108 protein-coding genes and 2 pseudogenes (2 of these 110 only partly in view) are annotated in these 110254 nt (G+C 68.9%); 54 read left to right on the plus strand and 56 right to left on the minus strand.

Annotation, left to right across the window (positions count from 1 at the left end):
- On the minus strand, positions 1-782 hold the 5' portion of the coding sequence (locus ACMGFH_RS00750) for a polymer-forming cytoskeletal protein (protein ID WP_415380866.1). Its footprint begins 394 nt before the window's first position; only the first 782 of its 1176 coding nucleotides appear in the window; it begins with the start codon at positions 780-782; the stop codon falls past the left edge of the window.
- A 93-nt stretch (positions 783-875) separates the two neighbouring features.
- Positions 876-1106 carry an Rdx family protein gene (locus tag ACMGFH_RS00755; RefSeq protein ID WP_415380867.1) on the minus strand — a complete coding sequence of 77 codons (231 nt, stop codon included), beginning with the start codon at positions 1104-1106 and terminating at the stop codon, positions 876-878.
- Between the two features lie 349 nt (positions 1107-1455).
- Between ACMGFH_RS00755 and ACMGFH_RS00760 the strand changes: the two genes are divergently transcribed.
- Positions 1456-6552 carry a right-handed parallel beta-helix repeat-containing protein gene (locus tag ACMGFH_RS00760; protein ID WP_415380868.1) on the plus strand — a complete coding sequence of 1699 codons (5097 nt, stop codon included), beginning with the start codon at positions 1456-1458 and terminating at the stop codon, positions 6550-6552.
- A gap of 116 nt (positions 6553-6668) precedes the next feature.
- Here ACMGFH_RS00760 and ACMGFH_RS00765 read toward each other — a convergent pair whose 3' ends face one another.
- Together ACMGFH_RS00765 and cyoE are read right to left on the minus strand one after the other, a co-directional pair.
- Positions 6669-7349 carry a hypothetical protein gene (locus ACMGFH_RS00765; protein WP_415380869.1) on the minus strand — a complete coding sequence of 227 codons (681 nt, stop codon included), beginning with the start codon at positions 7347-7349 and terminating at the stop codon, positions 6669-6671.
- 3 nt (positions 7350-7352) lie between these two features.
- On the minus strand, positions 7353-8813 hold the full coding sequence (gene cyoE, locus ACMGFH_RS00770) for a heme o synthase (protein WP_415380870.1): 1461 nt from the start codon (positions 8811-8813) through the stop codon (positions 7353-7355).
- A gap of 188 nt (positions 8814-9001) precedes the next feature.
- Here cyoE and coxB point away from each other — a divergent pair, with 188 nt between their 5' ends.
- Together coxB and ACMGFH_RS00780 are read left to right on the plus strand one after the other, a co-directional pair.
- Positions 9002-9799 carry a cytochrome c oxidase subunit II gene (gene coxB / locus ACMGFH_RS00775; protein ID WP_415380871.1) on the plus strand — a complete coding sequence of 266 codons (798 nt, stop codon included), beginning with the start codon at positions 9002-9004 and terminating at the stop codon, positions 9797-9799.
- Between the two features lie 101 nt (positions 9800-9900).
- A complete protein-coding gene (locus ACMGFH_RS00780; RefSeq protein WP_415380872.1) occupies positions 9901-10338 on the plus strand; it encodes a MaoC family dehydratase in 438 nt (145 codons plus the stop codon).
- A gap of 43 nt (positions 10339-10381) precedes the next feature.
- On the opposite strand, the gene ACMGFH_RS00785 is transcribed toward ACMGFH_RS00780, so the two are convergent.
- On the minus strand, positions 10382-10657 hold the full coding sequence (locus ACMGFH_RS00785) for a hypothetical protein (RefSeq protein ID WP_415380873.1): 276 nt from the start codon (positions 10655-10657) through the stop codon (positions 10382-10384).
- Positions 10658-10809: 152 nt separating this feature from the next.
- Here ACMGFH_RS00785 and ACMGFH_RS00790 point away from each other — a divergent pair, with 152 nt between their 5' ends.
- Positions 10810-11391, plus strand: coding sequence for a response regulator (locus tag ACMGFH_RS00790; RefSeq protein WP_415380874.1), 582 nt, complete (start codon positions 10810-10812; stop codon positions 11389-11391).
- Between the two features lie 38 nt (positions 11392-11429).
- Here ACMGFH_RS00790 and ACMGFH_RS00795 read toward each other — a convergent pair whose 3' ends face one another.
- On the minus strand, positions 11430-11903 hold the full coding sequence (locus tag ACMGFH_RS00795; protein ID WP_415380875.1) for a redoxin domain-containing protein: 474 nt from the start codon (positions 11901-11903) through the stop codon (positions 11430-11432).
- Positions 11904-12008: 105 nt separating this feature from the next.
- On the opposite strand from ACMGFH_RS00795, the gene ACMGFH_RS00800 reads away from it, so the two are divergent.
- Together ACMGFH_RS00800 and ACMGFH_RS00805 are read left to right on the plus strand one after the other, a co-directional pair.
- Complete coding sequence (locus ACMGFH_RS00800; RefSeq protein WP_415380876.1) at positions 12009-12785, plus strand: luciferase; 777 nt, start codon at positions 12009-12011, stop codon at positions 12783-12785.
- Positions 12786-13928 carry an NAD(P)/FAD-dependent oxidoreductase gene (locus ACMGFH_RS00805; protein ID WP_415380877.1) on the plus strand — a complete coding sequence of 381 codons (1143 nt, stop codon included), beginning with the start codon at positions 12786-12788 and terminating at the stop codon, positions 13926-13928.
- 52 nt (positions 13929-13980) lie between these two features.
- On the opposite strand, the gene ACMGFH_RS00810 is transcribed toward ACMGFH_RS00805, so the two are convergent.
- From ACMGFH_RS00810 to ACMGFH_RS00820, 3 genes are all read right to left on the minus strand, one after another.
- Positions 13981-14550 (minus strand): Hsp20/alpha crystallin family protein, encoded by a 570-nt coding sequence (locus ACMGFH_RS00810; protein WP_415380878.1) that lies wholly within the window; start codon positions 14548-14550, stop codon positions 13981-13983.
- Positions 14551-14635: 85 nt separating this feature from the next.
- Positions 14636-14794 carry a hypothetical protein gene (locus ACMGFH_RS00815; RefSeq protein ID WP_415380879.1) on the minus strand — a complete coding sequence of 53 codons (159 nt, stop codon included), beginning with the start codon at positions 14792-14794 and terminating at the stop codon, positions 14636-14638.
- 133 nt (positions 14795-14927) lie between these two features.
- Positions 14928-16340, minus strand: a complete 1413-nt coding sequence (locus ACMGFH_RS00820; protein WP_415380880.1) for an ATP-binding protein — start codon at positions 16338-16340, stop codon at positions 14928-14930.
- Between the two features lie 170 nt (positions 16341-16510).
- On the opposite strand from ACMGFH_RS00820, the gene ACMGFH_RS00825 reads away from it, so the two are divergent.
- From ACMGFH_RS00825 to ACMGFH_RS00840, 4 genes are all read left to right on the plus strand, one after another.
- Positions 16511-18409 (plus strand): ABC transporter ATP-binding protein, encoded by a 1899-nt coding sequence (locus ACMGFH_RS00825; protein ID WP_415380881.1) that lies wholly within the window; start codon positions 16511-16513, stop codon positions 18407-18409.
- A gap of 69 nt (positions 18410-18478) precedes the next feature.
- Positions 18479-18898 carry a universal stress protein gene (locus ACMGFH_RS00830; RefSeq protein ID WP_415380882.1) on the plus strand — a complete coding sequence of 140 codons (420 nt, stop codon included), beginning with the start codon at positions 18479-18481 and terminating at the stop codon, positions 18896-18898.
- A 69-nt stretch (positions 18899-18967) separates the two neighbouring features.
- The gene (locus ACMGFH_RS00835) at positions 18968-20773 is read left to right on the plus strand and encodes a radical SAM protein (RefSeq protein WP_415380883.1); all 1806 of its coding nucleotides are present in this window, start codon (positions 18968-18970) and stop codon (positions 20771-20773) included.
- Positions 20774-20911: 138 nt separating this feature from the next.
- Complete coding sequence (locus ACMGFH_RS00840; protein WP_415380884.1) at positions 20912-22804, plus strand: lysylphosphatidylglycerol synthase domain-containing protein; 1893 nt, start codon at positions 20912-20914, stop codon at positions 22802-22804.
- Positions 22805-22819: 15 nt separating this feature from the next.
- Here the strand turns inward: ACMGFH_RS00840 and yjjX are convergent, their stop codons facing one another.
- The gene (gene yjjX / locus ACMGFH_RS00845) at positions 22820-23341 is read right to left on the minus strand and encodes an inosine/xanthosine triphosphatase (RefSeq protein WP_415380885.1); all 522 of its coding nucleotides are present in this window, start codon (positions 23339-23341) and stop codon (positions 22820-22822) included.
- 253 nt (positions 23342-23594) lie between these two features.
- Between yjjX and ACMGFH_RS00850 the strand changes: the two genes are divergently transcribed.
- The 4 genes from ACMGFH_RS00850 to ACMGFH_RS00865 all read left to right on the plus strand — a co-directional run bounded on the left by ACMGFH_RS00850 (position 23595) and on the right by ACMGFH_RS00865 (position 26959).
- Positions 23595-24563 (plus strand): transcription initiation factor IIB, encoded by a 969-nt coding sequence (locus ACMGFH_RS00850; protein ID WP_415380886.1) that lies wholly within the window; start codon positions 23595-23597, stop codon positions 24561-24563.
- 173 nt (positions 24564-24736) lie between these two features.
- A complete protein-coding gene (locus ACMGFH_RS00855) occupies positions 24737-25645 on the plus strand; it encodes a methyl-accepting chemotaxis protein (protein WP_415380887.1) in 909 nt (302 codons plus the stop codon).
- 132 nt (positions 25646-25777) lie between these two features.
- The gene (locus tag ACMGFH_RS00860; protein ID WP_415380888.1) at positions 25778-26488 is read left to right on the plus strand and encodes a type I 3-dehydroquinate dehydratase; all 711 of its coding nucleotides are present in this window, start codon (positions 25778-25780) and stop codon (positions 26486-26488) included.
- Positions 26489-26521: 33 nt separating this feature from the next.
- Positions 26522-26959, plus strand: a complete 438-nt coding sequence (locus ACMGFH_RS00865; protein ID WP_415380889.1) for a DUF6677 family protein — start codon at positions 26522-26524, stop codon at positions 26957-26959.
- A 41-nt stretch (positions 26960-27000) separates the two neighbouring features.
- On the opposite strand, the gene ACMGFH_RS00870 is transcribed toward ACMGFH_RS00865, so the two are convergent.
- From ACMGFH_RS00870 to ACMGFH_RS00885, 4 genes are all read right to left on the minus strand, one after another.
- A complete protein-coding gene (locus tag ACMGFH_RS00870; protein ID WP_415380890.1) occupies positions 27001-28041 on the minus strand; it encodes a glycosyltransferase family 4 protein in 1041 nt (346 codons plus the stop codon).
- The gene (locus ACMGFH_RS00875) at positions 28038-28370 is read right to left on the minus strand and encodes a hypothetical protein (RefSeq protein WP_415380891.1); all 333 of its coding nucleotides are present in this window, start codon (positions 28368-28370) and stop codon (positions 28038-28040) included. The genes ACMGFH_RS00870 and ACMGFH_RS00875 overlap by 4 nt, the downstream gene beginning before the upstream one ends.
- Positions 28363-29109, minus strand: coding sequence for a hypothetical protein (locus ACMGFH_RS00880; protein ID WP_415380892.1), 747 nt, complete (start codon positions 29107-29109; stop codon positions 28363-28365). Before ACMGFH_RS00880 ends, ACMGFH_RS00875 begins: the two co-directional genes overlap by 8 nt.
- Positions 29110-29283: 174 nt before the next feature.
- Positions 29284-30459 (minus strand): 3-dehydroquinate synthase II, encoded by a 1176-nt coding sequence (locus tag ACMGFH_RS00885; RefSeq protein WP_415380893.1) that lies wholly within the window; start codon positions 30457-30459, stop codon positions 29284-29286.
- A gap of 143 nt (positions 30460-30602) precedes the next feature.
- Here ACMGFH_RS00885 and ACMGFH_RS00890 point away from each other — a divergent pair, with 143 nt between their 5' ends.
- Positions 30603-30806 carry a hypothetical protein gene (locus ACMGFH_RS00890; protein WP_415380894.1) on the plus strand — a complete coding sequence of 68 codons (204 nt, stop codon included), beginning with the start codon at positions 30603-30605 and terminating at the stop codon, positions 30804-30806.
- Positions 30807-31303: 497 nt separating this feature from the next.
- On the opposite strand, the gene ACMGFH_RS00895 is transcribed toward ACMGFH_RS00890, so the two are convergent.
- Complete coding sequence (locus ACMGFH_RS00895; protein ID WP_415380895.1) at positions 31304-31756, minus strand: hypothetical protein; 453 nt, start codon at positions 31754-31756, stop codon at positions 31304-31306.
- Positions 31757-32029: 273 nt separating this feature from the next.
- Here ACMGFH_RS00895 and lysA point away from each other — a divergent pair, with 273 nt between their 5' ends.
- Complete coding sequence (lysA, locus tag ACMGFH_RS00900; protein WP_415380896.1) at positions 32030-33304, plus strand: diaminopimelate decarboxylase; 1275 nt, start codon at positions 32030-32032, stop codon at positions 33302-33304.
- A complete protein-coding gene (locus ACMGFH_RS00905; protein ID WP_415380897.1) occupies positions 33301-34452 on the plus strand; it encodes a M20 family metallopeptidase in 1152 nt (383 codons plus the stop codon). Before lysA ends, ACMGFH_RS00905 begins: the two co-directional genes overlap by 4 nt.
- Positions 34453-34626: 174 nt before the next feature.
- Here the strand turns inward: ACMGFH_RS00905 and ACMGFH_RS00910 are convergent, their stop codons facing one another.
- Together ACMGFH_RS00910 and ACMGFH_RS00915 are read right to left on the minus strand one after the other, a co-directional pair.
- Complete coding sequence (locus ACMGFH_RS00910) at positions 34627-35496, minus strand: universal stress protein (protein WP_415380898.1); 870 nt, start codon at positions 35494-35496, stop codon at positions 34627-34629.
- A gap of 225 nt (positions 35497-35721) precedes the next feature.
- Positions 35722-37110 (minus strand): hemolysin family protein, encoded by a 1389-nt coding sequence (locus tag ACMGFH_RS00915; RefSeq protein ID WP_415380899.1) that lies wholly within the window; start codon positions 37108-37110, stop codon positions 35722-35724.
- Between the two features lie 158 nt (positions 37111-37268).
- Here ACMGFH_RS00915 and ACMGFH_RS00920 point away from each other — a divergent pair, with 158 nt between their 5' ends.
- On the plus strand, positions 37269-37514 hold the full coding sequence (locus tag ACMGFH_RS00920; RefSeq protein WP_415380900.1) for a hypothetical protein: 246 nt from the start codon (positions 37269-37271) through the stop codon (positions 37512-37514).
- A 15-nt stretch (positions 37515-37529) separates the two neighbouring features.
- On the opposite strand, the gene ACMGFH_RS00925 is transcribed toward ACMGFH_RS00920, so the two are convergent.
- Positions 37530-38147, minus strand: a complete 618-nt coding sequence (locus ACMGFH_RS00925; RefSeq protein WP_415380901.1) for a phosphoribosyltransferase — start codon at positions 38145-38147, stop codon at positions 37530-37532.
- Positions 38148-38203: 56 nt separating this feature from the next.
- Positions 38204-39592 (minus strand): adenylosuccinate lyase, encoded by a 1389-nt coding sequence (purB, locus tag ACMGFH_RS00930; protein WP_415380902.1) that lies wholly within the window; start codon positions 39590-39592, stop codon positions 38204-38206.
- Positions 39593-39762: 170 nt separating this feature from the next.
- On the opposite strand from purB, the gene purH reads away from it, so the two are divergent.
- The 7 genes from purH to ACMGFH_RS00965 all read left to right on the plus strand — a co-directional run bounded on the left by purH (position 39763) and on the right by ACMGFH_RS00965 (position 47885).
- On the plus strand, positions 39763-41376 hold the full coding sequence (purH, locus tag ACMGFH_RS00935) for a bifunctional phosphoribosylaminoimidazolecarboxamide formyltransferase/IMP cyclohydrolase (RefSeq protein ID WP_415380903.1): 1614 nt from the start codon (positions 39763-39765) through the stop codon (positions 41374-41376).
- An 88-nt stretch (positions 41377-41464) separates the two neighbouring features.
- Complete coding sequence (locus tag ACMGFH_RS00940) at positions 41465-42547, plus strand: Gfo/Idh/MocA family protein (RefSeq protein ID WP_415380904.1); 1083 nt, start codon at positions 41465-41467, stop codon at positions 42545-42547.
- 109 nt (positions 42548-42656) lie between these two features.
- Positions 42657-43232, plus strand: coding sequence for an SHOCT domain-containing protein (locus tag ACMGFH_RS00945; protein ID WP_415380905.1), 576 nt, complete (start codon positions 42657-42659; stop codon positions 43230-43232).
- Positions 43233-43292: 60 nt separating this feature from the next.
- Positions 43293-44141, plus strand: a complete 849-nt coding sequence (locus ACMGFH_RS00950; protein WP_415380906.1) for a hypothetical protein — start codon at positions 43293-43295, stop codon at positions 44139-44141.
- The gene (locus ACMGFH_RS00955) at positions 44134-44439 is read left to right on the plus strand and encodes a hypothetical protein (protein ID WP_415380907.1); all 306 of its coding nucleotides are present in this window, start codon (positions 44134-44136) and stop codon (positions 44437-44439) included. The genes ACMGFH_RS00950 and ACMGFH_RS00955 overlap by 8 nt, the downstream gene beginning before the upstream one ends.
- Before the next feature lie 122 nt (positions 44440-44561).
- Positions 44562-47141, plus strand: coding sequence for a dihydropteroate synthase (gene folP, locus ACMGFH_RS00960; RefSeq protein WP_415380908.1), 2580 nt, complete (start codon positions 44562-44564; stop codon positions 47139-47141).
- A gap of 72 nt (positions 47142-47213) precedes the next feature.
- On the plus strand, positions 47214-47885 hold the full coding sequence (locus ACMGFH_RS00965) for a class I SAM-dependent methyltransferase (RefSeq protein ID WP_415380909.1): 672 nt from the start codon (positions 47214-47216) through the stop codon (positions 47883-47885).
- Between the two features lie 13 nt (positions 47886-47898).
- On the opposite strand, the gene ACMGFH_RS00970 is transcribed toward ACMGFH_RS00965, so the two are convergent.
- Positions 47899-48171 carry a hypothetical protein gene (locus ACMGFH_RS00970; RefSeq protein WP_415380910.1) on the minus strand — a complete coding sequence of 91 codons (273 nt, stop codon included), beginning with the start codon at positions 48169-48171 and terminating at the stop codon, positions 47899-47901.
- 120 nt (positions 48172-48291) lie between these two features.
- On the opposite strand from ACMGFH_RS00970, the gene ACMGFH_RS00975 reads away from it, so the two are divergent.
- Complete coding sequence (locus ACMGFH_RS00975) at positions 48292-48519, plus strand: hypothetical protein (protein WP_415380911.1); 228 nt, start codon at positions 48292-48294, stop codon at positions 48517-48519.
- A 64-nt stretch (positions 48520-48583) separates the two neighbouring features.
- Here ACMGFH_RS00975 and ACMGFH_RS00980 read toward each other — a convergent pair whose 3' ends face one another.
- Positions 48584-49642: a glycosyltransferase gene (locus ACMGFH_RS00980; RefSeq protein WP_415380912.1), complete on the minus strand. Its 1059-nt coding sequence runs from the start codon at positions 49640-49642 to the stop codon at positions 48584-48586.
- Between the two features lie 155 nt (positions 49643-49797).
- Between ACMGFH_RS00980 and ACMGFH_RS00985 the strand changes: the two genes are divergently transcribed.
- On the plus strand, positions 49798-50529 hold the full coding sequence (locus ACMGFH_RS00985) for a peptidase M10A and M12B matrixin and adamalysin (protein ID WP_415380913.1): 732 nt from the start codon (positions 49798-49800) through the stop codon (positions 50527-50529).
- A gap of 22 nt (positions 50530-50551) precedes the next feature.
- On the opposite strand, the gene ACMGFH_RS00990 is transcribed toward ACMGFH_RS00985, so the two are convergent.
- The gene (locus ACMGFH_RS00990) at positions 50552-50875 is read right to left on the minus strand and encodes a hypothetical protein (protein ID WP_415380914.1); all 324 of its coding nucleotides are present in this window, start codon (positions 50873-50875) and stop codon (positions 50552-50554) included.
- A 199-nt stretch (positions 50876-51074) separates the two neighbouring features.
- Here ACMGFH_RS00990 and ACMGFH_RS00995 point away from each other — a divergent pair, with 199 nt between their 5' ends.
- The 5 genes from ACMGFH_RS00995 (at position 51075) to ACMGFH_RS01015 (ending at position 56541) form a co-directional block, all read left to right on the plus strand.
- Positions 51075-52904 (plus strand): S9 family peptidase, encoded by a 1830-nt coding sequence (locus tag ACMGFH_RS00995; protein WP_415380915.1) that lies wholly within the window; start codon positions 51075-51077, stop codon positions 52902-52904.
- Between the two features lies 1 nt (position 52905).
- On the plus strand, positions 52906-53472 hold the full coding sequence (locus tag ACMGFH_RS01000) for an NUDIX hydrolase (protein ID WP_415380916.1): 567 nt from the start codon (positions 52906-52908) through the stop codon (positions 53470-53472).
- 87 nt (positions 53473-53559) lie between these two features.
- Positions 53560-54129, plus strand: a complete 570-nt coding sequence (locus ACMGFH_RS01005) for a hypothetical protein (RefSeq protein ID WP_415380917.1) — start codon at positions 53560-53562, stop codon at positions 54127-54129.
- 70 nt (positions 54130-54199) lie between these two features.
- Complete coding sequence (locus ACMGFH_RS01010; protein WP_415380918.1) at positions 54200-54949, plus strand: ABC transporter ATP-binding protein; 750 nt, start codon at positions 54200-54202, stop codon at positions 54947-54949.
- Positions 54946-56541: a hypothetical protein gene (locus ACMGFH_RS01015; RefSeq protein ID WP_415380919.1), complete on the plus strand. Its 1596-nt coding sequence runs from the start codon at positions 54946-54948 to the stop codon at positions 56539-56541. Before ACMGFH_RS01010 ends, ACMGFH_RS01015 begins: the two co-directional genes overlap by 4 nt.
- A 16-nt stretch (positions 56542-56557) precedes the next feature.
- On the opposite strand, the gene ACMGFH_RS01020 is transcribed toward ACMGFH_RS01015, so the two are convergent.
- Positions 56558-57064, minus strand: a complete 507-nt coding sequence (locus ACMGFH_RS01020) for a hypothetical protein (RefSeq protein WP_415380920.1) — start codon at positions 57062-57064, stop codon at positions 56558-56560.
- A 176-nt stretch (positions 57065-57240) separates the two neighbouring features.
- Positions 57241-58299: an NAD(P)-dependent glycerol-1-phosphate dehydrogenase gene (locus ACMGFH_RS01025; protein WP_415380921.1), complete on the minus strand. Its 1059-nt coding sequence runs from the start codon at positions 58297-58299 to the stop codon at positions 57241-57243.
- Between the two features lie 103 nt (positions 58300-58402).
- On the opposite strand from ACMGFH_RS01025, the gene ACMGFH_RS01030 reads away from it, so the two are divergent.
- Positions 58403-59338, plus strand: a complete 936-nt coding sequence (locus ACMGFH_RS01030; RefSeq protein WP_415380922.1) for a hypothetical protein — start codon at positions 58403-58405, stop codon at positions 59336-59338.
- A gap of 94 nt (positions 59339-59432) precedes the next feature.
- Entirely contained in the window at positions 59433-60416 is a 984-nt protein-coding gene (locus ACMGFH_RS01035) for a hypothetical protein (RefSeq protein WP_415380923.1), read from the plus strand.
- A 28-nt stretch (positions 60417-60444) separates the two neighbouring features.
- Here the strand turns inward: ACMGFH_RS01035 and ACMGFH_RS01040 are convergent, their stop codons facing one another.
- A complete protein-coding gene (locus ACMGFH_RS01040; RefSeq protein WP_415380924.1) occupies positions 60445-61434 on the minus strand; it encodes an NAD-dependent epimerase/dehydratase family protein in 990 nt (329 codons plus the stop codon).
- Between the two features lie 113 nt (positions 61435-61547).
- Between ACMGFH_RS01040 and ACMGFH_RS01045 the strand changes: the two genes are divergently transcribed.
- Together ACMGFH_RS01045 and ACMGFH_RS01050 are read left to right on the plus strand one after the other, a co-directional pair.
- The gene (locus ACMGFH_RS01045) at positions 61548-61757 is read left to right on the plus strand and encodes a hypothetical protein (RefSeq protein ID WP_415380925.1); all 210 of its coding nucleotides are present in this window, start codon (positions 61548-61550) and stop codon (positions 61755-61757) included.
- Positions 61758-61800: 43 nt separating this feature from the next.
- On the plus strand, positions 61801-62298 hold the full coding sequence (locus tag ACMGFH_RS01050) for an NYN domain-containing protein (RefSeq protein ID WP_415380926.1): 498 nt from the start codon (positions 61801-61803) through the stop codon (positions 62296-62298).
- A 165-nt stretch (positions 62299-62463) separates the two neighbouring features.
- Here ACMGFH_RS01050 and ACMGFH_RS01055 read toward each other — a convergent pair whose 3' ends face one another.
- Positions 62464-62649 carry a hypothetical protein gene (locus ACMGFH_RS01055; protein ID WP_415380927.1) on the minus strand — a complete coding sequence of 62 codons (186 nt, stop codon included), beginning with the start codon at positions 62647-62649 and terminating at the stop codon, positions 62464-62466.
- Between the two features lie 183 nt (positions 62650-62832).
- Between ACMGFH_RS01055 and ACMGFH_RS01060 the strand changes: the two genes are divergently transcribed.
- From ACMGFH_RS01060 to ACMGFH_RS01075, 4 genes are all read left to right on the plus strand, one after another.
- On the plus strand, positions 62833-63315 hold the full coding sequence (locus ACMGFH_RS01060) for a PUA domain-containing protein (RefSeq protein ID WP_415380928.1): 483 nt from the start codon (positions 62833-62835) through the stop codon (positions 63313-63315).
- Between the two features lie 55 nt (positions 63316-63370).
- Positions 63371-63697: a hypothetical protein gene (locus tag ACMGFH_RS01065; protein WP_415380929.1), complete on the plus strand. Its 327-nt coding sequence runs from the start codon at positions 63371-63373 to the stop codon at positions 63695-63697.
- 105 nt (positions 63698-63802) lie between these two features.
- Positions 63803-64195 (plus strand): nascent polypeptide-associated complex protein, encoded by a 393-nt coding sequence (locus tag ACMGFH_RS01070; RefSeq protein WP_415380930.1) that lies wholly within the window; start codon positions 63803-63805, stop codon positions 64193-64195.
- Positions 64192-64920 (plus strand): methyltransferase domain-containing protein, encoded by a 729-nt coding sequence (locus ACMGFH_RS01075; RefSeq protein ID WP_415380931.1) that lies wholly within the window; start codon positions 64192-64194, stop codon positions 64918-64920. Before ACMGFH_RS01070 ends, ACMGFH_RS01075 begins: the two co-directional genes overlap by 4 nt.
- Positions 64921-64958: 38 nt before the next feature.
- Here the strand turns inward: ACMGFH_RS01075 and ACMGFH_RS01080 are convergent, their stop codons facing one another.
- The 10 genes and pseudogenes from ACMGFH_RS01080 to ACMGFH_RS01125 all read right to left on the minus strand — a co-directional run bounded on the left by ACMGFH_RS01080 (position 64959) and on the right by ACMGFH_RS01125 (position 71556).
- Positions 64959-65588: a hypothetical protein gene (locus ACMGFH_RS01080; RefSeq protein ID WP_415380932.1), complete on the minus strand. Its 630-nt coding sequence runs from the start codon at positions 65586-65588 to the stop codon at positions 64959-64961.
- A 22-nt stretch (positions 65589-65610) separates the two neighbouring features.
- Positions 65611-65937: a transcription factor S gene (locus tag ACMGFH_RS01085; RefSeq protein WP_415380933.1), complete on the minus strand. Its 327-nt coding sequence runs from the start codon at positions 65935-65937 to the stop codon at positions 65611-65613.
- Positions 65938-66007: 70 nt separating this feature from the next.
- Positions 66008-66892, minus strand: coding sequence for a tripartite tricarboxylate transporter TctB family protein (locus ACMGFH_RS01090; RefSeq protein WP_415380934.1), 885 nt, complete (start codon positions 66890-66892; stop codon positions 66008-66010).
- A gap of 157 nt (positions 66893-67049) precedes the next feature.
- A complete protein-coding gene (locus ACMGFH_RS01095; RefSeq protein WP_415380935.1) occupies positions 67050-67349 on the minus strand; it encodes a hypothetical protein in 300 nt (99 codons plus the stop codon).
- A gap of 14 nt (positions 67350-67363) precedes the next feature.
- Positions 67364-67888 carry a DoxX family protein gene (locus tag ACMGFH_RS01100; protein WP_415380936.1) on the minus strand — a complete coding sequence of 175 codons (525 nt, stop codon included), beginning with the start codon at positions 67886-67888 and terminating at the stop codon, positions 67364-67366.
- A gap of 258 nt (positions 67889-68146) precedes the next feature.
- Positions 68147-68752, minus strand: a pseudogene (locus ACMGFH_RS01105) (alkaline phosphatase family protein); the annotation flags it as partial.
- Positions 68753-68845: 93 nt separating this feature from the next.
- Positions 68846-70054, minus strand: a pseudogene (locus ACMGFH_RS01110) (alkaline phosphatase family protein); the annotation flags it as partial.
- Between the two features lie 93 nt (positions 70055-70147).
- A complete protein-coding gene (locus ACMGFH_RS01115) occupies positions 70148-70330 on the minus strand; it encodes a hypothetical protein (RefSeq protein WP_415380937.1) in 183 nt (60 codons plus the stop codon).
- Positions 70331-70502: 172 nt separating this feature from the next.
- Positions 70503-70673 carry a hypothetical protein gene (locus ACMGFH_RS01120; RefSeq protein WP_415380938.1) on the minus strand — a complete coding sequence of 57 codons (171 nt, stop codon included), beginning with the start codon at positions 70671-70673 and terminating at the stop codon, positions 70503-70505.
- A 349-nt stretch (positions 70674-71022) separates the two neighbouring features.
- Positions 71023-71556 (minus strand): inorganic diphosphatase, encoded by a 534-nt coding sequence (locus ACMGFH_RS01125; RefSeq protein ID WP_415380939.1) that lies wholly within the window; start codon positions 71554-71556, stop codon positions 71023-71025.
- A gap of 224 nt (positions 71557-71780) precedes the next feature.
- Here ACMGFH_RS01125 and ACMGFH_RS01130 point away from each other — a divergent pair, with 224 nt between their 5' ends.
- Positions 71781-72143, plus strand: a complete 363-nt coding sequence (locus ACMGFH_RS01130; RefSeq protein WP_274325094.1) for a PadR family transcriptional regulator — start codon at positions 71781-71783, stop codon at positions 72141-72143.
- A gap of 4 nt (positions 72144-72147) precedes the next feature.
- Here ACMGFH_RS01130 and ACMGFH_RS01135 read toward each other — a convergent pair whose 3' ends face one another.
- Positions 72148-72768, minus strand: a complete 621-nt coding sequence (locus tag ACMGFH_RS01135; protein ID WP_415380940.1) for a rnhA operon protein — start codon at positions 72766-72768, stop codon at positions 72148-72150.
- A gap of 4 nt (positions 72769-72772) precedes the next feature.
- On the minus strand, positions 72773-73366 hold the full coding sequence (gene rnhA, locus ACMGFH_RS01140; RefSeq protein WP_415380941.1) for a ribonuclease HI: 594 nt from the start codon (positions 73364-73366) through the stop codon (positions 72773-72775).
- 210 nt (positions 73367-73576) lie between these two features.
- Between rnhA and ACMGFH_RS01145 the strand changes: the two genes are divergently transcribed.
- From ACMGFH_RS01145 to ACMGFH_RS01160, 4 genes are all read left to right on the plus strand, one after another.
- Positions 73577-74539 carry a transcription initiation factor IIB gene (locus tag ACMGFH_RS01145; protein WP_415380942.1) on the plus strand — a complete coding sequence of 321 codons (963 nt, stop codon included), beginning with the start codon at positions 73577-73579 and terminating at the stop codon, positions 74537-74539.
- Positions 74540-74597: 58 nt separating this feature from the next.
- Positions 74598-75530 (plus strand): M48 family metallopeptidase, encoded by a 933-nt coding sequence (locus tag ACMGFH_RS01150; RefSeq protein WP_415380943.1) that lies wholly within the window; start codon positions 74598-74600, stop codon positions 75528-75530.
- A gap of 114 nt (positions 75531-75644) precedes the next feature.
- Positions 75645-76895, plus strand: coding sequence for a DNA repair protein NreA (gene nreA, locus ACMGFH_RS01155; RefSeq protein ID WP_415380944.1), 1251 nt, complete (start codon positions 75645-75647; stop codon positions 76893-76895).
- Positions 76896-76943: 48 nt separating this feature from the next.
- A complete protein-coding gene (locus ACMGFH_RS01160; RefSeq protein WP_415380945.1) occupies positions 76944-77246 on the plus strand; it encodes a hypothetical protein in 303 nt (100 codons plus the stop codon).
- 69 nt (positions 77247-77315) lie between these two features.
- Here ACMGFH_RS01160 and ACMGFH_RS01165 read toward each other — a convergent pair whose 3' ends face one another.
- Together ACMGFH_RS01165 and ACMGFH_RS01170 are read right to left on the minus strand one after the other, a co-directional pair.
- Complete coding sequence (locus ACMGFH_RS01165; RefSeq protein WP_415380946.1) at positions 77316-77768, minus strand: DUF302 domain-containing protein; 453 nt, start codon at positions 77766-77768, stop codon at positions 77316-77318.
- 93 nt (positions 77769-77861) lie between these two features.
- Entirely contained in the window at positions 77862-78005 is a 144-nt protein-coding gene (locus ACMGFH_RS01170) for a hypothetical protein (RefSeq protein ID WP_415380947.1), read from the minus strand.
- 267 nt (positions 78006-78272) lie between these two features.
- Between ACMGFH_RS01170 and ACMGFH_RS01175 the strand changes: the two genes are divergently transcribed.
- The 3 genes from ACMGFH_RS01175 (at position 78273) to ACMGFH_RS01185 (ending at position 84212) form a co-directional block, all read left to right on the plus strand.
- Positions 78273-80237, plus strand: coding sequence for a COG1361 S-layer family protein (locus ACMGFH_RS01175; protein WP_415380948.1), 1965 nt, complete (start codon positions 78273-78275; stop codon positions 80235-80237).
- A gap of 4 nt (positions 80238-80241) precedes the next feature.
- Positions 80242-82689, plus strand: a complete 2448-nt coding sequence (locus tag ACMGFH_RS01180; RefSeq protein WP_415380949.1) for an efflux RND transporter permease subunit — start codon at positions 80242-80244, stop codon at positions 82687-82689.
- Between the two features lie 116 nt (positions 82690-82805).
- Positions 82806-84212 (plus strand): dihydrolipoyl dehydrogenase family protein, encoded by a 1407-nt coding sequence (locus ACMGFH_RS01185; protein ID WP_415380950.1) that lies wholly within the window; start codon positions 82806-82808, stop codon positions 84210-84212.
- Positions 84213-84987: 775 nt separating this feature from the next.
- On the opposite strand, the gene ACMGFH_RS01190 is transcribed toward ACMGFH_RS01185, so the two are convergent.
- The 3 genes from ACMGFH_RS01190 to ACMGFH_RS01200 all read right to left on the minus strand — a co-directional run bounded on the left by ACMGFH_RS01190 (position 84988) and on the right by ACMGFH_RS01200 (position 86673).
- A complete protein-coding gene (locus ACMGFH_RS01190) occupies positions 84988-85545 on the minus strand; it encodes an NAD(P)/FAD-dependent oxidoreductase (RefSeq protein WP_415380951.1) in 558 nt (185 codons plus the stop codon).
- A 119-nt stretch (positions 85546-85664) separates the two neighbouring features.
- Positions 85665-86108, minus strand: coding sequence for a hypothetical protein (locus ACMGFH_RS01195; protein ID WP_415380952.1), 444 nt, complete (start codon positions 86106-86108; stop codon positions 85665-85667).
- A gap of 88 nt (positions 86109-86196) precedes the next feature.
- Positions 86197-86673, minus strand: coding sequence for an SRPBCC family protein (locus ACMGFH_RS01200; protein WP_415380953.1), 477 nt, complete (start codon positions 86671-86673; stop codon positions 86197-86199).
- 110 nt (positions 86674-86783) lie between these two features.
- Between ACMGFH_RS01200 and ACMGFH_RS01205 the strand changes: the two genes are divergently transcribed.
- Positions 86784-87296 carry a CNNM domain-containing protein gene (locus ACMGFH_RS01205; RefSeq protein WP_415380954.1) on the plus strand — a complete coding sequence of 171 codons (513 nt, stop codon included), beginning with the start codon at positions 86784-86786 and terminating at the stop codon, positions 87294-87296.
- Between the two features lie 46 nt (positions 87297-87342).
- Here the strand turns inward: ACMGFH_RS01205 and ACMGFH_RS01210 are convergent, their stop codons facing one another.
- Together ACMGFH_RS01210 and ACMGFH_RS01215 are read right to left on the minus strand one after the other, a co-directional pair.
- Complete coding sequence (locus ACMGFH_RS01210; protein ID WP_415380955.1) at positions 87343-88596, minus strand: Glu/Leu/Phe/Val family dehydrogenase; 1254 nt, start codon at positions 88594-88596, stop codon at positions 87343-87345.
- 137 nt (positions 88597-88733) lie between these two features.
- Positions 88734-89594, minus strand: coding sequence for an HpcH/HpaI aldolase/citrate lyase family protein (locus ACMGFH_RS01215; protein ID WP_415380956.1), 861 nt, complete (start codon positions 89592-89594; stop codon positions 88734-88736).
- Here ACMGFH_RS01215 and ACMGFH_RS01220 point away from each other — a divergent pair, their 5' ends adjacent.
- Entirely contained in the window at positions 89595-90158 is a 564-nt protein-coding gene (locus ACMGFH_RS01220) for a MaoC family dehydratase (RefSeq protein WP_415380957.1), read from the plus strand.
- An 86-nt stretch (positions 90159-90244) separates the two neighbouring features.
- On the opposite strand, the gene ACMGFH_RS01225 is transcribed toward ACMGFH_RS01220, so the two are convergent.
- Positions 90245-90610, minus strand: coding sequence for a DUF5658 family protein (locus tag ACMGFH_RS01225; protein WP_415380958.1), 366 nt, complete (start codon positions 90608-90610; stop codon positions 90245-90247).
- A 177-nt stretch (positions 90611-90787) separates the two neighbouring features.
- Positions 90788-91159 carry a DUF5658 family protein gene (locus ACMGFH_RS01230; protein WP_415380959.1) on the minus strand — a complete coding sequence of 124 codons (372 nt, stop codon included), beginning with the start codon at positions 91157-91159 and terminating at the stop codon, positions 90788-90790.
- 219 nt (positions 91160-91378) lie between these two features.
- Between ACMGFH_RS01230 and ACMGFH_RS01235 the strand changes: the two genes are divergently transcribed.
- The gene (locus ACMGFH_RS01235; RefSeq protein ID WP_415380960.1) at positions 91379-92023 is read left to right on the plus strand and encodes a chemotaxis protein CheC; all 645 of its coding nucleotides are present in this window, start codon (positions 91379-91381) and stop codon (positions 92021-92023) included.
- A 14-nt stretch (positions 92024-92037) separates the two neighbouring features.
- Positions 92038-92745, plus strand: coding sequence for a 5-formyltetrahydrofolate cyclo-ligase (locus ACMGFH_RS01240; RefSeq protein WP_415380961.1), 708 nt, complete (start codon positions 92038-92040; stop codon positions 92743-92745).
- Between the two features lie 52 nt (positions 92746-92797).
- Here the strand turns inward: ACMGFH_RS01240 and ACMGFH_RS01245 are convergent, their stop codons facing one another.
- The 7 genes from ACMGFH_RS01245 to ACMGFH_RS01275 all read right to left on the minus strand — a co-directional run bounded on the left by ACMGFH_RS01245 (position 92798) and on the right by ACMGFH_RS01275 (position 106552).
- Positions 92798-93178, minus strand: a complete 381-nt coding sequence (locus ACMGFH_RS01245; RefSeq protein WP_415380962.1) for a hypothetical protein — start codon at positions 93176-93178, stop codon at positions 92798-92800.
- Between the two features lie 236 nt (positions 93179-93414).
- Positions 93415-94725, minus strand: coding sequence for a hypothetical protein (locus tag ACMGFH_RS01250; protein WP_415380963.1), 1311 nt, complete (start codon positions 94723-94725; stop codon positions 93415-93417).
- A gap of 559 nt (positions 94726-95284) precedes the next feature.
- Positions 95285-96943 (minus strand): binary toxin-like calcium binding domain-containing protein, encoded by a 1659-nt coding sequence (locus ACMGFH_RS01255; RefSeq protein ID WP_415380964.1) that lies wholly within the window; start codon positions 96941-96943, stop codon positions 95285-95287.
- Positions 96944-97200: 257 nt separating this feature from the next.
- Entirely contained in the window at positions 97201-97620 is a 420-nt protein-coding gene (locus tag ACMGFH_RS01260; protein WP_415380965.1) for a hypothetical protein, read from the minus strand.
- Positions 97621-97972: 352 nt separating this feature from the next.
- On the minus strand, positions 97973-100300 hold the full coding sequence (locus tag ACMGFH_RS01265) for a DEAD/DEAH box helicase (protein ID WP_415380966.1): 2328 nt from the start codon (positions 100298-100300) through the stop codon (positions 97973-97975).
- Positions 100301-100464: 164 nt separating this feature from the next.
- On the minus strand, positions 100465-102879 hold the full coding sequence (locus ACMGFH_RS01270) for an integrin alpha (protein ID WP_415380967.1): 2415 nt from the start codon (positions 102877-102879) through the stop codon (positions 100465-100467).
- A 388-nt stretch (positions 102880-103267) separates the two neighbouring features.
- Positions 103268-106552, minus strand: a complete 3285-nt coding sequence (locus ACMGFH_RS01275) for a hypothetical protein (RefSeq protein WP_415380968.1) — start codon at positions 106550-106552, stop codon at positions 103268-103270.
- A 432-nt stretch (positions 106553-106984) separates the two neighbouring features.
- On the opposite strand from ACMGFH_RS01275, the gene ACMGFH_RS01280 reads away from it, so the two are divergent.
- Both ACMGFH_RS01280 and ACMGFH_RS01285 read left to right on the plus strand, forming a co-directional pair.
- The gene (locus tag ACMGFH_RS01280; RefSeq protein WP_415383296.1) at positions 106985-107356 is read left to right on the plus strand and encodes a cupin domain-containing protein; all 372 of its coding nucleotides are present in this window, start codon (positions 106985-106987) and stop codon (positions 107354-107356) included.
- 95 nt (positions 107357-107451) lie between these two features.
- Positions 107452-108360: a DMT family transporter gene (locus tag ACMGFH_RS01285; protein ID WP_415380969.1), complete on the plus strand. Its 909-nt coding sequence runs from the start codon at positions 107452-107454 to the stop codon at positions 108358-108360.
- 19 nt (positions 108361-108379) lie between these two features.
- Here ACMGFH_RS01285 and ACMGFH_RS01290 read toward each other — a convergent pair whose 3' ends face one another.
- Both ACMGFH_RS01290 and ACMGFH_RS01295 read right to left on the minus strand, forming a co-directional pair.
- Complete coding sequence (locus tag ACMGFH_RS01290; protein ID WP_415380970.1) at positions 108380-109177, minus strand: RIO1 family regulatory kinase/ATPase; 798 nt, start codon at positions 109175-109177, stop codon at positions 108380-108382.
- A 39-nt stretch (positions 109178-109216) separates the two neighbouring features.
- Positions 109217-110254 carry the 3' portion of a PQQ-binding-like beta-propeller repeat protein gene (locus ACMGFH_RS01295; protein WP_415380971.1) on the minus strand. 363 nt of this gene lie beyond the right edge of the window, so the window shows 1038 of its 1401 coding nt (coding positions 364-1401); the start codon falls outside the window, past its right edge; the stop codon is at positions 109217-109219.

A 110254-nucleotide genomic window follows, 5' to 3' on the forward strand; every position in this document is an offset into this window, starting at 1 on the left:
GGGTCGGCGGTCGCCGTCTCGACCAGCTCCGCCGAGAACTCGGGGAACAGCCCGATCAGGAGCGCGCCGACCAGCAGGGACAGCAGCGTCCAGTAGACGCCGAGTAGCGGCGAGAGGGCGGTGTCGAGTTCCTCGCCGAGGACGAGGCCGACCTCGACATCGCCGACGTGCCAGCTCGAACCGGACTTCTCGGTCACCGTCCCGTCGACCGTCGCGCCGGCCTCCCGGTCGACCGTTTCGTGGTAGGTCACGTCGCCGCCGACCGCCGCGGTCGAGGCGAGGGTGACCGACTGGCCGCTGGCGACATCGCCCTCGACGGTGCCGGCGACGTCGATGTCGCCGCCACCGGCGCTCGCGTCCTCCTCGACGGTCGCGCCCTCGGCGACGCTCACCGACCCGCCACCGGCGCTGGCGCTCCCCTCGACGCGGCCGTCGTCGACGACGTCGACCGAGCCGGCCGCCGCGGTCGCGTCGCCGCCGACCGTGCCGGCGACCGTGACCGACCCGGAGGTGGCGGTCACGTCGCCGTCGACCTCGCCGCCGTCGGCCACTTCGACCGATCCGGCGACGGCCGTCACGTCGCCCTCGACGGTCCCGCGGACGAGGACGTCCCCGGTCATGACGGTCAGGTCGCCGGAGACGGTCTCGTCCGGGCCGACGACCCTGTCGGCGTCCTGGGGCGCTGCGACCGCCGCGCCCGGGAGGAACGCGAGCGCGACGACGAGGCTACACACGAGTACGATGACCCGCGACGTGCGGGCGTCTGGCGTGAGAGGGGCCATTGCAGTTCGACCGACGGACCCGTTCCCGGTAAGTACCGAACGCGACTTTCCGGCCCGACAAGTCGGAGAAAGATTTAAGTGAAGTTTCGGCAATCAGAGCTGTTCCCGCACGTCGCGGACGATGCCGTCGATGTCGAAGTCGTCGACCTCCTTGTCGAAGACGATCTCGTCGCCGACCTCGACGCGGAAGACGCCGTGGTCGCCCATTACGAGTTCGAAGCGGTCGATCTCCGATTCGAGGCTCGTGAGGACCGCTTCCTGGGTGTCGAGCGCGCGCTCCCTGAACCCGCAGGGGACGCAGTACGTCAGCGTGACTGCTGTCATAACTGTCTCTCCGTCGCGAGCGCCGATAAGCGTGTCTGGCTTCGGACGCCGGCGTCGGTCGTCAACCGGAGCGACGGAGACGGCTGCGAGCAACGCGAGCTCGCCGGCCGTGAGGACTGTACCGCGCCACGAGTGCGGTCCCCAGCGCGCCGGAGCAAGTGATAACCATACGAACAATGATATTATAGCAATAGTTATGATAGCGCGAGGAGTTGGGACGGACAGTCGAAGACTGGGCCGTTCGTCGTGGGTACGAACGGGGGTTTTCGTGGGTAGCAATGACGACGCAGGACAAGCAACGGCGACGGGGAGCATCGCGTAGTGATACAGCGGTTCGGGGACTCGTCCGATGAGACGGACGGTTCAGTCGGGTCTCGCGACGCTGGTCACGTCGATGGTGCTGCTCTCGGTGATCGCACCTGGGATCGGCCTCGTTGGCGCGGCGAACGCGACGATAGAGGTCACCGAATGCCGACTCATCGACTCGAACGGGACGTACTCGTTGTCGACCGACATCGCGACGAGCGACGCGAGCAACTGCATCCAGATCGAGGCCGACGACGTCACGTTCGACGGAAACGGGCACGCGATCGAGTTCACGGGGTCGAACGGCCCGTCGGCCGTCAGCGTGAGCGGCGGCGCGAACGTCGTCGTCACCGACGTGACGACTCGGTACTTCGGGACCGGCGTCAGGTTCTACGGCGTGGCGGGCAGCGAGATATCCGACGTCGTCGTCGAACCCGAGTCGGGCGATAGCCGGCCCGGGGCGTACGGCAACGGGATCGCCCTCTACGGCGGCTCGACCGGCAACCTCGTCGAGAACAACACCGTCGACAGGATCGGCGAGTGGGGCGCCGCGGGCCAGTCGGGGAGCGGGATCTACGTCGCCGACTCCGCGGACAACGTGATCCAGAACAACGACGTCTACGACCCGGCCGACGTCGGGATCCAGCTCGACGCGGCACCGGACAACACGCTCTCGGACAACGAGATCCGCGGGAGCCCGTGGGTGTCGACCCGGACGGTGCGGGCCGGAATCCTGCTCGACACCGGCAGCGACCGAACGACAGTGGACGGGAACTACGTCTACGGGCAGAGCACGTCGAGTTCGCAGGTCGTCCAGCGGGGGATCTACGTCCGGTCCGCCGACAGCGTCCTGACCGCCAACACGGTCAGGGACGTCTACTGGTCGGGCGCGGTCGTCACCGGCGACGGGACCGAACTCGACGGCAACACCTTCAGCAGTAACGAGGAACACGGGCTCCGGGTGAGCGGCGTGACCGCAGTCACGGCGACGAACAACGCCCTCGATTACAACAGGCAGTCGGGGCTCTCGCTCTCGAACGTCGGGAGCGCGACGGTCAGCGACAACACGGCCATCGGAAACACGCAGTGGGCGGCGACGCTCGACTCGTCCGGTCCGCTCACCGTCGAGCGCCTGGTCGTCGAGAACGGCGGACCGGGCGTTTCCTTCACCGCATCGACCGCGTCGGTCGACGGCCACGCTCCCGTCGAACCGCCGACCGACCGCGACGACGTCGACCGGTTCGTCGAGGTCGAGGGGTCGCTGTCCCTCGACGTCCACTACACCGACGCGCAGGTCGCGGACGTGACCGAGGCGGACCTGTCGATGTGGAACTACGACGGGAGCTCGTGGACGGAGACCGGCGGCACGCTCGACGCCGCGGGCAACACCGTCTCCGCGACTGTCGGGACGGGCGTCTACGCGCCGCTCGCGCCCGACACGAAGGCACCCGCGATATCGAACTTCGCGGCGACCAGCCCGGCCGACGGGCGGCTCGCGGTGTCGTTCGACTCGGACGAGGCGCTCGCCGCGCTCGACGTGACCGTCTCGAACGCCTCGGGGCAGGTCGCGGCGCTCGCGCTCGCCGACTTCACCGAGGGCGGCTCCGGAACGTACACCTACGAGAACGAGAGCCGTATCGCGGCCGGCGAGTACGACGTGACGCTCGCGACCGCCGCCGACGGCAACGGCAACGACGGCGCGAGCGGCCAGACGGTCCAGGTCACCGTCACGGAACCGCTCGAAGTGACCTCCTTCGAACTGACCCACGCTGGCGACGGGGACAGACTCGTCGTCGACGACGACGTTGTCGACGTCAGTGCGAAGGTCGAGGGCTCGGACGTGAACTCGGTGACGGTCAACGCCAACTGGTTCGGTGCGGGCACGGTCTACCTCTCCGACCCCGACGGCGACGGGCTGTACACGGGGACCTTCACCGTCGACGTGCCGTACCCATCGGAGGGACGCAAGTGGCTGGAGGTCGAAGCGGCGGACGGGAGCGGCCGGACCGCCACCCGGATCGCCTGGCTCGACCTCGACACGAAGTACCCGACGGTCCACGACTGGAGCATCACCGACGCGGACGACGACGGCGTCGTCGGCCACGGGGAGGACGTCACGTTCGTCGTCGAACTCGAGGACTTCTCGAACGTGACGGTCGTGGCCGTCACGGAACCGATCGGCGTCCCCAACGTGACGCTCCAGCCGACCGCGACCGGGCAGGGCGACAGGTACGAGGGCACCGTCGCGGTCGACGCCGTCGAAGCCGGTGCGGATGGCGTCAAGTACGTCCGGATCGAGGCGACCGACGAGGCCGGCAACTCGTGGTGGCGCAGCCAGTGGCTCGTCCTCGACGCGGACAGCGCCGCCCCGTCAGTCACCAATGCGACGCTGACGAATCGCGACGGGACCGACGACGACGTAGGCGACGGCGATCGGATCGCCGTCGCCGCCACCGTGACGGACGCGTTCGGGGTCGATACGGTCTCGGTGGACGCCACCGAGTTCGGCGCCGGAACGGTCACGCTCACTGATCTCGACGGCGACGACGTCTACGAGGGCGAGTTCACGGTCGATACGGCCAGCGCCTCCGCCGACGGCGCGTACTCGCTCGACGTCGAGGCCGTCAACGCCCGGGGAACGCGGGGATACGCGACGACGAACGCGCTGACGCTCGTCACGCCGCGCGATTTCACGGCACCGACGCTGGTCGTCGAGGCGGTCGACGACCCGCTCGGCGACGGGTTCGCGACCGACGGCGACGAGATCACCGTGCACGCGAACGCGAGCGACGCGAAGAGCGGCGTCGCGTCCGTGACCGTCGACGCCTCGCGGTTCGGCGCCGGCGTCGTCGCCCTCACGGACGGCGACGGCGACGGTCGCTACGAGGGGACGTTCACCGTCGACGCTGCCAGCGCCGACCCGGACGGCTACCTGAGCCTCGCGGTCACCGCGACCGACGCGTCGGGGAACGCCAACAGCGACTGGCGGTACCTCCAACTTGACCGCTCTATCGCGACCGACGCGACGGCGCCGACGATCCACGAGTTCCGCGTCGACGAGGGCCCCGGCCGCGACGTCGCGGTCGCGGTCAACGCCAGCGAACCGCTCGCGCGACTGTCGGTCGAGATCCGCGACGACGCGGGGACGCTCGTCGCGACGCTCGACGAGCGCGACTTCGACACCCTGTCCCGCGGCGGCCCAGTCACCGACGGCCCCATCGACGGCGGGCCCGCGTCCGCATCGCTGCGAGCCCCCGAATCGGCGGTTCCGACCGAGGGGTCGTCGCTCTACGTCGCGCTCGCGTCCGTCCCGGCCAACGGGACGTACACCGGGACGCTCGTGACCGCGGTCGACCGCGCGGGGAACGACGGCGCGGGCAGCGAGTCCGCGACGGCCGTCGTCGGGCCGCTCACGGCACCCGGTTCGAACGCCGTCCGTGTCGAGGGAACGGTCACGACCGCCGACGGCTCGCCCGCCGCCGGTGACGCGATCGTCCTCCTGCCAGACGGGAAACTCGACGAAGACGACAGTCTCGTCGGCCAGATCGACGCGAACGGCGACTACTCGTTCGTCGCGCCGAAGGGACCGACGTACAACGTCCTCTACGTCCAGATCAACGCGTCGGGCGGTCCGGCGCCCGCCGACGGTTCGCCCGACCTGTTCACGCTCGGGTCGGTCACCGACAACGCGACCATCTCGCGGGCGCTCCCGTCCGCACACGCCGTCACGTTCCGGGTCGTCGAGCGCGATAGCGGTGCCGGCGTCGCCGGCGCGCGGGTGAACGTCTCCCACGAGACCAGCGCGCTGCTCGGGCTGTTCGGCGCCACGACCGGCGCGGACGGCCGACTGACCGGCTCGGGAGCGGCCCGCGCGCTCGAACTCGCGGGGACCGTCCACGTCGAAGCCACGCCGGACGACGAGAGCGGCCTCGCGGCGGCCGCGACGACCGTCACCGTCGACGGGCCCAGGGAGATCGTTCTCACGCTCCCCAGCTCAGGCCAGCCGTCGAACGAAGTCGCGGCAGACGAGACGGCGGTCGACGGCGACAGCGCACGCGTGACCCCGGACAGCGGTCCGGTCAGCGAACTGGACTTCGCGTTCGACGACTCGGTCACCGGGACGCTCCGGACGTCGACGCTCCGCTCGCTCGACACGCCCGGCGGGACGGGTGCCCTCGCCGCACAGATCGGTGGGATCGGCGGCGTCGTCGCCAACCTGTCGCTGGACGTCAGCGGTCTCAGCGACCCCGAGATCGGCGCGACGGTGACGATCACGCTGGACCTGCCGGCCGGTGTCTCGGCGTCGTCGCTGACGGTCGCGCGGTTCGCCGACGACGCGGGTCAGTGGGAGTCGCTGCCGACGACCGTCGTCAGTACGAGCGGATCCACGGCGACGATCCGGTTCACGACGCCGGGATTCTCGACGTTCACCGTCGTCTCCCAGCCCCCGGAGGAGCCGTCGACCGACGAGTCGTCCGACAACCGCGATCCCACGGCGGACGCCGGGTCCGATCGGACCGTCGCGAGCGGCGGGCGCGTCACGCTCGACGGGACGGACTCCGGCGATCCCGACGGCGACGGCCTGACCTACGAGTGGACCCAGGTGTACCCGCGCACCGACCCGCCGGTCACCATCCGCGGCGCCGGTAGTTCGCGGTCGACCGTCACGGCGCCCTCCGTCGAGACCCGAACGGAGATCGAAATCCGTCTCACGGTCTCCGACGGGAACGGCGGCACCGACTCGGACATCGTCGACGTCGTCGTCCTGCCGGAGTCCGCGTCGACGGACACGCCGACCGACGCGCCGACGGCCACACAGACCGATGCACCGACGCAGACGCCGACACCCGCGCCGACGACCGACACGGCGACGCGGACCGCCACGCCCGCGGAGACGAGCGCGACGCCGACTGTCGGGACGGCGACCGCGACGCCGACGACTTCGTCGCCGACCGACGACCCCGCTCCGACGCCGACCGCCACGCCGCCGGCGCCGTCCACGCAGGCGCCGACCGCGGCCGACGACGCGGCCGCGACCGCGACCGCGACGAGCGCGGGCGGGCCGGGATTCACCGCTCTCACGGCGCTCGCGGCGCTGGGCGCGGCGCTGATCGCACTACGGCGCAGAGACTCGCGCTGATCGCCCGACGGAGCAGTTTTCGACAGTCGGTCGCTTTTCGGCAGTCGATCGCTTTTTTGCAGTCGGTCTCGCTGTCGAACAGTCCACGCGCCCCGCGCAGTTCATCCGTCCCTCGGTCACTCGTCGCGACCGAACGGCCGCCAGTACAGCAGGGCGACCGTGACGACGAAGACGACCGTCGAGATGCCGTACGACCCCTCAGAGACGGCGGCGGCGACGCCCGTGCCGCTGCCGACGAGGCCGGTCGCGAGCGACGTGATGACGGGCCAGCTACAGGAGACACAGGAGAGCAGTCCCAGCACGCCGGTGACGGCCGACCGCGCGGCGTCGAGGACCGTGGCGTACACCAGGTACGCGAGCGTCGCGTAGCCGATCAGCTTGTACGGGATGAGCGTCAGGGAGAGCCCGCCCCCGTTGAACAGGAGCGCGGGCGACCACCCGGGCGGGAGCATCCACGAGATCCGGTAGCTCGTCGGTCCGTGACCGGGGCCGACGAGGCCGCCCGTGTACGCGAGGACCGCGAAGTATCCGACGGCGAGCGCGGCCGCGATGCGGCGGTTGCGGACCGACGCCGAGGCCGGGTCGGTCCGAGCGACCGCCCACAGCGAGACGTTGAACCAGACGAACGGGTAGATCCACAGTCGCAGCCCGCCGACCGAGAGGAGGGTCTGTGGGGAAAGCGTCGCGTACGCGAGCAGGAGGAGCAGTTCCGTGTTGAGCACGAGCGCGCCCCACAGGAGCGTCTCGCGGCGCGGGCGGATCCGGTCGCCGAGCGCGTCGGTGTCGATGGTCGCCATCGGTCAGACCGCCAGGGCGTCGACGACGATGGCGACCAGGAGCGCGCCGAGGTAGGCGTTCGACGCGTGGAACGCCCGGAACGCCGCCGACTCGGTGCGCTCGCGGTGCAGTCGGAGGACCGTCCAGAGGAAGACACCGCCGAACGCGCAGGTGGTCGCGGCGTACACCCAGCCCAGCCCCGTCATCGCCGCGAGCGCGACTGCCGCGACGAGGGTGGCGGCGAGGTAGTAGAGGATGTGCTTGCGGGTCGCCGCCTCGCCGCGGACGACCGGCATCATCGGGAAGCCCCCCTTCGCGTAGTCTTCCTTGTACGCGAGCGCGAGGTTGTAGAAGTGCGCCGGCGTCCACAGGAAGATGACGCCCGCGAGCGCCAGGCCCGGCAGGCCGAAGGTGCCGGTGACGGCCGCCCAGCCGATGAGCGCCGGGAGCGCGCCGGCGAACCCGCCGATGACCGTGTTCTGGACGGTGTTGGGCTTGAGCACGAGCGTGTAGACGACGCTGTAGAAGAGGATGGCCGAGAGGCCGAGCGCCGCCGCGAGCAGGTTCACCTGCGCGAACACGGCCAGGGAGAGCCCGGCGAGCCCGACGCCGAAGGCGACCGCACGCCGGACGGGGATCTGGTGAGTCGCGATCGGTCGGTCGGAGGTCCGGTCCATCTTCTTGTCCTTCTCGCGTTCGAGCACGTGGTTGAACGTGCCCGACGCGCCGATGGCGAGGACGCCGCCACCGAGGGTGAGGACGACCGTCCGGACGGTCAGGTCGTCGCCACCGGTCGAGGCAAGCGCCATGCCGGCGGCGGCGACGAGGCAGAGCAGCCACATCAGGCGCGGCTTCATCAGGCGGAAGTACGCGGAGAGCGTCGCCGTCGCGCGCTTGAGCGGCGGGAGGTCGGCCGGCGCGGTGAGCGCTGCGTCCGCAGCGGCGACGGGCGCGTCCGACTCGTCGGCCGAGTCGACGCCGGGTTCGACGGCCCACCCGTCGGCCGGTGCGTCGGGCGTGTCGGGTTCGAGTTCCCACGCGAGCGCGACCACGAGTGCAGTGAACAGGACCATCCCGACGACGAGGTGGGCGGTGGTCAGCACGTCGGTCGGGCCGGAGGTCACGACGACGGCGCCGATACCGACCTGCACGGGAAAGAGGGCGATCCCGACGGCGAGCGTGGCGAGGACGCGCCGTCGAAGCCGGTGGCGGGCGCGGAGGGCGGCGACGCCGGTCGCGAGCGCGAGACAGCCGACGAGCAGGGCCACCGCGCGGTGGCCCCAGGCGATCAGGAGGGCGGGGTCCGAGAGCGTGACAGGCCCGCGACAGACGGGCCAGTTCGTGCACGCCCGCGCGGCGTCTGCGATGGACGCCGTCGCGCCGGCGACCACGAGGAGGTAGACCCCCATCGCTGTCGCTGCGAGCAGACTGGAAACGTCGGATCGATCGTCGCGTTTGAACACGTGGGAACCCCGCTGTTGCATCGACTTTGAAGCGTTCGCACTTAGTGTTCGCGCTTCGGGGACGCCGCCGCGGACCGGATCGGCGTCGAGCGCTCGCGAGGCCCGCACACGTTCGGCGAAAGGTTCAGGCGGGAAGTATCATCATCTTTCGGACACGGCGACGGGATTCAGCACGTTAATATGCGGACAATCCCAAGCCCGATCCAACAATGAAGGGTAAGCGCGTCGCACTTCTGGCGCTGTTCGGGGCCGCCCTGGCCGCGGTGGCGATAGAGCCCGCCGCCGCCCAGGCCGGGGCCGACTCGACCACGGAGGAACTCATCTGGGACCTCAACAACCAGCTCATGTACATCGCCGTGCCGATCACGGTGCTGGTCGAGGCCATCCTCTTCTACACGGTCTGGAAGTTCAAGAACAACGAGTCGCCGCTCCCGACGAAGGAGAATCGCCGGCTGGAGATCACCTGGACCGTCGCGACGGCCGTCATCCTGCTGTTCGTCGGCGTCGCGTCGTACCAAGTGCTCGCCGAGCCGTACGTCACCGCGACGGGCCCCGACTCCGGGACCGACAACGTCGCCGAGGACGAGGAGATCCTGGACGTGCAGGTGACCGCTCAGAAGTACAACTGGCAGTTCCGCTACCCCGAATCGGGCGCCACGAACGCCAACACGCTCGTCTTGCCGGCCGACCGGCCAGTGCGGTTGAACGTGACGTCGAGCGACTGGCTCCACGCGTTCCACGTCCCCGGCATGGGCCTGAAGACCGACGCGTTCCCCGGGCAGTCGCACTTCCTGCTCACCAAGCCCACCGACACCGGCGAGTTCCAGCTCTACTGCGCCGAGTACTGCGGCGTGGGCCACTCCGAGATGCTCGGCACCGTCGAGGTGCGGAGCCAGGACGAGTTCCAGAGCTGGGTCGCGGACAACAGCGACTCCGGCGGCTCGAGCGGCAACGACACGGCCGGTAACGGGACCGCGGCCAACGAGACTGCCGCGCTCTCGCCCTGAGACCTACCTGCGGCGCGTTTTTCCCGTCTATTGATCCGTCCGTCACCGCACCCGATAGCGTCGGTTGTCGCCCTTTTCACGGCTCGGCCCGTATCGCCCCCATGCAGTACTTCGAGGACCTCGCCGTCGGCGAGACGGCCGAGTTCGGCAGCTACGAGGTGACCGCCGAGGAGATAACGACCTTCGCCGAGCGGTACGACCCCCAGCCGTTTCACACGGACCCGGAGGCAGCGGCGGACTCGCCGTTCGGCGGGCTCGTCGCCAGCGGCTGGCACACCGCCGCGATGACGATGCGGCTACTCGTCGACAACCACCTCGCCGACGGGGCGACGCGCGGCGCGCTCGGGGTCGACGAACTCCGGTGGCGCCGGCCCGTCAGGCCGGGCGACGAACTCGTCGTCCGGACCGAAATCGTCGGGAAAGACGACTGGGACGAGGACAACGGCCTCGTCTCGGTCGCGATCACGACCGAGGCCGACGGCGAGGAGGCCCTCTCGATGGTCGGTCTCGTTCTCTACGAACGACGCGAAGCGGCGTAGCTCGTCGGTCGAAGGGCCGCCGCGAAAATCGAGTCGGCGCGGCTCAGTTGCCGACGGCCAGACCGGGCTCCGGGGCACCCTCGCGCTCGGTGTAGGCGTCGAGCTGTCGTTCGCCGTCCTCGGTGATCCGGTAGACGACCTCGGCGCTCACCGGTTCGACCAGGTCGCTCTCGACCAGTTTCTCCGTCCGCCGCTGAACGTAGTCGGTCGGCATCCCCAGACGGTTGGCGATGAGCGGGACGTACGTCGGCCGCTCCCGCGAGAGGTAACTCAAGATCGCTGCGTCCGCGCCGCGAAACCAGTCTGGGTGCTGTGGCATCGGTATCCCCGTCGTACTGTGTGGGTTGTTCACATATAACAGTATCGCCGGAACGATCCGGTGTGGAGGTCGGGGCGGGGCGGGGCGGGACGGGGATCGCGGTCTCAGGCCAACAGAGTCAAATCCGGGCAGTCCTCAGGGAAAGCAGAGACGTGTCTTCGAACGCCGGCGGTCGACCGACAGTCCTCGTCGTCGACGACGAAGTGGCGGTAGCGGACGTGTTCGCGCTCAAGCTCCAGGAGGAGTACGACACCCGTGTCGCCTACGGCGGCGAGGAGGCGCTCGAAGCGATCGACGAGAGCGTCGACGCCGTGTTGCTCGACCGGCGGATGCCCGATATTCACGGCGACGAGGTACTCGCGGCGATCCGCGAGCGCGGCTACGACTGCGTGGTCGTGATGACGACGGCAGTCGACCCGGACCTGAACATCCTGGAGATGGACTTCGACGACTACCTCTCGAAGCCGATCGAGACGGAGACGCTGCTGACGACGCTCGACCAGCAGATCGACAGCAAGCGCTCCGGCGACCCGAAGCTGGAGGAGTTTTTCGCCGTCGTGTCGAAGATCGAGGTCCTCGAAGCGGAGCTCACGCCCGCGGAACTCGCCGAGAGCGACGAGTACGAGGAGCGAAAGCGCGAGGCCGAACGGCTGGGTCGCGAACTCCAGGAGTCACACGCCGACTTCGAGGAGATCGTCGACACGTTCCGGGACATCAGCCGGAACTCGCCGTAGGCGCGCGATCCCAGCGGCAGGCCTCGCCGCTCGGATCGCTACAGCCCGTCCAGCGCAGCCCGAACCTCGTCCCAGTCGGGCTGTTCGGACGGGTCGTCGGCGGCCCAGGCGTACCGGACTTTCGTCGCCGCGTCGATCACGAACACGGCGCGGTTCGACACGTCGCGGTGGCCCGCGAGTTCGTCGAGACGGACGCCGTACCGCTCGCTGACGGCGCCGTCGCTGTCCGAGATCAGCGGGAAGGGAAGGTCGTGTTCCCGGGCGAGCGCTCGGTGGCTGAACGCGCTGTCGCGGGAGACGCCCAGCACCGTCACGTCGTCGCGTCCGTCGAGCCACGCGGCGTCCCGGAGCGCCCGCAGCTGGTCGGTACAGGCGGGGTTGAAGTCGAACAGGTAGAAGGCGAGGACGACGGGACCGTCCCGGGTGTGCTCGGCGAGCATGTACTCGCGGATCGCTTCGCCGTCGGTGCCGGGGAGGATGAAGTCGGGAGCGGCGTCTCCGTCGGAGAGCATCGGTCCGGCGTTCGCCGCAGACGGGCATAAACCGGTCGGTGACCGCGACCCTCCGGCGAAGCGACAGAGCTTTTCCCCGCCGCTCGAAAGCGGCGGGTACCACAGATGCTCCAGGGAGCGACGCTCGAACGAGCGGGGATCGACGCTGTCGCGGTCAAGCCCGCGGAGGTCGACGTCGAGCGCGCGGCCGACCTCGACGTCGACGCGCTCGCGGTCGACTACGAGGGCCGCGAGCACTTACCGTCGCCAGAGACGCTCGGATCCCTGGCCGCCGAGGCGGACGTGCGCGTCACTACGCCCGTCCGGGCCGACGGCTTCGACCCGCTCGGCGACGACGAGCTCGCGAACGCGCTCCCAGAGGGCGTCGGGCGTGTACTCGTCGCAGGCCACCGGGCGTATCTCACCGACGCCGAGCGCGAGCGAGCGGTCGCCCCGCGACTCCGGGCGGCAGCGGCGCGGAGCCGCGACCCCTGGGTCGGCACCGAGGGGATCGAACGCATCGCACTCGCGGTCGGGGGCACTCAGTTCGAACTGCTCGGTCCGGGCACCGACCGCCGGCTCCGCTCGCTCCGACAGGCCGGCTTCGAGGGCGAGGTCGCCGTCTACGCGCCGACCGTCCTGACCGACGAGGACGACGCCGTCCTCGACGCGCTCGGGGCCTACGCCGCTCGCCGGGGACCCGTCAGGTCCGCGCTCCCCGACGGCGCGGCGACGGACGCCGGTGCGGGCGGACGCGCACGCGAGGTTCTCTCCCAGGCCGTCCGCGACTACGGCCTCGTCGGCGACGCCGACAGCGTGCCCGACCGCGTCGCCGAACTCAGAGACGCCGGCGCCGACCACGTCGTCGGCTACCCCGCTCGCGGGTTGGACCCCTTTCTGTAGATGTCCCGACGCGTGGCCGTCGTCGGCGCCGGCGCCCTCGGCGTCACCGCCGCGCACGACCTGGCGACGGGCGGCGCGGACGTGACCCTCTACGAGCGCGACGAGGTAGCCAGCGGCGCGTCCGGCCGCGCGGCTGGCATCGCCTACGACGCGTTCGCCGAGGACGTCGACGCCGCCGTCGCCGAGCGCGCGGTCGAGCGATTCCGCGCGCTCGACGCCGAGGGCGCGATCGAGTTCACCGACCACCCCTACGTCTGGTTCGCGCGAGCGGGCGACGAGCGCCGCGCCGACGCCGTCCGCGAGAGCGCCGAACGGATGCGTGCGAACGGCCGGGACGTGGACCTGCTCGACGCCGACGCGACCGAACTCGCCGACCGGTTCCCCGCACTCGCGTCGGTCGACGTCGCCGCCGCGGCCGTCGCACGGAACGCCGGCTATCTCGACCCGGGGTCGTACGTGCGGGCGATGGCCGAACGCGCGGCTGCAGCCGGCGCGACCGTCGAAACCGGGACGCGGGTCGCGCTCGCGGGCGACGGCACCGCAGTGGAGACGCCCGCCGGACGCGAATCGTTCGACGCCGTGCTGGTCGCCGCGGGCGCACACACGAAGCGCCTGCTCGCCGGCGTCGACGTCCCGATCCCGATGAAACCCTACCGCGTGCAGGCGCTCGCGACCGGCCCGTTCGACGGCGCCGAGTCCGTTCCGACGTGCTACGACGCGACGGCGGGCCGCTACGCTCGACCCCGCACCGGGGGCCTCCTCGTCGGCGACGGCACGCAGGAACGGGAGTTCGACCCCGACGACTACGACGCGGACGCCGACCCGGACTTCGAGCGGGCGTCGCTCGACTGGCTGGACGACACCGTCAGTACGGCGAGGGGCGGGAGCGAGTTCGAGATTCGGCGATCCTGGGCTGGTCTCTGCACGGCGACGCCCGACCGCGATCCGCTGCTCGGCCGCGTCGGGTCCGACCTGTTCGTCGCCACCGGCTGGCACGGGCACGGGTTCATGCGCGCGCCGGCGCTCGGCGAGCGGATCGCGGACGAGATTCTCGGCGGCGAGGGGATCGACGCGTTCGACCCGCGGCGCTTCGACGGCGACGAGACGTTCGAGGTCGTCGAGGGGATGACCGTCGAAGAGTAACGTCGAGAAGCAGCGTCGAGAAGCGGCCCGTTCGCGGCCCGTTCGCGGCCCGTTACTCGGTTGCGTCGGACCAGCCGGATCCGTCGGTATCGTCGTCCGTACTCTCGGTCGCGTCGGATTCGACCGTTCCGCCCTCGTCGCCGGCGCTGGCGGTCGCGTCGGCGTCGAGTTCGTTCGCGTCGGCGTCGGCCTCGTCGACGCTCTCGGTTTCGAGCGCCTCGTCGACGTCGGCCTCGACGGGTTCGTCGGTCTTCGGAATCTCGACTTCGAGCGTGCCGTTGTCGCGGAGCGTCGCGGTCGCGGCCTCGGCGTCGACGCGGGCGTGCTCCGGGAGGTCGACGCGGCCGTCGAGCGCGAGGCCGCGGCCGGGGTAGCGCATCTCGTAGCCCTCGTGGAAGCCGCGGAAGCGGTCGACGCGCACCTCGACGGCGCCGTCGTCGTACTGCACCTGCACGTCCTGCCCACGGACGCCCGGCGCGTCGAAGACGGCGAGGTACGCCTCGTCGCTCTCCAGCAGGTCGACGGGCAGGGGCGTCCGCTCCTGGGCGCGACCCATCGCGCGGCCGACGTTCTCCAGGACCGCGTTGCCCAGCGACTCCCCGATGTGGCGGATCTTGCTCATACCTGCGGGTTAGAGCGGTGTTCCCTTCAGGATTGTGCCCGCGGGCGCAGGACAGAACGGCGAGAGACGGTCGTCCCGCTCGGCGCTACAGTTCGATCGCTTCGAGACAGTTCGTCCCGCCGCAGACAGGGCACTGCAGGTCGTCGACGGAGTGGTCGTCGGGCATGTCGTAGGTGTAGTGATTCTCGAACATGTCGAGGAAGCAGTCCTCGCTCGTGCACTTGATCTCCTTCGTCGGTGGCATGGTCGCGGGTTCGGACGGCCGACGGATACTGTTTTCGGCGCTCGGACGGGTCGAACGCACCGAGGCCCCGAACGTTCGGATGCCCTCGCTCCCGGGCCGCACCGGCGAAACCGCCCCGCGTCCGTCGCACGTCTCAGGCGTGTTTCGGGAGCGAGACGGTGAAGACGCAGCCCTCCGGGTCCCCGTCTTCGACGGAGATCGTCCCCCCGTACTGCTCGACGAGCGTGTGCGCCAGGTACAGCCCGATCCCGGTCCCCGGGCTGTCGGGCCCCATCTCGCCCTTGCCGAACACCGATTCCTTCTGCGCGTCGGGGATCCCCGGCCCGTTGTCGGCGACGCGGACGCGGACGTCTGTCTCCGACTCCTCGGCGCTGACCGTGACGCGCGGGTCGGTCCCCTCGTTGTGGCGGACGGCGTTGCTCAGCAGGTTCCCGTACACCGACGAGAGCAGTTCGTTGGCCCTGACGTCGGCGTCGGGGATCTCTCCGTCGATCGCGACCGTTAGCTCGTCGTGTCGCCGGTCGGCCTTCTCGACCTCGTCTTCGAGGATGTGACGGACGTTCACGGCGGTGAGCGCGAACTCCGAGTCGCTGCCGATGGAGTCGACGAAGTCACGCGCGATGTTCGTCAGTTCCGCGATATGGTCGCAGGTGTGCTGGATCCGATCGACGTACTCCCGGCCCTCGCCGTCGACGTGGCGGTCGATGCCGTCGGCCCAGGCGATGAGCAGCTGCACGTCGTTGTTGATGTCGTGGCGGACCAGCCTGTTGATGACCGCGAGCTCCTCGGTCCGGGTCTGGAGCTCTCGCTCGCGGCGCTTCTGCTCGGTGATGTCGCGGGTGATGAGCTGGAAGGAGTCCGACTCGCTCCCGACTCTGACCGGCGCGGCGACGTTGTGGAAGTGGCGGACGCCGACCCCGTCCTGGAAGGTGACCGCCGACCCGGCCGTGAGCGCTTTGCGGCCGTGTTCGATGCGTGTCGCCGCCGTCTCCGTCGGGAGGACGTCGGCGAGGTGGCTCCCGATCAGTTCCTCGCGCGTCGTGTCGAACGACCGCGCGGCGGCGTCGTTGGCGGCCGTGATCGTCCCGTCGACCGCGACCTGGGTGATCTCGTCGGGCGTGTTGTTGACCAGCAGCTCGTACTTCTCGTTGGCGCGGCGCTGGGCGACGACGTTCTCGATCCGGTTGGCGAGCAACTGAAGCTGGCCTTCCTCGGCGATGTCGTCTTTGCGCAGGTAGTCGTCGATACCCGTACCGATCGCCAGGCTCGCCGTCTGTTCGTCGCCCTGTCCCGTCAGCAGGATGAAGGGGAGCCCGTACTCCGCCTCGACGCGCTCGTACAGTTCCAGACCGCTCAGTCCGGGCATCTCGAAGTCGCTCACCACGCAGTCGACAGAGCGCTCCGCGAGAACCTTTAGAGCCTCCTCGCCGCTGCTCGCTTTCGACACAGAGATATCCTCCGACGCGCCCAGCTTGTCCGAGACGATCTGCCGGAAGAAACCGCTGTCGTCGACGAGGAGCACGTCGATCGACGACGTCCGTATCATACTGTAGATTTCCCAGAGGGGGTGTTATAGCTATCTGCCGGATTTTCTCAGACGATAACTCTGGTGGCAGCGGTCGAACACGAACCCGACGCGTGGGTCGGTCTCGGCCCCGAACCGGAGCCGTTGGCTGCAAGCCCGGGATATTTCAGTCCGGAGTCGAACTGGCTCGCATGGCAGACGAACACGGCGGGTTCGAGGGGGTCCGGGAGAACCTCGACGGCAACCCGATGTGGCGGCTGTTCGGCTACGCGACGCCGTACTGGCTCCGCCTGACTGTCGGGGTCCTCGCCTCGTTTCTGACCCGGTTCGCCAGGCTGGTCCCGCCGATCATCGTCGCCGCGGCCATCGACCGCGTGGTCCTCAACAACAGCGAGCCGGGACTGTTGACGCAGGCGGGCATCCTCCCGCCCGGCGAGATCGCGAGCGAGGCCGCGAAAGTCTCCTTCCTCCGGCGGCTCGTCGTCATCGCCGCGGTGGCCTACCTCGTCCGGTCGGTCTCCCGCTTCGCTTCCCGCTATCTCCTCCAGTCCACCGCACAGAAAGTCCAGCGCGACCTGCGAAACGACACGTACGACCACCTGCAGCACCTCTCGATGGACTTCTTCGCCGACCACCAGACCGGCGGGATGATGTCCATCCTCAACAGCGACATCAACCGACTGGAGTCGTTCCTGAACACGGAGTTCCGCCAGTTCATCCGCGTCGTCGCCACCGTCGGCGGCATCGCCGTCATCCTCTCGACGTACTCGGTGAAACTCGCGCTCATCGCGCTCGCGCCCGTCCCGATCATCGGCCTCGCGAGCGGTCTCTTTCTCACCTGGATCGAACCGCGCTACCGGTCGATCCGCCAGACCGTGGCGCGGCTCAACACCCGCCTGGAGAACAACCTCAGCGGCGCGGCGGTGATCAAGGCCTTCGACCGCTACGACTTCGAACGCTCGCGCGTCGAGGCCCAGAGCCAGACCTACCACGACGAGAAGGTCGCCGCGCTGCGCATCCGCCGGGGCTTTTTCGCCGCCCTCCGGCTGCTGACCGGCGTCGTCTTCGTCGCCATCCTCTACGTCGCCGGGATGGACCTCATCACGAACCCCGGGAGCGAGGCGGCGTTGAGCGCCGGGACCTTCGCCGTCTTCTTCCTCTACCTGCGGCGTCTGTACTCCCCGATGCGCCGCGTCGGCAAGTCCGCGAATAAGTACCAGCTCGCCAAGTCCAGCGCCGAGCGCGTCTTCGGCCTGCTCGGGCAGGAGCCCGACGTGACCGAACCCGACGACCCCTACGAACCCGACCGGATCGACGGGTCCGTCGCGTTCGAGGACGTGACCTTCGCCTACGACGAGGAACCCGTCGTCCGCGACGTGACGCTGGACGTGTCGGCCGGCGACACCGTCGGGCTCGCGGGGCCGACGGGCGCGGGCAAGTCGACGCTTCTGAAACTCGTCCCGCGGTTCCACGACCCCGACGAGGGAGTCGTCAGCGTCGACGGTCGCGACGTCCGCGAGTACGGCCTTCAAAGCCTCCGCGACCACGTCGCCGTCGTCGAACAGCAGCCGTACCTCTTCTCGGGCACCGTCGCGGAGAACGTCGCCTACGGGGACCGGGAGGTGCTCGACGGCGAGGAAGCCGGCGACGACGCGGCCCGCGAGCGCGTCCGCGAGGCCGCCCGCGCCGCCGAGGCGGACGCGTTCATCGAGGACCTCCCCGAGGGGTACGACACGCAGATCGGCGAGCGGGGGATCAAGCTCTCGGGCGGCCAGCGCCAGCGCGTCGCCATCGCCCGCGCGCTGTTGAACGACCCCGAGATCATCATCTTCGACGAGGCGACCAGCGACGTCGACACCGAGACCGAGGAGCGCATCCAGGAGAGTCTCGACAGGCTCGTCGAGGACCGAACCGCCTTCGTGATCGCCCACCGGCTCTCGACCATCCGCGACGCCGACCGCATCGTCGTGATGGACGACGGCGCGGTCGTCGAGCGCGGCACCCACGACGAGTTGCTCGTCGAGGGGGGCGACTACGCGGACCTGTGGTACGCACAGGCCGACGAACAGCCCGTGAGCGCCGACGATTAGGCGCTCTCTCCGCGGTCGACCGCTGCTGACAGGCCACTGATTTATTCCCGTCGGGTCCGTAGTGACCGTATGATTTCGCGGATTCTCGTCCCGATGGACGACTCGGAGATGTCCCAGCAAGCGCTCACGTACGCCCTCGAGAACCACGCCGACGCGGAGATAACTGTCCTGCACGTCGTGGGCGAACCGTCGCCGATGTGGGGTGCCGCGACGGGCCTCGCCCTGGAGGAGGACCTCAAATCGGCGGCCGAAGAGCACGCGGCGTCGGTCTTCGAGCGCGCCCGGGAGACCGCGTCCGAGTACGACGTCGAGATCGAGACGAACGTCCAGCTCGGCAGTCCGGTCCGGGCGATCCTGAACAGGGCCGAAGACTTCGACGCCGTCGTGATCGGGGCTCACGGCGGAACGGTGGCGGACAGGCTGTTCGTCGGCAACGTCGCCCAGACGGTCGTTCGCCAGTCGCCCGTCCCCGTGATAGTCGTCCGGTAGCGAGGAGGTCTCCCCCCGAAGTGACCGGGACACGTCGTCCTTTTATCTGTCGAGACTGTATCGGGTCCCATGACTACGGACCCCGCGACACTCGACGTGACCATCGTCGACGGGTACGTCGATGAGCCGGCGCACTTCGGCGTGCCGCCGTACATCTCGACGTACCCGCGGTACACCGCGGGGGCGCTCGTCGACGCCGGCGTTCCCGAGGACCAGATCACCTACCACACAGTCGACGCGCTCCGCGAGGAGCGCCAGAACTGGGCGGACGTGGCCGACGCCGACCTCATGATCTACGTCGGCGGCATGACCGTCCCCGGGAAGTACGTCGGCGGCACTCCCGCCGAACCGGACGAGGTCCGGCGACTCACCTGGGAGGCCGACGGGACGACGCTCCTCGGCGGACCGATCCGCTTCGGCGTCGGCGAGGAGAACAAGGGCGCCGAGGAGACCGAGCGCGACGACCTGGACTACGACTTCGTGGCGAAGGGCGACGTCGAGGCCGCGGCCCACGACCTCGCTGAGAACGGGTTAGAAGGGTTCGGAAACCGGATGCGCGACAACGAGGAGATCGCCCGCTGGGCCGAGCAGGGGGCGTTCGTCGTCGAGCAACACCCCAATCACCCCGACTACCTCATCGCCGAGATGGAGACCTCGCGGGGCTGTGCGTACCGTTGCTCGTTCTGCACGGAACCGCTCTACGGCGATCCGGCGTTCCGCTCGGCACAGTCCGTCGTCGACGAGGTGGACGCCCTGTCGGACCACGGCGTCCGCGACTTCCGCCTGGGTCGCCAGGCCGACATCCTCGCGTTCGGCGGCGACGGCGAGGCGCCCAACCCCGATGCGCTCCGAGATCTCTACGGCGGGATCCGCGAGGTGGCGCCCGACCTGCGGACGCTGCACCTCGACAACATGAACCCGGTGACGATCACGGACTACCCCGAGAAATCGAGGGAGGGGATCCGGATCATCGCCGAGCACAACACGCCGGGCGACACGGCCGCGTTCGGCCTCGAATCGGCCGACCCGGTGGTCCAGGAGGAGAACAACCTGCTCGTCTCCGCCGAGGAGTGCCTCGAAGCGGTCCGCATCGTCAACGAGGAGGCCGGCTGGCGACCCGGCGGCGACCGGGAGTCCGCCCCCAACTTCGGCGGCGGCGCCTCGCGTCGCCTCCCCAAACTCCTGCCGGGGATCAACCTCGTCCACGGCCTCAAGGGCGAACGCAGCGAGACGTTCGAACACAACAAGGAGTTCCTGCGGAGCGTCCTCGACGAGGGGCTGATGGTCCGCCGGATCAACATCCGGCAGGTGATGGCCTTCGAGGGGACCGAGATGGCCGAGACGGGCGCGGAGATTGCCCGCGACCACAAGGAGCAGTTCCAGCAGTACAAGAAAGAAGTCCGCGAGGAGATCGACAACCCGATGCTCCAGCGGGTGGCGCTGCCCGGCACCGTGCTCCCGGACGTCCACCTGGAGTACCATCAGGACGGCAAGACGTTCGGCCGGCAACTGGGCACCTACGCGCTGCTCGTGGCAGTGCCGGGCGAGCGCGAGCTCGGCCGGACCGTCGACGTGGCGGTCACCGACCACGGCTATCGCTCGGTGACGGGCGTGCCCTACCCGCTCGACCTCAATTCGGCGTCGATGGACGAGCTCCAGGCGGTCCCCGGCGTCGGCCGCTCGACCGCCGGCGACATCGTCGTCGACCGCCCCTACGAGACCGTCGACGCGGCCGGTACCGACGCGGACCTGGCCACGTTCGCGACGGTCGACGGCGCGGATCCGGTCGATATCCCGGGGCTGGCCGACCGACCGGACCGCGCCGATTACGCGGACGCGGCGGACGCTACCGGCCAGTCGGAAGTTGGCGACTGAGGCGGTACGCGCGGGGGACTGCGGTCGCCCCTGGACGGCGACCGAGAACGCCGGAGGCGGCGACGGACGGCGTTCGACCGGGCGGGCTTGCGTGGGCGAACAGAAGGTTCTTGGCCGTGCCTGCCGCTACCTGCACCAATGAGTGACGTCGAGGTGAGCGTCGTCCTCCCGGCCTACAACGAGGAGGCCACCATCGAAGGGACCGTTGAGGTCGCGCTGGAGACGCTCGCCTCCTTTCTCCCCGCCGGCGCATTCGAGGTGATCGTCGCCGAAGACGGCTGCGAGGACCGAACACCGGATATCGCCTCGCGGATGGCGAGCGAGGACGACCGCGTGCGCCACATCCACAGCGACGAGCGCCTCGGCCGCGGCGGCGCGCTGGAGTACGCCTTCGAGCGCGCGGCCGGTGACACGCTCGTCTACTTCGACACCGACCTCGCGACGGACATGAAACACCTCGAAGAGCTTGTCGAGAGCGTCCGCTCGGGCGAGTACGACGTGGCCACGGGTTCGCGCTGGATGCCCGAAAACACGGCCGAGCGCCCGACCAAGCGCGCGGTGTCGAGCCTGGGATACAACACGCTCGTCCGCCTGTTCCTCCGCTCGGACCTGGAGGACCACCAGTGCGGGTTCAAGGCCATCTCCCGGGAGACGTTCGACGCGCTCCGCGGTGAGGTCGAGGACGAGCACTGGTTCTGGGACACCGAGGTGCTCGTGCTCTCCCAGCGCCGGGGGTACCGGGTCAAGGAGTTCCCCGTCGACTGGGAGCCCAAGGGCGACACGAAGGTCGACCTCGTCCGGGACGTGTTCGGCATGGGGAGCCAGATCGTCCGGACGTGGTGGCAGCTGTCCGTGAGCCCACGGCTCTCCCAGCGCGTGAGCATGGCCGCGGGATCCGTGCTCGTGATGCTCGCGCTCGTCGTCGCGGTCGGGGTCGTCTTCGACCTGGATGCGGTCTTCGACGCGATGAGCGGCGCCGACCCGCGGTGGGTCGTCGCCTCCGGTCTCGTCTACCTGTTCTCGTGGCCGCTGCGGGGCCTGCGCTATCGCGACATCCTCGACAGACTGGGGTACTCCGGCGACACGTGGTTCCTGACGGGCGCTATCTTCATCAGCCAGACCGGGAACCTCGTCTTCCCGGCGCGACTCGGCGACGGCGTGCGCGCGTACGTGGTGAAAGCCCGCCGCGACGTGCCCTACCCCAGCGGGTTCGCGTCGCTGGCGATCGAGCGCGTGTTCGACCTGTTGGCGATCACCGTGCTCGCGGGCACGGTCCTCGTCGGCCTCGTCCTCACCGGCGGGACCGACCAGATCGCGCAGGCCATCGCCGCGGAAGTGCCGCCGGTCACCGTCGGCGGCGAGACCATCGACCCGGGCGCGGCGGCCCGGACGGCGCTGCAGGTCGCCGCGGTCGTGGGCGGGGCCGCGGTCCTCGCCGTCACGGCGATCCTGCTCAGCGCCCGCCGTGACTCCGACTACGTCCACCGCGCGGTCAAGGCGGTGAGCAACGACTCCTACGCCGACTACATCGCCGGCGTGATCGAGCAGTTCGTCGGCGACATCGAGGCGGTCATCAGCGACCGGAGCGCCTTCGCCCGCGTCGGCGTCGGCAGCCTCGTCATCTGGGTCGTCGACGTGCTGACGGCGCTCGTGGTCTTCTACGCGTTCGCCGAACAGATCGCGCCCGCGCTCGGCGAGACGGCACCCGCGCTCGGTGGGGTGATCACGCCCGCCCTCGTCGCGACCGCCTTCTTCGCCGTCAGCGTCGGCAACCTCGCGAAGGTGCTCCCGCTCTCTCCGGGCGGGATCGGCCTCTACGAGGGCGCGTTCACGCTCATCGTCTTCGGGCTCACGGGGATTCCCGCGCACGTCGCCTTCGCCATCTCCATCGTCGACCACGTCGTCAAGAACGCGGTCACCATCGTCGGTGGCCTCGCCTCGATGGCCTGGCTCAACGTCTCGCTGACAACCGCCGTCGAGGAGAGCCGCGAGGCCGGCGAGGTCGAGGCCGCCGCGGCGACCGAGGACTGACCGGGCCTCTCGAAGTCAGTAGAAATCGGCGGCGATCGGTCCGAACGCGCCCGCGACGGCGTGAGCCAGCGCGGACTCGCGGTCGATGGCGCCGCCGGTCAGCACGCCCGCCGCGCCCTCCCGTTCGCTGATCCCCTCGGTCTCGAGCGCGTCGTCGAGCACCGGACCGAGTTCTTCGCCGTCCCGGACTCGCTCGGCGATGTCGTCGGGGAGGCGGAGACTCGGGCCGCCGCCGCGCTCCAGTCGGTCGCCGTCGCTGACCGCCGCCCACATGATCAGGTACAGGCCGGGCCGCTCCTCGAACTCGGCCACTCCGCCCTCGATACCGACGCCGTAGGTCGCCTGATGGTCGGCTTCGAGCGCCCGGGCCGCGCGGTTCTCCGCCCCCGTCACCGTCTCCGCCTGGCCAGTCGGCTGTTCGGCCACCCCCGAGTTGACGGCGACGCCCGCCACGTCGGCGTCGAACAGCGCCTCCGCGACTCGCTCCGTCGCTCGGATCTTCACCGGGTTCGTGCTCCCGACTGCGACGCGTTCCATGCCGGTACGCTCCCGGCACTGACCGCTTGGTGGTTTCGTTCTCGGCCCGCCCACCGTTCGTATATAAAACCGCAATCAAACGGCGTGAAACACGTTCACACACCGCCCGAAACCGGTCCGTTGCACCGTTTCGAGCGAAGTACGATATCGAAACCAACAGATTTATAAAAGTATCTCCGAATGGTTGTCTCACCATCGGACGCGTCCGGGATTTTTGCGACGCTACGTCCCCGGATGAGTACGCCCCAGAGCTATGAGCGACTCTCGACTCAGAACCCAGCACACGGACGAACAGGAAGACGAACGCACGGACGAGCGGGCCCACCAGTCGTGCCCGGAGTGCAGCGGCACGCTCGTCGTGGACGACGAACGCGGTGAGACGGTCTGCGAGGACTGCGGCCTCGTGGTCGAGACCGACGAGATCGACCGCGGCCCCGAGTGGCGCGCCTTCGACGCCAGCGAGAAAGACGAGAAGTCCCGCGTCGGCGCGCCGACGACGAACATGATGCACGACAAGGGCCTCTCGACGAACATCGACTGGCGCGACCAGGACGCCTACGGCAACTCGCTGAACTCGAACCAGCGCCAGAAGATGCAGCGCCTGCGCAAGTGGAACGAGCGCTTCCGCACCCGCGACTCGAAAGAGCGCAACCTCAAGCAGGCGCTGGGCGAGATCGACCGGATGGCCTCCGCGCTCGGCCTGCCGGAGAACGTCCGCGAGACGGCGTCGGTCATCTATCGCCGCGCGCTCGACGAGAACCTGCTGCCCGGCCGCTCCATCGAGGGCGTCTCGACGGCCTCGGTCTACGCCGCCGCTCGACAGGCCGGCGTCCCCCGCAGCCTCGACGAGATCAACGAGGTCTCCCGCGTCGAGAAGTCGGAGATCGCACGCACCTACCGCTACGTCATCCGGGAGCTCGGCCTCGAAGTCGCGCCGGCCGACCCCGAGAGCTACGTGCCCCGCTTCGCCTCCTCGCTGGAGATGTCCGACGAGGCCGAACACCGCGCCCGGACGCTCCTCCAGAACGCCAAGGAACAGGGCGTCCACTCCGGGAAGTCACCCGTCGGCCTCGCGGCCGCAGCCGTCTACGCCGCCGCGCTGCTCACGAACGAGAAGACGACCCAGGCCGCCGTCTCCGAGGTGGCCGACATCTCCGAGGTCACCATCCGCAATCGCTACCACGAACTGCTGGAGGCCGAGCAGGGCCTCCCGATGGCCTGACGCGGACGCGGCCCGCAACCGACCCTCTCTCCGCCGGTGCGAGACGACCGCCGCGTCGTCCGCCGCCGATCGAACCGACGAGCGACGCGTCGGCCCGACTCGTATCGCAGACGAGAATCAGGGCTGATAACCGCGCAGGTACGCTTAATTCGCTCGCTTCCGGGGGTAGACACATGGCTTCTGAATCCGGCGATCTCGCCTCCGACGCGCTCGACGCCTCCGACGAGGCGGGCGACATGACAGTAGACGAACTCGGGACTGCGATCGACGAGCTCTTGCGGGCTTCCGAGAGCGTCTCCGGCAGTACCCAGCAGATAAGCGACCTCGCGAACGACCAGTCCGAGACGATGCGGGAGGTGGCGGGGGAGATCTCCAACCTCAGCGCGACCGTCGAGGAGGTCGCCTCCAGCGCGAGTCAGGTGCGCCAGGTCAGCACCGAAGCGCGCGACCTCGCCGACGACGGCCGCGAGATGGCCGACGACGCCATCGACGCCATGGAGGCGGTCGACGAAGCGAACACCGAGGTCTCCGACGACGTCGAGCAGTTGCGCGACCGCATCGACGAGATCGACGACATCGTCGAGGTGATAAACGACATCGCCGACCAGACGAACATGCTCGCGCTCAACGCGTCGATCGAGGCGGCGCGGGCCGGCGAGGCCGGCGAGGGGTTCGCCGTCGTCGCCGACGAGGTCAAGAGCCTCGCCGAGGAATCCCAGCAGAACGCCACGGAGATCGAGGCGCTCGTCTCGAACATCAAAAGCGACACCGAGAACACCGTCGAGAGCATCGACCACGCGAACGAGCAGGTCGAGGAGGGTATCGAACAGGTCGACGACACGGTCGACGTGCTCCGGGAGATCGACGCGGCCGTCGAGGAGGCCGCCCAGGGCGCCCAGGAGGTCGCGAGCGCGACCGACGAACAGGCCGCGTCCACCGAAGAGGTCGCCTCGATGGTCGACCAGACCGCAGACAGCGCCGAGGAAGTCGCCAGCGAGATCGAACGCATCGCCGCGGCCAACCAGCAACAGACCGCCCAGATCACCGAGATCCAGAGCCTAGTCGGCGACCTCGAACAGTAACCCCGGGTTGCGGACGGCCGGTCGGGAGTTCAGATTCACCCCTCTCGGCCATCGCGGACTCGCGACGGCCGGGCGGCCGGGCGGCCGACGCGGATCCGGGCGCTTTTTTCTCGTCTCGCCGAACGGTCGGACATGGACATCGATTTCTCGTCGTTCGTCCTCGCGGCGGCGACCGCGGACCTGAGCGACGAACCGCACGCCCGCGACCACGCCGACGCCGTCGAGTTCCGACTGGACATGGCGAGCGACCCGCTCGACGCGCTCGCGGCGTACGACGGCGACCTACCGCTGATCGCGACCAACCGGCCGACCTGGGAGGGCGGGGAGGCGGCCGACGGCGCGGACCGTCTCGACGCGCTCCGGACCGCGGCCGCGCACGACGCCGTCGCCGCGATCGACGTGGAACTGGCCGCGGTGGAAGACGGCGACGCCGCGGGCGTCGTCGACGACGCGCACGACCGCGGGACCGCGGTCGTCGTCTCGACGCACGACTTCGCGGAGACGCCCCATCGCGACACCATGCGGGAGGTGCTCGCGGAGGCGAGCCGCTGGGGAGACGTGGCGAAACTCGCCGTCACCGCCGAGGGCGCCGGCGACGTGCTCGACCTGCTCGGGGCGACGTGGGACGCGGCGACCGCCGGCGAGACCGTCGCGACCATGGCGATGGGCGAAGCCGGTCGCCACTCCCGGGCGGTCGCGCCGCTGTACGGCTCGCGCATCGGCTACGCGCCGGTCGACCCCGCCGACGCGACCGCCCCCGGACAGTACGACCTCGCGACGCTGTCGGCGCTCGTCGAGCGCTTGCGGAGCGAGGGGCCGAAAGCGGGAGAGTCGGAACCTTAACAACGCGGGACGCCCGAATTCGGGCAACTAACAGTGAGCACTCGGAACAACACGCGGCCGTGGCTGGCTGTCCTCCTCGCGTTCCTCTACCCCGGTCTCGGGCACGTCTACCTGCGCGAGTGGCTCCGCGCCCTCGTCTGGTTCTTCCTCAACGTGACGAGCTTCGCCCTCCTGATGGACGAGGGCGCGATGCCCGAGACGATCGGCCTCGAGTCGCTCTTCCGCGCCGCCGAGAACATCCCGCCGGAGGCCGCGCTCGCGCTCGTCTCCATCACCGTCTTCAGCATGATCGACGCCTACTGGATGGCCAAGCGGCAGAACCGCGACGCGGCCGTCCAGGAGGGGACCACCTGCCCCAACTGCGGCAGGGACGTCGACCCCGATATCGACTTCTGTCACTGGTGCACCGAGCGCATCGCCCCCGAACCAGAGTCCGAGTCGGACTCCGACGACTCCGGCACTGGCGTCTGACGAAAACTCACTCCCCGCGGGGCCCTCACCGCGTCGGACTCTCACTTGGTCGGCGTCCGCTCGTTCGTCGGTCCGCTCACGACCTCGTCGTAGAGCGTGATCAGCTTCTCGCCCACGGCGTCCAGGGTGAACTGCTCGGTCGTCTCCGCGGCGTTGTCGCCGACCCGGTCGCGTTCGTCGGCGTCCTCGCAGAGCCGGGCGATCGTCTCGGCGAACGCCGCGGTCGTCTCGCACTTGCGGCAGTCCTCGCCGTCGGCCAGCCACTCATAGGTGGGGATGTCGCGGATGACGGGTGGCTTCCCGCAGTGCATCGCCTCCAGCAGCGCCATCCCCTCGTTCTCGTTTCTCGACGGCCAGAAGAACACGTCGCCGGCCGCGGGCGCACCCCGCGGGTCTTCGATGTAGCCCGTGAAGGTGCAGTTCTCGGGGGAGTACTCGACGAGTTTGCGCGTCTCGCGGGGCTGGAGGAACCTGTCGAGTCGCCCGCCGGTCGGGTTGAGGTAGCCGAACCAGGCGAAGTCGTACTCCGGGAGTTCCTGGGCCGTCTCGACGAACGTTCGCAGACCCTTGCGCTTGATGACGTGACCGAACATGAACACGACCGGCGGTTCCAGGTCGTAGCGGTCGAGGTACTCCTCGCGGAGGTCGGGGTCGTCCCAGCCGGCGAAGCGCTCGTGGTCGAAGCCGTTGGAAATGACCGTGGAAGGCGTGTCGGTGTAGCTGGCGATCACCTCCTGGTTGTGCTCGGAGGGGCAGATCAGGTGGTCGGCCTGGTCGTAGGCGTAGGCGAGGTAGGGGCCGAGGGGGCGGGCGAGCGCGTTCGAGAAGACGAAACTGTCCCGGAAGTCAGCGGCGGTGTTGTGGGTGTGAAAGAGGACGGGGATCCCGCGCCGGCGAGCGCGCTTGGCGTAGTAGATCGAGCGCGGGCCGGCGTTGTTGAGGTGGAGCAGGTCGACGTCGAGCGACGGCTCGGTGGTGTAGTCGATCCCGTGGTCGTCGAGGATCGCCCGCTGGTTGTTGACCGACTGGGCGAACCCGCCGGTGACGACGCCCTCGCCCTCGAAGTAGTGGCTGACTCTCATAGGAGCCGCGCCACCGCTCGTCCGGACTCGGTCAGCGCGTAGCCGTCGTCGGTCTTCGCGACGAGTTCGCCGCGGAGCCGGTCGAGGTGGTAGTTGAACTGCCCGGAGTCGGTCACGTCGACCCGGCTACGCAGGTCCGAGAAGCGCACCGCCTCCTCGCCGGCGTCGGCGAGGGCCGCGAGGATGCGCACCCGCGTCTCGTCGCTGAGCAGCGTGAACGTGTCCGTCACCGCGGCGGGGTCCGCGCGCTCTCCGGAACCCGCACCGACGGCGTGCTGGGCGCCGTCGCGCTCGCTGGACGCATCGTCGCTATCGGTTCGCTCACTCATCATCGACGAGTACCTCCGGGATCCCGACGTCGGAGACGATCGGCGCGCCGTCGTCGTCGCGACGCCAGGCGATCGCCGGCCCCACCTCGTAGGCCTCCTCGCCGTCGAACGACAGCGTCGCCGTCCCGCCGCGGGCGAGGTGTTCGTTGATCGCCTGGCGGGTCTCGCGGTCGAAGCGGTTCATCCCGGAGACGGACTTGCCTCCGCGGACGGCGACGACCTCGAAGTCGAGACCGCCGCGGCTCGTCTCCAGGCGGACGCGCAGCGGCACCTGATAACGCGGGTCGTCGCCCGTCACGTCGTCGAACCGGAGGACGGCGTCCTCCGCGCGTTCGAGTTCGGTCATCTCGCGTTCGAGGTCCGCGCCGGCCGTCTCGACGGACTCCATCGACGCGCGAAGCGACTCCCTGACCTGGTCGTGGACCTGCCCCTTGATCTCCTCGACCACCGCACCGATCGAGTCGTCCGACCCGCCCGGGCCGGGATCGGACGGTCCGGCGCCCAACTCGACGCTGACGTCGTGGCCGCGCCGACCGCGCCGGTCGTCTTCCGCGCGGTGACTGCCCTCCGGGCCGGGAGCCGTCCCGGGCTGGTGGGGCTCTCCCGGCCGCTCCTCGGGCACCTCGCGCAGTCCCCGGTGGAGCACCTCCTCCCAGGAGAGGTCGAGTTCGCGCTTGCGGGCCTTCATCCGCTCGAAGACCTCGTCGTCGTCGATGGTGATCCGCACCTCTCTCGCCATGATGTGAGTGCTAGCAGAGATAGTACTTAAATTTTCACCCTTCAACTCACATCGAACTCACAATCACTCCTCTTTCGGCGCGAAAATCCGGCTCAGATGTGAGTCTAACGAACGAATCGGCGAGGAGATCGGTGAGAGAAAGACGGAGAACGGATGGCCGGAAGCGCGGACGCGTTACTGCTCGATGATGCTCTCTTCGATGGCCTCGCCGAAGTGGCGGGCCTTGTCGCCGTAGTAGACCAGCACGTCGTCGCCCACTTCGAGGTCGGTGACGGCTTTGCGGCCCTCCGACGTGGCGACCTTGATCGTCTCGGCGTTCTGCAGCAGCGTCTCGATGCGGTCGACGCCGTCGTCGGTCTCGACCTCGGCGCTGACGCGGAACATCGGCCGTTTCTCGATTTTGACGCGGCCGACGATGGCCTCGCGGGTGCGTCCCTCGGTGTCGACGACCTGCACCTCGTCGCCGCTGCGGAGCTCCGAGAGGTACTTCGTACCGCCGTCGGGCGTGCGGACGTACGCGTGGACGGCACCGGCGTTGACCCGGAAGGGCCGCGAAGCGACGTAGGGCGACTCGGCGGTTTCGGCGTGGACGAAGAACAGGCCCCGACTCATCGACCCGACGAGCATCCCCTCGTCGTGTTCCATGAGGTTGCCGGTGTCGATGCAGACGCGGTCGGCGGAACCGGTCTGTTCGATCTCCTGGATCTCGGCCTCGACGAGGTCGACCTGTTCGCGGCCCATCTCGTCGCGGACCTCGACGGTCTTGCGGATCTCGTCGAGGTCGTCGGTGTCAAGCAGGACGGAGTCGGCGCCGATTTCGAGGGTCTCGTAGGCGGTGCGGGCCTCCTCGGCGGTCGTGACGCCGGCGACCAGGTTCGTCTCGTCGCCGATGCGAGCGATGAGGTTTTCGAGGGGGATGATCTGCCAGTCCTCGCCGACGACGATGGTGTAGTCGGCGGCGGTCGCGACTTCCTCGGCGAACTCCTCGTAGCGCTGGTCGAAGATGCGGACGTAGCCCGCCGTCGCCTTGCCGTCCTGGCGGAGGACGGACAGATCCGCCGACCCCGAGAGGTCGCCGGGGATGTCCATCGACCCGTCGCCCTCGCCGTCTTTGCCCACGACGGCGATGTCCGGTTCGTCTTCCTCGTCCGCTTCGGCGTCCATGACGTGGACGTCGCCGTTGGTGAACGCCGCGACGTCGACCGCGCCGAGGTCGCGGACCCGCTCGACGTCTTCCTCGTCGACGAGGACCCAGTCGACGCCCGCTTCGAGCCCGGCGGTGATCCGCCGCTTGCGTTCGTCCCAGTCGCCGACCTCGTCGTCGGCTTTCAGCCACACTTGCCGTGTCATTGTACCCACGGTCGCTCCGGTCTGATTTGAACGTGGCGGAACCGGCGCTATCGGCCCGTCGCGTCTGACGCTCGGTCGTCGCCGACGCGAGGCCTAATTGATTAGCCGCGGTAGTTATGCGTTCAACGGTCCTACGCTCTCCGATGAGTATCGTCAGCACGGTTCGAGGGGTGCTCCCCTTCGAACTCCATCAAACGCGGTCGCGGGAGCGCACGGACCGGCTGACACGACTCTATCGATGTGAGTCGTGTGGAACGGTCTACGTGAGCGAGGAGATGGAATCCTGCTCCGACTGCGACACGCTCGTCGAGCGTGTCCCGACCGAAGAGGACCTCGGCCTCCTATGAGTCAATCCAGGTCACGGCAGTTGACCCAGCTGCTCGCCCGTCTCGAGCGGCAAGAACGCGAAACCGTCCGCCTGCGGAACACTCTCAAGGGAGTCGCCAACGAGGTGGGTGGCCTGACCGTAAACGGTCGCTGCGATAGATGTCAGCAGGCGTACCTACTGGTCGCAGACGGCCGGATCTACTGTCCAAAGTGCAAGAACGGCCAGACGCTGTAATCTGCGGCCCCCGCGGTTGACCGACGTCCCCACTGCCTGCCTCTACTCTGGTGAGCGTAACGCCTGCCAGCTGTGCTCCGGAACCGGGTCATGAGCGGTCTGTCCGAAACCATCGATTTCCGGTCAGGGTGTCCAACTCTGGAAACCGTGCCCGCGATACATCGTCTATTCGGTTCGTCATACATACTGAGTGGGTAGTCACTCCAGACCTGCAGAAAAGTCTTACACGCGCTCTTAGCCACTACAGGAATCAGTCTACGCTGTCAGGGAGAAATATCGCGCTCACTGATCGTCGAACTGCAGATAACACGTCGCGTTGCCACCGCAGTTGTACACCCCGGTCCCACTCGGGCCGAACTTGTACAACGTAGCTCCCGATGTGTAGGAAACTGTTTCCTGAGAGGTGGCACTGATCTCCTTTTCCACAGGGTTCCCTTCGTCTGTTGCCGAAATGGCGAGCAAGTAGTCCTGACCGCTGTGTTTCGATTCCGTTAACGTCGTTGCTTTCCACTGTGCGCCTGAGTCGATCCGGTGGGTTTCGTTCACAATGGACCGGCCACTTTTCGTCATCAACGTCACGGTAAACTCCTGAGTTTCGTACCCGTTCTCAATTGCTATTCCATACTCCCAGGGTTCGTTACTTTCCGAAGTAGGTGTATGAGGTCCTTCACCTCCGATACTGCTGCAACCGGCCAATAAGAGCAGGCAAAGCGCGAGTGAGAGGTGTTTCTTCATATACCAATTTCAAATTCTTCCAACAAAAATCCTGGTAGTTGAGCCGAATGCCTCGATTGGTTCACCTTCTACGAAACCGGAGATCCGCGGAAAGGGCTGGAAGAAACAACTGCGGCTTGCTAAATTCGTCCTCTGTACTGAGCATTCGCGCGAACGGAGTGAGCGTTCGGCCTTTTTCACCCATGTTTTTGGCTCGGGGGTCGCCGCAGGCGACCCCCCAGCGAAAAAGATGGATGGCAAGGCTTGTTAGCCGCCGTCACCCGAGTTCGGGCAATGAGCCACGCCTCGCCGCCGGTCCGCCGCGTCGCGGACTGGGACTTCGATCAGCTGTCGGCGCTCGCGGCCGAGCACGACACGCCGCTGTACGCCGTCGACCTCGACCGCGTTGCCGCGAACTACGAGCGGTTCTCGGCCGCGTTCCCGGACGCTCACGTCATGTACGCCGCGAAGGCCCACACCGGTCGCGCGGTGCTGGAGACGCTGCTCGACGCCGGCGCGGACATCGAGTGCGCGGCGCGCGGGGAACTCCAGCGGGCGATCGACGCGGGCGCGGAGCCCGATACGCTGCAGTACACCGCGGTCAACCCGCCGGACGCGGACCTGGATTACGCCGCGGAACTCGGCGCCGAACACCCCGGACTGGCCGTCACGGGCGGCGCTCGGGACACGTTCGACCGGCTGGAAGTGCGGGGGTACGACGGCCGCGTCGCCATCCGGATCAACCCCGGTATCGGCACCGGCCACCACGAGAAGGTCGCGACCGGGAAGGACGCGAAGTTCGGGATCCCCTACGACGAGGTGGTCGAACTGGCCGACGACCTGCGCGAGCGCTTCGACCTCGTCGGGCTGCACGCGCACATGGGCAGCGGCGTCCTGCACGACGACCTGGACGACCACTGCCGGGCCATCGGGAAAGTCGCCGACCTCGCGCGGGAGGTCACGGCCGAGACCGGCGTCGACCTGGAGTTCGTCGACTTCGGGGGCGGGTTCGGCGTCCCCTACCGCGAGGACGAGGAGCCGCTGGACATGGAGAGGGTGGGCGAGCAGGTCCGCGAGGCCGTCGGCGAACTGGACGCGCAGATCAAGCTCGAACCGGGTCGCTACGTCGTCGCCGACGCCGAGGTGATCCTGACCGAAGTGAACACGGTCAAGGAGACGCCGGAGGCGACCGTCGTCGGCGTCGACGCCTCGCTGGCGACGCTCATCCGGCCGGCGATGTTCGACTCCTATCACCCGATCGCGAACGTCACGGCGCCCGACCGGGAGCCGGAGCCGGTGTCCGTCGGCGGGCCGTGCTGCACGAGCGCGGACGTGTTCTGCACCGATCGACCGATCGCTCGTCCCGAGCGCGAGGACCTGCTGGCCATCGGCAACGCGGGCGCCTACGGCTACGAACTCGCCAACCAGTTCCACTCCCAGCCACGGCCGGCGGAAGTCGCCATCGAGGGCGACGAGACGCGGATCGTCCGCCGCCGCGAGTCGATGGACGACGTGACCCGAGTCGAGCGTGAGGCGTCCGGTCCCGGGGAGGGCGCTCGACAGCGATGACCTTCGACGCCCTCGATTTCCACGAACGAGCGGTCCGGACGGAGTCGCACGAATCTGTCGACGAGATGCGCGACCTGCTCGTCGAGACGCTGGAGGCGGCCGGCGCCGACCCGGTGATCGACGAGGCGGGCAACACGCTGGCGACGCGGACCGTGAACGGCTTCGAATCCGGGGACGCGGCCGTCGAGAACGACGACGGCGATACGGACGGCGGCGCCGACACGGACGAGACGCACCTCGTCCTGAACACGCACATCGACACGGTGCCGCCGCACGTGCCCTTCGCGGAGCGCGAGGGCGGCGCGGTCGTGGAAGGGCGGGGCGCCTGCGACGCGAAGGGACCGCTCGCGGCGCTGGTCGACGCGTTCCTGACCGCCGGCGTCCGGGCGGACGGGTGCCGGCTCACCCTGGCGATCACGCCGGACGAGGAGACGGTCCAGACCGGCGCCGCACACCTCGCCGGGACCCTCGACGCCGACGGGTTCGTCGTCGGCGAGCCGACCGGACTGGACGTCTGCAACGCCGCTCGCGGCCAGTACGAGGGGTCGATCACGATCACCGGGTCGGCCGCTCACGCGGCCACGCCCGAGAGCGGCGCGAACGCGATCCGGGCCGTCGCGCCGATCCTGCAGGCGATGGAGACGTTCGACGAGGAGCGCGGCCCCGGCGAGCACGAGTCGCTCGGCCGCCCGACGCTCACGCCGACCGTGATCGAGGGCGGCGAGGCGTCCAACCAGGTCCCCGAGGAGTGCGTGCTCACGTTCGACCGGCGGCCGGTCCCGCCGGAGACGCCCGAGGAGTTCCGGGACGGGCTGCAGGAGCACCTCTCCCAGTGGGCCCCGACCGGTATGGACCTGCAGGTGGAACTGACGCCGCGGGAGACCCCCTTCCTGACGGCGTTCGCGACGGACCCGGGGGAGCAACTCGTCGAGTCGCTCGCGAACGCCAGCGGCGGCGAGGTGCGGCCGTTCGGCGCCGCGACCGAGGCATCGTACTTCGCCGAGCACGCGCCGACAGTCGTCTTCGGCCCGGGCGATCTGGCCGACGAGGCGGGCGCGGTCGCCCACAGCGAGCGCGAGTACGTCCGCCGCGAGGACGTCCGCGCGGCCGCGCGGGCGGTCCGCGACGCCGTCGACTCGGTACTGTAGGGACTCCCAGCGTGCGGTCGGGAGCTGTTCGACTGTTCGTGACGGCGGTATTCGACCAGCGGGAGGTCGACGCCGAACACGATCCGTAGTGTGAATCGCTGGCGACTTCCCGGCCGTCCGGACCGCTCGGTCACCGGATGGTTCTGACGTGGTCGATCCGGTCGGCCGTCGGAGTCACTCCGGCTCCGCGACAGTCATGACAGGGACTGGTGCCGAGCGCACGGTCTTTTCGGCGACACTGCCGAGCAGGATCCGGCTCGTGCCCCGCTTCCCCGTCGTCCCCATCCCGACGGCGTGGATGTCGTTCGATTCGATGCAGTCGAAAATTTCCTCGACAGGCGTTCCGTGTTCGATATGGCGGACAGTGTTCGCAACTCCGCGTGTTTCGGCCTCCGAGGCCACGGTCTCGACAGCGTCGGTCGCGGCCTCTTCGCTATCTTTGTCGGCGATCGTCGACCGGATGTCCGGCCCGAGTGCTGCCTCTTCGACGACGGACAGGACGTGCACGGTTGCATCGAGCGACGCCGCAAGTGAGAGGACGTGTTCGGAAGCGTGCACCGCGGCGGCGCTCCCATCTGTTGGGATGAGGATGTTCTCGTAGGGGAACTCGAGCGTCTCATCGGGCTGCATGCGGACTGTGAGGACGGGGGCCGAGGAGAGCCGGACGACCTTCTCGGAGACGCTTCCGTTGAGGTATCGCGAGAGCCCCTCCCGACCGTGCGTTGGCATCACGACCAGATCCTGGTCGTAGCGCTCGGCGTAGTCGACGATCGTCGGGGCGGGATTGCCCTGGACGACGTCGGTGTCGCATGGCACGCCGAGTGTGTGCAGCGTTTTCGCGGATTCCTCGACGATATCTTCGCCTTTTCGTTCGAGCACATCGACGGTTTCGCCGTCGACGACGGTGACGCTGTCGCGCGTCGTATCGGCCACGTAGAGCACCTGGATGGTCGCGTCGGCCCAGTGAGCGATCTCGCTGGCGTGATGGAGTACCGTAGCGGCGCCCTCACTACCGTCGAATGGGAGGAGGATGGTATCGTACATAGCTCGATAGGCGAGGATACGGGTGCCCAACCCCTAATGGTTGTCACCAATGCTACAAGGCGGTGGCTTCCAACTGCGGGAGACTGTACCCGGACCGTGTGGCTCTGATTCGCCTGTGTTCCCGCCGCGAACGATCAGTATCCGGGGTTCGTGAGTCGACGGCGCGGGAATCTCGTAGCGACCGAGTCACCCATTCAACGTCCTCCACTGCTGGGACACTGCCGGTCAATCGGATTCGCCTTCGCTGGCCGGTGACTCCTCTTCGACCTGATCCGCGGAGTCGCGGTCGACGGTCACACGGGCTTTCTGAATGCGGGTGTCTTCGACCTGTTCGGCCCGCAGCGTCACGTTCTCGTAGTCGAACTCCTCGCCCTCCTCGACGAGGCGACCCGCGAGGTTGAAGACGAAGCCCGCGATGGTCTCGAACTCCTCGCCCTCGGGGAGGTCGATATCGAGCGTCTCGTTGACCTCGTCGATGTTGACCTCGCCGCGGACCAGCACCTCTGTCTCGTCCACCGATTCGATCGGTCGGTCCTCGTCGCCCACGAGGATCTCGCCGACGATCTCCTCGGTGACGTCCTCCATCGTGACGATCCCCTCGGTGGCGCCAAACTCGTCGATGACGATGGCCATGTGGATCCGGTTCTCGCGCATCTCCGAGAGGAGGTCGTCGATGTTCTTCGACTCCGGGACGTGCAGCGTCGGGGTAACCACGTCCGTCACGTCGAGGTCGTCGAAGTCGCCGTAGTCGGATTCCTGCAACTCGCGGATGTCGAACACGCCCGTGACGTTGTCCAGCGATCCCTCGTAGGCCGGCAGCCGGGCGTGGCCCGACTGGATGCACTGCCTGATCGCCTCCTCGACGGTCGCCTCGGCGGAGACGGCCACCACGTCGAGGCGCGGGGTCATCACCTCCTTGGCGCTGGCGTCCGTGAACCGGAGGGTGCGCTGGAGCATCTCGCGTTCGTCCTCGTCGAGGATGCCCTCGCGCTCGCCCGTCTTGATCATGTTCCGGAGCTCGTCGCGGGTGACGTACGTCGACTCGATGGACGGGCTGCCGCCGGTGACCTTGTTCACGAGGCCCGTCAGGTAGTAGAAGATGGTGATGAGCGGCCACAGCACCTTCTCGACGATTTTCAGCCCTCGGGCGACGCGCCGCGCGTGCACTTCGGTGTGTTCGACGGCGTAGGACTTCGGCGCGCTCTCGCCGAACACGAGCACCATCGACGTGATACCGAGCGACGAGACGATGACCGCCGTCCCCGGGTCGAAGTAGAAGCCGACGATGGTCGTCGAGACGGAGGACATCGTGATGTTGACCATGTTGTTCCCGACGAGGATCGTCACGAGCAGGCGGTGGGGGTCCTCTTTGAGGGACTTGACCGCCTGCGCACCGATCAAGCCCTGCTCGACCATCGCGTCGATCTGGTGGGCCGGCAGGGAGAACAGCGCGATCTCCGACGAGGAGAAAAAGCCCGACCCCAGGAGGAGCAGCAGAATCAGGAGGATGCCGATCCCGGTGACTGCCGTCTGTTCCAACTCGATACCGACGACTGGCACAGTGTACTGTAAGAGACCGACCTCAAATGCTGCTGTGAGCAGGGATGACCACATAATACTGCCTATCACGTGAGCAGAAAAGTAACCCCTGGTCCCGGAGGACGGGTCTCACGCGTCACGTTCACACTCTAATCGAGGAGACACCTTCGCGTGGTACTCCGTCACCCGTCCTCACGAAAGCCATATGTGCGGTTGTCGCATATCGGGTGCCCATGCGAGAACTCCTCGTGGGACCGCTCGCCGAGGCGCTCGGCGTGGTCTTCTACGTCGCAGTCGCGAGTGCGCTGACCGTCGTCGGCGCGCTCGCCGAGCAAGCGGGCCTCCACGACCTCACCACCGGACAGACGACGCTCGGCCTCTGGGAGGCCGTCTTCGGCGCCGTACTCATCTACGCGGGACTCAACGTCGCCTACCACATCGTGCTGCCGCGGCTCCGCGGCGACGAGCCGACCGCCTGAGCCGCCGACGCGCGGTCACGCCAGGTACGACATCGCTTGTTCGTCGCTGACCTGGCCGAAGTTCCTGTAGTGAGCGCCGACTGCGCGGAAGCGTCGGGGCCGTTCGACCGAGATCACCGCGTCCGCGAGCGATTCGAGTTCCTCCAGGGTGTCCGGCGGACCGACGGGGACGGCGGCCACCAGCGAGGAGGGGCCGTCGTCGCGGACCAGCCGGAGACAGGCCCGCATCGTCGCGCCCGTCGCGACGCCGTCGTCGACGACCACGACTCGCTTCCCGGCGAAGTCGGGCCGATCACCCTCGCGGTACGTCCCGGCTTTCTCGGCGGCGACCGCCCGCTCGCGTTCCCGCTCGGTCGCCAGGTACTCCTCCGAGGGGGCCGCCCGGTCGAGTGCGACCTCGTTGAGCCAGACGGCGCCGTCCTCGGCGACCGCGCCGAGCGCGAACTCCGGGTTGCGCGGCGCGCCGATCTTCGAGGCGACGATCACGTCCAGCGGCGCCCCGAGGCGGTCGGCGACGGCGCGACCGAGCGGCAACCCCCCGCGGGGGATGGCGACGACGATATCGGCCGCGACTCCCTTCGCTTCGAGGACATCTGCGAGCCGTTCGCCCGCGTCCGTTCGGTCGCGGAACATGCGTGTGCGTAGGCGTCTCACGGCCTAATGTCTGTGGGCCGTGACGGAGGGGCCGATCACTGGTGCGCGTCGTCCACCAACTCGCTGGCGACGCCGGTGTATCCCGCGGGCGTCAGCGCGTGGAGTTCCTCGCGGACGTCCTCGCTCACGTCGAGGTCGTCGATCATCGCCGCGAAGTCGTCCATCGAGACGTCGCGTCCGCGGGTCGCCTTCTTGACGTGTTCGTAGGCGTCGTCGAAGCCCTCTCGGCGGAGGATCGTCTGGACGGCCTCGCCGATGATCTCGGGCGTCGATTCGAGGTCGTCGGCCATCACCTGCTCGTTGGGGACGACCTTGCCGAGGCCGTTCTGGAGCTTCGAGTACCCGATGAGGCAGTGGGCCAGTGCGGCGCCCATATTTCGCTTGACCGTCGAGTCCGAGAGGTCGCGCTGGAGGCGGGACTTGGTGACGTAGTCGGCGAGGAAGGTCAGGTCCGCGTTGGCCTTCGAGAGGTTGCCCTCGCTGTTCTCGAAGTCGATCGGATTGACCTTGTGCGGCATCGTCGACGACCCCGTCTCGCCCGCGGTCGTCTCCTGGCCGAGGTAGCGGTCGGAGACGTAGAGCCACACGTCGAGATCGAGGTCGAGGAGGACGTTGTTCGCGCCGCGGAGCGCGTCGAACACCGCGGCGAGGTCGTCGCAGGGGTTGACCTGCGTCGTGACGGGCTCGTGGTCCAGGTCGAGATCGCGGACGAACGCCCGCGAGAAGGCGGGCCAGTCCACGTCGGGGTAGGCGGCTTCGTGGGCGGCATAGGTGCCCGACGCGCCCGCTAGCTTGCCCGAGATCTCATCGGTCGCCCGTTCGATCCGGCCGAGCGCGCGACCCAGCCGGGAGGCGTACACCGCGAGTTCCTTCCCGAAGGTCGTCGGCGTCGCGGGCTGGCCGTGGGTGCGCGCGAGCATTGGCAGGTCGCGGTACTCGCGAGCCATCTCGATGAGCGCGTCGCGAACCTCCCGAAGTTCGGGAACCAGTACGTCCTCGACGGCGGGCTTGACGAGCAGTCGGTGGGCGAGGTTGTTCACGTCCTCGCTGGTGAGGCCGAAGTGGATCCACTCGGCGGCGTCCAGGTCCGCGGGCAGTCGCTCGCGGACGAAGTACTCGATGGCCTTCACGTCGTGGTTCGTCGCGGCGTAGTCCCCGTAGCCTTCGGTCTCGATCTGTTTGACGAGGACGGCGTCGTCCCCGTCGAACTCCTCGTAGACGGCGCGGAGCTCCTCGCGGTGGGCTCGGTCCATCGTCAGCGGCGTCTGCGGGAGGTCGGAGAGAGCGACGAGGTACTCCACTTCGACGTGCGTGCGGGCTCGCATCAGCGCCTGCTCGCTGGCGTAGGGCACCAGCGGTTCGGTGTAGCGGGCGTAGCGCCCGTCCAGCGGCGAGACGGCCTGCAGTGGCGAACGGTCGGTCATGTGCGCTCCTGCGGCGAGTCGACCAAAGAGGGTGTCGGTCGGCGTTCGCGAGCGGGCCCGGCCGCATTCGCCGGCTTCCCGGCGAAGCGACGTCGCCACTGTGTCGACCGTGTCGACTGTGTCTCAGCCTATTCGCAACTACTTTGCGCGGCGGCGACCGGCGTTTACACATGAAACTCGCGGGACTCGCAAGCAATCGCGGACGGAACCTGCTGAACATCGCCGACCGCGCCCCCGGAGGGGCGGAGTTCGCCGTCATTCTCACCAACGACGCCGACGCGCCCGTGCTCGACGCGGCGGCAGAGCGGGGGATCCCGACCGAAGTCGTCGAGCGCGACGAAGGCGAGGACCGCCGCGACCACGAGGAGCGCGTCGTCGACGCGCTCGACGGGTACGACTTCGATCTGGTGACCCTCGACGGCTACATGCGCCTGCTGTCGGACACGTTCCTCGACGACGCGCCGACGACGCTGAACGTCCACCCGTCACTGCTCCCCGCCTTCCCGGGCATGGACGCCTGGGGCGACGCGCTCGACTACGGCGCGAAAGTAGTGGGCTGTACCGTTCACGTCGTCACCAACGCCATCGACGAGGACGGTGAGATCATCGAAGCGGAGGTCGACGGCGGCCCCGTCGTCACCCAGGAACCGATTCCCGTCTACGACGGCGACGACGAGGACGACCTCAAAGATCGCGTCCTCTACGAGGGCGAGTTCAAGGCCTACCCGCGAGCGGTGAAGTGGTTCGCCGAGGACGACGTGACGGTCGACTACGAAGCGAATCAGGTCTCCGTCGAGGCCGACATCGGTGGCGACCTACCCGCTCGCCTGTTCAGTTCCGAGGATCGCGCCGCGGACCTGCGCTACGGGGAGAACCCGCACCAGGACGCCGCGGTCTACGCAGACAACACGGTCGACGAGGCCAGCGTCGTCCACGCCGACCAGTTGAACGAGGGCGCGAAGGCGCTGTCGTACAACAACTACAACGACGCCGACGGCGCCCTGAACCTCATCAAGGAGTTCGACGAGCCCGCCGCGGCAGTCATCAAGCACACCAACCCCGCGGGCTGCGCGACGGCGGACACGCTCGCAGGCGCCTACGCCGATGCGCTCGCGACCGACCCCAAGAGCGCATTCGGCGGCATCGTCGCCCTCAATCGCGAGTGCGACGAGGAGACCGCCGCGCAGATCATCGATTCGTTCAAGGAGGTCGTCGTCGCGCCGGGCTACACCGACGCCGCGCTCGAAACTCTCTTCGAGAAGGACAACCTGCGCGTCCTCGACGTCTCCGACCAGTACGACGTCACCGAGACCGTCACCGAGAAGAAACTCGTCGGCGGCCGGCTCGTCCAGGAGCGGGACACCCAGTCGCTCACCCCCGACGACCTGGAGGTCGTCACCGAGCGCGAACCGACCGACGAGCAGATCGAGGCGATGCTGTTCGCCTGGCAGACCATCAAGCACGTCAAATCGAACGCCATCGTCTTCGCGAAGGGAACCGAGACGGTGGGCGTCGGCGCCGGGCAGGTCTCCCGCGTCGACGCGGTCGAGATCGCGGGCATGAAAGCCGAGAAGGACGCCGAGGGCAAGGACGCCGAGGGCGCCGTGATGGCGTCGGACGCCTTCTTCCCGTTCCCGGACGGCATCGAGAAGGCCGCCGAGGCGGGCATCGAGGCGGTCATCCAGCCCGGCGGGTCGAAGAACGACGACATCGTCACCGAGGCGGCCGACGAGCACGACATTGCGATGGTCATGACCGGTCAGCGCGCCTTCCGTCACGACTGACAAGCGGGACGGAGTTGCGGTCACACCGGAGCGGGCGGGCGGTTCCGCGATCGCACCACTTACGGTCCGATGGCGTGCGCGATAGGGTATGACGTACCGCGTTATCCAAGTGGGGACCGGCGGGCAGGGCGCTCGCTGGTGCGAATCGTACCTGCCGCCGCACGTGGAGAGCGGCCGGATCGACGTCGTCGCCGCCGTCGACGTCGACCCCGACGCGCACGAGAACGCCGTCGAACACCTCGGTCTCGAGGAGTCCGACTGCTACACCGACACGGAGACCGCCTTCGCGGAGACCGACGCGGACTTCTGCACCGTCGTGACGCCGCCGTGGACGCACGAGGAGGTCGTCGACGCGGCCGTCGAGCACGACCTGGACGTCCTCTCGGAGAAGCCGATCGCCGACACGCTCGAAGCCTCCGTCCGCATCGCGGAGAAGGTGAAGCGAGCGGGCCTGAAGATGGGCGTGACGATGAGCCACCGCTTCGACCGGGACAAGACGACGATGCGCCGGCGCCTGCGTTCGGGTGAGACCGGCCCCCTCGACTACCTGGTCGGCCGGTTCACCTGCAACGCCCGCACGTACGGCGCCTGGGGCGCCTTCCGCCACGACATGGACAATCCGCTGCTCGTCGAGGGCGCGGTCCACCAGCTCGACTTCCTCGCGGACATGGCCGGGGCGAAGTGCGAGCGGCTCTACGCCGACACGTGGCTCCCCGAGTGGGCCGAGTATCAGGACGACGTGCAGACCACAGTGCAAATGCGCTTCGAGAACGGCGTCCGCGCCACCTGGGAGGGGGCGAAGGCCAACGCCACCACCCTCAACGGCTGGGGCAACGACTACCTCCGCGCCGAGTGCCGCGACGAGACGCTCGTCCTCGACGGCCGCGAGATCACCCGGTATCCCTACGACCAGGCCGAAGAGACGGTCGGCGGCACGAACGAGGTCGAGGGCGAGGCCGTCCCCCTCGACGAGCAGGACCACTGGGCGAACGCGTGGCTCGTCGGGCAGTTCCTCGACTGGCTGGACACCGGGGAGCCGATGGCGACCGACGTGGAGTCGAACCTCCAGTCCGTCGCGCTCGTCGAGGCGGCCATCGAGAGCAGCGAGCGCGACGAGGCCGTCGACGTGCAGGAACTGCTGGCCGAGGCGCGCGAGAACGTCGAACTGTAAGTTCCACTGCCGACCGACGACCCGGGAAGGGCCCCGCCGAGCATCGAACTGATCGCCGGACCGCGACCCGGCCGGTGTCCTTAGGTGTGCTCGCGACGTTGGCACGGACATGGGACTCACGGACTGGGCGCGCGAACACCTCCTGGCGACCGTCGCGCTGTCGCTCGTCTTCGCCACGCTGACGGCCGTCTCCGCCCTCGGCGTGGCCGCGTGGGCGTTCTGGGCACTGCTCGGTCTCGGCGGCGCGTCGACGCTCGGGACCTTACTGCCGCTGTTTCTCTTCGGCCTGATCGTGGGCGTGCCGGGGACCACGGTCGGACTCGTCGCGGCCGGGGCCGGGCTGGCGACGCGAGCTTCCTCGGCGGTGAGCGACCGGACAGAGTTCGCGGGGGTCCGCCTCGGACAGGTCGCCTCCTACGTCGAGCGCGAAAGCGAGATCGCGCGACTGGTCGGCCTCTCCGACCTCGTGGAGCACTTCGACTCGCGCTCGCCCGACCGGCGCGCCGACGACCGGATCCGGCGGCTGAAAGACCGCTACGTCTCCGGCGACATCTCCGAGTTCGAGTTCGAGGAGCGGATGCAGCGGGTGATGGACGAGGAGGGCGTCCACCGCGACCGCGTCTCGGCGATCGACGACGAACTCGGCGCCGGGAACGACGACCAGCGCATCGCCGAACGGCACTGACGCCGGGTCGGGCCGCGTCGACCAGCCAGTTATTTCCGGGCGACGCCCCAACGGCGTGACATGGGAAAGACGCTGCTGGGGATCGACCTCGACGAGTCGCCAGTGGGCGGCTTCGTCGAGCGTCTGCTCTCGGAGGAGGAGTTGGAGAAACTCACCGACGGCGGACGCGATCCGCGCGACGAGAGCGGCGCGAGCGGTCGCCGCGACACCGACGGACCGACCGACGACCTCGACGCGACCGACGACGCCGATATCGGGAACGACCTCGTGGACGACGCCGTCGACGACGACTCGGGGGGGCGTATCCCCGTGGGGACCAGCGCCGGTCCGAACACCGGTGCGGACACGCCGAGCCCCGGCGACGAGCCGTCGCGGTTCGCCGACCCTGTCCCGTCGCCGGGGGACGAAGACACTGACGACGAGGACGGCTGGAAGGAAAAGCTCAAACCGGTCCTCCTGAAGGGGAGCGTCGTGCTCGTCGTGCTCGCGGTCGTCGGCTTTCTCGCCTACCGCTACCTGGGGAAGGCGAAGGACGCCGCGGGCGATACAATCGGGAGCGACGACGAGTCCGCGTTCCCGTCGCCAGAGAACGTGAGCGGCGACGTGCCCGAAGCGCGACGCCGAGCGAAGACGCCGACCCGCGACCGCGAGGAGTACGCGGACCGCCCCCTCGACGAGACCGTCCACCACGCGGAGGACGTGTCCGGGGCGCGGGAGGACGATGCCGACGAAGCGGGAGAACGCGACGGACCGGAGACCGTCGGTCGGCCGAGAGACGACTCCGACGTCGGCGCGCTCGTCGGTCTCGCAGCGCTCGCCGTCGTCGCGGCGGCGGTCCGGAAGTTCGGCGAGGACCCCCCGCGGGACCCGCTGGTCGACGGACCGGCCGACGACCGCGACGATGAGTGAGGGCCCGGGGAGCGAGGTCGGTTCGAGCGAGTCGCTCGACGGCCTCGCCGACCGCGAGGGGTGGCGCGTCGAGGGGTCCGCTGCGCGAGTCCACTACGAGGGCGAGGGCGACCGCTACAGCGTCGAATACTACGCCCCGAGCGGCTGCGTGATCTACTGGAAGGTCCCGCCCGCAGAGGGCGGCGAGACGGCCGTTCCGGTCGGGCGCGACACCGTCCCGACGCCGCTGCGCGAGCGTATCCGGATGGATCTGGAGGCCGCGGGGGTCGATCCAGGGGTCGAGCGGCGGAGCCTGTAGCCCGGCCGCGGGCGTGGAACGCGGAGGTCTCCGGTCGTTCCGTGGCGACTGTGTCGACCGTCGCGACGCACACGTTGGTGAGTCCGACAGGTCTAAGCGGACCCATCTGGAACCGCACGTGCATGGACTTTCACGAGGCGGCGGAGTTTCTCTTCGATCTGCGCCGGTTCTCGCCGCGGCCGGGCCTCGACCCGACGCGGGAGCTACTCGCCCACCTCGGCGACCCCCACGATGACCTGCGGTGCGTTCAGGTCGCGGGGTCGAACGGCAAGGGGAGCACGGCCCGGATGGTCGAGCGCGCGCTCCGGGAGGCCGGGCTCTCGGTCGGGCTGTACACCTCGCCGCATCTCTCCGACGTGCGCGAGCGGGTACGCGTCGACGGCCGGCCGATCACCGAGTCGGCGGTTTCCGACTTCGTCGGCGAGTTCCGCGAGTACGCGACCGACCGGGCGACCGACGGCGAGTCGCCGACATTCTTCGAGACGGTCACCGCGATGGCCTGCTGGGAGTTCGACCGCCAGGACGTGGACGTGGCGGTCCTCGAGGTCGGCATCGGCGGGACGCTCGACGCGACCAGCGTCGTCGATCCGATCGCGAGCGCGATCACCGCGGTCACGCTCGAACACACCGACCTCCTCGGCGACACCGTCGGCGAGATCGCCCGCGACAAGGCCGGCGTCGCGCCGGCGGACGCCCCGCTCGTGACCGCCGCGACGGGCGACGCGCTGGCGGCCATCCGGGACGAGGTCGCCGACGTGGTGGCCGTCGCCGACGAGGACTGGACCGACGCCGGCGACCCCGACGTGACGGTCCGCTACGGCGGCCGCGAGGGGCTTGAGGGCGCGGTCGAGATTGAGGGCGACGGTTCGGACGGAGGTGACGGCGACGACGCTGACGGGAGTGACGACGCCTGGCACCTCGAGACGCATCTGCCGCTGTTGGGCCCTCACCAGGCCCGCAACGCGGGCGTCGCCGCGGTGCTCGTCCGACAGGTCGCCGACACGCTCGACGCGGATCTGTCGAGCGAGGCCGTCGAACGCGGGTTCCGGAACGCCCACTGGCCGGGCCGATTCGAGGTCATGGGTCGGGACCCGCTGGTCGTCCTCGACGGCGCGCACAACCCGGGCGGGTGCGAGGCGACGGTCGACGTGCTGGAGTCGTTCGATTACGACGACCTGTACCTCGTGGCGGGTGCGATGACCGACAAGGACCACCGCGGGATCGCGGCGGCGTTCGCCGACGCGGACCTGACCCGAGTGGTCGCTTGCCGGCCGGACCACGACCGGGCCGAGTCGGTGGACGTCATCGCCCGGGCGTTCGCGGAAGAGACGGAAGCGGCCGTCGACACCCACGAACCGGTCGCCGGTGCGCTCGACCGGGCGCTCGCCGCGGCCGGTCCGGCCGACGCCGTGGTCGTCGCCGGGTCGCTGTACGCGGTCGCCGAAGCCCGGACGCGCTGGGCCCGACCCACAGTCCCCGCGCGGGTCGATTCGCTCGCCGAGGCCCGGGAAACGCTGGACCGTGCACACGTCGCCGAGGCCGACGCAACGGCGGCGAGCGGCGACGCCGTCCACCGGGTCCTGCGGACCCGACTCCGCCCGCGGCAGGCGCGTCGACTGCAGTCGGAACTGCGCGCGCTCGGCGGCGAGTGCGCCCTCTCGGCGCTGGCCGACCAGGACGAGGAGTCCGTCGACGCGGTGCTGATGGGCACCCGGTCGCAGTTCGACCGCCTCGTCGGAGACCTCGCGGACCGCGAGGGCGACCTCGAACCGCTCGCCGCCGAGATCGGGACCGCGCTCGACGGGACTCCCGGCCCCAACGAACCGACGGCGGTCGCGACTCGCGCCGAGGACTCCGGGACCGACGACGCCGGCGTCGCCGACCGCGGCTACCCCTGGGAGGACGGCACCGCGGTCATGGGTATTCTCAACATCACGCCGGACAGCTTCCACGACGGCGGCGAGTACAACTCCGTCGCCGACGCGCGCGAGCGCGCAGAGCGGATGGTCGAGGCGGGCGTCGAGATCCTCGACATCGGCGGCGAGTCGACGCGACCCGGCGGCGAGGCCGTCCCCGAAGACGAGGAGATCGACCGCGTCGTCCCGATCATCGAGGAGATAGTCGACCTCGACGCGATGATCTCCATCGACACGCGCAAGGCGGCGGTCGCCCGGGCGGCGCTCGACGCGGGCGCGGACCTGCTCAACGACGTCTCGGGGCTGGAGGACCCCGAGATGCGACTCGTCGCCGCCGAGTACGACGCGCCGGTGGTCGTCATGCACAGCATCGAGGCGCCGGTCGATCCGACGACCAGCGTCGAGTACGACGACGTGGTCGACGACGTGATCGACTACCTCGCCGAGCGCGTCCTGCTCGCCGAGAAGGCGGGGCTAGACCGATCGCAGATCCTCGTCGATCCCGGCCTGGGCTTCGGCAAGTCGGCCGCAGAGAGCTTCGAGCTGCTCGGCCGGCTGGACGAACTCGCGGCGCTGGACTGCCCGATACTCGTCGGCCACTCGCGGAAGTCGATGTTCGAACTCACGGAGGGCGGGCGCGAGGGAGCGCTCGACGAGACGGTCGCGGGCACGGCGCTGGCCGCCGAGCGCGGCGCCGACGTGATCCGCGTCCACGACGCCCACGAGAACGTCGCGGCCGTCCGCGTCGCCCAGGCCGCGGCCGACCCCGACCGGTTCGACGGCTGAGCGGACCGTCGCGTGTGATCGACTGCCGGGCGCCCGACAGGCTTTTCTCGCTGTCTTCCGGCACTCGGGGATATGAACGACGAGACGCCGTCCGACGAGCCGTCGACCGACGACGCGCGCGACCACGACGAGTGGGCGCGCGTCGTCATGCAGGGGTACGACGGCGTGGCCGAGGCGTACGACGCCGACCGAGATGGCGCCGACGAGGTACCGTTCGTCGAGTCGCTCGTCGCGGACCTCCCCGCGGGGTCGCGCGTCCTCGACGCCGGTTGCGGTGGCGGCCGGGCCGTCCTCGAAACGCTCGCAGACGGCTACGAGACCGTCGGAGTGGACCTCTCGCCGGAGCAACTGCGACTGGCGAGCGAGCGCGCGCCCGGCGCGCGACTGGTCCGCGGCGACCTGACACGACTTCCGGTCGCCGACGGCGCCGTCGACGCCCTCACCGCGCTGCACTCGGTCATCCACGTCCCGCGCGAACACCACGAGACCGTCTTCCGGGAGTTCGCCCGCGTTCTCAGGCCGGGTGGCCGGTTGCTCCTCACCACGGGCGTCGGCGAGTGGGAGGGGGAGAACGACGACTGGCTCGACAGCGGCGCGGCGATGCAGTGGAGCTTCCACGGCCGCGACCGGAGCCTGGAACTGCTGGAGGAGGCGGGCTTGTCGGTCGAGGACGACACAGTGCTCGACGACGACCTCGACGAGGGCGAATGGCTGTTCGTGCGGGCGACGTTCGACGGCCGGTAGCGCGGCCGACCGCTCAGACGACGCTAAGGAGTGCGTCGATCAGTCCGCCGAGGCCGCTCCCGATCTTCGGCAGGGAGTCGTGCTCGAACACGTCTACGACGATATGCGTCCACACCGACAACAAGAGCAGTAAGGAGACACGCCGTGAGGAGATCCAGCTGGTAGAGCCATCGCGGCCCGTCGATGAGTAGCGCGACGAAATCAAACGCATCGACACTAGCCCCAGTAACCCCACAAGCGCTGATGACCAGAAGTGATACCAGACGAGGTCGAGGGGGATGTCCATACACACCGATCAGATCCGATTAATCCGATATAACTCGACCGTCCAAATTATTGGTATTGAAATTGATTTCGACGCGGCGGCGCGACGATGCAGTTTTCGATACGGCGGTGCGGCGAGACGATGGACGTTTCACAGACGCGGCGGCGGCCGTTCGTCCGCGCGACCGTCCGAGTGACCTCGCTGTCAGTTCAAGACTGGATCCGCGAGCACCCGGAAGCGGTGACCGCAGCGGGGACACTCGACGCGGTGGCCGTCGTCGACGGTGGCGAACGACCGCGCCAGCCCGATCTTGCCGCACTCGGGGCAGCGGCGGACGAGCGGTGGGATCATCGGTCTTCGACCACGTAGGCGTTCGAGCGGGAAGGGTCCGTCGGCGAGCGGTCCGGAGTGATCCGCGGACCGCTCGCTGCCGTCAGAACAGCCCGTACTCGGCCTGCAGGTCGCGGTAGGTCTGGAGGTATCGTTCGAGGACGGGAGTGCGGTCGTACTCGGCCCAGTCCTCGTCGACGGTGAGGCGCTCGAACTCGCCGGCGTCGACGATGGCGTCGGCTATCTGCTCGGGCGAAGTGGTGCGGAAGCCCCGTTCCGCTCCCTCGATGAGTTCGTGGGCGCTGGACTCGGCCTGGTACTCGACGATCCCGACGCAGCCGCAGGCCATCGCCCACAGCAGTTCGGTGGCGAAGTACTCACGCCGGGCCGTCTGGACGAACGCGTGTGCGCCCTTGTAGATGGCGACCCGCTCCTCGCGGTCGCAGGCGCCGGCGAAGGTGACCCGGTCGTCGATCCGCAGGTCGCTGACCTGTCGTTCGTAGCCCGCGCGTTCGGGACCGTCGCCGACGATGGTGGCGCTCCAGTCGCGGTCGCGCAGCTCGGCGAGTCCGAGCAGGAAGCTCTCCAGGTTCGCGCTCTCGTCCAGCGGGTGGGCGTAGACGACGTCGGTCTCCTCCGCGGGGTCGGTCTCGCGGACGAGCGACACGTCGATGCTCTCGGGGATCACCTGCGAGGTCGCTTCTGTCGCGCCGAGCTCGCGGACGCGCGTGCGGACCATCTCCGAGGGGGTGACGACCATCTCCGGGAGCGTCGCGGTGCGCTCGTGGAAACGCGACGCTTCGATGGCGGCGTCGCCGAACCACTCGACGACGAGCGGCGCGCGGGCGAGCGTCCCGCCGAGGCTGGCGGCGAGGGTCGTCACCGGGGGGTCCGGGCGGGCGTGGACGACGTCTGGGTCGTAGAGGGCGAGTAAGGCGGGGATCCGGACGGCGAAGGAGGTGAGCGCCGGCGAGATGGTCACGCCGCGGTAGGTGACGCCGTCGCGCTCGACGGTCTCGTCGGTGCCGTCCCACCACTGCGTACAGAAGACGGTCACGTCGTGGCCGCGGGCGGCCAGGTGTCGTGCGACGCGTTCGAACCGGCGTGCCCCTTCGGTGTCGCGGTAGTGAGTCGTCTCCATCGAGACGAACGCGACGCGCATACGACCGTGGAGGGTACCGGGTGTCAAAAATCCCCTCCATCCCTCCGACGCCCGGTAAGACCGCGGTACCGCGGCGACACGCCGCGCGGCGAGCGGCGTAGGTCGGACCTACCCGGCCGGAACGTTTATGGGAGATACTGGGCATCGGTGGGGTAGTGAACAGACGGGGGTTCCTCGCGAGCACCGGCGCGGTCCTGTCGCTCGGGGTCGCCGGGCGTCGGGCCGCGCGACGGCCGGACCCGGTCGTCGTCCGCGTCTGGTTCAGCGATGCGGCCGCCGCGCACGAGGGGCTCGAAGCCCGCGTCGAGGGGTACCTCGGCGCCGCCCTCGACGCCGCCGGCGGGGGCGTCGAGATTGACTTCGCGCCCTCGCCCGTGTCGCTTCCGGCGGAAGGCGGCCGCCACGTCCTGGCGGTACACTGGCCCGCGAAGGTGGTCGAGGGGGCCGTCGGCGTCGGTCGGGTCGACCCGGTCGCCGACGTGAACCTGCTCGTCACCGACGGCGATCCGAGGGAGCAGCCGGCGGGCTACGCCCGCCCGCACGTCGCCGCGGTGACGGGTGCGAAGTACGTCGCTCGGATGCCGCCGGCCGCCGAGACGCCGTCGGTGGTGCCGTACTCGGTCCGTGCCGCCGCGACGCAGCTGTTGCTCCACGAAGTCGGTCACGCGCTCGGGATCGGACACGAACACGGTTCGGCCGACCGCGACGGCGACGCCGTCGTCGCGAGCCCGATGGTCGGGAGCTACCTCTGGGCGTCCCGCGAGGTCCGAGAGAAACACGTCCCCGACAGGAACGTCTGCGGTGGGTCGTTACCGGGGGACCGGTCGACGTCGGAACGGCGGTTGCGCCTGCGCTACGCCGACTGCGCGGTGCAGGCGCTGCGGTGAGCTACGGGGAAAAGCGGCCGTCTCAGCTGTCGGCGGCCGTCTCGGTTTCGGTGGCCGTTTCGGTACCCATGGCGCCGTCGGTTTCGGTATCGGTCTCTCCGATAGCGCCTTCATCGGTCTCCGTCTCGGTACCCATGGCGTCCTCTTCGGTCTCGGTCTCCGTCTCGTCCATCAGTCCGTCTTCGGTCTCGGTCTCGTCACCGACCCCGCCGTCTTCGGGGGACTCGCCGACGCCTCCGTCTCCGCCGACGCCGGGGGTTTCCGTATCGGCTCCTGGACCTGGTCCGCCGCAGCCAGCGAGGGCGACCAGGGCGACTGTGCAGACTATCGCGAGTGCACGATACATGCGATTTCCCGTACGAGAGTCCGCCGTTTCGTTATTCAGACCCCATCGGAGAAGGGACGCAACGTTTCTCGAGTTGCGACTGTTCCGAGCGGCAAAACCGCGACTTACCGGGACGCTCTCACATGCCTACTCCCGCGGGCAGGCCGCCGTCGGTCGAACGCCCGGAAGGGCTTTCTCCGAGCCGCCGGTTGCCCGGAACGTGTACGATCTCGACCGCTTTCTGAACGTCCGGAGCGCGTACGGCGCGTCGTTCGCGCCCGACGGGACGCTCTCGTTCATGCTGAACACGACCGGGACGCCGCAGGTCTGGACGCTGGACGCCCCCGAGGCGTGGCCGATTCAGCGCACGTTCTACGAGGAGCGGGTGACCTTCGCCTCGTGGTCGCCCGAGCGGCGCGAGTTCGCCTTCGGGATGGACGAGGGCGGCAACGAGCGCGCGCAGCTCTATCGGCTGGACGCCGACGACGGGACCGTCACGAACCTGACCGCACACCCCGACGCGAAACACCGCTGGGGCGGCTGGTCCCACGACGGCGAGCGCTTCGCGTTCGCCTCCAACCGCCGCGACGAGTCCGTCTTCGACGTGTACGTCCAGGGCCGCGAGGAGACCGGCGACGACGCGACGCTGGTCCGCGAGGGCGACGGCTGGCTCTCGGTCGGCGGCTGGGCGCCCGACGACGACCGGTTGCTCGTCTCGCAGGCCCACTGGAACTTCGACCAGGACCTGTTCGTCCTCGACCTCGACTCCGGCGAGATGCGCCATCTCACGCCTCACGAGGGCGACGTCCGATTCACGAGCGCACAGTGGAGCCCCGACGGCGACGCTCTCTATCTGACTACCGACTACGAGGCGAACACGAAGTACCTCGCCCGACTCGACCTCGACGCGGTCGGGGACGACCCCGACGAGTCCGACCTGACGGCTGCCCTTGACACCGTGGCCGACGGTGGCGACTGGAACGTCGGCGGCGTCGCGCTCGACGACGAGACCGGCCGCCTGGTCTACTCGCGCAACGTCGATGGCTACACGGACCTGACCGTCGGCGAACTCGCCGGGCCGACCGAGATCGACGAGTTCCCGGCGCCGGACCTGCCCGGGAACCTCGCCGGCGGCGTCGCCTTCGACGACGACGCCGAGCGCTTCGCGCTGTCGGCCACCGGCCGCACGGAGAACACGAACGTCTACGTGGTCGAGATGGAGACGGGTGATGTCGAGCGCTGGACGGACGCCTCCACGGCGGGCATCCCGAAGTCCACGTTCGTCGAGGCCGACCTCGTGCGCTACCCGACCTTCGACGACCGGGAGATCCCCGCGTACGTCTCGCTGCCCGACGAGTGGGAGGCCGGCGAGACGCCCGTGATAGTCGACATCCACGGCGGACCCGAGAGCCAGCGCCGACCCTCGTTCGGCGGCCTGACGCAGTACTTCCTCTCGCGGGGGTACGCCGTCTTCGAGCCGAACGTCCGCGGATCGACGGGCTACGGCCGCGAGTACACGCATCTCGACGACGTGCGGAATCGGATGGACTCGGTCGCCGATATCGAGGCGGCGGTCGAGTGGCTCACCGACCACGAAGCCGTCGATCCCGACCGAGTGGTCGCGATGGGCGGTTCCTACGGCGGGTTCATGGTGCTGGCGGCGCTGACGGAGTACCCCGACCTGTGGGCCGCGGGCGTCGACGTCGTCGGTATCGCCAACTTCGTCACGTTCCTGGAGAACACCGGGTCGTGGCGCCGCGAACTCCGGGAGGCCGAGTACGGGTCGCTCGACGAGGACCGGGAGTTTCTCGAATCGGTCTCGCCGATCAACAACGTCGAGGCCATCGAGGCGCCGCTGTTCGTCCTCCACGGCGCGAACGACCCGCGCGTCCCGCTCGGCGAGGCGGAGCAGATCGCCGAGAAGGCGGCCGAGCAGGGCGTCCCCGTCGAGAAGCTCGTCTTCGACGACGAGGGCCACGGCATCACCAAGCGCGAGAACAAGATCGAAGCCTACACCGCGGTCGTGGACTTCCTGGACGAGCACGTCTGAGATGTCTGGAAGGGACGCCGACGTCGACGCGGATCTCGCGACCCGCTCGCGCGAGCGGGTGGACGACTGGCTCGCCGACCTGCGCGAGCGGTACGACGACTTCGATCGCGTCGAGAAGCGCTGGGAGGTGTCGCCCGAGGCCTACGAACGCGACCGCGACCGGATAGCGGCTGGTGCGAACGGCGGCGCGGGCGTGTGGATCACGAACGACGACGGCGAGGTCCTGCTCGCGCGCAACGACGGCGACGAGGGGTGGGCCGACCCGGGCGGGAAGCGCGAGGCCGGCGAATCGTTCGCGGAGGCGGCCCGCCGCGAGGTCCGCGAGGAGACGAACGTCCGCTGTGCAATCACGGGAATCCGCGAGGTGCACGTCCTCGAACTCGTCGACGAGACCGAGCCCGACCGGCCGACGCTCGCGAGCCTCATCGTGATCTTCGACGGGACGGCCGAGGGCGGGGAGGCCCGCCCCCGCGAGGGCGAGATCGCCGAGGTCGCGTGGTTCGAGTCGCGCCCGGACGCGGTGCTGTACCCCGAGGTGGCCGCGCGGCCGTTTCCGGCGAGCGAGTGAGGCGGCCGGGCCCGACCGGGGGATCGAGGGACCGCGCGGGCTGAACGAACAGACGGGTTTATTGGGGAGTGTGTGCAGATGCGGACGATGTCCGTGGCCGAGGGCTCCCGGGACCGGGTGGAAGAGCGACTGGTGGCGCTGGAGGAGGACTACAGCGGGTTCCCGGTGAACCAGACGACGCTCGCCGTCCCGCGCAAGGCGTACGAGCGCACCGGCGAGCGCTGCCAGCGGGGTATCGTCGACGCGTACGTGCAGCTGTACAACGAGCGCGACGACGTGCTCCTGGTCGAGAACGACGGCGAGTGGGTCGTCCCCCACGGCGAACCGCGGACGAACGAACGCGTCGTCGCGGGCACCGAGCGGGCGATCCGCGAGCGGACCGGGATCGACTGCGTGCTCACGGGCCTCGCGCGGGTGACCATCCTCGGCGTCCGCGACGAGTCCGAGCCCGAGCGATCGCCGATCTATCGGCTGATAGCGGTCTTCACCGCGGAGACCGACAGCGAGGGGTCGGTTGCTACCGGGACCCCGGTCGTCACCGGAGAACCTGCCGCCGCCGATGGAGGCGACGAAGCCGCCGCCGAGGGCGAATCGACGCTCGCCGACGGCGTCCGCTGGCACCCGACCCTGCCCGACTCGGCCGTCCCGCCCCACTGACGGCGGCTCTCGACGGACGACCTCCCGGCACCGGAACACTTAGCACTGCGCTGGCTCCTAAAACCCGGCAGTGGCAGCCATCGAGACCGACGGGCTCACGAAGCGATACGGGTCGGTCGCCGCCGTCGAGGGGCTGGACCTGACGGTCGAGCGCGGGACCGTCTACGGCTTCCTCGGCCCCAACGGCGCCGGCAAGACGACGACGATGCGCCTGTTGACCGGGCTGACCAGGCCCAGCGAGGGGGCCGCGACCGTCGCCGGGGTCGACGTCCGCGAGCGCGACCGCCTCGGCGCGCACATCGGGTACGTCCCCGACACGCCGCCACTGTACGAGAAGCTCACCGCGCGCGAGCAGCTCTCGGCCGTCGCCGACGTGCGCGGCCTCGACCGCGAGACGGCCCGCGAACGCATCCCGGCACTGCTCGACCGGTTCGGCCTCGACGCGGCAGACGACCGCATCGAGACCTACTCCAAGGGGATGAAACAGAAGACGAGCGTCGTCCAGGCCATCGTCCACGAACCGGCCGTGGTGTTCCTCGACGAGCCGACCAGCGGTCTCGACCCCAACGCCGCGCGGACGCTCAAGGCCGTTCTCACGGAACTGCGCGACGCCGGCACTGCCGTCTTCCTCTCGACGCACGTCCTGCCGGTCGTCGACGAACTCGCCGACGTCGTCGGCCTCCTCTACGACGGCGAACTCCTCGCCGAGGACGACCCCGAACGGCTCAAGGCCGACCTCGACGGCGAGACGCTGGAGGACGCCTTCGTCGAACTGACGACCGAAGACGACCCGACGGCGCGCCTGCGAGAGCGACCATGAGGCCCGCGCGGCCGGCGGTCGTCGTCACGCGCACCGCGCTCAGACAGACCTTCCGGAAGGTGCGCGAGTCGCCGCGGATGACGGCCTTCTTCGTCCTCATCCCCGCCTTCTTCGCCTTCCAGCTGTCGGGGGCGGTCGGGCCGGGCGCGTACGACCTGGGCCGGCAGTTCGCCCGCGGCGACCCCGCGAGCCCGGTGGCGCGGATCCGAGCCGTCGCGCTATCGGGACTGGTCCTCCTCTCGCTGATGGGCGTGCTCGGCGCCGCCGGCGGCAACAGCGAGTTCAAGGACCGCTACGTCGCCTTCCTGACCGCGACGAGCACGCGCGCCGTCGTCGTCGGGAGCGTCGCCCGGCAGACGGCCGTCTGGACGGCGCTGTTCTGGCCGGCGGCGCTGACCGCCGGCGTCACCTTCGCCGTGGGTGCGGGCGAACCCGTCGCCGCCGTCTCGCTCGTCGGCGGGAGCCTCTGGCTGTTCGTCGTCGCCGGCGTGGTGACCTCCCCGGTCGGCTTCGCCGCTCGGTGGGTCCTCGACGGCTACGACCTCTCGAAGAACGCCCGCTTCGGCCTCGGCGTCGGCATGCTCGGGGTCTTCTACCTCGTCCTGTTCACCCGCGAGTACGTGAGCGACGCTCTCTCGGCGACCCCGCTCTCGTGGGCCGGCGACCTCCTGCTCGTGACCGTCCCGGGCGCGGGCGCGTCGCCGGCGCTCGCCGGCGGCTTCCTCGCCGTCTCGCTCGCGCTGGTCGTCCTCGCGACCGCCGCGTCGGTCGGCCTCGCGGAAGCCGTCTGGTACGGCGACCACACCGTCGGATCGGACGACGAGACCGACCCGACCGACGCGGGGACCGAGACGCCGGTCCGCGACGTGCTCGCGTCGGTCGTCCCGCGACCCACCGCGACCCTCGTCGACGTCACCTGGCGCCGCACCAAGCGCACGCCCAAGACGCTCTGGTACGTCTACCCCGGGATCTTCGTCGGACTCGTCATGGGCGAACAGCTCGTGTACAGCGGCCCGTTCTCAGCCGCGATGTACCCGGCGATCGTCGCGTTCGCCGGGTCGCTCGCCGCCGGCAGCGGGTTCACGCTCAACCCACTCGGTACCGAGGGCGACGCCCTCCCCGGGCTGCTCACCTCCGGGCTCTCCGGTGAGACCGTCGTCCGCGCGAAGGCGCTCGCGGTCGTCCTCCCGGCGCTGCCGCTCGTCGTCGGCGCCGCCCTGGGGGTCGCCCTCGGCGCCGGCCCGTCGATTCCGCTGTTCGTCGCCGCCGTGGGCGCGTTCGCGGTCGCCCTGGTCCTCCTCGCGCCGCTGCTCTCGCTCGCGCTCGGGATGCACTACCCGCCCGACTCCGAGGGCCTGCTCGGCGGGAGCGTGAAGATCCCGAACAAGTCCGCGTCGGCGATCTACACCCTCGGAATGGTCGCCGTCGCCGCGCCCGGGTTCGGCGCGCTCGGCGTGTTCGCGCTGTCCGGGCGCTTCGATCCCGCGACGCTGGTCGGCGGCGTCGGCCTGACCGCCGCCGTCGCACTCGCAGTCGGCCGGTGGGCGTACTGCCACGCCGTCGCGCAACTGGACGGCTACTCGGTGGAGTGAACGGAGCCCTCTCGCGTCAGTAGGTGCGAGAGAGCCCGTCGCTCTGGGCGCTGTTCGTCGTGTAGTCGATCAGTCCGACCATCTCGCGGACCGTGACGAAGTTCGTCGCCTCGTTCGACCCCTCGGGGAGGTGGTATCGGACGGCGTCCGCGGAGTGCGTCGCGACGACGACTTTGTGGACGGCAGGGTGCTCGCGCAGTACCTCGCGACGGATCTCGTTCAGGTCCTCGTTCGTCTCGTCGTACTTCTCCCGGAGGATCGCCCGTCGGATCTCGTCCTGCGCGTCCCGCTCAACGTCGCTCGGCCGGTACGCTCGCGGCATCCCGAAATCGTTCGCGGCGAACGTGATCAGGTCGCCGGGCACCGTCTGGTTCAGGCGGCGGAGCGTCCGCTCGACCGCGTCGTCGTCGAAGAACTCGATATCGTCTCTCTGCCCGCGCAGTCGGGATATCTCGGCCCGGAGTAGCTCGTACTTCCGGTTCAGGTCTTCCGTTTCGGTGTACTCCGCGATCCAGTCGGTCACTGGCGGTACTCACGCGCCGAGTCGACCAAAGTCCTTGGTACCGGGGCCACCGTGACGACCGGTTTCGCGCGTGGCTCGCGGACGAGTGGCTCCGCTCTCGACACGCAGTTAGCTCTCGGTGGCGTGCCGAGCGCGCCGTCGGCTTCGCCTCTCTGCGGCAGTTTCTCGCGTCGCCCTCAGATCACGCCCGTCACGCGGGCGGCTTCGCGAGCGGCCTCCTCGCTCATGCCGTCGCCGAGGATGGTGTAGCGGTCGCGGATCTCGTGGGCGGTCGTCAGCGCCTCGATCACGGTGTCGGCGTCGATGCCCAGTTCGTCCGCGGTCGTCGGCGCGTCGATGCTCGCCAGCGCGTCGCGGATGTCGCGCCACTGGCCCTTCGGGCCGGAGTGGAGGTACTCGGTCATGATCGACCCGACGCCGACCTGGTGGCCGTGATACGCCTTTCCGGGCGCGATGCGGTCGAGCTGGTGAGAGATGAGGTGTTCGGCGCCGGAAGCCGGCCGCGAGGACCCGGCGATGGACATCGCGACGCCGGAGGAGACCAGCGCCTTGGTGACGATCCAGGCCGACTCCTCCAGTTCCGGTCTGATCGAGTCGGCGTTCTCGACGAGCATCTCGGCGGTCATCCGCGAGAGCGCGCCGGCGTACTCGTGGTACTCGACGTTCTTCAGGCGGTGGGCGAGCTCCCAGTCGCGGACGGCGGTGAAGTTGGAGATGATGTCGGCGCAGCCCGCCGTGGTGAGGTCCCAGGGCGCGTCGGCGAGGACCCCCGTATCGGCGACGACGGCCAGCGGCGGCTCCGCGGCGACGCTGTGGCGGGTGTCGCCCTCCGGAATCGACGCGCGCGCGGAGACGATGCCGTCGTGGCTGGCGGCGGTGGGGACGGAGACGAAGCCCTTGTCGACGTCCTCGGCGGCCATCTTCGTCACGTCGATGACTTTGCCGCCGCCGACGCCGACGAGGTAGCCGACGTCGCCGTCCGCCGCGACCTCGATGACGTCCTCGACGGCGCCGAACGTCGCCTCCTCGATGCGGACCACTCGGGGGTCGAACCCGGCGTCGGCGAAGCCCTCGACCACGCGGTCGCCGGCGACCTCCGCCGGCGTCGGGCTGGTGACGACCAGCGGGTCGCCGGCGAGGTGGAGCTCCTCGACGGCCGCCACGGTGTCGTCGAGGACCCCGTGGCCCACCACCACGTTCCGCGGCAACCGAATCCACGTCGACTTCTCGAACATGCCTCTACTTCCCCTGGGAGGGGTGAAAATCGTTCCGTCCCCGCGACCGCGCCGGTCCGCCCCGACAGATTTACCGTCTGCCGAGTGTCACGATCAGTCTCAGATGGTCCCCGCTTCGATACGTACTCCGCTCGACCGCCGGCCGCTGGCGCGCGAGGTCGCCGTCGCCGCCGCGATCGTCGGTGCGTTCGTCTGCTGGATCCAGTTGCTGTGGCCGGTCGCGGGCCTGTTCACGTCGTCGCTCGGTCCGGCCTCGCTCGCCGAGTCGGGTGTGGGGAGCCTGGCGGCGACCGCGCTGTCCAACGCCGCGGTCGTCGTCGCCGGCACGGTCGCCTTCGCGGCCGGCTACGCCAGACTCCGCGACCGTTCCCTTCCGCTATCGCTCCCGGCCCGGGACGCTCTCCCGGTCGTCGGCGCCGTCGCGCTGGCGCCCGTCGCGGCGATCGCGGCCGTCGAACTCCTCGCCGGCGCGACGGGCACGAGCCTGGCCGCCCTGACGGGGACGTCCTACGCCGACGGCGCCGGCCCGCTCGTCCCGGCGGTCCTGACTATCGTCGTCCTGTTCATGACGCTCCCCGCGTACGTCCTCGTCACGCACGCACTGGTCCAGCGGACGATCCGGTCGGCCGCGAGTCCGGGGGTCGCCGTCGGTGTGACGACGCTGCTGGTCGGAACGGTCGACCCGACGGGGCTGATCTCGTCGGGGTCCCCGCTGCAGGTCGCGGCCGCGACGCTGTTCGCGGTCGGCGGTATCGCGCTTCCGGCGTACGCCGCCGACGCGGTCGACCGCGCGTGGCTGACGGCGTTCTGTGCGGTTCCACTCGCGATCTTCGTCGGCGGCGTCCTCTTCCAGTCGGTGACGGCGGTCGACGGCGTCGCCGAGGGGGCGCTGGAACTGGCGAAGGTCGGTCTCGTCGGCGCCGGTGCCTACGCCTACGAGCGGACCGACTCGCTGGTCCCGCCGGCGCTCGCCTACGCGGCGTTCGTCGTCGCGAGGGACGCGGTCTCGTACCTGGTCGCGACCGGCGCCCTCGCCTGATCCGCGGCCAGTCGGATCGGCTCGTCACTCGCGGCCCCGGCGTCCCGTCCGTCGTGTCGATAGAACTATGCGACGGGCCGCGCGAAACCCGTTCATGTCAGCCATCAGTGGCGGCCCCGCTTCCACTGCCCGGCGGTTCGTCCGGGACGTCCGGCGGCGCGCGTTCGTCGTCGAGTTGGCGGCCGCCGTCGCCCTCCTGGCCCTCGCACAGGCCTACCTGAACCTCCTGGACGTCGTCTTCCACCCGGTTCTGGCGCTCGCGTCGTCGCTTCCGGCTGGCCAGCGGTGGACCCTCGCGAGGGTCGTCTACGGCGTCCTCGCGATCGGGGGACTGGGCGCGCTCGCGGCGGCCTACGTCACCGTCCGGGAGGTCGACCTCTCGCTGTCGCTGCCCGAGCGCGAGCACGGGCCGCTGGTGGCGATCGCGGCCCTCGTCCCGGCGGTGCTGGCAGTCGGTTCCAACGTCGCCGCCGTCGTCGCGGCCCCGGAGTTCTCGGTCGGTGACTTCGCGGTCGCGGCGCTGAACGGCCCGTTCGGCTACCTGCCCGGCGATTACCTCGTGGATCCCCTCGTGCTCGTGACGCTGACCGCGCTGCTGTACCACGGGCTCGTCCAGGCGTCGCTCGCGCGGGTCGTCGACGGCGATATCGCGGTCCTCGCGACGACGCTCGTCGCCGGTATCCTGCTTCGGGAGCCACACTCCATGCAGTTCCGGAACGGGCCGCTGTGGTTCACGTTCTCCACGGAGGGCGTCAGCATGGCCGTCCTGTTCGTGATCACGATCGCGGTGATAGCGCACGCGACCGACCAGTTCGAGGATTCCCGCCTCCGATGGCTGGCGTTCGTCCCCGCCGTCCTCGCCCTCGCGTACGTCGCTATGTGGACCACCACCACCGCGAGTTCCGCGCTGGACCACGTCCACACGGCGTCCGGCGTCGTCGTCATCGCGACCGCGGCGTACGCCTACGACCGGACGGATTCGCTCCTCGTCCCGGCGGTCGCGTACCTGTCGTTCGCCGTCGTCGACGAGCTACTCATGAGCGCGCGGACCGCTGTGTTCGTGTCCCAGTTCGCGTAGGCGCCGGGCACGGGACGTCCCGGCTTCGTCAAACCGTTTCCAGCACGCCCAGCACGCGCTCCTCTGCCTCCCGGTCCGGCCCTTCCTGGGCCTCGTCGGCGTCGCGTTCCGGCGAGGCCTCGACGGTCTCGGCGATGGCGTTCTCGGGCGCAACCGGCTCCCAGCCGAGCGACCGGAGCTTGTTCGTGTCGAGGAGGTGCGGCGGGTCGCGGTAGAGCGGGAAGTCGTCGGGTTCCAGTCCGCCGGCGGCGAGTTCGCGGTGGCCGGCGGTGACGATGTCCACGTCGGTCCCGACGGCGTCGGCGATGGTCTCGATCGTCTCCCGGAGCGTCTGGAGGTGCCAGTCGCCGACGTTGTAGGCCTCGCCCGGCTGTCCCTCCTCGGCGACGACTCGAAGTCCGCGGGCGACGTTCTCGACGGCGACCCGGTGCCAGAGGTTGGTGCCGTCGCCGGGGACGAGGACGCGGTCGTAGGTGGCGACTCGCTGGATCCAGTAGTCGAACCGGCGGGTGTAGTCGTGCGGACCGTAGACGACGGGCGGCCGGAGGCTCACGGCGTTGACCCCGTCCTCGGCGGCGGCGAAGACGGCGCGGTCGCCCTCGGCCTTCCGGGCGCCGTAGGTCTCGTAGGAGTCGTCGGTCGCTTGCTCGTCGGTACAGGGTTCGAGCGCCGTCTCGTCCTCCCGTTTGGGGACGTCCTCGGCGCCGTAGGCGGCGCCGCTGGAGACGTAGACGTACGCGTCGACGTCGTCGAACACGCGCGTCGCCGTGCGCACGTCCCGGGGTTTGTACGCCACCAGGTCGACGACGACGTCGGGGTCGACGGCGGCGGCGTCGGCGAGGCCGCCGTCGTCGGTGCGGTCGCCCCACACGCGGTCGACTCCCTCGTCGTCGGCGAACGGGCTCTCGTGTTCGCCGCGGTGGAACAGCGTCACGTCGTAGCCGGCGTCGCGGAACTCGCGGACGGTGTGGCGGCCGATGAACCGCGTCCCGCCGATGAACAGCGCGTGTCGCGTCATACCGGCGATTGGGCCCTGGCGCGCTTAAAGACGGGTGACCCGTGGACGGCCTGTGGACGCACCCCGGTCGACGCGAGATCCGCGACGTGACCGGGTTTATACGCCGTATAACAATGGACGACCCGGTAGTCGTGTGGGACATGCAGTGCGCAAACTGTCGGGAGAATGGGGCACCGGCGTACACGCTTCGAGCGCACGTCGACCGCGGCGTCGACGCGGACGACCAGGACGACAGCGACGCGAGAGCCCGCACTGACGGGGGCGAGCCGGCGACGGTCGACCTGCCGTTCTGTTCGCTCGAGTGTCTCAGGACGTGGACCTGACGGGAGCCAAAGAGCTATCCGGGCGGCCCGTCCACGCACAGGCATGGAAAACGTCCATCCGGGACAGCGCGTCGCGGTCCTCGCCGACGCGCAGAACCTCTATCACACTGCCCGCAGTCTCTACACTCGCAACATCGACTACTCGTCCCTGCTCGACGAAGCGGTCGCCGGCCGCCAGCTGACGCGGGCCGTCGCCTACGTCATCCGCGCCGACTCCCCGGAAGAGGAGTCGTTTTTCGATGCCCTGGTCGACATCGGTTTCGAGACCAGGATCAAGGACATCAAGACGTTCGGCGACGGGTCGAAGAAGGCCGACTGGGACGTGGGGATGAGCCTCGACGCCGTCACGCTCGCCAACCACGTCGACACCGTCGTGCTCGCCACCGGCGACGGCGACTTCTCGCGGCTGTGCTCGCACCTCCGCCACGAGGGCGTCCGGACCGAGGTCATGGCCTTCCAGGAGTCGACCGCCGAGGAACTGGTCGCCGCCGCCGACCACTTCACGGACATGAGCGAAGACACCGACCGCTTCCTCCTCTGAATCGCTCTCGCCGTCGGAATCGCTTCTCGATGGATACCTAGCCGGAGAATGACGAACGGAGAGGGTGCCTGATCCAGATCCGACCCCGTCGCTACCGGCGTCGGTCGAGAGAGAACGCAGAGAACCGGAGAACCCGCGCGGTCGCCGCGGCGGGGCGTCGGTCGCTCAGACCGGGCGGCCGCCCGAAGAGGTGCCGACGAGGAGCGCGCCGGCGGCGAGACCGAGCGAGCCCGCGGCGATGGCGGCGAATGGGATGGCGACGCCGAGCGTCCCGGGGCCGAAGATGAGAACCGTGCTGACGGCCAGCAACACGAGGCCGAACGCGACTTTCCGTGTATCCGTCTCTGACATAACAGACTGAGTTTGGTAATCGATCCGTATAAATTCTCCTGAAACCCCGTCACACGGAGACGATCGATCATGATGGTTCCCGGATGCATTGATGTTTGGTACCATTCCACACGGATCGGCGGATAGATCGGGCGAGACGGGAGTGAGACAGATACAAGGCGTGGCGTATCGAACGGGGGAGCGATGGACGAGCGCGACAGAGCGATGCTGACGCGGGTGGCCGACTACCAGTGGGGCCGTGGGGCCGGGGAGGCGCTGTTCGCCGACGGCGACCCCGAGGTGACGCACACGAGTTCCGGCCGGCCGCGGCAGGTCATCGGCGAGGACGGACGCCTCGTCACTTACGCCACGGACGGTCGGTTCACCCTCGGCGTCGCCGGGGGGAGGCGGCTCCACGATTCGCTTCCCGACGGCAGCTACCGGGTCGTCGTCGGCGACGAGAGCGAGCCGTTCGTCCGCGAGGGGCGCAACGCGTTCGCGAAGTTCGTCGGCGCGGCCGACCCCGAGATCCGACCGGGCGACGAGATAGTCCTCACGCACGAGCGCGGCGACGTGCTCGCCGTCGGCCGCGCGGAGCTGAGCGGCCGGGGGATGCTCGACTTCGAAACGGGCGTGGCCGTCTTCGTTCGGGACGGCGCCGAAACGAGCGACGGCGACGAGGCTTGACGACCGTCGTGTGACAAAATCTATTGGTCCGCGGTCCGGTCCTTTTGGACGAACGATGGGGCGAACTATCGAGCTGTCCGGGGACCGGTTCAGTCTCCTCCTCTACGCGGTCCAGCTGGTCGGACTGCTGCTGGTCGCGCTCTTCGTGGCGCCACGCCTCGGCGGTCCCGCCGGCGTCCTGTTCGGGCTCCTGTTCGCGTCGCTCGTGGTAGCGACTGGGATCGGCCTGTGGCGGCGGCGGACCGGCGACGACGGCGGGACGCACCTCGAGACGGCCGAGGACATCACGTACGACCCGATCGCGGACCCCGGCCAGGCGGCCCGCGACAGGTGGGAGACGGCGGTCGATCGACTCCCCGGCGGGGACGGCGATGGGGACTGATCTCGGGAACCCCGGCGTTCTGTCTGGGGCGAGACCCGTGCGCCCGTCCCGGCGCGAAAAGAGCGGTTGCTAAGGCTTTTTGGTCAGGGAACCGGACGTGGGGGTATGTTCCCAGGAGGCGGCGGCATGAACGACCGCAAGATGCAGCAGATGATGAAGCAGATGGGCATCGACATGCAGGACCTCGACGCCGAGGAGGTCATCATCCGGACGCCCGACGAGGAGCTCGTCTTTACGAAACCGGACGTCCAGCGCATGGACGCCCAGGGCCAGCAGACCTACACTATCGTCGGCGAACCGGAGTCGCGCGCGGCCGGCGAGGGCGGGAGCGACGAGCCCGCCATCGAGGAGAGCGAGGGCGACAGCGGGGCCGCGGAGATCCCCGACGACGACGTCGAACTGGTCGCGACGCGAGCGGGCGTCGGCGAAGACGAGGCGCGCGAGGCGCTCGAAGAGACGAACGGCGACCTGGCGGCGGCCATCGAGCGGTTAGAGTGAGCCTGCTGTTCGTCCACGAGGCGGAGGGCCGCGAACACCTGCTCGGGCCGGGCGACACGCTGGAATCGGATCTGGGCGTGATGGAGGTGCCCGAAGACGTGGAACCAGGCGACATCGTCGAGACGCATCTGGGCGAACCGTTCAAAGTCCGGAAGCTCCGCGGGCCGGATCTCTTCAATCACTTCGAGCGGACCGGCGCGCCGATGATGCCCCGCGACATCGGGCTGATCGTCGGCCACACCGGCGTCTCGTCGGCGGACCACGTCCTCGACGCGGGGACCGGTACCGGCGTGCTGGCGGCGTATCTCGGCCGGTGTGGCGCGGCGGTGACGACCTTCGAGCGCGACCCCGAGTTCGCCGAGGTCGCGCGCGAGAACATGGAGCTAGCGGGCGTCGCCGACCGCGTGGACGTGCGCACGGGCGACGTGACCGAGCAACTGGGCGACCTCGACCGCTACGACGTCGTGACCCTGGACACCGAGGACGCGCCGACGATGGTCGAACGGACGCCGAACCTGCTCCGCGACGGGGGCTACGTCGCGGTCTACTCGCCGTTCGTCGAGGACACGCGCGAAACCGTTTCTGCGGCCCACGACGTGGGACTGACCGAGGTCGAGACGCTGGAGACCATCCAGCGCGAGATGGACTTCGACGACCGCGGGTCGCGCCCCTCGACCGCGGGTGTCGGCCACACCGGCTACCTCACGTTCGGCCGTCGAGTGTAGCAACTCGCCGTGCTCTCCCTGTTCGCGTCCGAGACCAGTTAGCCGACGGCTCGAAGGACGTCGAAGAGGGTCTCCCGGTAGCCGGTCGACCGACGGCCGAGGAGTGCGTGGTCGCCGGCTTCGACGCCGAGTCGGTCGGCCAGCGAGACTCGCGGATACGCGCCGCCGGCGACGGTGATATCGCCGTCGTCCCAGACGCCGACCCACCCTTCGACCGGGACCGACTCCTCGCGCTCGAGACCCACCTCACCCGTCACTTGCCGGAGCCGCCGCCGGCTACCGGTCTCGGCCCTGACGCGTTCGCGCCGGCCGCGCTCGACGTCGACCACACCGCGGGCTCGCAGGTCGTCGGCGAACTGTCTGACCGCCTCGCTTCGCACCGACGGCAGGACCATCGTCGGCCCGATGCCGGGCGCGAGCGGCGGGCGAAAGACGAGTCTCGTCGCGAAGGCGAAGCGCCAGGACTGGTCGACGGCGCCGTCGGTCGCGGCGCGGACCGCCGCTCGAAGGTCGGTGTCCTCGTAGAGAAGCGTTCGGCCGCGCACGTCGGCGCCCTCGACGCCGAACAGCGTTTCCGTGGTGTCTTCGACGCGCTCCCAGCCGTCCCCGAGCCGGTCGTCGGGGACGACGGGCGCGGGCACGCCGCCGTCCGGGGCGCGTCGGGGCATATCGAGGGGCGTCAGCGGGCGGTCAGTGGTCGTCTTCGCGCCACTTGTGCTCGCACTCGGTGCAGGTGAAAAACCGCGTCTCGCTCTCGTCGGCCGCGCGGATCTGTTTCATCTCCCAGAAGGCGCGGTCGTTGCCGCACTCGGGGCAGCGGGCGTCGGTCGTCGGGCCCATGTCCTCGGCGCTGACGTCGGAGGTGTCGATGACCTCGGTCTCCTCCTGGCCCTGGGTCGTGACGGCGGTCTTGGCTTCCTCGGCCTCGTCGCGGGACTCCTCGTAGCCGCAGCTCCCGCAGACCCAGGCGTCCCCCTCGGTCTTCATCATCGAGCCGCATTCGTCGCAGAACTTCATACCCGCCGTACACGACCGCTCATTGAAAAGTGTCCGGATTCGCTGTGTGCGGGCGGGATAGCTCGCCCGGTCAGTCCGCCTCGGACCACTGGTCGCAGGCGTCCATGTCCTCCATCAGCTCGTCGTGGAGGCCGCAGTAGGGCGTGATCTTCTCGTCGATCTTGACGTACTCGAAGTGCGCGCAGTTGCCGCAGTAGGCGTCGGGACGGCCGCGCTGGTTGGCCGTCTCGATGAACTCTGCGTCGGTGCGGTCGTCGACGGTGGCCGAGCCGCCGTCGGCGGTCGGTGCGGGGCCCTCGCCGGGGCCAGACAGGATCTCGGCGTCGTGTCCGCTCCGAGTCTCCTCGGGACTGGGCTGGTCCTCGCGGTTGGTCTGCGTCCGGACCTCGCCCTGGGGATCGTTGCCCAGGAAGCCGACGCTGCCGAGGCCGCCCGCGGGTTCGGCGTCTTCGACGAGTCGGACGTTACCGGACTCGGTGATCTCCATGCGCGCGGTGCCGCCGGGGTCGTTGCGGGTCTTGAACGTGGCGAGGCCGGCGAACAGGCACGATAGGGTCGTCATCGCGCCGAAGAAGTAGACGACGACCGTCGCGATCGCGAGCGGGTCGCCGGCGCCGAACCACTGGTCGGGGTAGGCGACGCGGAACAGGGCGACGCCGAGGACGCTGACGCTCGCGCCGATGACGGCGGCGGCGCGGGTCGTCCGCCCCGAGGGGAGGACGGCGAAGACGCCGAGGAACGTCGCCGGGAGGCCGAGCCCGGCGAGCGTCCCGGCGAGCATGCGCGCGGCGATTCGGTCGAGTCCGAGCGATGCCCCGGCCGTGGTCGTCGAGACGGCGATGCTCCCGACGACCATCGCCGCGCCAACCGCGAAGAGACTCGCCCCCGCGTAGAACCGACGAGAGGTCGTCACCGTCCGCAGGTGCCCCTCGTACACTTCCGTCAGGCTTGCCATACGCGTCCTTCACTATCAGAGACCAAAACAACCCGTCAGACGCGCGTCTGACCGGGACGGCGCGGCCGCTCAGGCCCGTATCGGGTTCCAGATCGGTCGAAAAACGGCCGCGGAGGTGGTCGAACGGGGCAGTCAGCGGTCTCGGGCCGGTCGTCGGTCAGTCGGCGGTCACGTCGACCCGCTGATCGGTGTGGTCGCGGTCGGGCGCCGCGGTCATGCGGTAGAGCTGCCAGACCAGCAGCACGACCAGGCCGGCGATCACGAGGCCGGTTCGGATGTTCGGGTCGACCAGCGGCGTGGCGATGATATCACCGGCGTCGTTGGTCAGCGGCGCCGCCCCGTAGGGCTGGCCCGCGAGTATCTCGACGATGCCCAGCACGACGGCCCCCAGCAGGATGAGGCCGCCCCCGAGTGCCATCGCCGCTCTGTCGATCGCGTTCGTGGTGGTGTGTTGCATTGGTGGTCACCTCGTCAGCCGAGCAGGTATTTGAGCTTCGGGCGCTGTTCGACGAACCGGGTCCGCTCGATCACGGCGTCGAGGCCGTAGTAGCGGCCGGCGGCCAGGGCGGCCATCGTGATCATGAGCAGCAGGCCCATGAAGTCGCCCGTGACCAGCCCGTGGCCGAAGCCCGCGTTCCCGACCCAGAACAGGGTCATGAAGAACGCCCCGCCGAAGGCGGCCAGCCGGGTCAGGACGCCGAACATGATCCCGAGGCCGATGAGCGTCTCGAACAGCGGGACGCCCGGCTCGATGAGCCACGCGAGGTTCTCGGCCATCCAGACCGGGAGCGGACCGAGCGCCGTCCCGGTCATGCCCTTCAGGTAGCCCGGTCCGCCAGTGTAGGCGAAACCGTTCTCGATGATCTTCGTCACGCCCGCGTGGAAGAACCACCAGCCGGTGATCACTCGCAGGATCGCGACCCAGTACGTCGCGACCGGCCCGCCGATGTCGAACGCGAACTCCTCGTCGAGGGGGTTCGCCGTGTTGGTTGCCATAGTCGTCACCTCACATCTGTAAGTTGCGGCCGAGAATGCATATAAAGAGGAGCGCGTTCCCGGCTTCTGAAAATCCGCAGACGGCGCGGGGGTCGATCCGTCGCACACATAAATGGCCCTTCGAACGAGGGGTTCGCGGGGGCGAACGCTGTCACGGGCGACCGCGCGGATCCGGCGGCTCGGGGGAGCGACGAATCACGGCTGATCCGATGCGGTGAGAGAACCGGTCCGCGAGCGGTGCAGCGACGGTGGCGTCCCTCAGATCAGAGAGGTGCCGTCGAACTCGCCGCGCTCGTAGTCGACGTCCATCAGGTCGAGGATGGTCGGCGCGATGTCGAACAGGTCGACGTCGGAGACGCGGGCCTCCTCGTCGTCGATGAGGAGCGTCGCGTTGTCGAAGCTGTGCATGCCGTTGCGGGCGGCGAACTCCACGAACGGGTCCTTGCGGCCCTTGAACCCGGCCTTCAGGTCGAAGCCGTGGTTGGGGACGATGGTCAGGTCGGGGGCGATGTCGTCGTGGTCGCCGCGGAAGGCGTCCTCCTTGGTGACGACGCGCTCCGCGACGGGTTCGCCGTTGGGACCTTCCAGGTCCTCCAGTTCGGCCTTCAGCTCGGCGCGGACCTCCTCGTACTCCTCCTTGGGAACGCTCCCGCGGGGTTCGCGGCCCTCGAGGTTGAGATAGAAGCGGCCGGGGATGAGCGAGTACGCGTCTGCCTCGTCGGCGATGTCGGGCAGTTCGCTGTGCGTGTACTCGAGGACGTCGCGGTCGGGGTCGAGGTCGGTTCCCAGGTGGACGCCGTCGGCGGCCGTGAGAGTGATTCGGAACCCGGAGTCGGTCTCTTCGACAGTCACCTCGTCGAGCAGGGACGTGGTATCGGCCTTGTCGGCGCCGAGCGATTTCGGCGTCGCGCCCTTCAGGCCCTCGACGACGTGGTCACGGGCCTCCTCGGTGAGCGCGACGACGCCGTCGTCAGTGACGTAGGCGTCACCGGTCGCGCTGACGAGGTTCGCGTCGACGTGGTACTCCTCGCCTTCGTCCGTCTCGTGCGTGTCGACGTCCACGTCGTCGACGTCGACGACGACGGCGCGTTCCTCGCCCTCGTCGACGACTGCGGGGGTCGCGTCCTGGAGGGCGCCGACAGCTTCGTCGCGGTCGTCTTCCGTGTGGGCGACGAGTCTCCCGTCCTCCAATGCCGCGGCGAGGGTGTCGGGGTCGACCAGCTCGTCGAGATCGCCGGCGTAGTTCGGGTCGTACTCCAGGCGGTTGCCGTCGCGCAGCCAGGCGCCGACCTGAAAGACGTAGTCGCTGTCCTGTTCGTAGGAGAGCCAGCCGTTCTCCCGGAGCCAGGCGTTGCAGTTGACCTCGTAGTCCAGCGACGTGAACCCGTGGTCGGAGGCGACCATCATGGTCACGTCGTCGGGCAGCAGCTCGCGGAGCTCGCCGAGGTAGTCGTCGACCTTCCGGTAAAACTCCATGAACTCCTCGCCGTACTCGCCGTTCTCCTCGTAGTCGCGGAAGAGGAAGTGGTTGACCCGGTCGGTGGTCATGTAGACGCCGAAAAACAGGTCCCAGTCGTCCTCTCCGACGTAGTGTTTGAACGCCTCGTGGCGGGCGTCGATCGTCTCGTGGGCGTCCTCCATGAACTCGCCCTTGTCCGTGTGGCCGAGGCTGGCGTTCGTGTCGATGCGGTAGTCGATGCTCTTGAGGTAGTCGCGGAACTCGTCGGGGTAGGCCGCCTTGTCGACCTGCGGCGAGAGGAAGCCCGACACCATCCGCTGGACGTCGCGCTGGGGAGGGAACGTAGTGACGACGTTCATCACCGTGGCCTTCCGGCCGGCCTCGTGGACGCGGTCCCAGACGCGCTTGGTCTGGACGTCGCGGCGCATCGGGACGTACGTGTCGTAGGAGCCGACCTCGCGGTCCTGGAAGCCGTAGACGCCGGTTTCGCCGGGGTTCTTGCCCGACGTGAGCGCCGGCCAGCAAGCGGAGGACTCGGGGGGAACGATGCTGTCGATGGCGCCCGCGGACCCCTCGTCGATGAGCCGAGCCAGGTTCGGGAACTCCTCCCTGTGCTCGTCGATGAGGCTATACGGCACGCCGTCGATACCGAAGAAAGCGACCCGCGGGTCGTCGTCGCCGCCGCGGATACGGTCGAACAGTCCCATACCCCGGATTACCGCGGTGGGGCACAAGAACTTTCTTCTCCCGGACAGGCTCGCGGGACGTCGGTGACGCGATCGCGCCGCCGCTCGCCCGGGTCACTCCCCGTCGACCCGTCCGTCGTTGCCCGCCGGTTCGTCGTCCTCGTTCGCAGACTCGTCACCGCTCGCCCGTTCGTCCGCCCCGTCGCTACCTGCCGCCTCGTCGTCTGCCGCCGGCTCGAAGTTCTCGGGGACGACCGTCAGGTGAGCCATCCCTGTGGACGGGTTCCTGGTTGCCATACGTGATACCGTACGCCCGCGCCACTCAAGTAATTACTCATGCTCATAATTTATGGGTCGCCGCGTGCCCGATGCACGGGGCGCATACGGGGACGGCTGCGGCACGGACGGGCGGTCGCGGACCGTTCGATCGAGCGGGGACCGGTGCGCGACAGTCCGAGCGGGGGCAGCCTCAGCGCATCGTTTCGGGGTCGACGGCGTTGTCGGTGAGGATCCAGCTGTCGGGCTCGGTCGTGTCGAAGACGACGGTCTCGCCGTCGACTTCGACGGCGACGAACCGCTCGGAGACGGCGGATAGCTCTTCGCGCAGTGCGGCGGCGGAGGGTCTGTCGCTGTTCTGCATCTGTGTCACCTCGGACGAGTCGAGCTACGGACCGACGAGCCAAATAGGCCGCCGACGTCGTACCTGGTTTCGCCCCGCTTCAGGCGAGTTCAGGACCGTTCATATCCGCCCGCTTTCCGGCGATTAAACGGTTCAAGCGGACCGTGAATTCGCGTGAACGATTTACGCCGGTTCGCCGCCGGTCGCTGACCTCCGTCGCTCGTCTTCGAGCACAGTCGCCCGTCTTCGAGCACCGCCGGTCGGCGGCGAGCACTCGCACCCGGACACGTGGGTGACCGATCTGGCGGAAAGCGGCCTCCGACTGGTCGGTCCGGCGAAACGGAAAATCGGAACGCGCGCGGGAGCGCGCCTACTGGAACTCTTCCTCGTAGAGGTCCTGAGCGTGTTCGATGGCGTCGTAGGCGGACTGCTTGTCCTCCCAGCCCAGGGTCTCGACTTCCTTGCCTTCCTCGAGGTTCTTGTACGTCGCGAAGAACTCGTCGATCTCGTCGAGTTGCTGCTGGGGGATGTCTTCGAGGTCCTCGATGTGGTCGTAGCGCGGGTCCTCGCTCGGGACGGCGATGACCTTGTCGTCCTGCTCGCCGTCGTCGTCCATCTTCATGAGGGCGACCGGGCGGGCCTCGATGACGCAGCCGGGGAACGTCTGGTCCTCGACGAGGACGAGCACGTCGAAGGGGTCCTCGTCGTCGTAGTACGACTGCGGGATGAAGCCGTAGTCGGAGGGGTAGTGGACGTTCGAGTGGAGCACGCGATCGAGGACGACGCCGGGGATATCCTTGTCGTACTCGTACTTGTTGCGCTCGCCTTTCAGGCACTCGACTACCGCGTAGATCTCCTCGGGCGGGTTCGGTCCCGTCTCGAGGTCTTCCCAGAGGTTGGACATCACTCGCAGGTGCTCTGGGCGGCGGCAAAGGCCTTTCGACCTCGCGCTCTCAGTCGCAATCAGACGCGGGTCTCTCGGGACATATCACCGATCGACACCCGATCGTGTACGGAATTATCATTCCGTGATATCAGTGGCGAAAGTCTCGCCAGCCGCTTATAAATCCGGGCAATAACGGAAGAAAGTTAACAAGTGTTAAATAGCCAGATGACATTCCACTAACCATGTCAGAGGCACAATCGGTAACTGACACACCCGGAATCGCACGTGAGCTCACCGCGTTCCAGCAGAACATTCTCGTTATTCTCGGCGAAGAGCCGCGCTACGGCCTCGCTATCAAACGTGAACTCGAAGAGTACTACGACGACGAGGTCAACCACGGCCGACTCTACCCCAACCTCGACGACCTCGTCGAGATGGGTCTGGTCGAGAAGAGCGAACTCGACAAGCGGACGAACCAGTACGCCCTGACCGACGAGGGCTACGAGACGGTGCTCGACCAGCTCTCCTGGGAGTTCTCGAAGCTCGTCACCAGCGAAGACCGCGCAGACGACCTCCGCGAGATCGTCGACGCCGTTCAGGAGTAACTCGCTACTCCAGCGGACACCGCTCGTCCGCGACCTCGAACGCTGCGACCACCGATTTTTCGACGACCGCTCGTTGCTCGGGAGTCGGCCATGCGTTCCGCCGATAGTACTCTTCGAGGAACTCCTCCAGCTCGTCGGCCGTCGCGTCGTGGATCGGCTTCGCGTAGTGGTTGCCCATGAAGTCGGCCAGCGCCGCGACGTTCGCGGCGTGGTCCTCGTCACGTTCCTCGCGCACGTCTGCGACGACATCGCGGTTGTACTCGTCGATCTCCTCCCAGTCGTCGCCCTCGCCGGGTCCCGAGAGGGGGACCTCGATCCCGCGGTCGACGTCCTCGATCCGGTCGGTCCGGATCTCGCCGTTCTCGATCCACTCATCGGGGTGGAGGACGAGCACGTCGCGGGTCTCGTCCTCGCGGACCCGCGCCGCGTAGTCGTGGGACGCGAGGCGCTCGTCGCGGTCGGCGCGATATGCCGCGGCCTCCTCGTCGACGACAGCTTCTCTGGCCAGTTTCGTGAGTCGCTCGGCTTGCTCGACGACGGTCTCTGGCGGGAGGTCGTCGGGATCGCCGTCGTCGTCGGCGAGGACGTCGGGCGCTTCGCTCGGGTCGGGTGATTCGTCGGGCATGCGTTCAGGCCTCGTCGAGCGCTTCGTTCGCCAGTTCGTCGGCGCGGTCGTTGATCTCTCGCGGGACGTGTTCCAGCGACCACTGGTCGAACCCCGTGAGGAGTTCGCGGACGGAGACCCGGTACTCCCGCAGGTCGGGGTCGTTGGTGTCCCACTCGCCACGGACCTGCTTGACGATGAGCTCCGAGTCGCCGCGGACGTCTATCTCGTCGAACCCGTAGTCGCGGGCGACCCGCACCCCTTCGATGAGCGCCTCGTACTCGGCCTGGTTGTTGGTGGCGCGACCGATCGTGTGGCCGCCCTCGGCGACGATCCCGTCGCCGCTGACGATGACCCAGCCCACCGCAGAGGGACCGGGGTTGCCGCGGCAGGCACCGTCGAAGTACACGTGCGCGCGGCCGCCGCCCTCGCGGATTAGTCCCTCGAGTTCGGCGGGGTTGGCTCCCTGGATCACCACCTTGTCGTCGTAGGCGACCGCCGTCGCGCCGCCGCGCTCGGCGCGCCAGCGCTCGTGGTCGGTGTTGCCCTCCTCGATCGCCACGCCCGCGTCTTCGAGGCGCGAGCGGGCCGCGTCGACGTCGCACTCGACTGTCGGCATCGTCCGGAGGTCGCCAGCGCGCGGCCAAATGCGTTCGGATCCCGACCGGCCCAGCCCCGTCTCGCTCGATCCCGCGACGCCCCGTCCGACTCCCCTCTCGGCCCCGCCCGCCGACTCCCAGCCGCGTCACCCCTATCGGCAAATTCTCATGATGTCACAAGATATATTACCAAGGGTTTAAATCGTGCCATCTATTAGCACACGGGTGCGATGACACGGTCCAGCCGCCAGCGGGAACGGGGCCCCGAGCGCACGACCGAGAGCGAGGACGAACGCGCCGAGGGGGCGTGTCCGGACTGCGGGTCGGAGGAGTTGGTGAAGAGCGCGGACCGGGGGGAACTGGTCTGCGACGACTGCGGGCTGGTCGTCGAGGAGGGGACTATCGACCCGGGGCCGGAGTGGCGAGCGTTCACCCACAGCGAGCGACAGGAGAAGTCGCGAGTGGGCACGCCGACGACGCGGACGATGCACGACAAGGGACTGACGACGACCATCGACTGGCGGGACGAAGACGCGTACGGTCGCGCCATCTCCTCGCGCAAGCGGAGCCAGATGCACCGCCTGCGCAAGTGGCAGGAGCGCATCCGGACGAAAGACGCCGGCGAGCGCAACCTCCAGTTCGCGCTCTCGGAGGTCGACCGCATGGCCTCCGCGCTCGGCGTCCCGCGCTCTGCGCGCGAGGTCGCGTCGATCGTCTATCGACGCGCGCTCGACGAGGACCTCATCCGCGGCCGCTCCATCGAGGGCGTCGCCACCGCCTGTCTCTACGCCGCCTGCCGCAAGCAGGGGATCCCCCGGAGCCTGGAGGAGATCGCCGACGTGTCCCGCGTCGACCGGACGGAGATCGGCCGCACCTATCGGTACGTCTCGAAGGAGCTCGGACTGGAGATGGAGCCGGTCGACCCCAAGCGGTACGTCCCCCGGTTCTGTTCCGAGCTCGACCTCGCCGAGGAGGTCCAGACGAAAGCCAACGAGATCATCGACCAGACCACCGAACAGGGGCTGCTCTCCGGCAAGTCCCCGACCGGCTACGCCGCCGCGGCCATCTACGCCGCGTCCCTGCTCTGTAACGAGAAGAAGACCCAGCGGGAAGTGGCCGACGTGGCCCAGGTGACAGAGGTCACCATCCGCAACCGCTACCAGGAGCAGATCGAAGTGGTGGGGTTCGGGTGACCCGCGGGTCGGAGGCGACTGTTTTTGTCCGGCGGGGCCGAACTACGGGACGTCTCTCGTGTCGCTCACGCACCGACTCGACCGCGCCGCGGGACTCCCGGCGGCCTACCGGCTGGTCGACGCCGGATTCTTCGGGGTGCTCGCCGTCGCGCTGGCGGCCTGTTACGCGACGGGGATGCCGCTGGCCGGGATCGCGGCGGTCGTCCTCGCGGGCTTCGGCCTGGAGTACGCCGTCAGCGGCGTCGTCACCGACGGGATCTTCCGCGGGGTCGAGTGGGCGGACGAGGCGCCGCCGCGCCTCCGGCGGATCGTGGCCGAGGTGGCCGCGGACTTCGGCGTCCCGGCCCCGACGGTCGTCGTCGACCCGGAGAGCCCGGGAGGCGTGAACATCCTCGGCGACGGGGACCGGACGGTCCTCATCGTCTCGGAAGCGCTCGCCGAGCGACTCGACGACGGACCGCTCCGCGCCGTGGTCGCCCACGAGATCGCCCACGTGGCGCTCGGCCACCTCCGGCAGGTGCCGGTCCGCGTCGCGGTCACCCACGTGGTCGGCCTCGCGGCCGTCTGGGTGGTCGCGCTCCGGCACGTCCCGCCCCAGATCGCGATGGTCGGGGGAGGTGTCTTCCTCGTGGCCGGCGTCGCCCGCTCGAACGGCGTCAACGCCGTCGTCTACGTGGTCGCGAGCGCCGGCGTCGTCGTGGTCATGCGGGCGCTGGCGGCCCGCGCGAGCCGCCTCGAAGAGTGCCACGCCGACGACGTGGCGGTCGAGCACGCCGGCGAGACGGACTTCTGTACCGGGCTGTACGCCGTCGGTTCGGTGGGGGCGCCCGACGACGCCGTCGCCGGCGCCGCGCCGTTCGCGATCCGACGGACGCGCCTCGAGCGGCTCACCGCCGTCCACCCCTCTATCGAACACCGGCTGGCGCGCCACGGGGTGGTCCTCGCCGACGTCGCGGACCGAGCGGCGAGTGAACGCGTGGCCGACGACTGAACGTGGGACGGGCGGGGCGCGTTGCCGGCGAGCGGGGCCCCACGTAGCGCGGCCCCGCGGTTCCACCGACTGATTCAAGCCGCTGGGGGAACTACCGGGAGAGCAATGGCGGGCATGCGCCTCGACGATTTCATCGAGGACTTCCAGCGCGACGAGGCGGCCGAGAAGCGCCGCCTGGCCGAGGAGAAGTCCTACGAGATCACCGAGTACCTCGACGACGTCGAGCGGGAGTTCCAGCAGGCCGTTCAGGGCGACTCCATGTTCGGCTCCACGGCGCCCGAGGTGTTCGTCGGCCGGTCTGGCTACCCCGACGTGTCGACGGGCGTCCTCTCCCCGATGGGCGGCGACGCCGACGCCGCCGACTTCGCGACCAGCGGCGACTGGTACCAGCAGGGCTATCAGATCGACGACGTGCTCCAGCGGCGGACGGGGATGCTCAACTCCACGCGCTCTGCGAAGGTCGACGTCAACGACGTCTGGGACGGCTTCGTCGGCACCCAGCGCGAGGTGGCCATCGCCGACCACCCCGTCGACGTGGAGGTCGGCCTCGACGGCACCCCGGACATCGACCTGACCCTCGACGACGTCTCCACGCCGACGGGGCCGCGCGCCCGCGCGACGAACGCCGACCTCGCGGAGAATCCCCACGTGCCGCGCCCGGTCGAGAAGACCCTCGAAGACGACGACTGGGCCGCGGAGGGGGCGATGACCTACCTCTACCGCCGCGGGTTCGACGTCTACGACATCAACACCATCCTCTCGGCTGGCGCGCTCGGGCAGGGTCACAGCCGGAAACTCGTCCCGACGCGGTGGTCGATCACCGCCGTCGACGACACCGTCGGGAAGTTCCTCCGGGGCGGGCTCCAGCACAGCGACACCGTCGACGAGGTGTCCGTCTGGACGAACGAGTACATGGGCAACCGCTACTGGGTGATCCTCGCGCCCGGCAACTGGGAGTACGAACTCGTCGAGATGAAGGCCCCCGAGAGCGTCTGGAACCCGACCGCGAACGACTACTACCTCGGGAGCGCATACGAGGGCTGGGAGGGCCGGACCGGTTACGTCGAGGAGACCGCCGGGGCGTACTACGCTTCCCGGCTCGCCGTGCTCGAACACCTCCACGAGCGCGACCGGCAGGCCAAGGCGCTCGTCCTCCGCGAGGTGACCGACGAGTACTGGGCGCCGGTCGGCGTCTGGCAGGTCCGCGAGGGGGTCCGCCACGCCTTCGACGGCGAGCACGGCGTCGCCGAGAGCTTCCACGCCGCGCTGAACGGACTGGTCGACCAGCTGCCGATCGGGCTGGGCCACCTCCGCCGGAAGTCGAACCTCGTCGCCGGCCTGCAGACGTCGATCGGCGACTTCTGACCGACAGGGGACCCAACTGTTTTGCTCCGGTCGATCGTACCACCGCGTATGCCCCTCCAGTTCGGGATCCCCGGCGGTATCGAGTTGCTCGTCATCCTGTTGATGGGTCTGGTGATGTTCGGTCTGCCGGTCCTGCTCGTCGTCGTCCTCGGGACGGTGTGGCTCCGCTCCCGCGATGACTACGACGACCGCATCCGGGAACTCGAAACGGAGATCGCCCGGTTGCAGGCCCAGGTCGGCGACGGCGCGTCTGGCGGCGCGACGACGGACCACGCCGGCGACGCGGGAACTGACGACGTCGGAACCGACTCCACCGCGGACGGCAGTAGCGACGACGGCTCCTCGCAGTGACTCGGTCCCGCTCGCCGTCGCGTTCACCGGGCACTCTGCATTCTCTGAGCCGCCCAGATCGGGTACTGGTCAGGGCCGCGCGTCGAGGTTCGCCCACGCCTCGTCGACCATCTGCCCGGTTTCTGCGACGATGTCGGCCCACTCGTCGGAGTCGGGCGCCATCCCGTTGAGGCGGGCGATCCGCATGATGGAGACGTGATAGACGGTCTGGACGCCGGGTTCTTCCTGCCAGACGACGACGCCGCAGGGGAACAGCCCGCCGATGCGGCCGTCGGAGGCGTCGAGCGCGCGGTCTGCCATCGCGGGGTTGCACGCGCCGAGGAAGTAGTAGGGGTCGCGGTCCGCGTCGACCTTCTCGTTGAGCAGGTCCGACGGGGCGAACTCCGCCGGGAACCCGAAGCCAGCGGCTTCGAAGGCCTCGCGGACGTGTTCGATCGCCGCCTCGTGGTCCATCTCCAGGGTCGCGCGCTTCTCGCCGATGTCTCCGCTCGTCAGTTCCGCGGGGTCGAAGGGGAGCGCCATACGCTCACCTGACGGTCGCCGCAGCAAAAACTGTGACCCCGGTAGTCGAGCGGGCTCGTCCGGCGTCGGACACGAACCCCGCGCTGCACGCCCTCAGGCCATCTCGTCGCCCGATACCGTCTGGTCTGACTGGATCCACGCCCGGTGGTTGTCGACGTCGTAGATGACGACGTCCCCGTTTGCGATCTCGAGTTCGTCGTAGCGGCTCGTCTCGGAGCGGGTCTCGTTGGTTGCCATTGGTAGTGTCCACGTTCCGTCGCTGTCTGCCGGTTCGACGCTATCGGTAACTACGCCCTATGCCTTGTTAAATGTTATCAATTAACGAACTGAATCCGCGGGAACGCGTTCCGGTCCGCCGTACCGTGTCTGCGGCCGAACAAACTGGCAGATCGTTCACTACGGTTTACAATGATTGACGGGGTTGGGGCCGAAATCGGCGGACGACACCTGCGGCGCCGCCTGTTGGTCCCCGCGGCACGGTGGGTGAGGAACGTGATTTCAGGTATGCAACGGTCACAGGCCACGGTAGTCGCGACAGTCGTACTGCTCGTCCTCGCGCCGAGCGTCACCGCCGGCGCGGTGGACGAACACGAGATAACGGGTCATCCGGGCATCGACGTGTCGGTGCCCGACACGGACTTCCAGCCGGGCGAGCAGACGTCACTGCAGGTCGTCGTGCTCAACGACGGCAACGTCACCAGCGGGTCGGCCTCGAACCCGCAACTGGAACAGCAGGTGACGACCGCCCGGGCCGTGCGCGTCAGCGTCGACGACGACCACGAGGCGCCCGTCACGATCAACACGAACGAGCGCGCTCTCGCGCAACTGCCCGACGGGTCGTCGGCGCCGGTCGAGTTCAGCATGAGCGTCGACCGAGACGCCCAGCCGGGCACCTACGAGCTCCCGATCAACGTCAGCTACAACTACACGGAGTCGGTCGACCCCCAGACGAGTGAGACCGAACGCAACAGCACCACCCGGAACTTCACGGTCGACCTGACGATCGAGGAGGCCGCGCAGTTCCGCGTGACGAACGTCGAATCGACCGCGCGCATCGGCGCCACGGGGACGGTCGACGTGACTCTCCGGAACACCGGGACCGCGGTCGCCCGCAACGCCTCGGTCGTGCTCGAGTCCCAGAACGCGGACCTGACCTTCGGACAGGCCACGTCGTCGTCGCGCTACGTCGACGGCGTCTGGGAGTCGGGCGAGCGCCGGACCGTCTCCTATCGCGTCAGCGCCGCCCAGTCGGCGAGCGAACAGCGCTACGCCTTCGGCGCGACGGTCAACTACGAGGACGAGGACAGCACGCCGATGCAGTCCCAGTCGCTCTCGTTCGGGGTCACGCCCGAACCCGAGCAGTCGTTCAGCGTCGCCTCCGTCGAGAGCGACGTGGCCGTCGCTGACGACGGGCCGGTCACCGTCACCCTCCGCAACGACGGCCCCGCGGCGGTCCGCGACGCCTCGGTCACATTCACTTCCGGCAGCAGCGCGCTCGTCTTCGGCGGCTCGGCCAGCGCCAGCCAGTACGTCGGTGCCTGGGCCCCCAACGAGACCCGCGAGATCACGGTCGATGCGACGGCGACGCCCGACGCCGAGTCGCGGAGCTACTCGCTGCAGGCGTCGGTCGCCTACGAGGACACCGAGGGCGACCCCGGCGAGTCCGGGGCCCTCCAGTTCGGCGTCGAACCCGACCCCGAAGTCGAGTACGAGTTCGCGGCGAGTAACGTGAGCTCTTCGCTCCGCGTGGGCGAGGAGGGGACGCTCTCGGGGACGATCACCAATACCGGCGACGCGCGCGCGGACAGCGTCGTCATCGTCTTCGAGAGCGAGAGTTCGAGCGTCTCGCCGCTCGAACGGGAGTACTCGGTCGGCAACTTGCGGGTCAACCAGTCCAGGAACTTCGCGTTCGACGTGGAGATCAGCGAGGCCGCGGAGTCCGGCCCGCGCCAGTTCACGCTCCGTCCGACCTACCGCAACGAGGACGACGAGCGCCGCGAGGCCGAGAGCTTCGACGTGCGCCAGCGCGTCGGCCAGCAGCGCGATCGCTTCGACGTGTCGGCCGGCAACGCGACGGTCGAGCGCGGGGCCGGCCGCGTCCTCGAAGTGACGGTCACGAACGACGGCGAGAGCGCCGTCGAGAACGTCAACGCCGCGCTGTTCGCTGACGACCCGATCAGCGTCGACGACAGCGAGGCCTACGCCGACCGGATCGAACCCGGTGAGTCCGAGACGCTCACCTTCGAGGTGAGCGCCGGCGGCGGCGCGCTGACGAAGTCTTACCCCCTGGAGATGGACTTCCAGTACGACGACGCCGACGGCGACACGAAGCTCTCCAGCGGCTACACCTTCGCCGTCGACGTGACCGAACCCGACGACGACGGCGGCAGCGGCCTGCCGCTGTCCGTGATCGCCGTCGCGGTGGTCGCCGTGATCGTCGTCGTCGGCTACCTGCGCTTCGGCAGGTGACCAGATGGTCTTCCAGTGGTTCACCGACGAGGTCGGCGAGGCCATCTCCGCCTATCCGGGGCGGATCAGCCTCGCCTTCCTCCTGCTGACGGGAGTGTTCCTCCTCGGTCTGGGGAACGTCGAGACCGAGTCCGGCAGCAACCAGTTCGTCGAGGACCTGGACTCCTTCGAGGCTTTCGAGGACATCCAGCGCGAGTTCGGCTCCAGTTTCGGGGAGAGTTCGACCACGACGCAGTTGCTCCAGCGCGAGCAGAACGTCCTCTCCAGGCCGAGCCTCTTGCGACTGTTGCGGGCGCAGGAACGGCTCCAGGACCACGAGGACCTGCGAGTGACGAGCGTCTCCAGTCCCGCGCGGACCGTCGCACAGCAACTCGACCCGCAGGCGACGACGGTCGAGGCGCAGATCGACGCCGTCGAGGCGGCGACGCCCACGGAGATCGACGAGGCGGTCCGCGCCGCGGCGGAGACCCAGGGGTTCACCTCGCAGGTCAGCGAGGACTTCGACCGCCAGAGCGCGGCGGCGAGAGCGGCCCAGGCCAGCGTCACCCACGACCGCGACGTCGGTTCGCGCGAGGAGCGCGTCGAGCGCGTCCTTGCGACCGTGGGTGGGGACATCCAGATCGTCGGGAGCGCGCCCAACACCATCGGGTCGTCGCTCGCGCTCGTCCTCCCCGCGGCGTTCATCCTCATCATCCTCTTCCTGATCGTGGCCTACCGCGACCTGGTCGACCTGATACTCGGGGGCTTCGCGATCGTGATGACGCTGCTGTGGACCTTCGGCTTCCTCGGACTGGCGGACATCCCGTTCAACCCGCTGCTGGTCGCGGTTCCGCCGCTGCTCATCGCGGTCGGGATCGACTTCGGGATCCACGCCATCAACCGCTACCGCGAGGAGCGCGAGCGCGGCCAGCCCGTCGGCACGTCGATGATGGTGACGACCGAGCAGCTGCTCGTCGCCTTCTTCATCGTCATGGGGACGACCGTCATCGGGTTCCTCTCGAACCTGCCGAGCGCGCTCGAACCTATCCGCGACTTCGGCGTCGTCGCCGCCATCGGGATCTGCTTCACCTTCCTGATCTTCGGGATCTTCCTCCCGGCGGCGAAGGTCAAGATCGACCGCCTGCGCGCGCGGTACCCGATCCCGACGATGAGCGAACGACCGCTCGGTTCCGAGGGGTCCGCGCTCGGTCGCCTGCTCAGCGGCGGCGTCGTCATCGCGAAGCGCGCGCCGGTGCTGTTCATGCTCGTGATCCTCGTCGGCAGCGGCGCCGCGGGCGTCTACGCCACGGGCGTCGGCACCGGTTTCAGCCAGGACGACTTCCTGCCGCCGGAGTACGACGAACTGCCCCAGTGGCAGAAAGACCTGCCCGGACCGTTCAGCCCGCCCGAGTACAGCTACGTCGAGAAGACGAACTACATCGACGACAACTTCCCGTCGAGCAGTTCGGTCATGCTGTTCGTCGAGACGCGGATGGGCCGGGACGCCGCGCTCGATCAGGTCCACCGGGTCGGGCGGGATCCGCCTCCGACCTTCGAGCGCGACGGCCGGCACGCGGAGAGCCAGTCGATCGTGACCATCGTGCAGTCCTACCAGGAGCGCGATCCGGAGTTCCGCGACCTGGTGGCGCGCAACGACCCCGACGCCGACGGCATCCCCGAGCAGAACCTCGGCGAGGTGTACGGATACCTCGAATCGGCGCCGGCGAGCGGGGTCGGGGGCGTCCTCGCCGAGGACCGCCGGAGCACGCTGGTGACCTACTCGGTCGACGCCGACGCCACGAACACCGAGGTGTCCTCCGACGCAAGGGTTGTCGCCGCTGAGACGCCGCTGGAGGCGACGCCGACCGGCAACGCCGTCATCTTCCAGGAGGCGTCGAGCCTCATCCTCGACACGGTGATCACGAGCCTGATCATCACGCTCGTCGGCGCCTCGGCGTTCCTGATCCTCGTCTACGGCGTGCTGGAGGGGCGCCCGTCGCTCGGCGTCGCGAACGTCGTCCCCATCGCCCTGACGGTGACGTTCGTCGTCGCGTCGATGCGCTACCTCGGCATCGACTTCAACGCGATCAACGGGGTGATCCTCTCGCTGACGATCGGGCTGGGGATCGACTACTCGGTCCACGTCACCCACCGCTTCGCCGACGAGTTCCACCGCGCGGACATCGAGACCGCGCTCGACCGCGCCGTCCGCGGCACCGGCGGGGCGCTCACCGGGAGCATGCTGACCACCGTCGCCGGGATGGGGATGCTCGTGTTCGCGCTGAACCCGGCGATCGGCGCGTTCGGCGTCCTGACCGCCCTGTCGGTCGTCTACGCCTACATCGCGTCCATGCTCGTCCTGCCGTCGACGCTGGTCATCTGGGACCGCGTCGTCAACCGCTCGCGGCCGGCGCGGTGGATCCGCGCCCGACGGCGCAGCGGTCCCGCACCGCGCTCGCCCGTCGAGGACTGAGAGCGCGGCGGTCGCGGGCCGACCGCCGTGTTCCCGGGCCGCCGCGCCGACTCGGAGAGGCGGGCCGGCCGCACGACCGCCCCGAACGATTTAGGACTCGTCCACGTACCGGAGGTATGGTTCACGTGGTTATCATCGGCGCGTACGGGAGCGCCGGCGCCGTCGTCGCGGAGGAACTCGCCGACGAACCGGACGTCGAACTCACGCTGATCGACGACGGCGACCCCGGCGGCGGCCTCTGTATCCTCCGGGGCTGCATGCCCTCGAAGGAAGTGCTCTCGGCCGGCGCGCACCGCTTCCAGGCGCGTCACGACGACCGCCTCCGCGGCGAGCCCCACGAGGTCGACCTCGAACGCACGATCGATCGCAAGGACGACCACACGCTCGGCTGGGCGGAACATCGCAGGGACGCGATCCACGACCTCGCCGAGCGTGACAACGTGCGGTTCGTCCACGACACCGCGTGGTTCGTCGACGACCGCACCGTCCGCGCCGCCGGTCGCCGGTTCGAGGCCGACTACGTCGTCGTCGCCACCGGGTCGGCCGTCAACATCCCGGACCTCCCGGGCATCGAGGACGTCGAGCACCAGACGAGCGCCGACATCCTGGACGACACGGACCTCCCCGACTCGGCGGTCGTCATGGGTCTGGGCTACATCGGCCTGGAGATGGTGCCCTACCTCAGCGAGGTCGGCGGCACCGACGTGACCGTCGTCGAGCACGACGAGCGCCCGATCGACGAGGCCGACCCCGCCTTCGGCGACGCCGTCCTCGACCTCTACCGCGAGGCCTTCGACGTGACGATCCCGACCGAGTGCTACGAGAAGCGGGTCGAACCCACCGACGACGGCGGCGTCCGCCTCTACCTCGAACACGCCGACGGCGAGGACGAGGTCGTCGAGGCCGACGAACTCTACCTCTTCACCGGGCGCCGGCCCTGTCTCGGTCGGCTGGGCCTGAAGAACACCGCTCTTCGGCCCGGTCCCGACTGGGTGCTCGACACGATGCAGGCCCGCGACGACAACCGCGTGTTCGTCCCCGGCGACGCCAACGGCAAGGAACAGATCCTCCACGTCGCCAAGGAACAGGGAGCCACGGCCGCCGAGAACATCCTCCGCCGCGAGCGGGGCGTTCCGCTCCAAGACTACCACAACGTCACCCACCACGTAATCTTCTCGGGGCTCGGCGTCTACCCCTACGCTCGCGTCGGCATGACGGAACGCGAGGCCCGCGACTCGGGCTACGACGTCGTCGTCGCCAGGCGCCAGGCCAGCGACGACGGCGTGTTCAAGGCCAAAGACGTGCCGGAAGGGCTCTCTAAACTCGTCGTCGACCGCGACAGCGCGACGGTGCTGGGCTGGCAGGGCCTGCATTACCACGCCGACGTGATGGCCAAGACCATGCAGATAGTCGTCGAGATGGGTCTCGACGTCCGCGAGGTGCCCGACCGCGCGTTCCACCCGACGACCCCAGAGAACATCGACGGCCTCCTCCGCGACGTCACCGCCGAACTGTCGGAGTGAGGGGCCGATTCAGCCGACCGGAATTGCGAAATGGCGCGCGCTGTCGCGGCCGCGAGTCCACTTCGGACGAGCGGCCGCGGCGGAGCCGTGCGAGGGATGAGCGAAGGAGCGGACGCGACTGAGCGAATCGGCTGGGGAGGTGTGAGGCCGTCGGCGGTGCTGTCCCTGGTGGACTGAAAGGGCGAGACGCGCTCGCGTACAGTTTAGTCGTCTGCGTCGGCTCTATCCGAGCGAAGCGAGGATATCCGACGCAGCGACCGCGAGCGCGACGAGGGCTTTCGATGCTTGCTGTCCACTGCGGTCCAGAGCACTGCTAGCGAGCGCGTCGAGGGCTTTCGTCGCATTCTGTCCCCTGCAATCGTAACTCCGAGCGAGGAAGACGAGCGGGCTTTATTTCCCGTAGCTGGTCGCGTGCGGCGAGCGACGACCCAACACAAAATTTCAAAAGAGCTTCACGTCATCGGGGTCGACTGGTCCCATGAGCAGGCGGAGAGCGATCGCGGAGTTCGCGATGTACTGGTGTCTGCTGTTCGGGGGAGCCGCGGGAGTCGTCGGCCTCTGGATGCTCACGCGGCTGGAGATGGGACCGAATCCGACAGTAGTGCCCGTCCTTTCGACTATCGGGTTCGCAGCGCTGTTGCTATCGGTCGGTGTCTTTCTCAGAGTTCGACTCGGTCGGCCAGTATCGACGGCGAATCAGCGCGATTGAACGGCGAGAACGCGGCCGTCGTCACAGGACGACCGGCTGCGACGACCGGGGGGCGATCGCTCGGCCTTACTCCGCGTCGTCGGGGACGTCGAAGTCGTGGAAGTGCTCGCCTTTCTCCTTCGAGAGGATGTCGAGGGCGGCGGCAGCGCCGTCGCCGGCGGAGATGATGGCCTGCCACTCCTCGGCGCGGACCATCGCGCCGGTGGCGTACGCGTCGTCGACGTCGGTCTCCATGTCGACGTCGACGTCAACGACGTCCTCGTCGGTGAACGCGCACCCGAGGTCCTCGGCCAGACCGCGGTTCGCGCCGGTGGCGAGGACCAGGTAGTCCGCGGCGAGGTCGTCGTCTTCGGTGACGACGCGGAACTGGTCGCCGTCGCGCTCGACGGTCTGGACCTGTTCGCCCTGCCGGCGGTCGACGCCGAACCCGTCGACCTGCTCGCGGGCGTCCTCCAGGAACGCCGTCCCGTCCTCGCTCTCGATGCCGAGGTAGTTGAACAGGTGCGCCTTGTGCAGCCAGGTCTTGTCCGTGTCGAAGACGACGGTGTGGAGGTCGTTCTTGGCGGTGAACAGTGCGGCGCTCAGGCCGGCGGGACCCCCGCCGACGACAGCTACGTCTGTCATACGAGAACAAAAGACAGGGAATCAGAAAGTCGTTAGCCTACCCCGACTCGATTTCCGGCAGTTGGTTGCGACGGACCGTCGCTAGCGGTCGACACCCAGTATAACCGTCCGCGCTCCAGTCAACAAACGCTGGCGAAAAAGGAGACAGTTCCGTCGCCCCTAATTGTGCCGGACGCGCCACCGAAACACGCGTTGTTCTCGATGGTCGTGTGTTCGGTCGTCCCCAGAGTGCTCAGCGTGACTCGGAACGACTCGACGCCCTCGGGGTCGGACGCGGAGGTGTTGTAGACGGTCCGTTCGGTCCGGGGTGGGAGGTGGTAGGTCTCGTTGTGGACCGTGGTGTTGGTCGCCACCCGGACGACCCGTAACTGCGCAGTGACGGTGCGGTTCCACCGGTTCTCCAGACTCACTGTCTGTGGACTCGGCTCGTCCGAGAGGGCCTCGAAGCCGACGGCCTCGGGCGTCGGTGTCGGCGGCTGACTGACTGGGAGGGCCGAGAGGCAGCCGCTGACTGCGAGGAGTACCGCGACGGCGGCGACCGCGTGCTGTCGCTGCGACGACATACGAGCGGGTCGGCGCTCGGCGTAAAATTCTTTCTGGCCCGACTCCGCGTGGTGGGGACCGACGACAGCGTGATCCGGGCGGTTTCGGCTACTCCTCCAGCAGCTCCTTCGTCTTCCGGTGGCGATAGCGGAACAGCGGCTCGAAGCCGATCCAGCCGAGCGGGCCGAAGAGACCGCGGACGACGGGGAGTTCGTACTCGACGCGGTCGTGGACGCGCGTCCCTCCGTCGACGGCCTCGAAGGTGTGGGTGTGGACCCACTTCGGGAAGGGGCCACGCATCATCTCGTCGCGGAACAGCGCCGTCCCGTCGCCCTCCTCGCGGGCGGCGACGTAGGAGACCCACCGCTGGCGCGGCGCGACGCCGAACGGAGCGATGGTCGACACGATCTTCGAGCCGGTCTCCAGGGTCTCGGGGTCGGGTTCCCCGTCGGGACCGACGGCCGACTCCACGCGCAGGTGCATCCAGTCGGGCGTGAGCGCCTCCAGTCCGGAGTGGTGGGAGTGGAACGCCCACACCTCCTCGAAGGGAGCGTCGACGATCGTCTCTCGCTCGTAGACCGGCATGGTCGAGCGTTCGGCCCGGCGAGGCATAACGGGTGGGACGAATTCACGGCGGCGGAGACCGGGCGGGACCAGTCCCGGGATACTTCCGGCGGGGTGGAGAACGGGGTGGCATGGTAGGTCTCTCAGTCGCGGTGGCGGGTATCGCGGCGACGCTGGTTCTGCTCGCGTGTAGCGCCTTCTTCTCCAGTTCCGAAACGGCCATCTTCTCGCTTCCCAGGGCATGGGTCGACGAGGAGGCCGAACACAGCGAGCGAGCCCGAGTGCTACAGGGACTCGTCGACGACCCCCATCGCCTGCTCGTCACCCTCCTCGTCGGGAACAACGTGGTCAACGTGGCGATCTCGAGCATCGTGACCGTGCTCGTCACCAGCTATCTGGAACCCGGACCGGCGGTGGTCGTGGCGACGCTGGTCACGAGCACGCTGGTCCTGCTGTTCGGCGAGATCGTCCCCAAGTCCGTCGGCCTGGGGAACGCGGAGCGGTGGGCCGTGTCCGTCGCGCCGGTCGTCCGCGCGGTCGAGACCCTGCTCGGACCGGTCATCACCGTCTTCGACGTGGTCACTCGACGAATCGGGACGGTGTTCGGGAGCGACGAGGCGATCGAAGAGCCGTACATCGACTGACGCGGTCTAGCGGACCTCTCGCGGGCGGGCCCGTTCTGGTCGCTCCCTACGGCCAGGTACCGGCCTGTTCGCTGGCGGTCACCACGCGCTCGATGGCGACGACGTACGCGGCGGTCCGGAAGTTCGGCAGGTCGCGGTCCTCCAACACCGACGTCAACCGGTCGAACGCGTCGACGACGACGGTCTCCAGTTCCTCGTTGACGCGCTCCTCGGACCAGTAGAAGCGCTGGCGATTTTGAACCCACTCGAAATAAGAGACGGTGACGCCGCCCGCGTTGGCGAGGATGTCCGGGAGGACGGTCACGTCGCGGTCGGTCAGGACGTCGTCGGCGTCGGGCGTCAGCGGACCGTTGGCGGCCTCGACGATCACGTCGGCTTCCACCTCGCGGGCGAGGCCCTCGTCGATGGCGTTCTCCAGCGCGGCGGGCACTAGCAGGTCCACGTCGAGGGTGAGCAACTCCTCGTTGGGCAGCGTCTCCGGCGCGTCGTAGTCGGTCACGTCGCCGGTCTCGGTCTTGCGAGCCTTGGCGGCGCGGGTGTCGAGGCCGTCCGGATCGTACACCGCGCCCGAAGAGTCCGAGACGGCGACGACGCTCGCGCCCAGGTCTTCGAGGAGTTCGGCGGTGATCGAGCCCGCGTTCCCGTAGCCCTGCACGGCGACGGTCGCGCCCTGGATCTCCTTGCCGAGGTAGTCGAAGGCCTCCCGCGCCGTGAGCATCACGGAGCGACCGGTGGCCTCGACGCGGCCCGCGGATCCGCCGCTCTCCGGCGCTTTGCCGGTGACGACGCCCGGCTCGGTCGTGTTCTCCAGGGTCTCGTAGGTGTCCTTGATCCAGTTCATCTCCCGGCGGCCGGTGTTGACGTCGGGCGCGGGGACGTCCCTGTCCTCGCCGATGATCGGCCGCAGTTCCGTGGCGAACGAACGCGTGAGCCGTTCGAGTTCGGCTTCGGAGTACTCGTCGGGGTCGACGACGATCCCGCCTTTCCCGCCGCCGTAGGGGATGTCGACGACGGCGCACTTGTACACCATCCAGCCCGACAGCGCCTTGACCTCGTCGCGGGAGACCTGCGGGTGATAGCGGATGCCGCCCTTGTAGGGGCCGCGGGCGCCGTTGAACTGCGAGCGATAGGCGCGGAAGACTTCGACCGATCCGTCGTCCAGCTCGACCGAGAGGTTCGTCTCGAGGATCCGTTCGGGGCGTTTGAGGCGTTCGAGCGCGCCGGCGTCGACGTCGAGGTGCGCGGCGGCGTCGTCGACCTGCTCCTGGAGGCTCTCGAAGGGATTGGCGTCTTCGGCCATGCGAACAGATGGGTCAGAGCGCTGAAAAGGGTTCGGCCGATCGCCGACTCACGGGACGATCAGCCACTGAGGTTCCGGAAATCCGCCGATCCGTCACATCCGAGAGAGCCCGTCATTTCCGGCGGAAACGGCGTCGCTCATTCGGGGTCTCCGTCCGCCGCGCGGGCCCGGTCCAGCACCCGCTCGGCCTGGGCGACCAGCGGCGCGTCGATCATCTCGCCGTCGACGGCGAAGACGCCCCGCCCCTCCGCGTCGGCTTCTTCGCTCGCCGCGAGCACCCGCTCGGCCCACTCGACGCGCTCGGGTGCGGGCGTGAACGTCTCGTTGATCGGACCGACCTGCGACGGATGGATGGCGAGTTTGCCGTCGTACCCCAGTTCGAGCGCGAACTCGGTGTCGTTGCGCAGGCCGGCCTCGTCCACGAAGTCGGTGTGCAGCGTATCGATCGCGTCCACGCCTGCCGCGGCCGCCGCGAGGACGACGTGTTCGCGGGCGTGGAGCACTTCGGTCCCCTCCTCCGTCCGGGTCGCTCCGACGTCGGCGGCCAGATCCTCGGCGCCGAAAATCAGGGCGTCCGTGGGCCTCGCGGCAGCGATCGCCTCGGCGTGCAGGACCCCCGCGGCCGTCTCGACGAGCGCGAGTATCGGGAGGTCGGCGTCGCGTTCGGCCGCGAGATCGGCCAGCGCCTCGACGTCGTCGGCTTCCTCTGCTTTCGGCAGGACGAGCGCGTCGAGCGCCGCCCGCGCGGACGGGTCGTCGAGGATCGCTTCGAGGTCGTCGCTCGCGCCGCGGCCCGGCGGCTGGACGCGCACGCAGACCTCGCAGTCGGCGTCGAGCGTGGAGAGAACGTCGCGGACGGCGTCGCGGGCGTCGGCCTTCTTCCCGGAGGCCACGGCGTCTTCGAGGTCGAAGACGACGGCGTCGGCCCCGGTAGTCGGGGCTTTCCGCATGAGTGTCGGCTGGTCGCCCGGCGAGAACAGGACGCTCCGGCGTGGCATGTGCGTTCCTGGGTCCGCCAGCGGTTTGTAGCTACGGGCGCCGAGGGGTATCGGCGTGTCAGCCAAATCGTTAACCGCCGCCGAATCGAGAGTCGATCCATGTCAGGGCGTTACTACGAGGACTTCGAGGTCGGCGAACCCATCGCCCACGACAAGCGCCGCACGATCTCCGAATCGGACAACCAGCGGTTCTGCGACCTGACGATGAACCAGCAGCCGTTGCACCTGGACGCCGAGTTCGCCACGTCGACGCAGTTCGGGGAGCGACTGGTCAACGGCCTCTACACGATGAGCCTCGCGGTCGGGCTCTCGATCCCCGAAACGACCGACGGGACCATCGTCGCCAACCTCTCGTACGACGACGTGGAGCACCCCGAACCGGTGTTCCACGGGGACACGATCCGCGCGGAGTCGACGGTCACGGACAAGCGGGAGACGAGCGACGGCGAGCGCGGCGTCGTGACGATGCGCGTCGAGGCGTATCGCGTCGAACCGGGGGAGGACACGCTGGTGTGTTCGTTCGACCGGACGGTGCTCGCGGAGAAGCGGACGAGCGACGAGTGACGGCGTGCCCGTCTGTGGAGAGGTCCGGCGCCGACGGAACGGATCCCACGGCCGTTCCGGGGGCCGGCGGACACGCGACGGGTCGCTCAGACCGACGCGAGTACGACGGCGTTGACGAGGACGGTCACCGTCCACGGGAGCGCGAGCCCCAGCGCGATGGCCGTCCCGTGACGGGGTCGGGCCGCCCGGAGGCAGACCGCGCCGCCGACGACGAGGAGTTTCGCCGCGGCGAGCGCGCCGAAACCGGCGCCGTCGATGGCCCAGCGCATCACCGGGTTCCCCTCGGCGAGCCCCATCGACAGACCGAGCCAGGTGGTCGAGACGTCCAGCGCGAGCGACGCGAGGACGACCACCCAGAGCGCTCTCTCGACGACCCGGTCGTCGGCGTCGCCGACGGACCGGGCCTCGAACACCCACGGTCTGTCCAGACTCGTTAGTAGTGAACCGCGCATCGTACCCACCGCACGCTACCCCCCACCCAGAGGGGTGAGTCGTGCGTGTGGCGACTCGTCACAGTCCGCTAAAAAAGGATCGTTTCGATTGCACGTTCACCGTCGGTCGAGTCGAAGCGTCTCGGGTGGGGGCGGCGTGTCGCCGGCCCGGGGGCACTGGCCCGAGGCGGGCCGCGTTCAGAGCGACGCCAGCAGCGCCGCGTTGAAGACGACGGCCAGTACCCAGGGGATGGCGAGACCGATCGGGGCGACGAGCGCGTACTCCGGCCACAGCGCGCGGAAGACGAGCGCGACCGCGACGGCGCCGGCTTTCGCGAGCGCCAGGGCACTCAGGCCGAACGCGTCGAGCGCCTGCCGCATGAGCGGGTTGCGTTCGACGAGGCCGATAGAGAGGCCGTACGCAGTCAAAACGATGTCGAGCACGAGCGCCCAGCAGACCAGCACCCACAGCAGCAGTTCCAGGTCGGACACCGAACCCGAAACCGCGCCGAGGTACTCGTCGATCGTCGACGAGTCGACGGCCGTCGGATCGGTCGTGAAGAGCGGCATGTGTGGGGTCTCGACGGGTTGGTCGGTCGCCGGGGGTACGTCGAACCGTCCACCCGCCATCTCGTATCCCGTTCGACATCCCCAAGAGTATACGTCGCTTATGTATCACGTATCGCGGTACTCGGAAACTACCGGTAGAGCGGTCCCCTGCCCGCCGAGGGCGATCCGCGCTCGTGCGGTCCCCAGAGCGTTTACATTGGTCGAGACCCACGGAAGGGTATGGATTACGAGGTCGACGTGCGGAAACTGGCCCTCTTCAACGAGATGGCGAAGGAGGGAGCGTCCACCGTCTCGGCCCACCTGAACCAGCTCTCGGGGCTCCACACGGAGATCGAGGTGTCGAAGATCAGCTTTCTCGACATGGAGGACGTCAGGACCCATCTGGGTGACCACGAGCAGGTCGGAATCTACGTCGAACTGACGGAACCACCCTACGGGTACGTCCTCTTCATGCTCGAACCCGCAGGCAGCAAGCGCCTCGCGCAAAGTATGGTCGGCGACATGGGGAGCGACGACGACGCCGACGGCCACTTCACCGACATGGAGCGCTCGGCCATGCAGGAGATCGGTAACATCATGACCAGCGGTTTCATCGACGGGTGGGCGAACGTCCTCGACACCACCATCGACATGTCGACGCCCTCCTTTATCTTCGGCCCCGCGAGCGACATCGTCGACGAGATGGGCGGCTGGCCCGACGAAGAGATCGCCTTCGTCGTCGACTCCCACGTCGTCGCCAGCGACGCCGACGTGGAAGTCACCGTCTACACCTTCCCGCAGCTGGCAGACCTCGTCCAGCTGATCCAGAACATCGACGTGGAGACCGACGTGCAGGCGGACACCGCCGCCTCCGACGTCATCTGACTCCGGTGGTCGACGTGGACAAACAGTCCCTCCGCGAGACGGTGTGGGACGAACTCGAAGACAGCGGCGAGGCCCGCTTTCCCTTCCCGCCCCACGGCCGCATTCCCAACTTCGCCGGTGCCGACGCCGCCGCCCAGCGCCTGGCCGGCCTCGACGAGTGGACCGACGCTCGGCGGCTGAAGGCCAACCCGGACGCGCCGCAGCTCCCGGTCCGACGCGCCGCGCTCGACGCCGGTAAAACCGTCTACATGGCGGTGCCCCGACTCCGCGACGAGCGTTGTTTCTACCGACTCGACCCCGCCGAACTCGCCGATCCAGACGCCGCGGCGACCGTCTCGGGCGTCGAGGACCACGCCGAGCAGGTCGGTCCCGCGGTCGTCGACCGGATCGACCTCGTCGTCGTCGGGAGCGTCGCCGTCTCGCCCGACGGCGCCCGCGTCGGCAAGGGCGAGGGATACAGCGACCTGGAGTTCGCCGTGCTGTCGGAACTCGGGCTGGTCGACGCGGAGACGACGGTCGTCACGACAGTCCACGAGTTACAGGTCCGCGATGGGGTCGCGGTCGACGCCCACGACGTGCCCCTTGACGTGATCGTCACGCCCGAGCGCGTCGTTCGGACGGAGACTCCCCACGAGCGGCCCGCGGGCATCGACTGGGACGCGCTGGACGACGAGCGGATCGAAGAGATCCCGGTTCTCGAACGGTTTTCGCCGGACGGCTGAGCGGATCCGGCGGTCGCGACGCGAGATCGTCCGTGACGACGACGCCGGCGCGTCAGCCGGTCAGCACCGCTGTCTCCGCGTAGTCGAGCGCGAACGCGCCGAAGCCAGTGAGCGCGCCGACGGCGACCGCGAGGGCCAGGGCGTGCGAGTTTCGGACGGAGAACGCCCCCACAGTGACGGCGAGGACGAGGAGGAAGGCGAGGCCGAAGGTCGCCACGGTGACGGCTATCCGGCGGCGGAGATGAGAGACCCCCGTGCCGAGGCCGGTGATGACGAGAGCGACCGCCGTCACGCCGGCGAGGAGGCCGACGGGGAGCCCGACGAACAGCGAGAACTCGATCCACCGGAGCGCGACCTCCGTGACCGCGACCCCGACCGCGAGGAACGCGGCCAGTCCGGCCGCGAGAGCGAGTACGAGTGTGCGGATGCGCATGGCGGTACTTCGGGACGTTCGGTGAAATACCTCTGCCCGCGTCGCGGCGTTCAGTATCAGTTGCGAATCTAACGCTGGCGTTTCTATCATCTATCGGTGATGTTGGTAGAGCTGTGCTGAATACAGAGCGCTTATGCAGCAAAGTAGGCGTTCGGATTGACCGAGTCGAACGGAAGGTGGTACATTGTCTTCGTCTACCACTGGCAGATGGGCGATCTCGGTCGTGTACGGGCCTCTTAGCTTCTCCTCCGAATCGCGACCAATGTCATCAGGACGAGCGCCAGCGAGAGTTCCATGGCACCGAATCCAGGACCGTCGCTCCCCGTCGTGGTTGCCGTCGGATCTGAAAGCGAATCCGGTCTCGGAGTTGCCGTCGGTGTTCGTGTTGTCGTCGGCATCGGTGTTGGGGTGGGAGTGACCGCCGGTGTTGGCGTCAGTGTTGGGGTGGGAGTGACCGCCGGTGTTGGCGTCAGTGTTGGGGTGGGAGTGACCGCCGGTGTTGGCGTCAGTGTTGGGGTGGGAGTGACCGCCGGTGTTGGCGTCAGTGTTGGTGTAGGCGTGACCGCCGGTGTTGGAGTGGGAGTGGCCGTCGGTGCTGGCGTCAGTGTTGGGGTGGGAGTGGCCGTCGGTGCTGGCGTCAGTGTTGGGGTGGGAGTGACCGTCGGTGTTGGGGTAGGAGTGGCCGTCGATGCTGGCGTCGGTGTTGGAGTAGGAGTGGCCGTCGGTGTTGGCGTCGGTGTCGGCGTCGGGTCACTCACGGTGACCGTGCCGCAGGTCGCGCTGTCGCTGTCCTCGCCATCGCTGTACGACCACACCTTCACCCGCGGGTCGTAGGTGCCCGGCTCGGCGTACGAGACCGTCCGCGAACTCTGGGTGGTGAATTCGCCGAACGAACTGCCACCGAACTTATCGTATTGGTAGTCGTCGGCATTCTCCGACTCTGAGGCATCGAGCGTCACCGATTCACCGGTCTGGACGCTCGTGTCCGACACCGTACATCGAGCGACTGCAGTCGGTGCCGGAGTTGAAGTAGCCGTCGGCGTCGGTGTGGGCGTGGGTGTCGGGTCGCTCACGGTGACCGTGCCACAGGTCGCGCTGTCGCTGTCCTCGCCATCGCTGTACGACCACACCTTCACCCGTGGGTCGTAGGTGCCCGGCTCGGCGTACGAGACCGTCCGCGAACTCTGGGTGGTGAACCCACCGAACGAATTGCCACCGAACTTATCGTATTGGTAGTCGTCGGCATTCTCCGACTCTGAGGCATCGAGCGCCACCGATTCACCGGTCTGGACGCTCGTATCCGAGACCGAACACTTGGCGACCGGGTGGCTACTCGTGGCGGCCGGGAGCGACGCCCCCACCTCACCGCCATCGAGCGTGTCGGTCGGCGCGCCCGCACCCTGGGCCGTGGTCGCGCCGACCACCGCGAGAGCGACGAGCGTCAGCAAAACGAGCTCATGGAGCCAGTCGCTGCCTGTCGGGCCAGGGTTCGCCAGTCGGTCAGGATAGTTATGCTCGCCCGTCTCGTTGTCAGTCGGTGGATTCATTGGTGATCGCTCGTCCCCCGACGTGCTCGATCACCCCTCGCGCACGTGGGAAACCGCATCTGGGCGCTGACGGTGGCAGCCGACGACATTTGGCGTTCGTCTGGCGGCCGCCAATCGTTCGGGGGCCTCAGGACCGAATCAGTGCCGTCGAATCACCCACACACCCAGGTTGTAAAATCTGTTACGTTTCACACATATAAATATACGGTCTTAAGTGCCCCTTCTCTATTTGAGGTAGATTTTCCATCCGACGAGTACACCAGCGTCGCTCTTGATATACGCAAGTCGGTGCAAGTCACCCACTGCTGGTAGGCAGGAAACAACTGGTTGTCACACAGAGACCCGCTCTTGCTGAATACACGCTCTGTATTCAGCACACGGTTCTTGACAAAGGTGTGAAGATTGCGCTGCGCAGCGTTCCATCGTTCGCCTGTATTGAGCATCCGCCGAGCGGAGCGAGGCGGTTCACCGGTCGCGACCGTAGGGAGCGACCGGCTTTTTCACCCATGTTTTTGGCTCGGGGGTCGCCTGCGGCGACCCCCGAGCGAAAAAGATGGTTTTACTCCTCCAGGGCCGATTCGGCGCCCGGCGGGAGGTCCTCGGGGCGCATCACGACGTTGCCCCGGCCCACGTCGACCTTGACGATGGTCCCCTCGGACTCCATCGCCGAGAGGACGCGGCTGACCTTCGACTTCGACCACTCGGTCTCCTGGACGAGGGCGGCCTGTCGCATCCTGCCCTCGTGGTCGTCGAGCAGCGTGAACACGACTTCCTCGTCGGAGAGGAACTCCGTCGGCACCTCTTCGGTCTCGGCGGCCGCCTCGCCCTCGGCGGCCTGGGTGGTCCCCTCCGAGATGACCGCGGCGGGCGCCGCCTCCGGTTCCGGCGAGTCGGGCCCGTCGTCGGGTCGATCGGGGTCGGCGCGCTCGCGTTCGCCGGTCGAGAGCGCGCGGCGGACGCGGCCGACGGGGGCGCGCCCGGACCAGACGAGGAAAGCGACGACCGCGACCGCCGCGACGGCGACGCCGACCAGGCCCGCGAGCGCGAGCGGGATGTCGTCAGCGCTCGCAGCGTCGACCTCCTGGGGGTCGGGGACGCCGTCGCCGTCGGTGTCGGGGTCGGTCGGGTCCGTCTCGTATTCGTTGACTTCGGCGCCGTCTTCGAGGCCGTCGCCGTCCGTGTCGGGATTGGTCGGGTTCGTGCCGTAGGTGTTGACTTCGGCGCCGTCTTCGAGGCCGTCGCCGTCGGTGTCTGGGTCGGTCGGGTCGGTGTCGTACTCCTCGACCTCGGCGCCGTCTTCGAGGCCGTCGCCGTCCGTGTCGATCTGATTGGGATCGGTGTCGTAGGTGTTGACTTCGAGGTTGTCGTCGAGGCCGTCGGCGTCGGTGTCGGACTCCAGCGGGTTCGTCTCGAACTCGTTGATCTCGGCGCCGTCGTCGAGGCCGTCACCGTCGCTGTCCGGCTCGGTCGGGTCAGTGTTGTACGTGTTGACTTCGAGGCCGTCGGGGACGCCGTCGCCGTCGGTGTCGGCCTTGTTCGGGTTCGTCCCGAGTTCGAGTTCCCGCGGGTCGGGCAGGCCGTCGCCGTCGGTGTCGACCTTCGTCGGGTCGGTCTGGTACTCCTCGATCTCCTCGTAGTCCGAGAGGCCGTCGCCGTCGGTGTCGTTGTTCTTCGGCGAGGTCTCGTACGTCTCGACCTCCGCCTCGTCGGAGAGGCCGTCGCCGTCGGTGTCGTTCGACCGGAGCGAGGTGCCGAGCGACGCCTCCCGCTCGTTGGTGAGGCCGTCGCCGTCGAGGTCGCCGTCGCGTTCGAGGACGGTGACCGGGATGGTCTCGCTGTCGAGGTCGGTCGTGTCGTTGGCCTCGCCCACAGCCACGCGGAGTTCCTGCTGGCCGGTCAGGTTCGTCGGCCAGTTACCGACCTCGACGGCGACGGTCTGGTTACCTCCTGCAGACACCGAGAACCCGCTGCAACCGAGCGTCCGGTCGGCCGAGGCGACGCGCAGGCAGAGGGAGCCGTCGTCGAGGCCGCCGTCGCTGGCGACCGTCGTCGCGAAGCCGTGGTCCGAGGACTGCCAGATCGCGAACCCGTCTTCGAAGCCCGTCACTGCGCCGTCGCCCCGGTAGGAGACGTCGGTGATCCGCGCGTCGACCGCCGACGCCGACTGGTCGGCCCCCGCGGTCGCCGTCGCGACGAGCGGGGCCGCCCCACTCGCCACTACGAGGACCGCGAGAAGCCAAACGTGAACGTTCCGTTCCATGGGGTCGTGTGTGCCTGCCCGTCAACCGACGTGGCCCGGTCGTGCCCCCCCGACCGGACAGTTCCACGCGCGGGTGACAGAGTAGTCTGACTTGGGTGGCTGGCGTTAGGAACCTTACGCCGCCATCGGAAGGGTATGGCCACCTTTCCGCGCCGAAATCACTGCATACCGATCGGACGGGACCGTCCGGACCGGAGCGGCCGTCCGCGTGCGGTCTATCGCCGGGTCTCCTCGCCGACGAGCCGGGTCGGTGCCCGCCGCTCGTCGGGCCGGTCGGACCAGGGCTCGCTGATCGAGATCTTCATTTCCTCGGCCAGCCGGACCGTCTCGCGCCGGGCGTCGTAGGCGACGACCCCGAAATCGTCGAGCTTCAACAGGTGCGCGCACCCGAGTCGGTTCCTGACGCGAGCGACTGCGCCGTCGTTCGCGGCGGCCGGACTGTCGTCGCCGTCCCACCAGCCGACGAGGTGTGCCGCTACCTCCTCGACGGTCGCGCGGCCGTCGTTTTCCTGGAGGTAGTAGAGTATCGCGCGACGCTCCCAGTCCGAGAAGACGTCGTGCATCGTCTCGATTTCGCTGGAGTCTGGCGTCGGACGGTTGCGGGCCGGTCGGGTTCGCGAGTGCGTGTCTGACATGGTTTGCCTTGCAGGGGGCTCAGCGGCGACCCATCGCCGGACTCGTCCACCGCGCCCCGTAGTCAATTATAGGCCGGAGAGTGGCAAAGAACCGCAAACTCGTCCCGACCGTTGTCACAGTTCCCCACGGTACGGCGACCCGTTGGAACCCGGCAACCCCCCGACGTGGCCGCGTCTGACGCCGCCGGCCCCCTCCGGCCGTGAAACAGTCGAAACAGTCGAACCGGACGCGTGCAACAGACGAAACGTCGGGACGTGGTCTCGTTTCGGCGGGTAAATCGCGAGCGAGCGCGTCTCTGCTCGGATGACTCGCGCTGGGTCCCTCGAGCCGAAACGGAGTCGTAAGGGCGCCTTACTCGACGAGCGCCGCGAGCAGGTCGGCGGCCAACCCCTTCTCCAGGGGGTCGTTCGCGTTCCCGCAGTGGGGCGACTGGACGCAGGCGGGGCAGCCCGACTCGCACGGGCAGTCCCGGAGCATCCCCAGCGTGCGCTCCACGAGGTCGACGACGGTCTCGTAGGCGCGGCTCGTCAGGCCGACGCCGCCGGGGTAGCCGTCGTAGACGAAGATCGTCGCGCAGTCGGTGTGCGGGTGCTGCGGCGTCGAGAGGCCGCCGACGTCCCGGCGGTCGCAGAGAAACGAGAGCGGAAAGAGCGAGATCATGCCGTGTTCCGCGGCGTGAATGGCGCCCGGGAACGCGTCGGGGCCGTCGCCCGCAGTTCGGATATCCGTCTCGACCTCGCCGGGGACGGTGAAATACAGGGCCTCGGTGTCGAGGGTCGTCTCTGGCAGGTCGAGCGCCTCGCGGCCGATCGGTTCCCCGCTCTGGCGGTCGTAGCGCTCGAAGCCGGTGATCTGCTTGCGCATGCTCACGTCTGCGAAGCGCACCGTCACGTCCTCGTGCGTCGGGAGGCGCTGCTCGCGGCGGTCCTCCTCGACGGTGATCGTCTTGTCGTGCAGCACCTGCGTGTAGTAGTTCGGTCGCACGGGTCCGAGGTCCGCGACGTCGTTGCGCAGGTCCAGATCGACGACCTCGAAGTCCTGGCCCTGGTGATGGTAGATCGCGCCGGGGTGGGCGTCGCGCAGCGCGTCCGCGAACGAGAGCGTCGCGATGCGGTTCCCGTCGCGGCGGTCCCGCAGTTGCACCTCGCGGTCGCCGATGGTCCGCAGGCTCATCTCGTGTTGCGGGCTGCCCCCGCCGTCGTAGAGCCAGCGCAGGCCCGCGTCTGTGGTCCGGCGGTCGAGGTCTCCCGCCTCGGTCAGGTCGGCGACCACGTCGGGGAAGGGCTCGCCGAAGTACCGGTCGTCGTCGGGCCGGAGCCAGTTCTCGCGTGCGGCAGCGCGCACGTGATCCGGCAGGAGGTGTTCGTTCTCGGGGTTCGAGATGGCCTCCTCCGGGTCGTTCTCGAAGAAGTCGCGCGGGTGGGCCATCAGGTACTGGTCGAGCTGGTCCTCGCCGGCGACCATCGCGACGAGCGAGGGGTCGGTGCCGCGGCCCGCCCGGCCGCCCTGCTGGAACGCGGCCATTCGCGTCCCGGGATAACCGTCGAGCAAAACAACGTCGAGGCCGCCGATGTCGACGCCGAGTTCGAGCGCGTTCGTGCTCCAGACCCCTCGGACCTCGCCGGAGTCGAGACCGTCCTCGATCTCGCCGCGGCGTTCGTCGGTCAGCGCGGCCTGGTAAGCGTCCACGTTCCGGGCCGCCTCGTGTTCGCCGCGGTCGCGCAGATCGCTCGCGCTGTCGGTCGCGTAGCGCTCGGCGACCTGCCGGGACCGGGTGAACGCGACGGTCTGGTAGCCGCGGGCCACCAGATCGACGAACAGGCGCTTGGTCTCGACGTGACTGGAGCGGCGCCGACCGCTCCCGAACCCCTCGCCCGCGTCGTACTCGGGCGGGTTCCAGAACAGCCAGTGGGTCGGTCCCGTCGCGCTGGTGTCCTCGTCGACGAGTTCGAACGACTCGGGCGACTGGCCCGTGACCGTCGCGGCGTGGTCGACCGGGTTGCCGATGGTCGCCGAGCAGCAGACCCAGTCCGGGTCGGCGTCGAAGCGTTCGCAGATGCGCTGGAGGCGCCGGAACACCATCGCCACGTGACTGCCGAAGACGCCGCGGTACTCGTGGACCTCGTCGACGACCACGGTCTCCAGGCGCTCGAAGAACCAGTCCCACAGCCGGTGGGCGTGGGGCATGATGCCGTAGTGGAGCATGTCGGGCGTCGTCAGCAGGACCGTCGGCTGACGCTCCCGGATGGCCTCCTTCTCGTTGCGGTCCTGTCGACCGGTGTACTGCGCGACGGAGACGCCCGAGGCGAAGCCCAGCCCGTGGGCCAGATCTGAGAGGGTCTCCTCCTGGTCGTTGATGAGCGCGACCTGCGGCGCGATATAGAGCGTCGTCGCCCGCTCGTCGAGCGCGCGCTCGAAGGCGGGGACGGTGTAGGCGAGGGACTTCCCGCTGGCCGTCGGCGTCGCGAGGACGACGTTGTCGCCCCCGCGGACGGCCGAGACGGCGTTCGCCTGGTGGTCGTAGAGGCGGTCGACGCCGTCGGATTCGAGCGCGCCGGCGAGCCGCGAGTCCAGGTCCACGTCGGCGAAGGTCGCTTCGCGGCCAGGCGTCACGCGCCGCTCGGCGATCTGCCCGTCGTAGTATGGCCGGCCCTGCAGCCAGCGGATCGTCTCGTCCACGTCTACAGGGTCGTTGGAGAGCGTCGCAAAAGCGGTTGCGCCTCACGCGTTCCGCGCGGGTCGGATCCCGACCCCCGTTGCCAGTGATCGAGCGCGTCACCCTCGCGGAAAAAGCATCGCGTCGGTCGGTCGTCCGGTTCCAGAGGGGTCGCGCGCCGGAGTCGCTATTCCCCGCGCGTGCGCGCCGTCGCCAGCACGGCCAGCGAGAGACCCATCAGTCCGACGAACGGGAGGGGGAACAGCGGCGAGGTGGAAAGGGTCTCCAGCGCCGTCTGCTCGCCGGCCGGCGCGTTGCCCGCGCCGCCGTCGTCGTCCGGCGTCTCGGTCTCCTCGCCCTCGCCGGTGTCCGCGTCGTCGGGGTACGCCTTGACCGACCCGCGGTCGAGTTCGCTCTGCGCGAATCGCAGCTGGGTCTGGCCGGGTGTACAGGGGCTGCTCGCGGAGCGGTCGCCGCTCACGTCAGTCCCCTCACCGGCCTCGACGACGCCCGGGCTCCCCGACTGCTCGTAGAGTCCGGACCCGGTCCCGTGGACGACCGATTCCGGCCCCATTCCGGGACCGCCCTCACGGTAGTTGACCGTGACCGGATCGCCCTCGGTGTTGTCGTCGACGTTGTTGATGATGATCACCCTCCGCTCCGTCTGATCGGAGTCGAAGCAGAAGGCGACGAAGTCGATCGATCCGTCTTCCGGTTGCGTACCTGGCGCCTCGGTCGTCTGCGTCGGCGTGTCGGTCGCGGTCCCGGTGTCCGTGGCCGTGTCTGTCTCCGTGGCCGTGTCGGTCTCAGTCTCGGGGGCGACGGCCGTCTCGGTCGCGGTGGCGGTCACGGTATCCGTGCCGGCCGCCGTCTCAGTAGCAGTCTCGGTCGCTGTCCCCGCGGCCGTGTCGGTGCCCGTCGCAGTCGCATTGTCCGTCTCCGTCTCCGCATCGGTCGGCGCTTCGGTCTCCGGCGCCACGGTGTCGGGACAGTCGGCGCGGAGCGCGTACGCGGCGCCCGCGTCGGTGCGGTTCAGGGAGTCGTTGTAGGGCGCGCCCACGACGACGTCGGCGGTCCCGTCGTCGAAGAAGTCCCCGGCGTCGGCGACCGCGTAGCCGGCCAGGTCGTCCGCGCCGGCGCCGAGGAACCGAGCGTCGGCGTCGGAGAGGTTCACGCTGTCGCCCAGGGCCTCGCCGCCCGTGACGAGGTAGGCCGCGCCGGCGTTCTCGCCGGCGCTGCTGTCGTTGTAGGGCGCGCCGACGAGCACGTCGCTCGCGGCGTCGCAGCCAGTACCGTTCGCGCCGTACGACGAGACGGACCAGCCGGCGCGGTCGAGCGCACCCGAACCGGCAAGACGGACGTCGGCGTCGGCGAGCGTCGTCACGCCGTCGTCACCGAGGTCCTCGTCGCCGTAGACGACGTAGGCCGCGCCCGCGTTCGTGCGGTTGTTCGAGTCGTTGTACGGAGCGCCGACGACGAGGTCGTCGACGGTGTCGTTGTTCACGTCGCCCGCGCCGGCGACCGACCAGCCCGCGCGGTCGCCCTCAGAGACGCCGACGTAGGTCGCCGTCGCGTCTTCGAGCGAAGTGGTGCCCGATTCGGTGGCGTCCGCGACGTAGACTGCGCCGGTGCGGTTCAGTCGGTCGGACGCTTCGTCATCGTCAGTCGCGTCTGCGGTGGCGTTGTATCCGGGAGCGCCGACGGCTACCTCTGTGACGCCGTCGTCGTTCACGTCGCCTGCCTCGGCGACCGACCAGCCGGCGTTGCTGCCGTTGCGTTCACCGAGGAACGTCGCGTCGGCGTTCGAGAGGTTCACTCGCGTGTCGTCCGAGTCAGCGATGGTGTCGCCGTCGACGACGTACGCGGCGCCGGCGTTCGTCCCGCTGGTGTTTGCGTACGGCGCGCCGACGGCGACGGCGTCGGTCCCGTTCGTTCGGTTCACGGCCGCGACGGAGTAGCCCGCGAGGCCGTCGTCGGCCGTGCCGGCCAGCACGGCGTCGGCGTCGGAGAGGTTCATCGCCGACGGGAGCGACTCGTTGCCGTAGATCACGTACGCAGCACCGCCGTTCCCGGTGGCGTTGTCGCTGTACGGCGCGCCGACGACGACGTCGGCGAGGCCGTCACCGTTGACGTCGCCGGCCGTCGACACCGACCAGCCGGCGAGTTCGTTGTTCTCGGGTGCTCGCAGCACCACGTCGGCGTCGGAGAGGTTCACTTCCCCGGGGTCGGCCGGGCCGTAGACGATGTAGGCTGCGCCCGCGTTCGGAGCGGCGGAACTGTTGCGCGGCGCACCGACGATCAGGTCGGTCACGCCGTCGCCGTTCACGTCGCCCGCGCTCGCGACCGAGAGGCCAGCGGTGTCGTTGACGCCCTCGCCGTGGAACGTCGCTTCGGCGTCGGAGAGGTTCGTCGAGTCCGCGAAGCCGCCGGGCTGTGCCTGCGCCGCAGCTGCGTCGTTCTCGGCTGTCGCCGACGGTCCCTCGGCCGCACCGAGGTCGACCGCGCCGGCGACGACTGTGCTCAACAGGACCAGCGCGACGACGCCGACCACGAACAGTCGGCTGCGCGCCGCCCCGGATTTCGACGATGATTCGTCTGGCATGCATCGGACGCACGACCAGCCCTGTGGTTGTTATTCAGCGACCATCGCGAGACAACGCGACGTTACCCGCTCGGCGAGTGAACTCTCCCGACTGTTCCGACTCGCCCAGTTGCCGTTCGCGGCACGGCTCGACACTGCCGCCACCGACCGCTCGACCGCGCCGGACGATCCGCCTGAAAGGCGGTATTTGTCGACGCCGTCTCGCGGTTCTGGTCGGCAAAGCGAGGGAGCGAACGGTTCACGAGAGCGGCGGAAACCTGCGCTTGTCAGTCGCGGTACGATGACGTGAACGGTGCGAGAAACAGTCACCACGAGCGACGATCGTCTGGTCTGTCTCGTTGCGGTGAAACCGCCGTCGGCGCGGAAAAAATTGGGTCGAACCGGAGCGTTATTCGTCGCGGAACCGGCTCATCCCCAGCACGGCGAGCGAGATTCCCATCAGTCCGACGAAGGGAACCGGGAACAGCGGCGACTGCGAGAGCGTCTGCAGTGCAGCCTGGTCGCCGGCGGGCGCGTTGCCCCCGTTTCCGCCGTTACCGGCGCCGGCGCACGTGTACATGCCCTGCTCGTTCTGCTCGACGTTGTCGTTGGTCGCGATCAGGTCACCGTTCACGTACACCTCGAAGATTTTCGGTTCGTCGAGGCCGGCGAAGGCGGGGTCGTCAGCGGTGACGCTGAGCTCAGTCTGGCCTTCGCTGATCGTCGTCATGAACGAGGCCTCCGTCCCGTCGTTACCGATCGCCACTACTTCGACTTCGTCACCCTCCTCCAGGTCACTGATGATGACCTGACTGCAGCCTCTGAAGTCGGTAGTAGGACCGTCATCCGGCGTCTCAGTGTCCGGGGTCTCCGTGTCCGGAGTTTCAGTGTCCGGGGTCTCCGTGTCCGGGGTCTCAGTGTCCGGGGTCTCAGTGTCCGGCGTCTCAGTGTCCGGCGTCTCCGTATCCGGCGTCTCAGTGTCCGGGGTCTCCGTGTCCGGGGTCTCCGTGTCCGGCGTCTCCGTGTCCGGCGTCTCCGTATCCGGCGTCTCAGTGTCCGGAGTCTCCGTATCCGGCGTCTCAGTGTCCGGGGTCTCCGTGTCCGGGGTCTCAGTGTCCGGCGTCTCCGTGTCCGGGGTCTCCGTGTCCGGCGTCTCAGTGTCCGGAGTCTCCGTATCCGGCGTCTCAGTGTCCGGAGTCTCAGTGTCCGGAGTCTCAGTGTCCGGGGTCTCAGTGTCCGGGGTCTCCGTGTCCGGGGTCTCCGTGTCCGGCGTCTTGGTTGGCGTCTCTGGCGTCTCGGTCGGCGTCTCCGGCGTCTTGGTTGGCGTCTCGGTCGGCGTCTCCGGCGTCTTGGTTGGCGTCTCTGGCGTCTCGGTCGGCGTCTCCGGCGTCTTGGTTGGCGTCTCGGTCGGCGTCTCCGGCGTCTTGGTTGGCGTCTCTGGCGTCTCGGTCGGCGTCTCCGGCGTCTTGGTTGGCGTCTCTGGCGTCTCGGTCGGCGTCTCCGGCGTCTTGGTTGGCGTCTCTGGCGTCTCGGTCGGCGTCTCTGGCGTCTCGGTCGGCGTCTCTGGCGTCTCGGTCGGCGTGTCTGGCGTCTTGGTTGGCGTGTCTGGCGTCTCGGTCGGCGTCTCTGGCGTCTTGGTTGGCGTGTCTGGCGTCTCGGTCGGCGTCTCTGGCGTCTTGGTCGGCGTCTCTGGCGTCTTGGTCGGCGTATCAGGCGTCTCGGTCAGCGTCTCTGGCGTCTCGGTCGGCGTCTCCGGCGTCTTGGTTGGCGTCTCTGGCGTCTCGGTCGGCGTCTCTGGCGTCTCGGTCGGCGTCTCTGGCGTCTCGGTCGGCGTGTCTGGCGTCTTGGTTGGCGTGTCTGGCGTCTCGGTCGGCGTCTCTGGCGTCTTGGTTGGCGTGTCTGGCGTCTCGGTCGGCGTCTCTGGCGTCTTGGTCGGCGTCTCTGGCGTCTTGGTCGGCGTATCAGGCGTCTCGGTCAGCGTCTCTGGCGTCTCGGTCGGCGTCTCCGGCGTCTCGGTCAGCGTCTCTGGCGTCTCGGTCGGCGTCTCCGGCGTCTTGGTTGGCGTGTCTGGCGTCTCGGTCGGCGTCTCTGGCGTCTTGGTCGGCGTATCAGGCGTCTCGGTCAGCGTCTTTGGCGTCTCGGTCGGCGTGTCGGTCGGGGTCTCGGCACCGACGGGTTCTTCGCAATCGCTGAAGAGCAGGTACGCAGCACCGGCGTCGGTGCGGTTGTTCGAGTCGTTGTAGGGGGCGCCGATCGCGACGTCCTCGAAGCCGTCGTCGTTCATGTCGCCTGCCTCGGAGACGGCGTAGCCGGCGCGGTCACCCTCGCCTTCCCCCAGGAACGTCGCGTCGGCGTTCGAGAGGTTCAGATCGCCGTCGAGCGAGGCGTTGCCCGAGACGAGGTAGGCGGCACCGGCGTTCTCGCCGGCGCTGCTGTCGTTGTACGGCGCGCCCACGAGCACGTCGTCGACGTCGTCGCACGTCACGTCACCCGAGCCGGCCGCGGAGACGGACCAACCGGCGCGGTCGAGCGCTCCTTCACCGGCCATGCTGACGTCCGCGTCGGATAGTGACTGCTCGCCGTCGATGTCCGAACCGCCGTAGACGGCGTACGCGGCGCCGGCGTCGGTGCGGTTGTTCGAATCGTTGTAGGGGGCGCCGATCACGACGTCCTGGTAGCCGTCGTCGTTCAGGTCACCCGCGCCCGCGACCGCCCAGCCTGCACGGTCGCCCTCCGAGACGCCGATCAGCGTCACCGACGCGTCGGCGAGCGAGACGTTTCCTCCCTGCTCGGCGTTCGCGACGTAGGCCGCACCGGTGAGGTTGGCCGCGTCACCGGTCTCGGACTCCGCTGCGGTAGCGTTGTATCGCGGCGCGCCGATCACGACGTTCGCATCGCCCTCGCCGTCGACGTCGCCGGCGTTCGCGACCGACCAGCCGGCGTTGCTACCGTCGCGCTCACCGAGGAAGGTCGTGCTCGCCTCGGAGAGGTTCAGGGCGCTCCCGGGCGATTCGACGAGCGAGAGGCCGGACACGACGTACGCCGCACCGGCGTTCTCGCCGCCCGCGTCGGCGTACGGCGCGCCGACGGCGACGCTCCCGTACTCGCCCGTCGTGTTGACGTTCGAGACGGAGTAGCCCGCGAGGCCGTTGGCTTCGGTTCCGGTCAGGACCGCGTCGGCGTCGGAGAGGTTCATCGACGACGGGAGCGACTCGTCGCCGTAGACGACGTACGCGGCGCCGCCGTTCGGCGCGGCGCTGTCGTTGTACGGTGCGCCGATCACGACGTCGTCGAGGCCGTCACCGTTGACGTCGCCGGCCGTCGACACCGACCAGCCGGCCAGATCGTTGCTCTCCACGCCGCGGAGCGTCACGTCCGCGTCGGAGAGGTTCACTTCCCCGGGGTCGGCCGGGCCGTAGACGATGTAGGCCGCGCCGGAGTTCGGGCCGGCGGAGTCGTTGCGCGGCGCGCCGATGATCAGGTCGTCGACCCCGTCACCGTTTACGTCGCCGGCCTCCGAAACCGTCCATCCGGCCGTGTCGCTGGTCCCTTCACCCGCGTATTTCACGTCCGCGTCTGTCAAGTTTATCGTGCCTTCGTATCCGCTCTGTGACGACTCCTGAATCGGTGCGGCGTCCGCCGGGGCCTCCGGTTGTGTCCCCAACTGGACGGCGCCTGCGACGGACGTACTCACGATGAACAACAACACGACACCGACAACTGCGAGTCGTCCGCGTGTCGATTCTCCGCCTGGTTGGTGTGGCATAGCACCGGCACAACGAACAGTCGCGGTATTGTTATTCAGCTACCAGAACGAGTAATGTTGGTCAATCGTTCAGCCGGTTCGTCGATCAGTTGTGATTACGTCGCATCGAGAGAGTGTCGATATCACGTCTCACACTATCCGGATCGCGGGCGCCGCGGCCCGGACGCGATGGTCGCGCTTACGGATCGAAAGTCGATATTTCTCGACGCCGTCCCGAAATTTTCCGACCGTCCGCTCGTTCGCTCTCGAGAGGTAGGCTCGCGGAACGGGCACGTCGCGCTCACATCGACGCGGGTACGAACGGGTTACGCTGAACCAGCGCGAGAGAACATTTACGTTCTGGATTTTCGATTAATTGGTATTGGCTATCATGTCGTCGACCCCACCGAACTGGAACCGGAGCCGGACCGTCCGTCGGAGATGCGCTACGTCAGCGAGGCCGCCGAGATGGATCGCGTGGGTCTGCGCACCTACACCGTCGCGCCGGGCGAGGAGATCCCGCTCTCGGGCCTGCACTACCACGACGAGCAGGAGGAGGTATTCTACGTGCTCTCGGGCGAACTCAGCGTCGAAACGCCGGAGGAGCTGTACACCGTCTCTGCCGGACAGTTCTTCGTCGCCGAGCCCGAGAGCCCCCACCGCGCGCACAACGCCGCCGACGCGGACGAACCGGTCCGCGCGATCGGGATCGGTGCGCCACCGCTCAGCGACGGCCACTTCTGGGACGGCTGAACGGGCCCGCCGCTGCGCCTGTCGTCGGCCGCGTTCCCGGTCGACGCGCCGGTGCAGGGAAAGACGAAAGGCGCGTCTCGCACAACGAGCGGTCGATGGCCGGCGAGACGCTATCGCGTCGCCTCGAATCCCGGGTGTCGCCGATAGCGGCGCTGGTGGTCGCGATACTCGCGGTCTCGACGAGCGCGATCCTCGTCCGCTGGAGCGACGCGCCGCCGTCGGTCGCGGCGTTCTACCGCGTCCTCTTCACGGTCGGACTGCTCGGGCCGCTCGCGTTCTCCAGGCACGGCGAGGACCTCCGGTCGCTCGGGCGCAGGGACGCCCTCGCAGCGGGGGTCACGGGCGTCGCCCTCGCCGTCCACTTCGCGGCGTGGTTCCAGTCGGTCAGGTGGACGAGCGTCGCGGCCTCGGTGACGCTCGTGCAGTCCCAGACGCTGTTCGTCGCCGTCGGCGCGGCGCTGTATCTCGACGAGCGGCTCACGCTCTCGAAGACCGCAGGGATCCTGATCGCGCTCGCGGGCGCGGTGGTCATGTCCCTCGGCGAACTCCTCGGCGGAGCGGCGGTCGGCCCGCGGCCGCTGGCGGGGAACGCGCTCGCCCTCCTCGGCGCGGTGATGATGGCCGGCTACGTGCTCGCCGGGCGGGCGCTGCGCGCCCGAATCGCGCTCGTCCCGTACGTGACGGTCGTCTACTCGGCGTGCGCCGTCGTCCTCGGAGCATTCGTGATCGCGCAGGGGGACGGCCTCGTCGGCTATCCGCCGGTCGAGTGGGCGCTGTTCCTCGCGATGGCGATCGGCCCGGGCGTGTTCGGCCACACGGTCATCAACTGGGCGCTCGAACACGTCGAGTCCTCGGTCGTGAGCGTGTCGCTGCTCGGCGAACCGGTCGGGAGCACCCTTCTGGCGCTGGTGTTGCTCGCAGAAGTTCCGGGGAGATGGACGGTCGTCGGCGGCGCGGTCGTACTCGGCGGGGTCTACCTGACCGCCAGAGCGCGCGCATCGTGACCGTTCGAGCCGGTCCGGTTCAGGCGGCGTGTTTCTCGATCTCGCCTTTGACGGCGGCGCCGTCGAAGTCGTGTTCGGGGCGGATGTTGACGAAGTCGAGGAAGTCGCGGGCTTCGAGCAGGGCGTCGGGGTCGTGGACTTCCAGCGCGGCGGCGACGGCCTCTCGCGCGCCGATGAGCGGTTCGAGCGCGCCGAGCGCGCAGGCGGTGTCGTAGGCGCGGGCGTCCTCGATGGCGTCGCCGCGGACCTTCGTCGCGTCGATGAAGTACAGGTCGCCCCCGGAGACGAGGACGTTCTCGCGCTGGAGGTCGCCGTGGGCGAGGTTGTTGTCGTGCATCCGGTCGAGGGCCTCGAAGAGGTCGACCGCGTGGCCGCGCACCTCGTCGGGCGGCAGTTCGTCCAGCGACCGGAAGTCCGGGAGGTATTCGAGGACCATCACGGCCACGTCGTCGAACTCGAAGGCCTCCTTGGGCTCGGGCGCGTTGACGCCGATCTCGCGCATCCGCTCGTTGGCTTCCAGTTCGTGCTCGGCCATCTCGATGGGCGCGTCGAAGCGCTCGAAGAAGCCCTCAGTGCCCGAGGAGAACGCGCCGAGGTTGCGCCCGGCGGTGAGCAGGGCGTGGACCAGCGAGTTCTGTTCGGTGACGACCTTGACGAACAGTTCGTCGTTGACCACGCAGGGTGTCGACAGCCAGTTGTCCGCGTCGAGGAAGACGACTCTCGCCATCTCCAGGTCGTAGCGGTCCATCACCTCCCGGACCGCCCCTTCGAGCGTCGGCCAGGGGACTGTCCCCCGGAGAAATCGCCGGAACGCCATCTGTCCGGCGAGTGGTGGGCCACGGGTTTAGTGGTTCGGTCATCCGTCTCCGCCCGCGGTCCACCGGCGGAGTTCCCCGTCGCGGTCGCCCACCCCGTACAGCGCCTCGGACCCGAGCGCGAGGCGCTCGGCGTCGGTCTCGGCGGTCCAGACGACCGACCCGTCGTCGGGGCGTAGCGCGAACAGCGTGCCGTCGGCTACCGCCCCGTAGAGGGCGTCGTCGCCGGCGACCATCGGACCGACGCCCCGCCGCGCGTCGTCCGTCCGGTCGCCGACGGTCTGCTCCCAGACCCGTTCGCCCGTCGCCGGGTCGGTCGCGACCACCTTCCCGCCGACCCGTCCGGTGTACAGGCGCTCGCCGTCGGCGGTCAGTCCCCTGCCGCGGGCGCGGTCGTGCCAGACGGGTTCGCCCGTCCGGTCGAAGGCGTAGACGACTCCGCTAGCTCGGCGAACGACGACACGTTCGCCCACCGTGACCACCGTGTACACGGCCCAGCCGCCCTCGTCGGTTCCTTCCGGCGGCATCGCGTCCGCCATCCACGCCCGGTCGCCGGTCGCCGGGTCGAAGGCCATCAGCTGCTTGCCCGAGGCGCCGACGTAGAGGTACTGGTCGCCCAGCGCCGGCCGGGCGCCGACGTGTTCGCCGAACTCGTGGTCCCAGCGCCGCTCGCCGTCGCTTTCCAGCACCCGCACCGACCACCCCGTCGCGAGCACGACCCCCTCGGCGGTAGGGTGAACGACGTCGACGCGCTCAGGGAGCTGGCGCGTCCAGTGGGCCGTCCCTTCGGCGGCGTCGACGGCGTGGAGTCGGTCGTCCGCGCCGACGTACACTCGGTCGCCGCGGGCGGCGCAGGCGGACACTTCCGCCACCGACCCGTCGGACTCGTCTGTCAGTTCGTACTCCCAGACTCGTTCGCCCGTCACCGGGTCGAGGGCGTGCAGGAACTGCCGCTCGGGCGGAGCGACGTGCGGCCCGTAAACCAACCGACCGGTGGCGTACACCCGCCCGTCGGCGACGACCGGGTGGACGTACTCCGGGTCGTGGTAGTCAGTGTCCGCCGCAGGTGGCTCGGCTCG

The sequence above is a fragment of the Halosimplex rarum genome (assembly GCF_047715405.1).
Lineage (GTDB): Archaea > Halobacteriota > Halobacteria > Halobacteriales > Haloarculaceae > Halosimplex > Halosimplex rarum.

What these genes read in the sequence shown, in the direction of transcription:
- ACMGFH_RS01095 (WP_415380935.1), bottom strand. Translation starts at nt 67,349, where the DNA reads ATGCAACACACCACCACGAACGCGATCGACAGAGCGGCGATGGCACTC.
- rnhA (WP_415380941.1), bottom strand. Translation starts at nt 73,366, where the DNA reads ATGCCGACAGTCGAGTGCGACGTCGACGCGGCCCGCTCGCGCCTCGAA.
- ACMGFH_RS00950 (WP_415380906.1), top strand. Translation starts at nt 43,293, where the DNA reads ATGGGAAAGACGCTGCTGGGGATCGACCTCGACGAGTCGCCAGTGGGC.
- ACMGFH_RS00910 (WP_415380898.1), bottom strand. Translation starts at nt 35,496, where the DNA reads ATGTACGATACCATCCTCCTCCCATTCGACGGTAGTGAGGGCGCCGCT.
- ACMGFH_RS01125 (WP_415380939.1), bottom strand. Translation starts at nt 71,556, where the DNA reads ATGTCCAACCTCTGGGAAGACCTCGAGACGGGACCGAACCCGCCCGAG.
- ACMGFH_RS01170 (WP_415380947.1), bottom strand. Translation starts at nt 78,005, where the DNA reads ATGGCAACCAACGAGACCCGCTCCGAGACGAGCCGCTACGACGAACTC.
- ACMGFH_RS00830 (WP_415380882.1), top strand. Translation starts at nt 18,479, where the DNA reads ATGATTTCGCGGATTCTCGTCCCGATGGACGACTCGGAGATGTCCCAG.
- ACMGFH_RS01015 (WP_415380919.1), top strand. Translation starts at nt 54,946, where the DNA reads ATGAGGCCCGCGCGGCCGGCGGTCGTCGTCACGCGCACCGCGCTCAGA.
- cyoE (WP_415380870.1), bottom strand. Translation starts at nt 8,813, where the DNA reads ATGCAACAGCGGGGTTCCCACGTGTTCAAACGCGACGATCGATCCGAC.
- ACMGFH_RS00800 (WP_415380876.1), top strand. Translation starts at nt 12,009, where the DNA reads ATGCTCCAGGGAGCGACGCTCGAACGAGCGGGGATCGACGCTGTCGCG.
- ACMGFH_RS01060 (WP_415380928.1), top strand. Translation starts at nt 62,833, where the DNA reads ATGGACGAGCGCGACAGAGCGATGCTGACGCGGGTGGCCGACTACCAG.
- coxB (WP_415380871.1), top strand. Translation starts at nt 9,002, where the DNA reads ATGAAGGGTAAGCGCGTCGCACTTCTGGCGCTGTTCGGGGCCGCCCTG.
- ACMGFH_RS01080 (WP_415380932.1), bottom strand. Translation starts at nt 65,588, where the DNA reads ATGCCCCGACGCGCCCCGGACGGCGGCGTGCCCGCGCCCGTCGTCCCC.
- ACMGFH_RS01035 (WP_415380923.1), top strand. Translation starts at nt 59,433, where the DNA reads ATGTCAGCCATCAGTGGCGGCCCCGCTTCCACTGCCCGGCGGTTCGTC.
- ACMGFH_RS01260 (WP_415380965.1), bottom strand. Translation starts at nt 97,620, where the DNA reads ATGTCAGACACGCACTCGCGAACCCGACCGGCCCGCAACCGTCCGACG.
- lysA (WP_415380896.1), top strand. Translation starts at nt 32,030, where the DNA reads ATGAGCCACGCCTCGCCGCCGGTCCGCCGCGTCGCGGACTGGGACTTC.
- ACMGFH_RS01005 (WP_415380917.1), top strand. Translation starts at nt 53,560, where the DNA reads ATGTCCGTGGCCGAGGGCTCCCGGGACCGGGTGGAAGAGCGACTGGTG.
- ACMGFH_RS00850 (WP_415380886.1), top strand. Translation starts at nt 23,595, where the DNA reads ATGAGCGACTCTCGACTCAGAACCCAGCACACGGACGAACAGGAAGAC.
- ACMGFH_RS01040 (WP_415380924.1), bottom strand. Translation starts at nt 61,434, where the DNA reads ATGACGCGACACGCGCTGTTCATCGGCGGGACGCGGTTCATCGGCCGC.
- ACMGFH_RS00870 (WP_415380890.1), bottom strand. Translation starts at nt 28,041, where the DNA reads ATGAGAGTCAGCCACTACTTCGAGGGCGAGGGCGTCGTCACCGGCGGG.
- ACMGFH_RS00875 (WP_415380891.1), bottom strand. Translation starts at nt 28,370, where the DNA reads ATGAGTGAGCGAACCGATAGCGACGATGCGTCCAGCGAGCGCGACGGC.
- ACMGFH_RS00975 (WP_415380911.1), top strand. Translation starts at nt 48,292, where the DNA reads ATGGACGTTTCACAGACGCGGCGGCGGCCGTTCGTCCGCGCGACCGTC.
- ACMGFH_RS01205 (WP_415380954.1), top strand. Translation starts at nt 86,784, where the DNA reads ATGGTAGGTCTCTCAGTCGCGGTGGCGGGTATCGCGGCGACGCTGGTT.
- ACMGFH_RS00895 (WP_415380895.1), bottom strand. Translation starts at nt 31,756, where the DNA reads ATGAAGAAACACCTCTCACTCGCGCTTTGCCTGCTCTTATTGGCCGGT.
- ACMGFH_RS01120 (WP_415380938.1), bottom strand. Translation starts at nt 70,673, where the DNA reads ATGCAGAACAGCGACAGACCCTCCGCCGCCGCACTGCGCGAAGAGCTA.
- ACMGFH_RS01085 (WP_415380933.1), bottom strand. Translation starts at nt 65,937, where the DNA reads ATGAAGTTCTGCGACGAATGCGGCTCGATGATGAAGACCGAGGGGGAC.
- yjjX (WP_415380885.1), bottom strand. Translation starts at nt 23,341, where the DNA reads ATGGAACGCGTCGCAGTCGGGAGCACGAACCCGGTGAAGATCCGAGCG.
- ACMGFH_RS01245 (WP_415380962.1), bottom strand. Translation starts at nt 93,178, where the DNA reads ATGCGCATCCGCACACTCGTACTCGCTCTCGCGGCCGGACTGGCCGCG.
- ACMGFH_RS01055 (WP_415380927.1), bottom strand. Translation starts at nt 62,649, where the DNA reads ATGTCAGAGACGGATACACGGAAAGTCGCGTTCGGCCTCGTGTTGCTG.
- ACMGFH_RS01175 (WP_415380948.1), top strand. Translation starts at nt 78,273, where the DNA reads ATGCAACGGTCACAGGCCACGGTAGTCGCGACAGTCGTACTGCTCGTC.
- folP (WP_415380908.1), top strand. Translation starts at nt 44,562, where the DNA reads ATGGACTTTCACGAGGCGGCGGAGTTTCTCTTCGATCTGCGCCGGTTC.
- ACMGFH_RS01185 (WP_415380950.1), top strand. Translation starts at nt 82,806, where the DNA reads ATGGTTCACGTGGTTATCATCGGCGCGTACGGGAGCGCCGGCGCCGTC.
- ACMGFH_RS01025 (WP_415380921.1), bottom strand. Translation starts at nt 58,299, where the DNA reads ATGTTCGAGAAGTCGACGTGGATTCGGTTGCCGCGGAACGTGGTGGTG.
- ACMGFH_RS00795 (WP_415380875.1), bottom strand. Translation starts at nt 11,903, where the DNA reads ATGCTCTCCGACGGAGACGCCGCTCCCGACTTCATCCTCCCCGGCACC.
- ACMGFH_RS01160 (WP_415380945.1), top strand. Translation starts at nt 76,944, where the DNA reads ATGCCCCTCCAGTTCGGGATCCCCGGCGGTATCGAGTTGCTCGTCATC.
- ACMGFH_RS00980 (WP_415380912.1), bottom strand. Translation starts at nt 49,642, where the DNA reads ATGCGCGTCGCGTTCGTCTCGATGGAGACGACTCACTACCGCGACACC.
- ACMGFH_RS01030 (WP_415380922.1), top strand. Translation starts at nt 58,403, where the DNA reads ATGGTCCCCGCTTCGATACGTACTCCGCTCGACCGCCGGCCGCTGGCG.
- ACMGFH_RS01070 (WP_415380930.1), top strand. Translation starts at nt 63,803, where the DNA reads ATGTTCCCAGGAGGCGGCGGCATGAACGACCGCAAGATGCAGCAGATG.
- ACMGFH_RS00855 (WP_415380887.1), top strand. Translation starts at nt 24,737, where the DNA reads ATGGCTTCTGAATCCGGCGATCTCGCCTCCGACGCGCTCGACGCCTCC.
- ACMGFH_RS01130 (WP_274325094.1), top strand. Translation starts at nt 71,781, where the DNA reads ATGTCAGAGGCACAATCGGTAACTGACACACCCGGAATCGCACGTGAG.
- ACMGFH_RS00905 (WP_415380897.1), top strand. Translation starts at nt 33,301, where the DNA reads ATGACCTTCGACGCCCTCGATTTCCACGAACGAGCGGTCCGGACGGAG.
- ACMGFH_RS00840 (WP_415380884.1), top strand. Translation starts at nt 20,912, where the DNA reads ATGAGTGACGTCGAGGTGAGCGTCGTCCTCCCGGCCTACAACGAGGAG.
- ACMGFH_RS01135 (WP_415380940.1), bottom strand. Translation starts at nt 72,768, where the DNA reads ATGCCCGACGAATCACCCGACCCGAGCGAAGCGCCCGACGTCCTCGCC.
- ACMGFH_RS01290 (WP_415380970.1), bottom strand. Translation starts at nt 109,177, where the DNA reads ATGGCGTTCCGGCGATTTCTCCGGGGGACAGTCCCCTGGCCGACGCTC.
- ACMGFH_RS01145 (WP_415380942.1), top strand. Translation starts at nt 73,577, where the DNA reads ATGACACGGTCCAGCCGCCAGCGGGAACGGGGCCCCGAGCGCACGACC.
- nreA (WP_415380944.1), top strand. Translation starts at nt 75,645, where the DNA reads ATGCGCCTCGACGATTTCATCGAGGACTTCCAGCGCGACGAGGCGGCC.
- ACMGFH_RS01180 (WP_415380949.1), top strand. Translation starts at nt 80,242, where the DNA reads ATGGTCTTCCAGTGGTTCACCGACGAGGTCGGCGAGGCCATCTCCGCC.
- ACMGFH_RS00785 (WP_415380873.1), bottom strand. Translation starts at nt 10,657, where the DNA reads ATGCCACAGCACCCAGACTGGTTTCGCGGCGCGGACGCAGCGATCTTG.
- ACMGFH_RS00805 (WP_415380877.1), top strand. Translation starts at nt 12,786, where the DNA reads ATGTCCCGACGCGTGGCCGTCGTCGGCGCCGGCGCCCTCGGCGTCACC.
- ACMGFH_RS00860 (WP_415380888.1), top strand. Translation starts at nt 25,778, where the DNA reads ATGGACATCGATTTCTCGTCGTTCGTCCTCGCGGCGGCGACCGCGGAC.
- ACMGFH_RS01065 (WP_415380929.1), top strand. Translation starts at nt 63,371, where the DNA reads ATGGGGCGAACTATCGAGCTGTCCGGGGACCGGTTCAGTCTCCTCCTC.
- ACMGFH_RS01250 (WP_415380963.1), bottom strand. Translation starts at nt 94,725, where the DNA reads ATGAATCCACCGACTGACAACGAGACGGGCGAGCATAACTATCCTGAC.
- ACMGFH_RS00925 (WP_415380901.1), bottom strand. Translation starts at nt 38,147, where the DNA reads ATGTTCCGCGACCGAACGGACGCGGGCGAACGGCTCGCAGATGTCCTC.
- ACMGFH_RS00885 (WP_415380893.1), bottom strand. Translation starts at nt 30,459, where the DNA reads ATGACACGGCAAGTGTGGCTGAAAGCCGACGACGAGGTCGGCGACTGG.
- ACMGFH_RS00915 (WP_415380899.1), bottom strand. Translation starts at nt 37,110, where the DNA reads ATGTGGTCATCCCTGCTCACAGCAGCATTTGAGGTCGGTCTCTTACAG.
- ACMGFH_RS01235 (WP_415380960.1), top strand. Translation starts at nt 91,379, where the DNA reads ATGGATTACGAGGTCGACGTGCGGAAACTGGCCCTCTTCAACGAGATG.
- ACMGFH_RS01270 (WP_415380967.1), bottom strand. Translation starts at nt 102,879, where the DNA reads ATGCCAGACGAATCATCGTCGAAATCCGGGGCGGCGCGCAGCCGACTG.
- ACMGFH_RS01200 (WP_415380953.1), bottom strand. Translation starts at nt 86,673, where the DNA reads ATGCCGGTCTACGAGCGAGAGACGATCGTCGACGCTCCCTTCGAGGAG.
- ACMGFH_RS01215 (WP_415380956.1), bottom strand. Translation starts at nt 89,594, where the DNA reads ATGCCACGCCGGAGCGTCCTGTTCTCGCCGGGCGACCAGCCGACACTC.
- ACMGFH_RS01195 (WP_415380952.1), bottom strand. Translation starts at nt 86,108, where the DNA reads ATGTCGTCGCAGCGACAGCACGCGGTCGCCGCCGTCGCGGTACTCCTC.
- ACMGFH_RS01230 (WP_415380959.1), bottom strand. Translation starts at nt 91,159, where the DNA reads ATGCCGCTCTTCACGACCGATCCGACGGCCGTCGACTCGTCGACGATC.
- ACMGFH_RS00820 (WP_415380880.1), bottom strand. Translation starts at nt 16,340, where the DNA reads ATGATACGGACGTCGTCGATCGACGTGCTCCTCGTCGACGACAGCGGT.
- purB (WP_415380902.1), bottom strand. Translation starts at nt 39,592, where the DNA reads ATGACCGACCGTTCGCCACTGCAGGCCGTCTCGCCGCTGGACGGGCGC.
- ACMGFH_RS00780 (WP_415380872.1), top strand. Translation starts at nt 9,901, where the DNA reads ATGCAGTACTTCGAGGACCTCGCCGTCGGCGAGACGGCCGAGTTCGGC.
- ACMGFH_RS00825 (WP_415380881.1), top strand. Translation starts at nt 16,511, where the DNA reads ATGGCAGACGAACACGGCGGGTTCGAGGGGGTCCGGGAGAACCTCGAC.
- ACMGFH_RS01050 (WP_415380926.1), top strand. Translation starts at nt 61,801, where the DNA reads ATGGAAAACGTCCATCCGGGACAGCGCGTCGCGGTCCTCGCCGACGCG.
- ACMGFH_RS01210 (WP_415380955.1), bottom strand. Translation starts at nt 88,596, where the DNA reads ATGGCCGAAGACGCCAATCCCTTCGAGAGCCTCCAGGAGCAGGTCGAC.
- ACMGFH_RS01000 (WP_415380916.1), top strand. Translation starts at nt 52,906, where the DNA reads ATGTCTGGAAGGGACGCCGACGTCGACGCGGATCTCGCGACCCGCTCG.
- ACMGFH_RS00940 (WP_415380904.1), top strand. Translation starts at nt 41,465, where the DNA reads ATGACGTACCGCGTTATCCAAGTGGGGACCGGCGGGCAGGGCGCTCGC.
- ACMGFH_RS01045 (WP_415380925.1), top strand. Translation starts at nt 61,548, where the DNA reads ATGGACGACCCGGTAGTCGTGTGGGACATGCAGTGCGCAAACTGTCGG.
- ACMGFH_RS00765 (WP_415380869.1), bottom strand. Translation starts at nt 7,349, where the DNA reads ATGGCGACCATCGACACCGACGCGCTCGGCGACCGGATCCGCCCGCGC.
- ACMGFH_RS00760 (WP_415380868.1), top strand. Translation starts at nt 1,456, where the DNA reads ATGAGACGGACGGTTCAGTCGGGTCTCGCGACGCTGGTCACGTCGATG.
- ACMGFH_RS01165 (WP_415380946.1), bottom strand. Translation starts at nt 77,768, where the DNA reads ATGGCGCTCCCCTTCGACCCCGCGGAACTGACGAGCGGAGACATCGGC.
- ACMGFH_RS00990 (WP_415380914.1), bottom strand. Translation starts at nt 50,875, where the DNA reads ATGTATCGTGCACTCGCGATAGTCTGCACAGTCGCCCTGGTCGCCCTC.
- ACMGFH_RS01285 (WP_415380969.1), top strand. Translation starts at nt 107,452, where the DNA reads ATGGCCGGCGAGACGCTATCGCGTCGCCTCGAATCCCGGGTGTCGCCG.
- ACMGFH_RS01090 (WP_415380934.1), bottom strand. Translation starts at nt 66,892, where the DNA reads ATGGCAAGCCTGACGGAAGTGTACGAGGGGCACCTGCGGACGGTGACG.
- ACMGFH_RS00965 (WP_415380909.1), top strand. Translation starts at nt 47,214, where the DNA reads ATGAACGACGAGACGCCGTCCGACGAGCCGTCGACCGACGACGCGCGC.
- ACMGFH_RS01115 (WP_415380937.1), bottom strand. Translation starts at nt 70,330, where the DNA reads ATGGCAACCAGGAACCCGTCCACAGGGATGGCTCACCTGACGGTCGTC.
- ACMGFH_RS00955 (WP_415380907.1), top strand. Translation starts at nt 44,134, where the DNA reads ATGAGTGAGGGCCCGGGGAGCGAGGTCGGTTCGAGCGAGTCGCTCGAC.
- ACMGFH_RS00920 (WP_415380900.1), top strand. Translation starts at nt 37,269, where the DNA reads ATGCGAGAACTCCTCGTGGGACCGCTCGCCGAGGCGCTCGGCGTGGTC.
- ACMGFH_RS00970 (WP_415380910.1), bottom strand. Translation starts at nt 48,171, where the DNA reads ATGGACATCCCCCTCGACCTCGTCTGGTATCACTTCTGGTCATCAGCG.
- ACMGFH_RS01190 (WP_415380951.1), bottom strand. Translation starts at nt 85,545, where the DNA reads ATGACAGACGTAGCTGTCGTCGGCGGGGGTCCCGCCGGCCTGAGCGCC.
- ACMGFH_RS00810 (WP_415380878.1), bottom strand. Translation starts at nt 14,550, where the DNA reads ATGAGCAAGATCCGCCACATCGGGGAGTCGCTGGGCAACGCGGTCCTG.
- ACMGFH_RS00815 (WP_415380879.1), bottom strand. Translation starts at nt 14,794, where the DNA reads ATGCCACCGACGAAGGAGATCAAGTGCACGAGCGAGGACTGCTTCCTC.
- ACMGFH_RS01225 (WP_415380958.1), bottom strand. Translation starts at nt 90,610, where the DNA reads ATGCGCGGTTCACTACTAACGAGTCTGGACAGACCGTGGGTGTTCGAG.
- ACMGFH_RS00945 (WP_415380905.1), top strand. Translation starts at nt 42,657, where the DNA reads ATGGGACTCACGGACTGGGCGCGCGAACACCTCCTGGCGACCGTCGCG.
- ACMGFH_RS00755 (WP_415380867.1), bottom strand. Translation starts at nt 1,106, where the DNA reads ATGACAGCAGTCACGCTGACGTACTGCGTCCCCTGCGGGTTCAGGGAG.
- ACMGFH_RS00890 (WP_415380894.1), top strand. Translation starts at nt 30,603, where the DNA reads ATGAGTATCGTCAGCACGGTTCGAGGGGTGCTCCCCTTCGAACTCCAT.
- ACMGFH_RS00880 (WP_415380892.1), bottom strand. Translation starts at nt 29,109, where the DNA reads ATGGCGAGAGAGGTGCGGATCACCATCGACGACGACGAGGTCTTCGAG.
- purH (WP_415380903.1), top strand. Translation starts at nt 39,763, where the DNA reads ATGAAACTCGCGGGACTCGCAAGCAATCGCGGACGGAACCTGCTGAAC.
- ACMGFH_RS00835 (WP_415380883.1), top strand. Translation starts at nt 18,968, where the DNA reads ATGACTACGGACCCCGCGACACTCGACGTGACCATCGTCGACGGGTAC.
- ACMGFH_RS01100 (WP_415380936.1), bottom strand. Translation starts at nt 67,888, where the DNA reads ATGGCAACCAACACGGCGAACCCCCTCGACGAGGAGTTCGCGTTCGAC.